The organism is Streptomyces venezuelae ATCC 10712, assembly GCF_008639165.1.
In the GTDB taxonomy this organism is placed as follows: domain Bacteria; phylum Actinomycetota; class Actinomycetes; order Streptomycetales; family Streptomycetaceae; genus Streptomyces; species Streptomyces venezuelae.
In genome coordinates this window covers 5,054,215-5,166,547 of sequence record NZ_CP029197.1, presented here as the reverse complement: position 1 = coordinate 5,166,547, position 112,333 = coordinate 5,054,215, and the positions used below count along the sequence as shown (strand labels likewise).

At 71.7% G+C, this 112,333-nt stretch carries 104 protein-coding genes, 1 tRNA gene and 1 pseudogene (2 of these 106 running past the window's edge); 47 read left to right on the top strand and 59 right to left on the bottom strand.

The genetic code is table 11. The annotated features are described in order from the left end of the window. Positions 1-136, top strand: the end of a protein-coding gene (locus DEJ43_RS24065; protein WP_041662843.1) for a magnesium and cobalt transport protein CorA. 992 nt of this gene lie to the left of the window's left edge; the window shows 136 of its 1,128 coding nt (coding positions 993-1,128); the start codon falls outside the window, past its left edge; the stop codon is at positions 134-136. Between the two features lie 25 nt (positions 137-161). Further along, a complete protein-coding gene (locus DEJ43_RS24060; protein WP_015035988.1) occupies positions 162-665 on the top strand; it encodes a hypothetical protein in 504 nt (167 codons plus the stop codon). Positions 666-892: 227 nt separating this feature from the next. Here the strand turns inward: DEJ43_RS24060 and DEJ43_RS24055 are convergent, their stop codons facing one another. Continuing rightward, a complete protein-coding gene (locus tag DEJ43_RS24055) occupies positions 893-1,630 on the bottom strand; it encodes a hypothetical protein (protein WP_041662842.1) in 738 nt (245 codons plus the stop codon). Positions 1,631-1,970: 340 nt separating this feature from the next. Here DEJ43_RS24055 and DEJ43_RS24050 point away from each other — a divergent pair, with 340 nt between their 5' ends. The 3 genes from DEJ43_RS24050 to DEJ43_RS24040 are packed head-to-tail and all read left to right on the top strand — an operon-like array spanning position 1,971 to position 4,991. Continuing rightward, positions 1,971-3,254, top strand: coding sequence for a magnesium transporter MgtE N-terminal domain-containing protein (locus tag DEJ43_RS24050; protein WP_015035986.1), 1,284 nt, complete (start codon positions 1,971-1,973; stop codon positions 3,252-3,254). Next, positions 3,244-3,813 (top strand): DUF1003 domain-containing protein, encoded by a 570-nt coding sequence (locus tag DEJ43_RS24045; RefSeq protein ID WP_015035985.1) that lies wholly within the window; start codon positions 3,244-3,246, stop codon positions 3,811-3,813. Before DEJ43_RS24050 ends, DEJ43_RS24045 begins: the two co-directional genes overlap by 11 nt. 44 nt (positions 3,814-3,857) lie before the next feature. Then, the gene (locus DEJ43_RS24040) at positions 3,858-4,991 is read left to right on the top strand and encodes an Mrp/NBP35 family ATP-binding protein (protein ID WP_041662841.1); all 1,134 of its coding nucleotides are present in this window, start codon (positions 3,858-3,860) and stop codon (positions 4,989-4,991) included. Positions 4,992-5,037: 46 nt separating this feature from the next. Here DEJ43_RS24040 and DEJ43_RS24035 read toward each other — a convergent pair whose 3' ends face one another. From DEJ43_RS24035 to sigE, 5 genes are all read right to left on the bottom strand, one after another. Continuing rightward, positions 5,038-5,664: a hypothetical protein gene (locus tag DEJ43_RS24035; protein WP_015035983.1), complete on the bottom strand. Its 627-nt coding sequence runs from the start codon at positions 5,662-5,664 to the stop codon at positions 5,038-5,040. 75 nt (positions 5,665-5,739) lie between these two features. Further along, positions 5,740-6,195 carry a sec-independent translocase gene (locus DEJ43_RS24030; RefSeq protein ID WP_015035982.1) on the bottom strand — a complete coding sequence of 152 codons (456 nt, stop codon included), beginning with the start codon at positions 6,193-6,195 and terminating at the stop codon, positions 5,740-5,742. Positions 6,196-6,286: 91 nt separating this feature from the next. Continuing rightward, positions 6,287-8,170 (bottom strand): S1C family serine protease, encoded by a 1,884-nt coding sequence (locus tag DEJ43_RS24025; RefSeq protein ID WP_233447982.1) that lies wholly within the window; start codon positions 8,168-8,170, stop codon positions 6,287-6,289. Between the two features lie 78 nt (positions 8,171-8,248). Continuing rightward, positions 8,249-9,190, bottom strand: a complete 942-nt coding sequence (locus DEJ43_RS24020) for an anti-sigma factor family protein (protein WP_015035980.1) — start codon at positions 9,188-9,190, stop codon at positions 8,249-8,251. Then, the gene (gene sigE, locus DEJ43_RS24015) at positions 9,187-9,948 is read right to left on the bottom strand and encodes an RNA polymerase sigma factor SigE (RefSeq protein ID WP_078508732.1); all 762 of its coding nucleotides are present in this window, start codon (positions 9,946-9,948) and stop codon (positions 9,187-9,189) included. The genes DEJ43_RS24020 and sigE overlap by 4 nt, the downstream gene beginning before the upstream one ends. 141 nt (positions 9,949-10,089) lie before the next feature. Between sigE and DEJ43_RS24010 the strand changes: the two genes are divergently transcribed. Next, entirely contained in the window at positions 10,090-10,755 is a 666-nt protein-coding gene (locus DEJ43_RS24010; protein WP_015035978.1) for an O-methyltransferase, read from the top strand. 127 nt (positions 10,756-10,882) lie between these two features. On the opposite strand, the gene DEJ43_RS24005 is transcribed toward DEJ43_RS24010, so the two are convergent. Continuing rightward, positions 10,883-11,050, bottom strand: a complete 168-nt coding sequence (locus tag DEJ43_RS24005) for a DUF3117 domain-containing protein (protein WP_009997451.1) — start codon at positions 11,048-11,050, stop codon at positions 10,883-10,885. 312 nt (positions 11,051-11,362) lie between these two features. On the opposite strand from DEJ43_RS24005, the gene chcB reads away from it, so the two are divergent. After that, a complete protein-coding gene (gene chcB / locus DEJ43_RS24000) occupies positions 11,363-12,166 on the top strand; it encodes a 2-cyclohexenylcarbonyl CoA isomerase (protein ID WP_015035977.1) in 804 nt (267 codons plus the stop codon). 25 nt (positions 12,167-12,191) lie between these two features. On the opposite strand, the gene DEJ43_RS23995 is transcribed toward chcB, so the two are convergent. Then, entirely contained in the window at positions 12,192-12,782 is a 591-nt protein-coding gene (locus DEJ43_RS23995; RefSeq protein ID WP_015035976.1) for a DNA-3-methyladenine glycosylase I, read from the bottom strand. Continuing rightward, a complete protein-coding gene (locus tag DEJ43_RS23990) occupies positions 12,779-13,111 on the bottom strand; it encodes a hypothetical protein (RefSeq protein WP_015035975.1) in 333 nt (110 codons plus the stop codon). The genes DEJ43_RS23995 and DEJ43_RS23990 overlap by 4 nt, the downstream gene beginning before the upstream one ends. Before the next feature lie 103 nt (positions 13,112-13,214). Here DEJ43_RS23990 and folP point away from each other — a divergent pair, with 103 nt between their 5' ends. Continuing rightward, a complete protein-coding gene (gene folP, locus DEJ43_RS23985) occupies positions 13,215-14,075 on the top strand; it encodes a dihydropteroate synthase (protein ID WP_071891477.1) in 861 nt (286 codons plus the stop codon). A gap of 105 nt (positions 14,076-14,180) precedes the next feature. On the opposite strand, the gene DEJ43_RS23980 is transcribed toward folP, so the two are convergent. Continuing rightward, positions 14,181-14,930 (bottom strand): LOG family protein, encoded by a 750-nt coding sequence (locus DEJ43_RS23980; protein WP_015035973.1) that lies wholly within the window; start codon positions 14,928-14,930, stop codon positions 14,181-14,183. A gap of 84 nt (positions 14,931-15,014) precedes the next feature. Then, positions 15,015-16,109, bottom strand: a complete 1,095-nt coding sequence (gene dapE, locus DEJ43_RS23975) for a succinyl-diaminopimelate desuccinylase (protein WP_015035972.1) — start codon at positions 16,107-16,109, stop codon at positions 15,015-15,017. 29 nt (positions 16,110-16,138) lie between these two features. Here dapE and DEJ43_RS23970 point away from each other — a divergent pair, with 29 nt between their 5' ends. After that, a complete protein-coding gene (locus DEJ43_RS23970; protein WP_015035971.1) occupies positions 16,139-17,131 on the top strand; it encodes a VldE C-terminal domain-containing protein in 993 nt (330 codons plus the stop codon). Positions 17,132-17,939: 808 nt separating this feature from the next. Next, positions 17,940-18,401 carry an ATP-binding protein gene (locus DEJ43_RS23965; protein ID WP_015035970.1) on the top strand — a complete coding sequence of 154 codons (462 nt, stop codon included), beginning with the start codon at positions 17,940-17,942 and terminating at the stop codon, positions 18,399-18,401. 74 nt (positions 18,402-18,475) lie between these two features. Here DEJ43_RS23965 and DEJ43_RS23960 read toward each other — a convergent pair whose 3' ends face one another. Together DEJ43_RS23960 and fdxA are read right to left on the bottom strand one after the other, a co-directional pair. After that, complete coding sequence (locus tag DEJ43_RS23960) at positions 18,476-19,570, bottom strand: bifunctional succinyldiaminopimelate transaminase/glutamate-prephenate aminotransferase (RefSeq protein WP_015035969.1); 1,095 nt, start codon at positions 19,568-19,570, stop codon at positions 18,476-18,478. A 108-nt stretch (positions 19,571-19,678) separates the two neighbouring features. Continuing rightward, complete coding sequence (gene fdxA / locus DEJ43_RS23955; RefSeq protein ID WP_015035968.1) at positions 19,679-19,999, bottom strand: ferredoxin; 321 nt, start codon at positions 19,997-19,999, stop codon at positions 19,679-19,681. Positions 20,000-20,111: 112 nt separating this feature from the next. Between fdxA and DEJ43_RS23950 the strand changes: the two genes are divergently transcribed. Beyond that, positions 20,112-21,113 (top strand): GNAT family N-acetyltransferase, encoded by a 1,002-nt coding sequence (locus DEJ43_RS23950; RefSeq protein WP_015035967.1) that lies wholly within the window; start codon positions 20,112-20,114, stop codon positions 21,111-21,113. Next, a complete protein-coding gene (locus DEJ43_RS23945; RefSeq protein ID WP_202490802.1) occupies positions 21,098-22,018 on the top strand; it encodes a transglutaminase family protein in 921 nt (306 codons plus the stop codon). Before DEJ43_RS23950 ends, DEJ43_RS23945 begins: the two co-directional genes overlap by 16 nt. Before the next feature lie 41 nt (positions 22,019-22,059). Here the strand turns inward: DEJ43_RS23945 and DEJ43_RS23940 are convergent. Next, a tRNA-Ala gene (locus DEJ43_RS23940) sits at positions 22,060-22,134 on the bottom strand. Between the two features lie 59 nt (positions 22,135-22,193). After that, positions 22,194-22,799 carry a TetR/AcrR family transcriptional regulator gene (locus tag DEJ43_RS23935; RefSeq protein ID WP_015035965.1) on the bottom strand — a complete coding sequence of 202 codons (606 nt, stop codon included), beginning with the start codon at positions 22,797-22,799 and terminating at the stop codon, positions 22,194-22,196. Between the two features lie 90 nt (positions 22,800-22,889). Between DEJ43_RS23935 and DEJ43_RS23930 the strand changes: the two genes are divergently transcribed. Both DEJ43_RS23930 and DEJ43_RS23925 read left to right on the top strand, forming a co-directional pair. Next, a complete protein-coding gene (locus DEJ43_RS23930; protein WP_015035964.1) occupies positions 22,890-23,309 on the top strand; it encodes a DUF4345 domain-containing protein in 420 nt (139 codons plus the stop codon). Positions 23,310-23,436: 127 nt separating this feature from the next. Then, positions 23,437-23,661 carry a hypothetical protein gene (locus tag DEJ43_RS23925; protein ID WP_015035963.1) on the top strand — a complete coding sequence of 75 codons (225 nt, stop codon included), beginning with the start codon at positions 23,437-23,439 and terminating at the stop codon, positions 23,659-23,661. A 16-nt stretch (positions 23,662-23,677) separates the two neighbouring features. Here the strand turns inward: DEJ43_RS23925 and DEJ43_RS23920 are convergent, their stop codons facing one another. From DEJ43_RS23920 to DEJ43_RS23900, 4 genes are all read right to left on the bottom strand, one after another. After that, positions 23,678-25,939, bottom strand: coding sequence for a hypothetical protein (locus DEJ43_RS23920; RefSeq protein ID WP_041662839.1), 2,262 nt, complete (start codon positions 25,937-25,939; stop codon positions 23,678-23,680). Between the two features lie 174 nt (positions 25,940-26,113). Next, a complete protein-coding gene (locus DEJ43_RS23910; protein WP_015035961.1) occupies positions 26,114-26,575 on the bottom strand; it encodes a DUF6113 family protein in 462 nt (153 codons plus the stop codon). Continuing rightward, positions 26,572-27,462 (bottom strand): N-acetyl-1-D-myo-inositol-2-amino-2-deoxy-alpha-D-glucopyranoside deacetylase, encoded by an 891-nt coding sequence (gene mshB, locus DEJ43_RS23905; protein ID WP_015035960.1) that lies wholly within the window; start codon positions 27,460-27,462, stop codon positions 26,572-26,574. Before mshB ends, DEJ43_RS23910 begins: the two co-directional genes overlap by 4 nt. Before the next feature lie 71 nt (positions 27,463-27,533). Beyond that, entirely contained in the window at positions 27,534-27,728 is a 195-nt protein-coding gene (locus tag DEJ43_RS23900) for a hypothetical protein (RefSeq protein WP_015035959.1), read from the bottom strand. A gap of 181 nt (positions 27,729-27,909) precedes the next feature. Here DEJ43_RS23900 and DEJ43_RS23895 point away from each other — a divergent pair, with 181 nt between their 5' ends. After that, entirely contained in the window at positions 27,910-30,096 is a 2,187-nt protein-coding gene (locus DEJ43_RS23895; protein ID WP_015035958.1) for a S9 family peptidase, read from the top strand. Between the two features lies 1 nt (position 30,097). Here DEJ43_RS23895 and DEJ43_RS23890 read toward each other — a convergent pair whose 3' ends face one another. The 14 genes from DEJ43_RS23890 to DEJ43_RS23825 form a co-directional block, all read right to left on the bottom strand. Next, on the bottom strand, positions 30,098-31,036 hold the full coding sequence (locus tag DEJ43_RS23890; protein WP_015035957.1) for a hypothetical protein: 939 nt from the start codon (positions 31,034-31,036) through the stop codon (positions 30,098-30,100). A 181-nt stretch (positions 31,037-31,217) separates the two neighbouring features. Beyond that, positions 31,218-32,282 carry an ABC transporter ATP-binding protein gene (locus DEJ43_RS23885; protein WP_015035956.1) on the bottom strand — a complete coding sequence of 355 codons (1,065 nt, stop codon included), beginning with the start codon at positions 32,280-32,282 and terminating at the stop codon, positions 31,218-31,220. Beyond that, entirely contained in the window at positions 32,275-33,258 is a 984-nt protein-coding gene (locus DEJ43_RS23880; protein ID WP_015035955.1) for an ABC transporter ATP-binding protein, read from the bottom strand. The genes DEJ43_RS23885 and DEJ43_RS23880 overlap by 8 nt, the downstream gene beginning before the upstream one ends. Before the next feature lie 6 nt (positions 33,259-33,264). After that, positions 33,265-34,251, bottom strand: coding sequence for an ABC transporter permease (locus DEJ43_RS23875; protein WP_015035954.1), 987 nt, complete (start codon positions 34,249-34,251; stop codon positions 33,265-33,267). Continuing rightward, entirely contained in the window at positions 34,244-35,167 is a 924-nt protein-coding gene (locus DEJ43_RS23870) for an ABC transporter permease (protein ID WP_015035953.1), read from the bottom strand. The genes DEJ43_RS23875 and DEJ43_RS23870 overlap by 8 nt, the downstream gene beginning before the upstream one ends. An 81-nt stretch (positions 35,168-35,248) precedes the next feature. After that, positions 35,249-36,877 (bottom strand): peptide ABC transporter substrate-binding protein, encoded by a 1,629-nt coding sequence (locus tag DEJ43_RS23865; protein ID WP_015035952.1) that lies wholly within the window; start codon positions 36,875-36,877, stop codon positions 35,249-35,251. Positions 36,878-36,974: 97 nt separating this feature from the next. Next, positions 36,975-38,117 (bottom strand): peptidoglycan recognition protein family protein, encoded by a 1,143-nt coding sequence (locus tag DEJ43_RS23860; RefSeq protein ID WP_015035951.1) that lies wholly within the window; start codon positions 38,115-38,117, stop codon positions 36,975-36,977. A 266-nt stretch (positions 38,118-38,383) separates the two neighbouring features. Further along, complete coding sequence (locus DEJ43_RS23855) at positions 38,384-39,472, bottom strand: ABC transporter ATP-binding protein (RefSeq protein ID WP_015035950.1); 1,089 nt, start codon at positions 39,470-39,472, stop codon at positions 38,384-38,386. Continuing rightward, positions 39,465-40,523 carry an ABC transporter ATP-binding protein gene (locus tag DEJ43_RS23850; RefSeq protein WP_015035949.1) on the bottom strand — a complete coding sequence of 353 codons (1,059 nt, stop codon included), beginning with the start codon at positions 40,521-40,523 and terminating at the stop codon, positions 39,465-39,467. Before DEJ43_RS23850 ends, DEJ43_RS23855 begins: the two co-directional genes overlap by 8 nt. 13 nt (positions 40,524-40,536) lie before the next feature. Continuing rightward, a complete protein-coding gene (locus tag DEJ43_RS23845; protein WP_015035948.1) occupies positions 40,537-41,481 on the bottom strand; it encodes an ABC transporter permease in 945 nt (314 codons plus the stop codon). Next, the gene (locus DEJ43_RS23840) at positions 41,474-42,406 is read right to left on the bottom strand and encodes an ABC transporter permease (protein WP_041664165.1); all 933 of its coding nucleotides are present in this window, start codon (positions 42,404-42,406) and stop codon (positions 41,474-41,476) included. The genes DEJ43_RS23845 and DEJ43_RS23840 overlap by 8 nt, the downstream gene beginning before the upstream one ends. 174 nt (positions 42,407-42,580) lie before the next feature. Next, positions 42,581-44,221, bottom strand: coding sequence for a peptide ABC transporter substrate-binding protein (locus DEJ43_RS23835; RefSeq protein WP_015035946.1), 1,641 nt, complete (start codon positions 44,219-44,221; stop codon positions 42,581-42,583). 481 nt (positions 44,222-44,702) lie between these two features. Next, the gene (gene typA, locus DEJ43_RS23830; protein WP_015035945.1) at positions 44,703-46,604 is read right to left on the bottom strand and encodes a translational GTPase TypA; all 1,902 of its coding nucleotides are present in this window, start codon (positions 46,602-46,604) and stop codon (positions 44,703-44,705) included. 291 nt (positions 46,605-46,895) lie between these two features. Further along, positions 46,896-49,340 carry an ABC transporter family substrate-binding protein gene (locus DEJ43_RS23825; protein WP_015035943.1) on the bottom strand — a complete coding sequence of 815 codons (2,445 nt, stop codon included), beginning with the start codon at positions 49,338-49,340 and terminating at the stop codon, positions 46,896-46,898. 248 nt (positions 49,341-49,588) lie between these two features. On the opposite strand from DEJ43_RS23825, the gene DEJ43_RS23820 reads away from it, so the two are divergent. Genes DEJ43_RS23820 through DEJ43_RS23805 form a run of 4 tightly spaced genes read left to right on the top strand, consistent with a single transcriptional unit; the run spans position 49,589 to position 53,380 of the window. Then, complete coding sequence (locus tag DEJ43_RS23820) at positions 49,589-49,816, top strand: hypothetical protein (protein ID WP_015035942.1); 228 nt, start codon at positions 49,589-49,591, stop codon at positions 49,814-49,816. A gap of 51 nt (positions 49,817-49,867) precedes the next feature. Then, positions 49,868-50,698, top strand: a complete 831-nt coding sequence (locus DEJ43_RS23815; RefSeq protein ID WP_015035941.1) for a hypothetical protein — start codon at positions 49,868-49,870, stop codon at positions 50,696-50,698. A gap of 1 nt (position 50,699) precedes the next feature. Then, positions 50,700-52,610 (top strand): fumarate reductase/succinate dehydrogenase flavoprotein subunit, encoded by a 1,911-nt coding sequence (locus DEJ43_RS23810; RefSeq protein WP_015035940.1) that lies wholly within the window; start codon positions 50,700-50,702, stop codon positions 52,608-52,610. Continuing rightward, positions 52,607-53,380, top strand: coding sequence for a succinate dehydrogenase/fumarate reductase iron-sulfur subunit (locus DEJ43_RS23805; protein WP_015035939.1), 774 nt, complete (start codon positions 52,607-52,609; stop codon positions 53,378-53,380). The genes DEJ43_RS23810 and DEJ43_RS23805 overlap by 4 nt, the downstream gene beginning before the upstream one ends. Here the strand turns inward: DEJ43_RS23805 and DEJ43_RS23800 are convergent. Together DEJ43_RS23800 and DEJ43_RS23795 are read right to left on the bottom strand one after the other, a co-directional pair. Beyond that, positions 53,358-54,251, bottom strand: coding sequence for a transglutaminase domain-containing protein (locus DEJ43_RS23800; RefSeq protein ID WP_015035938.1), 894 nt, complete (start codon positions 54,249-54,251; stop codon positions 53,358-53,360). The genes DEJ43_RS23805 and DEJ43_RS23800 overlap by 23 nt on opposite strands. 82 nt (positions 54,252-54,333) lie before the next feature. Beyond that, positions 54,334-55,332: a glycoside hydrolase family 18 protein gene (locus DEJ43_RS23795; protein ID WP_015035937.1), complete on the bottom strand. Its 999-nt coding sequence runs from the start codon at positions 55,330-55,332 to the stop codon at positions 54,334-54,336. A 215-nt stretch (positions 55,333-55,547) separates the two neighbouring features. Here DEJ43_RS23795 and DEJ43_RS23790 point away from each other — a divergent pair, with 215 nt between their 5' ends. Together DEJ43_RS23790 and DEJ43_RS23785 are read left to right on the top strand one after the other, a co-directional pair. Beyond that, a complete protein-coding gene (locus DEJ43_RS23790) occupies positions 55,548-57,653 on the top strand; it encodes a TPM domain-containing protein (protein WP_015035936.1) in 2,106 nt (701 codons plus the stop codon). Positions 57,654-57,706: 53 nt separating this feature from the next. Next, positions 57,707-58,414 carry a PspA/IM30 family protein gene (locus tag DEJ43_RS23785; protein WP_015035935.1) on the top strand — a complete coding sequence of 236 codons (708 nt, stop codon included), beginning with the start codon at positions 57,707-57,709 and terminating at the stop codon, positions 58,412-58,414. A 44-nt stretch (positions 58,415-58,458) separates the two neighbouring features. Here the strand turns inward: DEJ43_RS23785 and DEJ43_RS23780 are convergent, their stop codons facing one another. From DEJ43_RS23780 to DEJ43_RS23760, 5 genes are all read right to left on the bottom strand, one after another. Next, entirely contained in the window at positions 58,459-61,029 is a 2,571-nt protein-coding gene (locus tag DEJ43_RS23780; protein ID WP_015035934.1) for a SpoIIE family protein phosphatase, read from the bottom strand. Between the two features lie 144 nt (positions 61,030-61,173). Further along, entirely contained in the window at positions 61,174-61,596 is a 423-nt protein-coding gene (locus DEJ43_RS23775) for an ATP-binding protein (protein ID WP_015035933.1), read from the bottom strand. Positions 61,597-61,739: 143 nt separating this feature from the next. Continuing rightward, a complete protein-coding gene (locus DEJ43_RS23770; RefSeq protein ID WP_015035932.1) occupies positions 61,740-62,189 on the bottom strand; it encodes a (deoxy)nucleoside triphosphate pyrophosphohydrolase in 450 nt (149 codons plus the stop codon). 58 nt (positions 62,190-62,247) lie between these two features. Then, the gene (locus tag DEJ43_RS23765; protein ID WP_015035931.1) at positions 62,248-62,427 is read right to left on the bottom strand and encodes an SPOR domain-containing protein; all 180 of its coding nucleotides are present in this window, start codon (positions 62,425-62,427) and stop codon (positions 62,248-62,250) included. 697 nt (positions 62,428-63,124) lie between these two features. Next, a complete protein-coding gene (locus DEJ43_RS23760; RefSeq protein ID WP_015035930.1) occupies positions 63,125-63,877 on the bottom strand; it encodes a GntR family transcriptional regulator in 753 nt (250 codons plus the stop codon). A 268-nt stretch (positions 63,878-64,145) separates the two neighbouring features. On the opposite strand from DEJ43_RS23760, the gene DEJ43_RS23755 reads away from it, so the two are divergent. Continuing rightward, positions 64,146-65,483, top strand: coding sequence for a glycoside hydrolase family 18 protein (locus DEJ43_RS23755; RefSeq protein ID WP_015035929.1), 1,338 nt, complete (start codon positions 64,146-64,148; stop codon positions 65,481-65,483). A 255-nt stretch (positions 65,484-65,738) separates the two neighbouring features. On the opposite strand, the gene DEJ43_RS23750 is transcribed toward DEJ43_RS23755, so the two are convergent. Together DEJ43_RS23750 and DEJ43_RS23745 are read right to left on the bottom strand one after the other, a co-directional pair. Next, entirely contained in the window at positions 65,739-66,917 is a 1,179-nt protein-coding gene (locus DEJ43_RS23750) for a DUF4190 domain-containing protein (RefSeq protein ID WP_071891474.1), read from the bottom strand. A 249-nt stretch (positions 66,918-67,166) separates the two neighbouring features. Beyond that, on the bottom strand, positions 67,167-68,738 hold the full coding sequence (locus DEJ43_RS23745; protein ID WP_015035928.1) for a S8 family peptidase: 1,572 nt from the start codon (positions 68,736-68,738) through the stop codon (positions 67,167-67,169). Between the two features lie 178 nt (positions 68,739-68,916). On the opposite strand from DEJ43_RS23745, the gene DEJ43_RS23740 reads away from it, so the two are divergent. After that, the gene (locus DEJ43_RS23740) at positions 68,917-70,053 is read left to right on the top strand and encodes a pyridoxal-phosphate dependent enzyme (protein ID WP_015035927.1); all 1,137 of its coding nucleotides are present in this window, start codon (positions 68,917-68,919) and stop codon (positions 70,051-70,053) included. 41 nt (positions 70,054-70,094) lie between these two features. After that, positions 70,095-70,814, top strand: a complete 720-nt coding sequence (locus DEJ43_RS23735; protein ID WP_219995823.1) for a DUF6000 family protein — start codon at positions 70,095-70,097, stop codon at positions 70,812-70,814. A 123-nt stretch (positions 70,815-70,937) separates the two neighbouring features. Here the strand turns inward: DEJ43_RS23735 and DEJ43_RS23730 are convergent, their stop codons facing one another. From DEJ43_RS23730 to DEJ43_RS23715, 4 genes are all read right to left on the bottom strand, one after another. After that, positions 70,938-71,723 (bottom strand): DUF4232 domain-containing protein, encoded by a 786-nt coding sequence (locus tag DEJ43_RS23730; protein WP_015035925.1) that lies wholly within the window; start codon positions 71,721-71,723, stop codon positions 70,938-70,940. A gap of 105 nt (positions 71,724-71,828) precedes the next feature. Then, the gene (locus tag DEJ43_RS23725) at positions 71,829-74,498 is read right to left on the bottom strand and encodes an AfsR/SARP family transcriptional regulator (protein ID WP_041662837.1); all 2,670 of its coding nucleotides are present in this window, start codon (positions 74,496-74,498) and stop codon (positions 71,829-71,831) included. A gap of 292 nt (positions 74,499-74,790) precedes the next feature. Continuing rightward, positions 74,791-75,261 (bottom strand): DIP1984 family protein, encoded by a 471-nt coding sequence (locus tag DEJ43_RS23720; protein WP_051025927.1) that lies wholly within the window; start codon positions 75,259-75,261, stop codon positions 74,791-74,793. A 99-nt stretch (positions 75,262-75,360) separates the two neighbouring features. Then, entirely contained in the window at positions 75,361-75,852 is a 492-nt protein-coding gene (locus DEJ43_RS23715; protein WP_041662835.1) for a cupin domain-containing protein, read from the bottom strand. Positions 75,853-75,961: 109 nt separating this feature from the next. Here DEJ43_RS23715 and DEJ43_RS23710 point away from each other — a divergent pair, with 109 nt between their 5' ends. The 5 genes from DEJ43_RS23710 (at position 75,962) to DEJ43_RS23690 (ending at position 79,682) form a co-directional block, all read left to right on the top strand. Further along, positions 75,962-76,621 carry a hypothetical protein gene (locus tag DEJ43_RS23710; RefSeq protein ID WP_015035921.1) on the top strand — a complete coding sequence of 220 codons (660 nt, stop codon included), beginning with the start codon at positions 75,962-75,964 and terminating at the stop codon, positions 76,619-76,621. Between the two features lie 155 nt (positions 76,622-76,776). After that, entirely contained in the window at positions 76,777-77,157 is a 381-nt protein-coding gene (locus DEJ43_RS23705) for a CPCC family cysteine-rich protein (RefSeq protein WP_015035920.1), read from the top strand. After that, positions 77,154-77,885 (top strand): HEAT repeat domain-containing protein, encoded by a 732-nt coding sequence (locus DEJ43_RS23700; RefSeq protein ID WP_015035919.1) that lies wholly within the window; start codon positions 77,154-77,156, stop codon positions 77,883-77,885. Before DEJ43_RS23705 ends, DEJ43_RS23700 begins: the two co-directional genes overlap by 4 nt. Positions 77,886-77,888: 3 nt before the next feature. Beyond that, a complete protein-coding gene (locus tag DEJ43_RS23695; RefSeq protein ID WP_015035918.1) occupies positions 77,889-78,518 on the top strand; it encodes a DUF6000 family protein in 630 nt (209 codons plus the stop codon). 225 nt (positions 78,519-78,743) lie between these two features. Then, the gene (locus DEJ43_RS23690; protein WP_015035917.1) at positions 78,744-79,682 is read left to right on the top strand and encodes a restriction endonuclease; all 939 of its coding nucleotides are present in this window, start codon (positions 78,744-78,746) and stop codon (positions 79,680-79,682) included. Positions 79,683-79,737: 55 nt separating this feature from the next. Here the strand turns inward: DEJ43_RS23690 and DEJ43_RS23685 are convergent, their stop codons facing one another. The 3 genes and pseudogenes from DEJ43_RS23685 to DEJ43_RS23675 all read right to left on the bottom strand — a co-directional run bounded on the left by DEJ43_RS23685 (position 79,738) and on the right by DEJ43_RS23675 (position 81,919). After that, the gene (locus DEJ43_RS23685; protein ID WP_411572327.1) at positions 79,738-80,055 is read right to left on the bottom strand and encodes an NUDIX domain-containing protein; all 318 of its coding nucleotides are present in this window, start codon (positions 80,053-80,055) and stop codon (positions 79,738-79,740) included. A 162-nt stretch (positions 80,056-80,217) separates the two neighbouring features. Continuing rightward, a pseudogene (locus DEJ43_RS23680) lies at positions 80,218-80,760 on the bottom strand (NsdA family TPR-like regulatory protein); the annotation flags it as partial. A gap of 619 nt (positions 80,761-81,379) precedes the next feature. Then, entirely contained in the window at positions 81,380-81,919 is a 540-nt protein-coding gene (locus DEJ43_RS23675; protein WP_015035914.1) for a hypothetical protein, read from the bottom strand. 152 nt (positions 81,920-82,071) lie between these two features. Between DEJ43_RS23675 and DEJ43_RS38250 the strand changes: the two genes are divergently transcribed. Further along, on the top strand, positions 82,072-82,359 hold the full coding sequence (locus DEJ43_RS38250; RefSeq protein WP_233447981.1) for a site-specific integrase: 288 nt from the start codon (positions 82,072-82,074) through the stop codon (positions 82,357-82,359). 390 nt (positions 82,360-82,749) lie between these two features. Here the strand turns inward: DEJ43_RS38250 and ychF are convergent, their stop codons facing one another. Next, entirely contained in the window at positions 82,750-83,838 is a 1,089-nt protein-coding gene (gene ychF, locus DEJ43_RS23665; protein ID WP_015035912.1) for a redox-regulated ATPase YchF, read from the bottom strand. A 263-nt stretch (positions 83,839-84,101) separates the two neighbouring features. Here ychF and DEJ43_RS38245 point away from each other — a divergent pair, with 263 nt between their 5' ends. Then, positions 84,102-84,761, top strand: a complete 660-nt coding sequence (locus tag DEJ43_RS38245; RefSeq protein ID WP_015035911.1) for a DUF6542 domain-containing protein — start codon at positions 84,102-84,104, stop codon at positions 84,759-84,761. A 100-nt stretch (positions 84,762-84,861) separates the two neighbouring features. Here DEJ43_RS38245 and ppgK read toward each other — a convergent pair whose 3' ends face one another. Continuing rightward, positions 84,862-85,605 carry a polyphosphate--glucose phosphotransferase gene (gene ppgK, locus DEJ43_RS23655; RefSeq protein WP_041662834.1) on the bottom strand — a complete coding sequence of 248 codons (744 nt, stop codon included), beginning with the start codon at positions 85,603-85,605 and terminating at the stop codon, positions 84,862-84,864. A gap of 30 nt (positions 85,606-85,635) precedes the next feature. Continuing rightward, positions 85,636-86,700 carry a 4-hydroxy-3-methylbut-2-enyl diphosphate reductase gene (locus DEJ43_RS23650; RefSeq protein WP_071891471.1) on the bottom strand — a complete coding sequence of 355 codons (1,065 nt, stop codon included), beginning with the start codon at positions 86,698-86,700 and terminating at the stop codon, positions 85,636-85,638. Between the two features lie 54 nt (positions 86,701-86,754). On the opposite strand from DEJ43_RS23650, the gene DEJ43_RS23645 reads away from it, so the two are divergent. The 4 genes from DEJ43_RS23645 to DEJ43_RS23630 all read left to right on the top strand — a co-directional run bounded on the left by DEJ43_RS23645 (position 86,755) and on the right by DEJ43_RS23630 (position 90,541). Next, positions 86,755-88,125: an APC family permease gene (locus tag DEJ43_RS23645; protein ID WP_041662833.1), complete on the top strand. Its 1,371-nt coding sequence runs from the start codon at positions 86,755-86,757 to the stop codon at positions 88,123-88,125. A gap of 118 nt (positions 88,126-88,243) precedes the next feature. Continuing rightward, on the top strand, positions 88,244-89,461 hold the full coding sequence (gene xseA / locus DEJ43_RS23640) for an exodeoxyribonuclease VII large subunit (RefSeq protein ID WP_015035907.1): 1,218 nt from the start codon (positions 88,244-88,246) through the stop codon (positions 89,459-89,461). A gap of 53 nt (positions 89,462-89,514) precedes the next feature. Further along, a complete protein-coding gene (locus tag DEJ43_RS23635; protein WP_015035906.1) occupies positions 89,515-89,805 on the top strand; it encodes an exodeoxyribonuclease VII small subunit in 291 nt (96 codons plus the stop codon). Between the two features lie 145 nt (positions 89,806-89,950). Next, positions 89,951-90,541 (top strand): malonic semialdehyde reductase, encoded by a 591-nt coding sequence (locus DEJ43_RS23630; RefSeq protein WP_015035905.1) that lies wholly within the window; start codon positions 89,951-89,953, stop codon positions 90,539-90,541. Positions 90,542-90,669: 128 nt separating this feature from the next. Here DEJ43_RS23630 and DEJ43_RS23625 read toward each other — a convergent pair whose 3' ends face one another. After that, positions 90,670-91,203, bottom strand: coding sequence for a DUF4245 domain-containing protein (locus tag DEJ43_RS23625; RefSeq protein ID WP_181399436.1), 534 nt, complete (start codon positions 91,201-91,203; stop codon positions 90,670-90,672). Positions 91,204-91,320: 117 nt separating this feature from the next. Here DEJ43_RS23625 and glpX point away from each other — a divergent pair, with 117 nt between their 5' ends. Further along, positions 91,321-92,355: a class II fructose-bisphosphatase gene (gene glpX, locus DEJ43_RS23620; protein ID WP_015035903.1), complete on the top strand. Its 1,035-nt coding sequence runs from the start codon at positions 91,321-91,323 to the stop codon at positions 92,353-92,355. A 164-nt stretch (positions 92,356-92,519) separates the two neighbouring features. Here glpX and DEJ43_RS23615 read toward each other — a convergent pair whose 3' ends face one another. Continuing rightward, positions 92,520-92,891 (bottom strand): WhiB family transcriptional regulator, encoded by a 372-nt coding sequence (locus DEJ43_RS23615; RefSeq protein ID WP_015035902.1) that lies wholly within the window; start codon positions 92,889-92,891, stop codon positions 92,520-92,522. Between the two features lie 195 nt (positions 92,892-93,086). Next, positions 93,087-93,806 carry a DUF1707 SHOCT-like domain-containing protein gene (locus tag DEJ43_RS23610; protein WP_015035901.1) on the bottom strand — a complete coding sequence of 240 codons (720 nt, stop codon included), beginning with the start codon at positions 93,804-93,806 and terminating at the stop codon, positions 93,087-93,089. A 192-nt stretch (positions 93,807-93,998) separates the two neighbouring features. On the opposite strand from DEJ43_RS23610, the gene DEJ43_RS23605 reads away from it, so the two are divergent. Next, positions 93,999-95,669, top strand: a complete 1,671-nt coding sequence (locus DEJ43_RS23605; RefSeq protein WP_015035900.1) for a fumarate hydratase — start codon at positions 93,999-94,001, stop codon at positions 95,667-95,669. Between the two features lie 163 nt (positions 95,670-95,832). Beyond that, positions 95,833-96,474: an HAD family acid phosphatase gene (locus DEJ43_RS23600; RefSeq protein ID WP_015035899.1), complete on the top strand. Its 642-nt coding sequence runs from the start codon at positions 95,833-95,835 to the stop codon at positions 96,472-96,474. 28 nt (positions 96,475-96,502) lie between these two features. Here the strand turns inward: DEJ43_RS23600 and DEJ43_RS23595 are convergent, their stop codons facing one another. Next, on the bottom strand, positions 96,503-97,000 hold the full coding sequence (locus DEJ43_RS23595; protein WP_015035898.1) for a hypothetical protein: 498 nt from the start codon (positions 96,998-97,000) through the stop codon (positions 96,503-96,505). Positions 97,001-97,117: 117 nt separating this feature from the next. Between DEJ43_RS23595 and DEJ43_RS37560 the strand changes: the two genes are divergently transcribed. After that, positions 97,118-97,765 carry a lipoprotein gene (locus DEJ43_RS37560; protein WP_015035897.1) on the top strand — a complete coding sequence of 216 codons (648 nt, stop codon included), beginning with the start codon at positions 97,118-97,120 and terminating at the stop codon, positions 97,763-97,765. Positions 97,766-97,996: 231 nt separating this feature from the next. Here DEJ43_RS37560 and DEJ43_RS23585 read toward each other — a convergent pair whose 3' ends face one another. Then, positions 97,997-99,541, bottom strand: a complete 1,545-nt coding sequence (locus DEJ43_RS23585; RefSeq protein ID WP_041662831.1) for a ricin-type beta-trefoil lectin domain protein — start codon at positions 99,539-99,541, stop codon at positions 97,997-97,999. 106 nt (positions 99,542-99,647) lie between these two features. Here DEJ43_RS23585 and DEJ43_RS23580 point away from each other — a divergent pair, with 106 nt between their 5' ends. The 3 genes from DEJ43_RS23580 (at position 99,648) to DEJ43_RS23570 (ending at position 104,096) form a co-directional block, all read left to right on the top strand. Continuing rightward, complete coding sequence (locus DEJ43_RS23580; protein WP_015035895.1) at positions 99,648-101,057, top strand: class II fumarate hydratase; 1,410 nt, start codon at positions 99,648-99,650, stop codon at positions 101,055-101,057. A gap of 72 nt (positions 101,058-101,129) precedes the next feature. Beyond that, complete coding sequence (gene fomD, locus DEJ43_RS23575; RefSeq protein ID WP_015035894.1) at positions 101,130-101,795, top strand: cytidylyl-2-hydroxypropylphosphonate hydrolase; 666 nt, start codon at positions 101,130-101,132, stop codon at positions 101,793-101,795. A gap of 312 nt (positions 101,796-102,107) precedes the next feature. Then, positions 102,108-104,096 carry an ATP-binding SpoIIE family protein phosphatase gene (locus DEJ43_RS23570; RefSeq protein WP_015035893.1) on the top strand — a complete coding sequence of 663 codons (1,989 nt, stop codon included), beginning with the start codon at positions 102,108-102,110 and terminating at the stop codon, positions 104,094-104,096. 98 nt (positions 104,097-104,194) lie between these two features. Here the strand turns inward: DEJ43_RS23570 and DEJ43_RS23565 are convergent, their stop codons facing one another. After that, entirely contained in the window at positions 104,195-106,399 is a 2,205-nt protein-coding gene (locus DEJ43_RS23565; RefSeq protein WP_015035892.1) for a transglycosylase domain-containing protein, read from the bottom strand. A gap of 283 nt (positions 106,400-106,682) precedes the next feature. On the opposite strand from DEJ43_RS23565, the gene DEJ43_RS23560 reads away from it, so the two are divergent. Genes DEJ43_RS23560 through DEJ43_RS23550 form a run of 3 tightly spaced genes read left to right on the top strand, consistent with a single transcriptional unit; the run spans position 106,683 to position 110,256 of the window. Then, the gene (locus DEJ43_RS23560; protein WP_015035891.1) at positions 106,683-107,207 is read left to right on the top strand and encodes a PadR family transcriptional regulator; all 525 of its coding nucleotides are present in this window, start codon (positions 106,683-106,685) and stop codon (positions 107,205-107,207) included. Beyond that, on the top strand, positions 107,204-107,887 hold the full coding sequence (locus DEJ43_RS23555; protein WP_015035890.1) for an ABC transporter ATP-binding protein: 684 nt from the start codon (positions 107,204-107,206) through the stop codon (positions 107,885-107,887). The genes DEJ43_RS23560 and DEJ43_RS23555 overlap by 4 nt, the downstream gene beginning before the upstream one ends. Beyond that, the gene (locus DEJ43_RS23550; protein WP_015035889.1) at positions 107,884-110,256 is read left to right on the top strand and encodes an FtsX-like permease family protein; all 2,373 of its coding nucleotides are present in this window, start codon (positions 107,884-107,886) and stop codon (positions 110,254-110,256) included. Before DEJ43_RS23555 ends, DEJ43_RS23550 begins: the two co-directional genes overlap by 4 nt. Positions 110,257-110,329: 73 nt before the next feature. Here DEJ43_RS23550 and DEJ43_RS23545 read toward each other — a convergent pair whose 3' ends face one another. Further along, positions 110,330-111,283 carry a LysR substrate-binding domain-containing protein gene (locus DEJ43_RS23545; RefSeq protein WP_015035888.1) on the bottom strand — a complete coding sequence of 318 codons (954 nt, stop codon included), beginning with the start codon at positions 111,281-111,283 and terminating at the stop codon, positions 110,330-110,332. A 133-nt stretch (positions 111,284-111,416) separates the two neighbouring features. On the opposite strand from DEJ43_RS23545, the gene DEJ43_RS23540 reads away from it, so the two are divergent. Continuing rightward, positions 111,417-111,971: a peroxiredoxin gene (locus DEJ43_RS23540; RefSeq protein ID WP_015035887.1), complete on the top strand. Its 555-nt coding sequence runs from the start codon at positions 111,417-111,419 to the stop codon at positions 111,969-111,971. A gap of 6 nt (positions 111,972-111,977) precedes the next feature. Continuing rightward, positions 111,978-112,333, top strand: the 5' portion of a protein-coding gene (locus DEJ43_RS23535) for an alkyl hydroperoxide reductase (RefSeq protein WP_015035886.1). Its footprint extends 184 nt past the window's final position; the window shows 356 of its 540 coding nt (coding positions 1-356); its start codon is at positions 111,978-111,980; its stop codon lies off the right edge, out of view.

The following is a 112,333-nucleotide window of genomic DNA, read 5'->3' as shown; positions in this document are numbered from 1 at the left end:
CTGCGGCGTGTACGGCATGAACTTCGACCACATGCCCGAGCTGCACTGGAAGTACGGCTACCCGATGGTGCTGACCGGCATCGTCGCGATCTGCTTCACCATCCACCGCACGCTCAAGCGCAACGGCTGGCTGTGACCGCCCGGCCGCTAGGCTTCGGGACATGACAGAAGAGCTGCTCGGGTCCGCCCTCGTCGAGGAGGCCACCAAGAAGTCCGGCCTGGTGTGGGTGCGCGGCACCGGCCCGGCCCGCGCGCTCTGGCACGTGTGGTCCGACGGCGCCGCGTTCGTCGTCGGCGACGGGCCCGGCGAGCAGCCCCTGCCGGGACTCGTCGACGGCGGTACGGCCGAGGTCACCGTCCGCAGCAAGGACAAGGGCGGCCGGCTTGTCGCCTGGACGGCCGCCGTGCGCGAGCTGGCGCACGGCACCGAGGAGTGGGACGCGGCCGTCGCCGAGCTGAAGGGCAAGCGGCTCAACGCGCCCGACGGCGAGGCCATGACGGACCGCTGGGCCCGCGAATGCCGGGTGCTGCGGCTCGACCCCCGCTCGTCGACCACGGAGCTGCCGGACGGCTCCCTGGCGGCCGTACCGCTGCCTTCGGCGGCCGTCACCCGCGAGCCGGTCCCGGCCGGCCTCCCGAAGCTGCTGCTCAAGCGCCGGCGCTGACCGCGAGCGGGACCGGGGCCGGGGCCGGGCCGACCGGGACGCCGATCGCGTCGGGACCCCGCTCAGCCCGGGCGGCCGCCTGCCGTGGTCGAGGGCCCCGCTCAGCCCGGGCGGCCGCCTGCCGTGGTCGAGGGCCCCGCTCAGCCCCCAGGCCGCTGCCTGCCGTGGTCGAGGGGCCCCACCACTCAGCCCCCAGGCCGCTGCCTGCCGTGGTCGAGGGGCCCCGCTCAGCCGCGGGGCAGCTGCTTGCCGTAGTCGAGGGTCTCCTCGGCCGAGGGGGCGGCCAGCGGGAAGTCCTTGTCCCACTCGGAGAGCACCACGACGCCCGCTCCCCCGCCCCGGGCGAACTGCAGCGGGTACGGGGAGCCCTCCAGGGCCACGTCGAGGGTGCCGCCCTCGCCGTCCGCGCCGCCCTTCACCTTGACCGTGCGGATCCCGCCGATCTGGTCCCGGTCGCCCTTGACCTTCTCCCCGTGCAGACCGATCAGCCCGCCGAGCAGCAGCCGCATGTCCGTGAAGCCGCGCAGCTGCTTGTACGAGGGGTCGCCCTGCGGCACCTTCACGTACTTGTCGTCGAGCTTGTCGGCCGCCTCGGAGTCCGCCTCCGACGGTTCGTCGCCGCCGGGGGCGGCGTGCGACCAGAAGCCCGCGTCGGCCTTCAGATAGAGCGCGTCGCCGACCCGCAGCAGCTCGAAGGTGCTGTTCTTCGTCGTCACCGAGCCGGTGGCGCCCTCGGGCTTCAGCCGCATGTTCAGCTTGAAGGTGTCGCCCTTGCTGACCAGGGTGCCGGCGAGCCGGACCGCCTTCGCCGAGCCGGCCACGGACCGCGCCTTGCCCTCGATCTCGGCGGGGGAGAGCTTCCCGACCCCGTTGGTCCCCTCGTCCGGGTCCGCGGCGCAGGCGCTGAGCCCCACGGCGAGACCGGCGCAGAGCGCGAGCGGCGCGACGGCTCTGCGGAGGCGCACGGCCGGGACGACACGTGCGGCTGACGGGGTACGCGATGACGGGGTGCGAACGGTCACCTGCGCTGCCTCTCGGAGTCGTGGGGGGGGTGCCCGGCCGTGGCGCGTACGGGATTCCCGGGCGGCGGCCGTCTGTTCTGGCTGTTCTGCCGGGCGGGGAGGGCCGGCGTGCCGGTGGGGACGGCAGTCCGCAGCGTACCCGGGCCGGGTGGCGCGCCCTGCGGCAGCCGTACGGAGGCACTTCCAGGGCGGTGCGGAACGGCACGGGCTAGCCTGAACCAGGCAAAGCTCTGCAATGACTCTGCAATGACTCGAATCGTGCGGCACCGAGGAGGCGCGTGGCATGGCGGCAGGCGCCCCCCGGATCTTCGTCTCCCACCTCGCGGGGGTTCCCGTCTTCGACCCCGTCGGCGACCAGGTCGGCCGGGTCAGCGACCTGGTGGCGATGCTGCGGGTCGGCCGCAGGCCGCCCCGGCTGCTCGGCATGGTCGTGGAGGTCCTCAGCCGCCGCCGGGTGTTCGTGCCGATGACCCGGATCACGGGGGTCGAGTCCGGCCAGGTCATCACCACCGGCGTCGTCAACATGCGCCGCTTCGAGCAGCGCCCCACCGAGCGGCTGGTCCTCGGCGAACTCCTCGACCGCCGCGTCCGTCTCGTGGGGCCCGGCGGGCAGGAGGGCGAGGAGGTCACCGTCCTCGACGTCGCCATCCAGCAGCTGCCCGCCCGGCGGGACTGGGAGATCGACAAGGTCTTCGTCCGCAAGGGGAAGGGCGGGGTGCTGAGCCGCAAGGGCGAGACGCTGACCGTCGAGTGGTCGGGGGTCACCGGCTTCTCCCTGGAGGAGCACGGGCAGGGCGCCGAGAACCTGGTCGCCACCTTCGAGAAGCTGCGCCCCGCCGACCTCGCCAACGCCCTGCACCACCTCTCCCCCAAGCGGCGCGCCGAGGTCGCGGCCGCGCTCGACGACGACCGGCTCGCCGACGTCCTCGAAGAGCTGCCGGAGGACGACCAGATCGAGATCCTCGGCAAGCTGAAGGAGGAGCGGGCGGCTGACGTCCTGGAGGCGATGGACCCGGACGACGCGGCCGACCTGCTGTCCGAGCTGCCGGAGGAGGACCAGGAGCGGCTGCTGACCCTGATGCGGCCGGACGACGCCGCCGACGTCCGCCGCCTCCTGGCGTACGAGGAGCGCACCGCGGGCGGTCTGATGACGACCGAGCCGATCGTGCTGCGCCCCGACGCGACGGTCGCGGACGCGCTGGCCCGGGTCCGGCAGCAGGACCTGTCGCCGGCGCTCGCCGCCCAGGTGTACGTGTGCCGGCCGCCGGACGAGACGCCGACCGGCAAGTACCTGGGCACCGTGCACTTCCAGCGGCTGCTCCGCGATCCGCCGTTCACGCTGGTCAGCTCGCTCGTCGACAGCGATCTGCCGCCGCTCGGCCCGGACACCCCGCTGCCGGCCGTCACCAGCTATCTCGCCGCGTACAACATGGTCGCCGCGCCCGTGGTCGACGAGAGCGGTTCGCTGCTCGGCGCGGTCACCGTCGACGACGTGCTCGACCACCTGCTGCCGGACGACTGGCGGGAGACCGAGTTCCACGAGGAGGGGGCCGGGCATGGCGGCTGAGCGCACGCAGGACCGCGAGCGGGACCGGGAGCGCGACCGGCCGGGCCCCCGCATCCGGCTCGACCTGCCGCGCGAGCGGCGGGCCAGGCTGCTCCCGGAGTACGACCCCGAGGCCTTCGGCCGGCTCTCGGAGCGGATCGCCCGCTTCCTGGGGACGGGCCGGTTCCTGGTCTGGATGACCCTGACGATCGTCGTCTGGGTCCTCTGGAACATCTTCGCGCCCGGCGCGCTCAAGTTCGACGAGTACCCGTTCATCTTCCTGACGCTCGCGCTGTCCCTCCAGGCCTCGTACGCGGCGCCGCTGATCCTGCTCGCCCAGAACCGGCAGGACGACCGGGACCGGGTCAATCTCGAACAGGACCGGAAGCAGAACGAGCGGTCGATCGCCGACACCGAGTACCTGACGCGGGAGATCGCGGCGCTCCGGATGGGCCTCGGCGAGGTGGCCACCCGCGACTGGATCCGGTCCGAACTCCAGGACCTGATCAAGGAGCTGGAGGAGCGCCGGGATCTATTCCCGTCGGGCGACGCGCACGGACGTGACGTACCCGACCGTTGACAGCCCTTTCATGGGCCGGTGGTCGGCGCCGTACCATCGTCGGTATGGCTACGGAAGACGCGGTGCTCGAAGCACTGGCGACGGTGAACGACCCTGAGATCAACAAGCCGATCACTGAGCTCGGCATGGTCAAGTCGGTGGAGATCGAACCGGACGGCAAGGTCGCCGTCACGGTCTACCTGACCGTCTCCGGCTGCCCGATGCGCGAGACCATCACCCAGCGGGTGACGGAGGCCGTCTCCCGGGTCGAGGGCGTCACCGGCGTCGAGGTCTCGCTGGACGTGATGAGCGACGAACAGCGCAAGGAGCTCGCGGCGGCGCTGCGCGGCACGAGCGCCGAGCGCGAGGTGCCGTTCGCGAAGCCGGGCTCGCTGACCCGGGTGTACGCGGTCGCCTCCGGCAAGGGTGGCGTCGGCAAGTCCTCCGTCACCGTGAACCTGGCCGCGGCGATGGCCGCCGACGGTCTGAAGGTCGGTGTCGTGGACGCCGACATCTACGGCCACAGCGTGCCGCGGATGCTGGGCGCGGACGGCCGTCCGACCCAGGTCGAGAACATGATCATGCCGCCCTCGGCGAACGGCGTGAAGGTCATCTCCATCGGCATGTTCACCCCCGGCAACGCGCCGGTCGTGTGGCGCGGCCCGATGCTGCACCGCGCGCTCCAGCAGTTCCTCGCGGACGTGTACTGGGGCGACCTCGACGTCCTCCTGCTCGACCTGCCCCCGGGCACCGGCGACATCGCGATCTCGGTCGCGCAGCTCGTGCCGAACGCGGAGATCCTCGTCGTCACCACGCCGCAGCAGGCGGCGGCCGAGGTCGCCGAGCGGGCCGGTTCGATCGCCGTCCAGACCCACCAGAAGATCGTCGGCGTCGTCGAGAACATGGCGGGCCTGCCGTGCCCGCACTGCGACGAGATGGTCGACGTGTTCGGCACGGGCGGCGGCCAGAAGGTCGCCGACGGCCTGACGCAGACCACCGGCGCGACGGTCCCGGTCCTCGGCTCGATCCCGATCGACGTACGGCTCCGCGAGGGCGGCGACGACGGCAAGCCGGTCGTCCTCTCCGACCCGGACTCCCCGGCGGGCGCGGCCCTCCGCGCGATCGCCGGCAAGCTCGGCGGCCGCCAGCGAGGCCTCTCGGGCATGAGCCTGGGCATCACGCCCCGCAACAAGTTCTGAGGTCATGACGGAGGGCGCCCCCGAGGGGGCGCCCTTCGTCGTACCGTCAGGCGTAGGCGTCGAGGTCCTTGATCTGCGAGAAGCCCAGGCCGTACGCGCTCATCCCCCGCCCGTACGCCCCGAGGTGCACGCCCGCCGCCGAGCCCGCGAGCACCCAGCCGAACTCCGACTCGCGGTAGTGGAACGGCATCGGCACCCCGTCCACCGGCAGCGACAGCGTCGACCACTCCGGCCCGCCGAGGTCGTCGGCCAGTTCGAACGCCGTCTCCGTCTGCTGGTCCAGCCAGTTGTCCCGCATCGCGTGGTCCAGGGACGCGGGCCAGGTGTGCACGAGCAGCCCCGAGCCGGCCAGCCAGGCGGCCGAGGAGACGGTCGTGGCGTCGAGGACGCCCGTGCCGTCCCCGGTCCGCCGTACGGGGCTCGCGGCCACCGTCACGACGACGGCGAACCGCTCCTTCTCCGTGGTGCTCACGTCCGACTTTATGGACGGCGCCTCCCCGTGCCCGGTCGAGCCGTGCTGCACGCTGCCGTCCGCCGCCGTGCCGACCTGCATCAGCCAACGCGGCCCGGTGAACGCCTCGTCGAGGCCGTACCAGGCGAAGGGCGCGCGCAGATAGCCCTCGGCGGTCCGCCGGGCCGTCGGTACGCCTTCCACCCGACTCGTGGTCTCCATCTCGGCCGCCTCCTCGTTGCCGTCAACAGAGGGAGGATAGCCACCGGGACGCGCCGGGTCGGTGACAGCCCGTCGTCAGGTCGCGTCGGAGTCGTACGGCGGACGCTCGGAAGTGTCCGGCTTGTCCTGCTTCTTCAGCAGGTCCGGGGTGCCGTTGGCGGCGGCGACGGCACCGGCGGAGCCGTTGACGGCCGAGGGCGTCTCACGGCCGTGGACCGCGTCGGCGACCTCGTTCATCTCCTTCTTGAGGTCGAAGCTGCCGCGCAGCTCCTTGAGCTCCCTGAGGTCCTCGTTCTGCTCCATCTGCTTGCGCAGGAACGTCTTGGGGTTGAGGTCCTCGAACTCGAAGTCCTTGAAGTCCGGTCCGAGCTCGCTGCGGATGTCCTGCTTCGCGCTGTCGGAGAACTCGCGGACCTTCCGGATGAAACGCGAGACGTCCTGGATGACCTTCGGGAGCTTGTCCGGCCCGAAGACGAGCACGGCGAGGACCACGAGCGTCACCAGCTCGAGTGCGCCTATGTCGCTGAACACCTAGTAGCTCCTTCATGCCGGTCAGAGGCCCGGTCCACGGTACCCGCCGAAACTGCCGGACGGGTACCTCGCGGTGTCCGCCACATGGCACTCAGGTGCCCTGCGAGGAGCCGAGCGTCAACGTCTTTGTCAGCTCTTTGCCGTTGCGGGTCAGGGTGAGCTCCAGCCGGTCGCCGGGGCGGTGCGCGCGGATCTTCACGATCAGCTCCTCGCCGTTGTGCACGCGCTGGCCGTCGACCTTGGTGATGACGTCGCCGGGCAGCAGCCCCGCCTTCGCGGCCGGGCCGCCGGGCGTGACGGACGCGGAGCCGTCCTTGCCCTTCTCGCCGACGCGGGCGCCGTCGCCGTTGAACTGCATGTCGAGGCTCACACCGATGACCGGGTGGGTGGCCTTGCCGGTGTTGATGAGCTCCTCGGCGACGCGCTTGCCCTGGTTGATCGGTATGGCGAAGCCGAGACCGATGGAGCCGGGCTGGGAGGCGCTGCCGCCCTCGCCCTCGCCGGAGCCGCCGCCGGCCGCGCGGATCGCGCTGTTGATGCCGATGACCTGGCCCTTGGAGTCGAGGAGCGGACCGCCGGAGTTGCCGGGGTTGATGGGGGCGTCGGTCTGCAGCGCGTCGACGTAGCTGATGTCGCTGCCGTCGCCCTTCTCGCCGCCCGCGGTGATCGGGCGCTCCTTGGCGCTGATGATGCCGGAGGTGACCGTGTTGGAGAGGTCGAAGGGGGCGCCGATGGCGACGACGGGGTCGCCGACGCGGACGTTGTCGGAGTTGCCGAGCGGCAGCGGCTTGAGGCCGGAGACGCCGGTGACCTGGACGACGGCCAGGTCGTAACCGGTGTCCTTGCCGACGAGCTTGGCGCGGGCGGTCTCGCCGCTGGAGAAGGTCACCGTGATGTCCTTGGAGGACTCGGCGGCGTCGACGACGTGGTTGTTGGTGAGGATGTGGCCCTTGGTGTCGAGCACGAAGCCAGTGCCGGTGCCGGAGGAGCCACCGCCCTTGACGTGCAGGGTGACCACGCCGGGCAGGGCGCTGGCCGCGATGCCGGCGACGCTGTCCGGGGCGCGGTCGGTCTCCCCGGAGCCCGCCTGGGGCAGTTCGACGGTGGTGATCCCGCCGTTCCGCTCGACGTACGCGCCGATGCCGCCGCCGATGACTCCGGTGACGAGCGCGAAGACGAGCGCCCCGGCGACGGCGAGCCCCTTGCGGGACTTCCTGGCGGGCGCGGGCGGAAGCCCCCCGCCGCCTCCCCAGGGGTCGTACTGCACCCAGGGCGCGCCGGGCTGCCCGTGCGGCTGCGGCTGCAAGGGCACAGGCTGACCGTGCGGCTGAGGCTGCGGGGGCACGGGCTGACCGTGCGGCTGGGGCTGCGGGGGTACGTGGGTCTGCTGCGGCGGTACGGGCGCCGGGGGCCGCTGCACGGGCGGCGCGGGCGCCCAGGGACCGGGCTCGCCGTAGGGCGGGGTCCGGTACTCGTCGGGCGCGTGCAGCGGCTGCGGCGCGGCCTGCGCGGCCGTCGCCGGAGGACCGTCCACGGGAATTTCGCCCTTGGTCAGCGCGACGGCGGCCGGGGGCGGGGGTGCCTCGACGGAGGCGGTGGCGGTGGCGGGCTCCACGGAGGCGGGCTCGGCCACGTCCGGGCCGACCGCGGCGGTGCCCGCCGAGTCAGCCGAACCGACCGGGTGGGCCGGCGCGGCCACGGTGGTCGAGTCGGCGGCATCGGGCGCGTCCGGCGCACCCGGGGTGGCGACATGCGTCAGGCCGGGTTCGCCGTCGGCGGTGGCGCCCCCGTCAGAGGTGGCTGCCGTGCCCGCCGTCGGCCGTGGCGCGGGCAGCGGGAAGTCGCCGTCGACGTCACCGGTACCGACGGCGGTGGCCTCGTCCGTGACCTCGTCGGCCGGAGGCGGCGTGGGTATCCGTGCCGCCTCCGGTGCGCTCGACGGCCGGCTCCACCAGTTCGGCTTCCCGTTGTTCATGCTCTCCCCGCAACCCGCTGACCCGTCCGCGCCCCTTGGGTCGGGCGCCCCTGCCCCTGGATTCAACCAGGTCGCGGGTCAGCGGGGGGAGCCGAGCGGGGTGGCCGCCGGACTCGGCGCCGGGCTGGGCCCGGGCGCGAAGGCCAGCTGGAGGGCGGGACCCGTCGGCCGTATGAACGGGGACAGGGCGAACAGGGACTGCGGGGCCGTGCCCTGGAGCCGTACCGCGGAGAGCGGGGTGGCCGGGGAGCGCACCGCGTCCTGCGGGACGGCGCCCGCCGGGAACGTGCCCGGGGCCGCCGTCGCGACCGGTCCGTGCGGCACGCCCGCGGGGGCTCCGGGGGACAGCGGAGCCCCCGGGGTCACCCGCGTACCGTCGAGGGACTGGGCGCCGGAGCGCTCGCCGGAACGGGTGCCCCGGCCGACGGCCGTGCCGCCGCCGGGACCCGAGGTGGTGGCGCGCAGCGGCGTGACCGCGGTGCCGGTGCCCTGGCCGCCCCGCCCGCTCGCGTTCACCGAGGTCTCCAGCGGCAGGGTGCCGCCGAGGGCGATGGCCGCGAACGAGACGGCGCTGGCCGCCGCGAAGGCGAAGCGCCGCCCGCGTCCGGACGGGCCGGACGCGCGGTCGCCGACGTCGTGGATGCGGAAGCCGGGGTGCGGGGGGTGCGGGGTGACGACGGCGGCGGTGGCGAAGCCGTCGGACTTCACTCCGCTTCCGCCGAGGAGTTCTTCGAGGGGTCCTCTGGGTCCGCCGGGTCCACCCGGCTCACCAGGGCCCCCGGGCAACCCCTGGAGCCGCGCGAGGAATCCTTCCGAGGGCGGCGGAGGGGCCGCCGACGCGAAGACGCTCTTGAGGGTGCGCTGGGCGTCGGCCTCCGCCTTGCAGCGGGCGCAGGTCGCGAGGTGGGCGAGGACCCGCTCACGGGCGTCGTGGCCGAGCTCGCCGTCGACGAGCGCGGCCAGCCGGTCCCCGAGGTGGTGCTCCGCGGGGGTCGGTGACGTGGGACGTGTGCCGCTCACGCTGTCCCTGCCTCCCATCCGACGGTGGCCAGGGCACGCTCCTCCGCCCGTGCCTCGGGCGACCGGTGCTTGAGGGCCTTGCGCAGGTGGGAGCGCCCGCGGTGGATGCGGCTGCGGACGGTGCCGAGCTTCACGCCGAGGGTCGCGGCGATCTCCTCGTACGACAGTCCTTCGATGTCGCAGAGGACGACCGCGGCGCGGAACTCGGGCGCGAGGGTGTCGAGGGCCTGCTGCACGTCGGCGTCGAAGTGGGTGTCGTTGAACACCTGCTGCGGCGAGGGCTCACGGCTGGGCAGCCGCTCGGCGGCGTCGTCGGCGAGCGCGTCGAAACGGATGCGCTGCTTGCGGCGGACCATGTCGAGGAAGAGGTTGGTGGTGATGCGGTGGAGCCAGCCCTCGAAGGTGCCCGGCGTGTACGTCGACAGCGAGCGGAAGACGCGGACGAAGACCTCCTGGGTCAGGTCCTCGGCGTCGTGCTGGTTGCCCGTGAGGCGGTAGGCGAGGCGGTAGACCCGGCCACTGTGCGTGCTGACGATCTCCTCCCAGGTGGGCGGAGTCCACGCCTGCGATTCCGCATCCGATGCGAAGGTCGCGGTGGTGGGAGCGGAGTCGGTGGTGCGGATTCGGTCAGCGGTGTCGGTCACGGATTTCGGCTCACCCGCCGACCTGAGAAGACGCCGAAGCACTCCTCCCCGATCCACAGGCGCAGCCGCACCTCCCCTGTCGGCTCTGGTGGTGTCCAGTGGAGCCCCTACCATAGCCACCTCGCCCGTTAGCTCCGGATAAGAATCTTTACGCGAATTTGGAACCGGCTCCCCCGGCTTCCTCCTGCGCGTCCTTCCCCTGGTGAACGCCCGGTCCCATCTGCGGGTTCCCGCTGACAGCGGATACAGTCACCGTTGCGTCAACTACGGGGACAGGAGAGGGCCATTACCGCCAACCGGCAGACGAGCTGGTCGTTCGCCGACGCCTTTGTCGCCGAGGACGATGCTCTGCGCTGGGCCCGGGAGCGGGCCCGGGAGGCAGGGCTGCCCTCGGTGTCGCCCGGCACCGGCGGGGCGCTGCGCCTGCTCGCGGCGACGGCGGACGCGAAGGCGGTGGCGGAGATCGGCACCGGCACGGGCGTGTCGGGCATCTACCTGCTGCTCGGGATGCGGCCGGACGGCGTCCTGACCACGGTGGACCTCCAGCCGGAGCGGCAGCAGCTGGCGAAGACGGCGTTCCGGGCGGCGGGCTTCGCGGGCAACCGGGCGCGGTTCATCCCCGGCCGCGCCCTGGACGTCCTGCCGCGGCTCGCGGACGGCGGGTACGACCTCGTGTTCTGCGACGGTGACCGTCTCGAGTACCTGGACTACCTCGCTGAATCGTTGCGCCTGCTGAGACCGGGCGGTCTCGTCTGCTTCGAGGGCGTCTTCGCGGACGGCCGTACGGTCGACTCGGGGGCCCAGCCGGCCGAGGTCCAGCGGGTCCGCGAGCTGCTGCGCGCGGTGCGGGAGAGCCAGGAGCTCGTCCCCTCCCTGCTGCCGGTGGGCGACGGCCTGCTGTGTGCGGTACGCCGGGGCTGAAGACCCGCGGTACGCCGCGGTACGCCGGGGCCGAGTGTCCCTCTGCTCAGGGCCCGGGCCCGGACACACCACTGCCCCGGCACGGGCGGAGCCGTACCGGGGCAGTGGTCAGGATGCGAGGGGAAGGTCAGCCGACGACCTTCTTCAGGGCGTCGCCCAGAGCCTCGGCCTCGTCGGGGGTCAGCTCGACGACAAGCCGACCGCCGCCTTCGAGCGGAACGCGCATGACGATGCCCCGCCCCTCCTTGGTCACCTCGAGCGGGCCGTCACCCGTCCGCGGCTTCATGGCCGCCATGCTTGTTCCCCTTCCTGAAACCAGCTCATTGTCAGCCGGGCAGCTCCATGGTGTGGAGCACGCGTCGCCGGCTTCGAACACATTGCTTCCAGGTCATTATCCCGCATGGCAGGACCCGATGACCAACATCGATTGGCATCGCTTCCGCAACGCGCTCTCTCAAAACCCCACATTTCGGGGATCGGCCTGCGATACTTCGCCGCCCGGCGTCCGGCCGAACCCTACAAATCTTTGACGCAGCTCACATGGGCGGGGCGGGTGATCTCCGCCATGCTGTGCAGGTCAACCACGCGAAGAGGCGAAGGGAACCCGATGGCCGACACGGTGCTGTACGAGGTGAGCGACGGGCTCGCCACCATCACGCTCAACCGCCCCGAGGCCATGAACGCCATGAACGTGGCGGCCAAGGTCGCGCTCCGGGACGCGGCGGAAACGGCCGCCGCGGACCCCGCCGTACGGGCGGTGCTGCTCACCGCGGCCGGCGATCGGGCGTTCTGCGTGGGCCAGGACCTGAAGGAACACGTGGGTCTGCTGATGGCGGACCAGGACAACGGAACCCGCGAGACCATGAACACGGTCCGGGACCACTACAACCCGATCACGAAGGCGCTCGCGGGCATGAAGAAGCCCGTCGTGGCGGGCGTGAACGGCGTCGCGGCGGGGGCCGGCTTCGGCTTCGCGCTGGCGGCGGACTACCGGGTGGTCGCGGACACGGCCTCGTTCAACACCTCCTTCGCGGGCGTCGCGCTCACCGCCGACTCGGGCGTGTCCTGGACGCTGCCCCGCCTGATCGGCCAGAGCAGGGCCTCCGACCTGCTGCTCTTCCCGCGCTCGATCACCGCCCAGGAGGCGTACGAGCTCGGCATCGCGAACCGCCTGGTCCCCTCCGCCGACCTCGCGGCCGAGGCCGAGAAGGTGGCCCGCACCCTCGCACAGGGCCCGACGGTCGCGTACGCGGCCCTGAAGGAGTCCCTCGCCTACGGCACCGACCACTCCCTCGCCGAGGCCCTGGAGAAGGAGGAGGAACTCCAGGGTCTGGCGGGCGCGTCCGAGGACCACACGATCGCGGTCCGCGCCTTCATCGCCAAGGAGAAGCCGAAGTACCTGGGCAGGTGAGGCCCGGCGGGTGCGTGGCCCGGGGCTACTTTCCGCCGCCCCGGGACACGCAGTCCCGTACGTGGTCGTCGACCAGGCCGCAGGCCTGCATCAGGGCGTAGGCCGTGGTGGGGCCGATGAAGCGCAGGCCGCGCTTCTTGAGGGCCTTCGACAGGGCCGTGGACTCGTCCGTGACGGCCGGGACGTCCGCGACCGTGCGCGGCGCCGGGCGGGTCTCCGGGTCGGGGGCGTACGACCAGATCAGCTCGTCGAGTTCGCCCTCCGCCCAGCCGGCGAGCAGTTTCGCGTTGGCCAGGGTGGCGTCGATCTTGGCGCGGTTGCGGATGATGCCCTCGTCCGCGAGGAGCCGCTCCCGCTCCGCGTCGCCGAACTCGGCGACCGAGGCGATCCGGAAGCCGTCGAACGCGGTCCTGAAGCCCTCCCGGCGGCGCAGGATCGTGATCCACGACAGGCCCGACTGGAAGGCCTCCAGGCAGAGCCGCTCGAAGAGCGCGTCGTCGCCGTGGACCGGGCGGCCCCACTCCTCGTCGTGGTACGTCACGTAGTCCGCGGTCGACAGGCCCCAGGGGCAGCGCAGCCGCCCGTCAGGTCCCGGGACCGCCCCGCCGGCCGTCACGCCCGGCCGTCCTCTGCCCCGCCGTCACCGGCGGCGGCCGCTCCCGCGAGCTCCTCCTCCAGCTCGGCGATCCGCGCGTCCCGCTCGGCCAGCTCCGCCCCCAGCCGGACCAGGACGTCGTCCACGTCCGCCATCCGGTAGCCGCGGACCGCCACCGGGAGGCGCAGTGCCTCGACGTCGGCGCGGTCGACCGGACGGGCCTGGGGAAGCGGGTCGACGAGCTGCTCGGGCGCCACGTCGGGCAACACCTCGCTGTCGCCGCCGCCGACCACCGCCAGGGTCACCGCGGCCACGACCACGACCATCGTGATGAGCAGAAACCAGAACACCTGCGTGCCTCTCCCCGGAGTGGAAAACGTCCCGTGCCGATCGTGCCACGTGCCACCGACAGCTAGGGTCGCAGGCGAACGGACACGAGGGAGGACAAAAGGGATGCTGCGCTTGGGACGGCGTGAATTCGGGCCGCACGAGCCGGTGATCATGGCGATCGTGAACCGGACCCCGGACTCCTTCTACGACCAGGGCGCGACCTTCCGGGACGAGCCCGCGCTCGCCCGCGTCGAGCAGGCGGTCGCCGAGGGCGCCGCGATCATCGACATCGGCGGGGTCAAGGCGGGCCCCGGCGAGGAGGTCACGGCCGAGGAGGAGGCGCGCCGCACGGTCGGCTTCGTCGCGGAGGTCCGCAGGCGCCACCCCGACGTGGTCATCAGCGTGGACACCTGGCGCGCGGACGTCGGCGAGGCGGTCTGCGAGGCCGGCGCGGACGTCCTGAACGACGCGTGGGGCGGGGTCGACCCGGGGCTCGCCGAGGTCGCCGCGAAGTACGGTGCGGGCCTGGTGTGCACCCACGCGGGCGGCGCGGAGCCTCGGACGCGGCCGCACCGGGTCGAGTACGAGGACGTCATGGCCGACATCCTGCGGGTCACCGTCGGACTCGCGGAGCGCGCGGCCTCGCTCGGGGTGCGGCGGGACGCGATCATGATCGACCCGGGTCACGACTTCGGGAAGAACACCCGGCACAGCCTCGAGGCGACGCGGCGGCTCGGGGAGATGACGGAGACGGGCTGGCCGGTGCTGGTGTCCCTGTCGAACAAGGACTTCGTCGGCGAGACGCTGGACCGGCCGGTGAAGGAGCGGGTCCTCGGGACCCTGGCGACGACCGCCGTGTCGGCGTGGCTGGGCGCCCAGGTGTACCGGGTGCACGAGGTCGCCGAGACGCGGCAGGTGCTGGACATGGTCGCGTCCATCGCGGGCCACCGGGCGCCGGCCGTCGCGCGACGCGGGCTGGCGTAGCGGCGCGGGAGCGGGCGTACGGGGCGGAAGCAGGAGCAGGAGCGAGAGCGGACGTACGGGGCGGGGGCGACGGAGCACAGACCGTCGCCCCCGCCCCGTGGACCGCTACTTGCCCGTCTCCTTCGTGACGAGCGCCACCGCCTCGTCCACGTCGTCCGTGACGTGGAAGAGCAGCAGGTCGCGCTCCGAGGCCTTGCCGCCCGCGACGACCGAGTCGCGGAGCCAGTCGACCAGGCCCTTCCAGTACTGCGTGCCGAACAGGACGATCGGGAAGCGGGTGACCTTGCGGGTCTGGACCAGGGTCAGCGCCTCGAAGAGCTCGTCGAGGGTGCCGAGTCCGCCGGGCAGGACGACGAAGCCCTGGGCGTACTTCACGAACATCGTCTTGCGGACGAAGAAGTAGCGGAAGTTCACACCGATGTCGACGTGCGGGTTGAGCCCCTGCTCGAAGGGGAGCTCGATGCCGAGGCCCACCGACACGCCCTTGGCCTCGCGGGCCCCCTTGTTGGCCGCCTCCATGGCGCCGGGGCCGCCGCCCGTGATGACCGCGAAGCCCGCCTCGACGAGCGCCCGGCCGATCCGTACGCCCGCCTCGTACTCCGGCGAGTCCGGCTTCGTGCGGGCCGAGCCGAAGACGCTGATCGCGCTCGGCAGTTCGGCGAGGGCGCCGAAGCCCTCGACGAACTCGGACTGGATGCGCATGACCCGCCAGGGGTCGGTGTGCACCCATTCCGAGTCGCCCTCGGTGTCGAGCAGCCGCTGGTCCGTCGTGCCCGGCTGGACCTGGTCCCGCCGCCTGAGCACCGGTCCGAGTCGCTGTTCCTCGGGCTTCGTCTCCCCTTCAGGGATACCCATGGCCTGCTCCCTCCGTCGATCCAACGATCTTCTGGTCCGGTCAGCGTAGGACCACAGAGGTGACGAAATGCGAAATTACGGGAGTCAGGCGGTCAGCCAGTCGCGGAGGCGTGCCTCGCAGTGGTGGATGCGGTCCACGGGCACGTGCTCGTCCCGCTTGTGCGCGTAGATGGGGTCGCCGGGACCGTAGTTGACGGCCGGGACGCCGAGGGCGCTGAAGCGGGACACGTCGGTCCAGCCGAACTTGGGCTGGGCGCTGCCCCCGACGGCCTTCATGAAGGCCTCGGCCGCCGGGTGGGAGAGGCCGGGCAGCGCGCCGGGGCTCTCGTCGTCGACGACGAACTCGGCGATGTCGCAGTCCGCGAAGACCTCGCGGACGTGCTCCAGGGCCTCGGCCGGGGAGCGGTCGGGGGCGTACCGGTAGTTGACCGTGACCGTGCACGCGTCGGGGATGACGTTGGTGGCGACGCCGCCCTGGATCGCGACGGCGTTCAGGCCCTCGTGGTACTCCAGGCCGTCGATGACCGGCTTGCGCGGCTCGTACGAGGCGAGGCGGGCGAGGATCGGGGCGGCCGTGTGGATGGCGTTGGAGCCCATCCAGGAGCGCGCGGAGTGGGCCCGCTCCCCCGCGGTGTGCAGGATCACCCGGAGCGTGCCCTGGCAGCCGCCCTCGACCTGGGCGTCCGAGGGCTCCAGGAGGACGGCGAAGTCGCCCTCCAGCCAGTCGGGGTGCGCGGCGGCGATCTTCCCGAGGCCGTTGAGGTCGGCGGCGACCTCCTCGTTGTCGTAGAAGACGAAGGTGAGGTCGCGGTTGGGCTCGGGGACGGTGGCGGCGATCCGCAGCTGGACGGCGACCCCGGACTTCATGTCGGAGGTGCCGCAGCCCCACAGGATGCCGTCCTCGTCGAGCCGCGAGGGCACGTTGTCGGCGATCGGCACGGTGTCGATGTGCCCCGCCAGGACGACCCGCTCGCCGCGGCCGAGCCGGGTGCGGGCGACGACGTTGTTCCCGTAGCGGTCGACGGTGAGGTGCGGCAGTGCGCGCAGCGCCTGCTCGATGGCGTCCGCGAGCGGCTGCTCGGTCCCGCTGACGGACGGGAAGTCGACGAGGGCGGCGGTGAGCGCGGCCCCGTCCTGGGACAGGTCGAGGGGCGCGTCGGGCGGGGTGATGTCAGCCATGTGCCGACCCTAACGCGGCCTCCAGTACGGTGGGCCCCGTGTCCGAGCCCATCCGCCCCCGCCGTCGCGGCCGCCTCGCCCGTTCCGCGGCCGCCTTCGCCGTGCTCCTCGGCCTCGCCTCGTACGTGGCCGTCCACCAGATCACGGGGAGCAAGGGCACCCCGCGGTGCAGCGTGGGCACGGGCGACAACCGCTACGAGTTCACCCCGGAGCAGGCGTCGAACGCCGCGATGATCTCCGCCGTGGGCACCACCCGGGGCATGCCGGAGCGCGCGGTGACGATCGCGCTCGCGACGGCGCTCCAGGAGTCGGCGCTCCGGAACATCGAGCACGGCGACCGCGACTCGCTCGGCCTCTTCCAGCAGCGGCCCTCGATGGGCTGGGGCACGCCGGAGCAGATCATGGACCCGGTGTACTCGGCGGGGAAGTTCTACGACGGTCTGGAGAAGGTCCCCGGGTACTCGCGGCTGCCGCTGACGGTGGCGGCGCAGAAGGTGCAGAAGAGCGGTTTCCCGCAGGCGTACGCGAAGCACGAGCCGGACGCCACGCTGCTCGCGGCGGCGCTCACGGGCCGCTCCCCCGCCGCCCTGTCCTGTACGACGGGCGAGGCGGACGGCCTGCCGGGCGACCCCGAGAAGGTGCGCGCCGAGCTGGTGCGCGCCTTCGGCGAGAAGGCGGCGCCCCAGGCGGTGACGGGCGGCCCCAGCGCGGGCCGGTCGGCGGCCGAGCCGCCGGTGCTGGTGGTGCCGGTGCGGGCCGTGACCGGTGCGGAGCGGGCCGGGGGCCCGGGGGCGGACGAGCGGCGCGGCTGGGAGCTGGCGCAGTGGGCGGTGGCGCGGGCGGAGACGCTGCGCATCACGGAGGTCGCGTACGGGGACCGGGTCTGGCGCGCGGGCCAGGCGGCCGGGGGCTGGTCGAAGGTCTCGCGCGCGAAGACGTCCGCCGAGCCCGCGTCCGCGTCCGAGGCCGGGGACGCCCCCGCCACGGGCGGCGAAACGGTCCGCATGCGGCTGGCCCAGTAGCCGCGGGAGTTCGCGCAGCGGCTGGCACCGTAGCCGCGGGAGTTCTTCCGCGCCGCTGCTGGCGCAGTAGCCGCAGGGGTCCTTCCGCGCCGCTGCTGACGCCGCAGCCGCAGGGGTCCTTCCACGCCGCTGCTGACGCCGCAGCCGCAGGGGTCCTTCCACGCCGCTGCTGACGCCGTAGCCGCGGGGGTCCTTCGCGCGGCTGTCGCGCGAAGCCGACGCGCGACCGTCGGCGACGGGCCACGACCGGTCGGCGGCCGGTTCGCCGTCGCCTCCACGTCGCTTCCCCTCCGACGCGCGGCGGATGCGTAGTCGGATCGCAACCGATCGCGGCGGATTCGCGGTCGGCTCGCGGTCGGATCCCGGTCGGCTCGCGGTCGGATCGCAACCGATCGCGGCGGATTCGCGGTCGGATCCCGGTCGGCTCGCGGCCGGTTCGCGGCCGGTTCGCGGTCGGATCCCGGCCGGTTCGCGACTGGTTCACGGCCGTTCACGGCCGATCCGTGGCCGATCACCCGTACGGCGATTCACTCGCCCGTGGCACGGCACCCGTCCGCGGCCGAGGAAATTCACGACCCTTCCGCGCCGCCGTTCCACCCTCGCGCCCCACCCCGTCCATCCCCTTGCGCCGCAAGGGAAGTGACGGTTCAGCAGGCGTCCGCGCAATGACGTGTTCGTCCGTTTTCCTCCCCACCCGACAATACGACGCATTGCCAACTCTTTACCTTCGACCGCCGCAACCTCCCCCGCCCCGGGGCCGGTTGTCACTGCGTCCGAACCACACCTCGCACCTCGTCGAAGGAGCACCATGTCCCTCCCCCTGACCCGTCGGATCGCCCGCGCCGCCCTCCTCATCGCGGCCGGAGCAGCCCCCGTGGTCGGTGCGGCCGGCTCCGCGAGCGCCCTGGACCACAACATCGCGCCGACCGGCTCCCTCGGCGGCCTCACGGCCCTGGACGCCGCCGGCGCGGGCACCGCCGTCGACAGCGCCTCGCAGACCGCCACCGGCGTCGTCGGCGCCACCGGCAGCCAGGCCGTCGGCACGGCCGTCCCCGCCGCCGGGAAGAGCGTCGGCGCGGCCGGCCGGACCGCCACCCCGGCCGTCCAGAAGGTCGCCGGTGACACCGCCGGCAGCGCGGGCGAGGTCGTCGGCAAGACGGCCGGCGCCGCCGCGGAGAGCACCGAGGGCCCGACCGGCGGCGCCCTGGGCGGCGGCGTGGGCAACCTGCCCACCGGCCAGACCCTCGGCGGCCTGCCCCTGGGCGGCTGACCCGACCGGGAACGGTCACGCGGAAGGGCCCGGGGAGCGGATGCTCCCCGGGCCCTTCCGTATGCCGTGGCAGGTCAGCCGAGCCGCTTGACCGCCGCCTCGACGCGCTCGTCCGTCGCCGTGAAGGCCACCCGTACGAACGTCGCGCCCGCCTCGCCGTAGAAGTCGCCCGGCGCGACCAGGATGCCCAGTTCCGCCAGGTACGCCACGGTGTCCCAGCACGGCTCGTCCCGGGTCGCCCACAGGTACAGGCTCGCCTCGCTGTGCTCGATCCGGAAGCCGTGCGCCTCCAGGGCCGCCCGCAGCGCCGCCCGGCGGGCCGCGTACCGCGCCCGCTGCTCGGCCACGTGCGCGTCGTCACCGAGGGCCGCGACCGTCGCCGCCTGGACGGGCGCCGCGGTCATCATGCCGCCGTGCTTGCGGATCTGGAGCAGCTCGCCGAGGACGGCCGCGTCGCCCGCGATGAACGCGGCCCGGTAGCCGGCCAGGTTGGAGCGCTTGGACAGCGAGTGGACGGCGACGATGCCCTCGTACGTACCGCCGCAGACGTCCGGGTGGAGCACGGAGACCGGGTCGGCCTCCCAGCCCAGCTCCAGGTAGCACTCGTCGGAGAAGACGAGGACGCCGTGCTCGCGGGCCCAGGCCACGATCCGGGTCAGCTCGTCCTTGGCGAGGACCTTGCCGGTCGGGTTGGACGGGGAGTTGAGCCAGAGCAGCTTCAGACCGCTGGGGTCGAGCTCCGTCGGGTCGTCGTAGACGACCGGCTCGGCGCCGCAGAGCCGCGCGCCGACCTCGTACGTCGGGTAGGCGAGCCGCGGGTAGGCCACCTTGTCGCCCGCGCCGAGCCCCAGCTGGGTCGGCAGCCAGGCCACCAGCTCCTTGGAGCCGACCACCGGCAGGACGTTCTCGTGGGCGAAGCCCACCGCGCCGAGGCGCCGCTCGCACCAGCCGGTGAGCGCGTCCCGCAGTTCCTTCGTCCCCCAGACCGTGGGATAGCCCGGCGAGTCCGCCGCCGCGACCAGGGCCTGCCGGATCAGCGCGGGGACCGGGTCGACGGGCGTGCCGACCGAGAGGTCCACGATCCCGTCCGGGTGGGCCAGGGCCGTCTTCTTGTACGGCTCCAGCTTGTCCCAGGGGAAGACGGGCAGGCGCGAAGAGACTGCGCTCACGGGTTGGCTCTCACTTCCTGTACGTGCGGTGGAGAGGCGTCGGGAAACGCCTCGGTCCCGCACGGCGGGCGACGCCGTACGGGACCGGATCCGACCTGGTGCGGTCGATCAGCCGTTCTGCGGCGGCAGGGCGGCGATGAAGGGGTGGTCACGCTCGATCTCGCCGAGCTTGGAGGCACCACCGGGCGAACCGAGCTCGTCGAAGAACTCGACGTTCGCCTTGTAGTAGTCCTTCCACTCCTCCGGAGTGTCGTCCTCGTAGAAGATCGCCTCGACCGGGCAGACCGGCTCACAGGCCCCGCAGTCGACGCATTCGTCCGGGTGGATGTACAAGGACCGCTTGCCCTCGTAGATGCAGTCGACGGGGCACTCCTCGATGCACGCCTTGTCCTTCACGTCGACACAAGGCTGCGCGATGACGTAGGTCACGCTGTCGTTCCTCCTCGATAGGGCTGGTCTGCGCGGGAGCGCGGCGTCGTCGATGCCCGCACCTAGTATCTCCGTTCTTGGGGGCGATCCGAACAGGAGGGGCGGAGAAGCTGTGGAAATCATCGGCGGAGGGCGTCTTGAGGTCCGAATCACCGGTGCTGACGTGGGAAAACGTGTCTCCGTTCGGTACGTGACGGAGTCGGCGGCAGCGGGCGGCGGGTTCACCGACGCGGTCGGAGTTCTCACATCATGGGACAACTCTGTGCTGCTGATCACACGAAAGAGCGGCGAGAGCGTCCGGATCGCGGAATCCACCCTGGTCGCCGGGAAGGTCGTCCCCGCCGCCCCGGCCCGCCGCCGTGGCCCCGCCGCGACCTTCCCCGAGCTGGCCCGGGTCACCGCGCGCGCCTGGCAGCCGGTGGAGAGCGAGGCCCTCGGCGAGTGGACCCTGCGGGCGGCCGACGGATTCACCCGGCGGGCCAACTCCGCGCTGCCGCTCGGCGATCCGGGACTGCCGGTCGCCGACGCCCTGAGGCGCGTACGGGCCTGGTACGAGGACCGGAAGCTCCCGGCGTACGTGCAGACCGCCACCGGCGCCGAGGGCGCCCAGGAGCTGCTCTGCGCGGAGCTCGACCGGCACGGGTGGCGGCGCGAGGTCTCCGCCGAGGTGCGGATCGCGGCGCTCGCGCCGATCGGCGACCTGGACGCCGACGTCTCCGCCGTACGGCTCTCCCGCACCGTCGACGAGACGTGGCTGCGCCGGTACCAGCGCTTCGGCGAACCGGGCCCGGCGGTACGGTCGGTCCTGACGTCAGGACCGAGTGTGTGGTTCGCGTCCGTGGCGGGCACGGGTGAGGTACCGGCGGCGATCGGACGGTGCGTGGTCGACGGACGCTGGGCCGGCTTCATGGCCGTCGAGGTCGACCCGGACCAGCGGCGCCGGGGCCTGGCGACCTCCGTCATGACGGCGCTCGCCCGGACGGCCCTCGACGAGGGCGCGTCGGCGGCCTGGCTGCAGGTGGAGGCGGACAACGACGGCGCCCGGGCGCTGTACGACGGGATGGGCTTCGCGCCGCATCACCACTACCACCACTACCGATGGGCGGAGGCGTGACGGAGGACGTACCACCACCACCGGACGAGCCGGAGGGGTCCGCCGACGGCCCGTTCGAGGCGGAGGGCGCCTTCGAGGCGGCCGCCCCGCCCGACTGGCGGCGGGAGTTCGCCGAGGAGGCGCGGTCCGAGCGGCCCGACCTCGCCCGGCTCTGCCTGCTGATCGGCGCGGTGGCCGACCCCACCGTCACCCGGCACACCCTGAACGAGGCCGAGATCGAACTCGACCGCCTCGCCGGGCTCGTCCCGTACGCCACCCGGATCACCGGCGACTGGACCACCGCGCTCGCCGGGCTCCTCGGCCACCGGGAGGGCTTCGTCGGCGTGCCCGCCGACTACCAGCGCCTGGAGTCCTCGCTCCTCCACGAGGTGCTCCGGCGCCGCCGGGGCCTGCCGATCCTGCTCTCCGTCGTGTGGATGGAGGTGGCCCGCCGGGCCGGCGCCCCCGTGTACGGGCTCGGGCTGCCCGGGCACTTCGTCGTCGGCTTCGGCGACCCGGCCGATCTCGACCTCGCCGATCCCTTCGCCGGCGGCCGCGCCATGACGGGCACGGACGCCGAGCTCCTCGTCACCAGTGCCACGGGCGAGGCGCTCGACCGCTCCATGCTCCGGCCCGCCGAGCCCGGCGCGATCGTGCTCCGGGTCCTCAACAACATCCGCGCCTGGGCGGCTCCCCGCCCGGAGCGTTCCGACGTGGCCCTGTGGGCGGTGGAGCTCTCCCTGCTGCTCCCCTCCCACCCGGCGAGACTCCGGTACGAGCGGGCCGAACTCCTCGTCCAGCGCGGCGACTTCCTCACCGGTGCGGCCGAGATGGAGGCGTACGCGGAGGTGATGGACGCGGTGGACCCGGATGCGGCGACGGCGATCCGCCGCCGGGCGCAGGCGGCGCGGGCGCGGCTCAACTAGCGTTCGACGTCCGCCGGGCCGGGCGCGTGAAGAGTGGAGGGGGCGGGGCGACCGGATTCGAACCGGCGTCCTCCGAGATGCCATCGCGGCGCATTACCTCTGTGCTACGACCCCGCCCTTGGAAAGGATCTTAGACGGGGCCCGGCCGGGCCGGCCACCGGGATTCCGGCCGGGGTCACGGCCAGTCCGGGGCGGGATCCTCGGCGAGCAGCGGCCGGAGGGCGCCGACGACCGCCCCGATGCAGACGTCGCGCAGCTGGGTGCGGGTACAGGTCTCGTGGGTGAGCCAGTCGACGCAGAGGACCTGGACGAAGACCAGCCAGCTCTTCAGGACGGCGGACACGGCCTCGCGGGCGCTCTCGTCCGCGAGGGGGAGCACGGCCAGGAGCCGGGCGCGGAGCGCGTCGAGCTCGTTCGTCATGATCGTCTGGATCAGCGGGTCGCCGGCCAGGACGCGGTTCGCGGTGAGGACGGCGTTGCGGTTGGCCACGAAGTAGTCGAGGTGGACGTCCAGGCCCTGGGTGAGCTGCTCCACCAGGGAGTCGGCGGTCTCGAACCGGGTGTCGGCGAGGAGCTGGTCGGCCGCTTGCCGGTACACGGCGGCGAACAGGGCGTGCTTGCTCGGGAAGTGGCGGTAGAGCAGCGCCCGGGACACGCCTGCCGCTTCGGCGACGTCCTCCATCAACACGTCGGCGTACGGGTGCGCGGCGAAGAGCCGTGCGCCGACGGCGAGGAGCTGGGCGCGGCGGTCGGCGGGGGTGAGCCGCTGGCGGGGAGGCACGCTCGCAGTCTAGTTGACACTCGTCTACTGGCCCGCCACTGTAGTAGACACATGTCAACCAAGCTCCACCGAGACGGCTCGGGAGAGACGATGGCGAAGGTTCTGCGCGTACTCACACAGGTGATGGGCTGGGCCTGCGTGGCGATCGGCCTGTTCCACGTGGCCCTGGGCAACGCGGCGCTCCCCGGGGCGGGTTCGGCGGGCGCGACGGTCGACAGCTGGGGCCGGTTCATGGGAGCCGCGTTCGCGGGGTACGGACTCGCCTGGCTCTGGGCCGCACGACAGCACCCGATCCCGGCCGGGCCCGTACGGTGGCTGGCCGGCGTGTTCCTGCTGGGCGGCGCGGGCCGACTGCTGTCGCTCGCGGCGCACGGCCGGCCGCACGGGTTCCAGATCGCCCTCACGGTGATCGAACTGGCCCTGCCCCCGGTCTTCTTCTGGCTGGCGAACGCGGAGGAACGCGCGGCGGTCACCGGGGTGCGGTCGCCGGCGGCCCCGCCCGCCGGATAGCCGACGACGCACCGCGCCGCCCGCGCGAGGGTACGAACACGAGCGCCGCGCCGTCCGGGATGTTTCGGGGCTGACGCGAGGGACGCCACTGTGTGACCTGAGCACTACACAGAGCGAAAGGCTCGCGATGCACACCCCTCACGGCCCCGGCGCCTTCGTCGCGCACACTGGCACCGACGTCTACGGCCCGGGCAAGGTCCTCGCCGTGGACGGCGCCCATCGGCGGGTGCGGTTCACGCGCTTCGTGGCGACGGTCCGGGCGGAGGACCTCCGCCCGGCCTCGCCCGCCGAGAAGCGGGAGATCCAGGACTGGCTGCGCGCCAAGCGGCAGCGGTACGGGGGCGACTGGTGACCGCCCCGCGCGTCCCCTAGCCCTTCAGGTCGATCGTCTTGGTGCGTTCGGCCTTGGTCTTGCCGAGCAGCGCCTCGCCCATCACCGCGGCCACGTCGTCCGCGGAGACCTCGTGCTTGCTGCCGTCGCTCTTCGTGATCATGATGCCCTTGAAGGCGCCGTCGAGGAGCCGCTCGATCGCCTTGGTGTCGTAGACGGCGACCAGCCGGCCGTCGACGGCCTTCATGGAGATGATCTGCGGCAGCGAGCGCGCCGGGCCGAACTGGATCTCCTTGCCGCCCGCCTTGATGGTGATGCGGTCGGACATCGCGGGTGTCGCGAACTCCTTCATCGCCCGGTCGAGTTCCGCCTTGCTGACGCTCGGCCGGCGGGTGGTGACCGGCAGCTCGACCAGCTTGGACTGGCCCGTCTCGACCTGGGCGCGGAACGCGTCCCGGACCGAGATCATCGAGCGCTGGACGTCGAGGCCCTTGCCGGGCTTGCCCTCGACGGGCGTCACCTTGTTCGGGGCGAACAGGATCGTGCCCTCGGTCGCCGACGCGGACGTGCCGGCCAGGTCGGCCAGGGCGACGGCGAGCTTCTCCTCGTCGACCGGGAAGACGGGCTTGGCGACCCGCTCTCCGCCGAACAGCGAGCCGATGACGGAGACCGGGTTGTAGTCGCTGCCGGCGGCCGCGCGGACGGTCTCCTGGCTGTCGAGGGCCAGGCCCGCCTTGTCCGGCGCCAGCTGGACCTTCTTGCCGCCGATGCCGAGCTGGAGCGGGGTTCCGGCGCGCTTGCCGAGGGCCGCCTCCAGCTTGTTGACGCCCTCCTCCTTCGTACCGCCGCCGATGTCCACGCCGAGGACCGTGGTCCCCTTCGGGACGTCGGAGTGGTTGAGGAGCAGGCCCGCGCCGTACGCGATGCCCACGAGGCCGAAGACTCCGGCGGCGACGAGGACCAGCTTGGAGCGGCCCTTCTTCGCCGGGGCCGCGCGGTTCGGGGCCGGTGCGGGGCGCGGGGCGGCGGCCGGGGCCGCCTGCTCCTCGCCGCGCGGGGCGGCGGGGCCGGGGCGGGCGGCGCTCGGCGGGACCACGGGGATGCCGCTGGTGAGCGTGTCTCCGGAGATGTGGCCGCTGCCGTCGGCGGGCTGTCCGGCGTGGGCGCCACTGGGGGCGGACGGGCCGCCCGGGCCGCCCTTGCGGCCCCGCGTCGGGGCGGGGGCCTGCGGCGTCAGGATCGCGGTGTCGTCGGACAGGCGGGGAGCGCCGCCGGGGCCACCGGCGGGACCACCGGCCGGGGAGCCACCGGGTACGCCGCCGGGCGTGCCGCCGGCGAACGGCGATCCGGGACCGGCGCCCGGGCCTCGACCCGGACCCTGGCCCGGTCCCTGACCCGGTCCCTGGCCCGCGCGTGCCCCCGGGCCGCTCAGTGACGCCGTGCCCATGACCGGGCCCGTCGTGGGGCCGGTCGGCTCCCCCGCCGGGCCCCGGTACCGGGGCGTGCCGGCGGCGGGAGTGCCGTCGTACATCGGGGTGCTCGAGGTCTGCGTGCCGTCGTACAGGGGGGTGCCGCCCGAGGGGGTCCCGTCGTACATCGGCGTGCCGCCCGGAGGCGTACCCGTGTACATGGGGGTGCCACCCGACGGGGTCCCGTCGTACATCGGCGTGCCGCCCGACGGGGTGCCGCTCTCGTAGAGCGGGTTGCCGGTGGTGGGGCGGCCCGGGGTGACCGGGCGGCTCGACGGGGTGCTGCCGACGGTCGGGACGCCGGACGTCGCGGAGCCCGCGAAGCCGGTGCCGGGGGCGTCCGGTCCGGCGAGGCCCGGGGAGGGCTTCGGGGCGGGGGGCGCGGGCTGGGCGGGCGCGGGTGCCGGGCTCTGGGGCGCCGCCTTGCGGGGCGCGAACCAGTCGCTCGTCTCCTTCGCCTTGGGGGCCTCCTCGGCCTGCGGCGGCTCGGGGGCCGCCACCGGCTCGGGCTCCGGCGCCGGGGCCGGGGCGGGCTCCGGGGCGGTGTCCGGTGCGGGCGTCTCGTTGACCGTCGTACGGACCACGACCGGCGGGATCGGACGCGAACCCGGGATGTTGATCCGGATGCGGGTCGTCAGGGTCGTCTCGGTCTTGGGCTCCTCCGGCGGCGCGGGCGCGGCGGCGGTCTCCTCCGGCGCGTCCTGCGTGGGGTGGAGCGACGGATACTGGCGGGATCCGTACGGCGGTGTACCCGAGGGGTACGCGGCTCCACCGCGCCCCTGGGCGCCGGAGGACGAACTGTCAGTCTCTCGACCAGTTTCACGACTCAAAGCAGGATCTCCCGGTTGGCTCCACCGCCCGCTCTTGCTGAGGCTCGTGTAACCCGGGCGGTTCGGCGGCGCGCACCACCATACTGGCCGCCGCCGTTCCATACCCGACCCCCGGGTGACGGACGACGGTCATTCCGGCCGAAGTCCGGGGGCGGCGGGGTCAAGTCGTCCTGTTCACGGGGTCGGCCGGGGCAGCCGGGCGAGCGTGGTGCACATCACAGCGATCGCCATGCCTCCGAAGAGGAACAGCAGCTCACCGACGCCTCCGCCGAACGCCCCGTCACCTTCGGGGCGTCCGAAGCTGAGCAGGATGACGGCGATGAGCCAGCCGCCTCCGCCGGCGGCGACCCCGATCTGGTTGCCGGTGGCGCGCATTCCGCCGTAGAAGAGGCCGGCGGTGCCGAGGAGCGCGAGGATCAAACCGGCGGGGAGCCAGGCGGCTTGGACGAGGGCTCCGGCGGTCCCGACGAGGAGGCCGAGGACGAGCAGGCCCGCGTACCAGGCGAATCGGGCGTTACGGGAGAGGGTGGGCGCGCCGGGCGGGGTGGACGCGGCGCGCGCGGCCGGCGCGGGGGCTCCGTTCGGCCTGGTCGCCTTGGCCCGCTTGGCGGGCTTGTCCGGGGTCTCGGAGCTCATTCCGTCACCCCCGCGAAGAGGTCCGTCTCGCGTACGCCGGCGGGTGCGCCCGGCGTGCCCTTCACCAACTCGTAGTACTCCGTGGTGAAGATCGGCTGGCCGAGGTCGTTGGAGAGGGCGAAGAAGGGACCGTCGACGGCGACTTGGGTGGCGTGGGCGGCCATCGCCGCGCTCTTGCGGGCGGCGAGTTCGGGTCCTGCGGCGATCTCGGTGGTGATCCGGTCCTCGTCGACGACGCCGGGGACGTCGTCGATCGCGGCGACGGCCGGGAAGGCGGAGCCTTCTGCGCGCAGCCGGGCGAACCCGGCCTCGGCGACCGGGCGCGGGACCCGGTTCCAGTAGATCTTGTCGATCGTGTGGGCGGGGCCGAGGTCGGGGCGGTAGGCGGGGTCGGCGGCCAGTTCGGCGGCGCGGGTGGCGACCCGATGGGCCTGGATGTGGTCCGGGTGTCCGTAGCCGCCGTCGGGGTCGTAGGTGACGAGGACCTGCGGGCGGGTCTCCCTGATGACCTCGACGAGGTACGGGGCGGCGGTGTCGACGTCGGTGTTCCAGAAGGCGTTGTCGCGCTTGTTCTGTTCGGCGCCCATCATTCCGGAGTCGCGGAAGCGGCCGGGGCCGCCGAGGAAGCGGTGGTCGGTGACGCCCAGCTCGGTCATGGCGGCGGCGAGTTCTCCGACCCGGTGCGGGCCGAGGCGGTCCTCGCGGTCGGGGGCCAGATGGGCGAGCTCGGGCGGGATGACCTCACCCTCCTCACCGAGCGTGCAGGTGACGAGGGTGACGAGGGCGCCCTCGGCCGCGTACCTGGCCATGGTGGCGCCGTTGTTGATCGACTCGTCGTCCGGGTGCGCGTGCACGAGCAGCAGACGGCGGGCGGGGAGATCGGACATGTCCCCACCCTACGAGGTCGGTGCGCGGGAGCGCTCGGACCGTACCGCTCAGAGCCCGCGGGCCGGGCCGCTCAGAACTTGAGGCCGCCGATCATGCCCGCGACGTTCGTCGTGAGGGTGCTGATCGACGGGGCGATGGAGGAGCTCGCCAGATAGAAGCCCAGGAGGGCGCAGACCGCCGCATGTCCAGCCTTCAACCCGGATTTCCGGATGAGAAGGAAGACGACGATCGCCAGCAGCACCACCACGGAGATCGAGAGTGCCACGGCGGTTCACCTCCACACTTCTTCGGTCGGATATTCGAGCGGTTCGGTCGATCAGCATGTGCCAGGGGGCAGGCCCGTCGGATGCATACCCACCTAGCGCTACGGATCATAACTATCCGTGCGGCCGCATCGATCGGCGGACGGAGGCACGAGGGGGGCGCACGGCGCTAGTTTCAGCCGCATGACCTTGTCTCGGCAGCAGCCGGCCACACCCTCGGCCGGGCTCTCCTTCCCCCGCCAGCACGCCCGGACCCAGCGGTTCACCCTGGGGGTCCCGCGTGGCTTCTCCGTCTCCCCCGACGGGGAGCGCGTGGTGTTCCTGCGGTCGGCGTCCGGCACCGACCGGACGCACCGGCTCTGGGTCCTCGATCTCCCCGGGGACGGTGGTGCTCCCGTGGAACGGGTGGCGGCCGACCCTGACGTACTGCTCGCGGGGGCGGAGGAGGAGTTGTCGCCGCAGGAGCGGGCGCGCCGGGAGCGGAACCGGGAGGGCTCGGCGGGCGTGGTGGCCTACGCGGTGGACGGGGCCGTGGAGCTTGCGGCCTTCGCCCTGTCGGGGCGGCTGTTCACGGCGGAGCTGCGGGCCGGGACGGCGCGGGAGCTGCCGGTGCCGGGTCCGGTGATCGACCCCCGGCCCTCGCCGGACGGGCGCCTGGTGGCGTACGTGGCGGAGGGCGCGCTGCGGGTGGTGGGCGCGGACGGTTCGGGTGACCGGGAGCTGGCCGCCGACGGGGACCCGCATGTCTCCTACGGATTGGCCGAATTCATCGCCTCGGAGGAGATGGGCCGGGACCGTGGTTTCTGGTGGTCCCCCGCCTCCGACCGGCTGCTCGTCGCCCGTGCCGACGACCGCGGGGTGCGGCGCTGGTGGATCGCGGACCCGGCGCATCCCGACCGGGAGCCGCAGCCGGTGGGGTATCCGGCGGCGGGTACGGACAACGCGGACGTCCGGCTGTTCGTGGTGGACCTCGACGGGGGCCGGGTGGAGGTGCGGTGGGACCGGGAGCGGTTCCCGTACCTCGCGCGCGTGCACTGGTCGGCGGCCGGGGCGCCGCTGCTCCTGGTCCAGGCGCGGGACCAGCGCGAGCAGTTGTTCCTCGCGGTGGACCCGGAGTCCGGGGAGACGAGGACCGTACGGGCCGAGAAGGACCCGGTGTGGCTGGAGCTGCTGTCGGGGGTTCCAGCCTGGGCGCCGTCCGACGCCGAGGGGCGGCTCGTGCGCGTGAGCGACGAGAGCGGGGCGCGGGTCCTGGTCGTGGGGGACGAGGCGCTGACCGATGCCTCGCTGCACGTCAGGGCCGTGCTCGACATCGGCGCGGACGACGTCCTCGTGTCGGCGTCGGCGGGCGCGGCGGCGGCGCTCCCGGAGACGGGTGAGATCCATGTGTACCGGGTGGACGGCCGGGGCGCGGAGCGGCTCTCGGACGGGGTCGGGGTGCACGGGGCGGTGCGCTCGGGCGCGGTGACCGTCCTGGTGTCGGCGCGACCGGAGGCGCCGGGGAGCGTGGCGCGGGTGCTGCGGGACGGCGCACAGGTCGCGGTGGTGGCCTCGTACGCTCAGCGGCCGGTGATCGAGGCCCGGGTGCGGCTCACCGAGGCGGGCGCGCGGCGCGTGCCGTGCGCGGTGCTGCTGCCCTCCGGGTACGAGGAGGGGGACGGGCCGCTGCCGGTCCTGATGGACCCGTACGGCGGTCCGCACGGGCCGCGGGTGCTCGCCGCGCACCATCCGCACCTCACCTCGCAGTGGTTCGCGGACCAGGGTTTCGCGGTGGTCGTGGCGGACGGGCGGGGCACGCCGGGCCGCTCCCCCGCCTGGGAGAAGGCGATCGCCCGGGACTTCGGGCCCACCCTCGACGACCAGGTGGACGCGCTCCAGGGGCTGGCCGGCCGGTTCCCGCTGGACCTGGGGCGGGTGGCGATCCGGGGCTGGTCGTACGGCGGCTATCTGGCGGCGCGGGCGGTGCTGCGGCGGCCCGACGTCTTCCACGCGGCGGTCGTCGGGGCGCCGGTGACGGACTGGCGGCTGTACGACACCCACTACACGGAGCGGTACCTCGGCACCCCGCAGGAGGACCCGGAGGTGTACGCGGCGCAGTCGCTGCTCACCGACGACGGGCTCGCGGCGCCCGAGGTGCCCGCCCGGCCGATGATGATCGTGCACGGTCTCGCGGACGACAACGTGGTGGTCGCGCACGCCCTGCGGCTCTCCTCCGCGCTCCTCGCGGCGGGCCGCCCGCACGAGGTGCTGCCGCTGACCGGGGTCACCCACATGACGCCGCAGGAGCAGGTCGCGGAGAACCTGCTGCTGCTCCAGGTCGACTTCCTGAAGCGGTCCCTGGGGATCGCCCCGTCCGGCGGCGCCGGCTGAGTCACCAGCCGGGCGGCGGCGGGTACGGCGGGGCCGGGGGCAGCATCCCCGCCGGCGGGTAGCGGCCGGGCGCGGCGGCGGGGGCGCCGCGTCCGGCCAGCAGGACGAGCACCGCGATGCCGCCGAGCAGTCCGAAGAAGGCGGTGAGGACGTTCAGCTGGTCGAGGGTGGAGATCTCGCCGAAGTGGGTGACCAGTTCGTAGCGGGTGGTCCGGGCGACCTCGGCGAGTCCGCCGGCCGTCAGGAACACTCCGGCGGTCAGCCCGAAGGCCCTGCTGTGGCGGGCCCGTGCGAAGGCGGAGATGGCGGCGGTGCCGTACAGGCCGAGGAGGACGAGCGACAGCCAGGCGGGCGGCGGCGCGAGGGCCGACTTGATGACGGACCGGCCGCCGGTCAGCCGGTCGACGGTGATCTCGGTGGGCAGTTCGGTGGCCCAGTACAGCTCCCACAGGGCCCCGACGAGCGCGGCGGCCAGGAGGAGGATCCCGGCGGCGACGGCCGGGCCGGCGCGGGGCGGGGTGGGCACCGGCTCGTAGCCGGCGGTGGCGGGGCGGCGGCCCGCGGCGGCGGTGACGACGAGCCCGGCGCCGACGGCAAGTCCGAGGAGCGTGGTGACGAGGACCCCGCTGTCGGGCGCCCACAGGCCGGGCAGCCGCAGGGCGAGGGTGACGGCGCCGGTGGCGGCGAGCGCGGAGGCGGCGTGCCGGGAGCGGATCGCGGCGACGACCGCGGCGACGGCGACGACGAGGAGCACGGCGTCGGTCAGGGAGGTGGCGGACCGGCCCCGGATCAGGAAGTGGTGGTCCCCGGCCCAGAACCAGGCGAGGTCGGCGGGCGAGCCGATCGCGGCGAGATCCTTGAGGATCCACACGGCTGAGGTGAGGGCGAGCACGGCGCAGAGCGCGGCGCCCGTGAGACGTGCCGGTCGTGTCACAGTCACGGTCCCGATACTCACGGTCGCCACCAACCGAAACAAGCGGTTCCGCGAAACCTGTGCGACGGGGGCAACCGGCCGGGGTGGCGTGTGCCTCCCCGGCCGGATCACGGCACCCGCACGGCCGTACGGTGTACAGACTGCCGTGTCCGTATATCGGATCCGATTCCGTCAAGTTGCCTGCGCGTTAAGGCGCTTCGGGCTTCCCGAAGGGGTCCGCGCCGTTCTCCGGCGGGACCACCTGCTTCTCCTCCGCGAAGTGGCAGGCCGAGTCGTGCTTCGCCGGGCTGTCGGTGAGGCGGAAGACCGCGGGGACGGCCAGGGCGGGGACTTCGAGGGCGCAGCGCTCCTGGGCCTTCCAGCAGCGGGTGCGGAAGCGGCAGCCCGTGGGGATGTTGGCCGGGGAGGGGACGTCTCCGGTGAGGATGATCCGTTCCCGGTGGGCGCGCGCCTCGGGGTCGGGGACGGGGACGGCGGAGAGCAGCGCCTGGGTGTACGGGTGGGTGGGGTGGTCGTAGATCTCCGCGTCGGTGCCGATCTCGACGATCCGGCCGAGGTACATGACGCCGACCCGGTCGGAGATGTGCCGGACGATCGACAGGTCGTGGGCGATGAACACGTACGACAGGGAGAACTCGGTCTGGAGCTTGTCCAGGAGGTTGACGACCTGGGCCTGGACGGAGACGTCGAGCGCGGAGACCGGTTCGTCGGCGACGATGATCTCGGGCTGGAGGGCGAGCCCGCGGGCGATGCCGATGCGCTGGCGCTGGCCGCCGGAGAACTGGTGCGGGTACCGGTTGATGTACTCGGGGTTGAGGCCGACGACGTCGAGGAGGTCCTGCACCTTGCGGCGCCGGTCGCCCTTGGGCGCGACCTCGGGGTGGATCTCGTACGGCTCGCCGATGATGTCGCCGACCGTCATGCGCGGGTTGAGCGAGGTGTACGGGTCCTGGAAGACCATCTGGATGTTGCGGCGGACCGCCTTGAGGGCCTTCGGCGACAGGGTGGTGATGTCGTCGCCCTTGTAGCGGATCGAGCCGGACGTCGGCCGCTCCAGGTTGACCAGCATCTTCGCGACGGTCGACTTGCCGCAGCCGGACTCGCCGACGATGCCGAGGGTCTCGCCCGCGGCGAGGTCGAAGTCGACGCCGTCGACGGCCTTCACCGCGCCGACCTGCTTCTTGAAGAGGATGCCCTGGGTCAGCGGGTAGTGCTTGTGGAGGTCCCGGACTTCGAGAATCGCCTCAGCCATGGAGGCACTCCTTCCAGAAGTGGCAGGCGCTGGAGCGCGGCACGGGCGAGTCGGTGACCTCGTACAGCGGGGGCACGTCGGTGCGGCAGACGTCCTGGGCCATGGGGCAGCGCGGGTTGAAGGCGCAGCCCGGCGGGATGTTCAGCAGGTTGGGCGGCAGGCCCTTGATCGCGTACAGCTCCTGGCCCTTCTGGTCCAGGCGCGGGATCGATTCGAGGAGGCCCTTGGTGTACGGGTGGGCGGGGGCCTTGTAGATCTCGTGGACGGGGGCGCGTTCGACGATCCGGCCCGCGTACATGACGGCGATCTTGTCGGCGACGTCGGCGACGACGCCGAGGTCGTGGGTGATGAGGATGAGCCCCATGTTGAGTTCGCGCTGGAGCTCGGCGAGCAGGTCCATGACCTGGGCCTGGACGGTGACGTCGAGGGCGGTGGTGGGCTCGTCGGCGATGATCAGCTCGGGTTCGAGGGCGAGCGCCATCGCGATCATGATGCGCTGGCGCATGCCGCCGGAGAACTGGTGGGGGTACTGGCCGACGCGTTCCTTGGCGGCGGGGATGCGGACCCGGTCCATCAGTTCGACGGCCTTGGTCTTGGCGTCCTTGCGTGACATGCCCCGGTGGACCTGGAACATCTCGCCGAGCTGGTCGCCGACGCTGACGACGGGGTTGAGGGAGGACAGCGCGTCCTGGAAGACCATCGCCATCTTGGCGCCGCGGATCTTGCGCCGCTCCTCCTCCTTGAGCTTCAGGAGGTCCTGGCCCTGGAAGAGGATCTCGCCCTGGGTGATCTTCCCCGGGGGGATGTCGAGGATGCCCATGACGGCCTGGGCGGTGACGGACTTGCCGGAGCCGGACTCGCCGAGCACGGCGAGGGTCTCCCCTGCGTCGACGGAGTAGTCGACGCCGTTGACCGCCTTGGCGACCCCGTCCCGGGTGTGGAACTCCACGTGCAGGTCGCGCACTTCGAGCAGCATGGGTCCCTACCTCAGCTTGGGGTCGAGGGCGTCGCGCACCGCGTCGCCGAGCATGATGAACGCGAGCACGGTGACGGCGAGCGCGCCCGCCGGCCAGAGCAGCATGTGCGGGGCGTTGCGGATGTACTGCGAGGCCGAGGAGATGTCGATGCCCCAGGAGACGGTGGGGGGCTTGAGGCCGACGCCGAGGAAGGAGAGCGTCGCTTCGAGCGCGATGTACGTGCCGAGGGCGATGGTCGCGACGACGATGACGGGCGCGAGGGCGTTGGGCGCGATGTGGCGGAGCAGCATCCGGGAGTTGGACGCGCCGAGCGCGCGGGCGGCCTGCACGTAGTCGTTCTGTTTGGCGGTGATGACGGAGCCGCGGGCGATGCGGGAGATCTGCGGCCAGCCGAGCAGCACCATGAAGCCGATGACGGGCCAGACGGTGGAGCTGGTGACGACGGAGAGCAGCACCAGGCCGCCGAGGATGACGGGGATCGCGAAGAAGACGTCGGTGATCCGGGAGAGGATGCCGTCCCAGGCGCCGCCGTAGAAGCCGGCCAGGCCGCCGAAGATCGAGCCGATGATCGTCACGCCGAGGGTGGCGAACACGCCGACCTGGACGGATGCCCTGGCGCCGTACACGGTCCGGGTGTAGACGTCGCAGCCCTGACCGTTGAAGCCGAACGGGTGGCCGGGCTGCGAGCCCTCCTGGGCCTTGGACAGGTCGCACTGGAGCGGGTCTCCGCTGGCGATGAGCTGGGGCCAGATCGCGATCACCACGAGGAACAGGATGATCAGGCCGGAGACGATGAAGACCGGGTTGCGGCGGAGGTCGTGCCAGGCGTCGGACCACAGGGAGCGGGGCTTTCCGGCGGGGCCGGTGCCGAGCGGTCCGCCGGGGGTCTTCTCCAGCGACTCGCCCTCTTCCATGGCGAGGTCCGTGGCGCCGCCCGCGCCCGTGTGGCTGATGGGGCGCCCGTCGTCGAACGGATCAAGGGGCTCAGGCATAGCGGATCCTCGGGTCAAGGACGGCGTACAGGAGGTCGACGAGGAGGTTGGCCAGCAGGAACACCAGGACGAGGACGGTCACGAAGCCGACGACGGTCTGGGTGTTCTGGCGGACGATGCCCTGGTAGAGCTGGTAGCCGACGCCGTGGATGTTGAAGATCCGCTCGGTGGCGATGGCGCCGCCCATCAGCGCGCCGATGTCGGCGCCGATGAAGGTGACCACCGGGATGAGCGAGTTCCGGAGCAGGTGGCGGGTGATGACCCGGCGGCGCGGCAGTCCCTTGGCGACGGCGGTGCGGACGTAGTCGGCGCGCTTGTTCTCGGCGATGGAGGTGCGGGTGAGCCGGGTGACGTACGCGAGGGAGACCGAGGCGAGGACGAGCCCGGGGACGATGAGCTCGTCGAAGGGGGCGTCGGTGGAGACCGCCGGTTTGATCCAGCCCCATTTGACGCCGAGCAGCAGCTGAATCAGCAGGCCGGTGACGAACGTGGGGATGGAGAGGACGACCAGGGTCAGCACGAGGACGGTGGTGTCGATCGGGCGGCCGCGTCGCAGGCCGGTGAGGACGCCGAGGCTGATGCCGATGACGATCTCGAAGAGGATCGCGACGATGGTGAGCCGGATGGTGACCGGGAAGGCGTTCGCCATCAGTTCGGTGACGGGCTGGCCGTTGAAGGCGGTGCCGAAGTCGCCGGTGAACAGGTTGCCCATGTAGATCAGGTATTGCTGCCACACGGGCTTGTCGAGGCCGAACTCCTTCTCCAGCTGGGCGGCGGTCGCCGGGTCGCAGGCCCGGTCGCCGCAGAGGCCGGCGATGGGGTCGCCCATCACGTTCACCATCAGGAAGATCAGCAGGGTGGCGCCGATGAAGACCGGGATCATCTGCAGCAGACGCCGGATCACATAACGACCCATGGGGGGCTCCGGGGGTTGGGGAAGGCGCGCGGCCCGGCTCGCGCGTGATCGCCGGGCCGGGCCGCGCGCCGACGCGCTGCGTCAGTTGACCTTGATCTGGTCGTAGACGGGGACGCTGAACGGGTTGAGCGTCACGTTGGAGACGCGCTCCGAGTAGCCGGCGCTGCCGTTCTGGTACCAGAGCGGGATGGCGCCCATGTCGTCGCGGACGATGCCCTCGGCCTGCTGGAAGGTCTCGACGGCCTTCGCGGTGTCGGCCTCGGCGTTGGCCTGGTTGACGAGCTTGTCGAACTCCGGGTTGGTGTACTTGCCGTCGTTGGACGAGGCGTTGGTGTAGTACAGCGGCTGCAGGAAGTTCTGGATGAGCGGGTAGTCCATCTGCCAGCCAGCCCGGAACGGGCCCTTCATCTTCTGCGTGCTGACCTGGCTGCGGAAGTCGGCGAAGGTGCCGATGGGGTTTCCGACGCAGGCCCGGTTGTTGCCGAGGGCGTTGTTGATGGAGTTGCAGACGGCGTCCACCCACTCCTTGTGGGAGCCGGTGTCGGCGTTGTACGAGATCGTCATCGTGCCGCCGGGGATGCCGCCGCCCTCGGCGACGAGCTTCTTCGCCTCGGCCGCGTCGTACTTGCAGAAGTCGCCGCAGACGTCCTTGAAGCCGCCCTTCTCGCCGAGGACCGGGGAGGTCCAGTCGACCGCGGGGGTGCGGGTCTTCTGGAAGATCGTGTCGGTGATCTGCTCGCGGTTGATGGCCCGCGAGAGGCCCTGCCGGAGCTTCTCCTGTCCGGGCTTGTTCCAGGCCGGGTCGTAGAACGGGAAGGACAGGGTCTGGATGATGCCGGCGGGGACGTTGATGTACCGGTCGCCGAGGTCCGCTTCGACGTTCTTCAGTTGGGAGGCGGGGACGTCGTCGACGAGGTCGAGGTTTCCGGCCGTCAGGTCGGTGTAGGCGGTGTTGTTGTCGGTGTAGACCTTGAGGGTGATGCCGCCGTTCTGGGCCTTGTCGGTGCCGGGGTAGCCGTCCCAGCGCTTGAGGGCCATCTGGGAACCCTTGGAGTACGAGTCCACGGTGTACGGGCCGTTGCCGACGGGCTTCGAGAGCCAGGCGGCGTGGTCCGTGAAGAAGGCCTGCGGGAGCGGGGAGAAGGCGGCGTAGCCCAGGGTGATGGGCCAGGTGGAGAACTTCTGGGTGAGCTTGACCGTGAAGGTCTGGGGGCCGGTGACCTTGAGGCCGGACATGGTCTCGGCGGTCGGCTCGCCCTTCTCGGGGTGGACCTTGTCGTAGCCCTCGATCTGGCCGAAGAAGGCGGCGTTCTTCTGGTTGTTCTTCAGGTGGGCGCCGTAGTTCCAGGCGTCGACGAAGGACTTGGCGGTGACCTTCTCGCCGTTGGAGAAGGTCCAGCCGTCCTTGACCGTGATGGTGAAGTTCATCGAGTCGGTGGTCTCGATCTTCTCGGCGAGCATGTCCTTGGCCTCGCCGGTCTTCGGGTCGTACTGCTTGAGACCCCGGAAGATCATCGACAGGACCTTGCCGCCCTGGACCTCGTTGGTGTTGGCGGGCTCCAGCGGGTTCTGCGGGTCGCCCCACGAGGAACTCACGATGCCGTCGGCCCCTCCGCCACCGCCGCTGTCGTCGCCGCCGCCACAGGCGGTCGCCGCGAGGGCGACGGCGGTGGCCAGAGCGGCCCACTTGGCGTGCGTGGCTCCGCGCATGGAGTGCCTCCCATATGTCCCTAAGCATGACTTAGAGCTCAATATCACCCCAGAGCGGACGGCATGCATGTTGTCGGCGCCCATCGGTGGCGCCCCGTCAGCCGAGCAGCCGACCCAGGGTCCGCGCGTCGACCAGACCGTCGGCGGGAAGACCCGCACCCGACTGGAAGGATGCGACCGCCGCCGCCGTGCCGGGGCCGAAGAGACCGTCCGCCTCCGCGGGGACGCCGCGCGCCCCGAGCAGGACCTGAACCGCCCTCACCGCCTCCCCCGCGTCGCCCGCCCGCACCGGGACGCCGAGCTGGTGCCAGGTCTGGTCGCCCGCCAGGCCGTCGGGCCTCGCCCGGACGAGCCGCTGGAAGTCCCGTACCGCCTGCTCGGTGGCCGGGCCGAACGAGCCGTCGGGGACGAGCGGCGCGCCCCGCCCCGCCAGCAGGTGCTGGAGCGCCCGCACCCGCTCGCCCGTGTCGCCGGTGCGCAGCAGCGGCCACACCGGCGGGGCCGGGTCGCCGCCGATCAGCGCGGCCACGTCATGGCGGAGCCGCGGCAGCAGCGCGTACAGCCGGTCGCCGGGGCACTCGGTGGCGTTGAAGTCGCGGTGGCCGTAGATCTGGTACGCGCGCAGCCCGTATTGCTGGCCGATGTGGGCGCACAGGTCGACGAGGGCCGCGTACTGCTCGCCGCGCGGGTCGACCGAGGTGTAGGTGCCCTCGTTCTCGATGCCGATGGCGACGGTGTTCTGCCCGGTGCAGTGCGCGGCCTCGACGGTCCGGTCGCCGTCGCCGAGGGCGGCCAGGCTGCCGTGCCGGCCCTCGACGACATGGGCGCCGCGGCTGATCGTGAAGTGCTGGCCGGTGTCGCTCCAGCCGCGGTCGTCCATGGCCCAGACCTGCATGGAGCGGGCGAGCCGGAAGGCCTGCTCCCGCGAGAGGTCGGTGACGTTGGGGGTGGCCGTGTGGTGGACGATGATCTTCACCGCGGGGGCCGGGCGGACCGTGAGGGGGGCGCCGGGCGGGCGGGCGCCCCAGGTGTCGCAGTCCGCGATGACGGTGGCCTGCCGGGCGGCCTGCGCGGTGTCTCGCGGCGCGGTCTGCGCGGTGTCTCGCGGCGCGTCGGGGAGGTCGCCGTCGGCCCTGGCCCGGCCGGCCGCGGCCACGGGCAGCGCGGTGGCGGCGCCGAGGGCGAGGACGCCGGTGAGCAGGGAGCGGCGGCGGGGGTTCGAACCGGTGACCGTGGTCATGGGCGGGCGGCCTCCAGGGCGTCGGCGTGGCGGACGGTGCCGGATGACACCGGGGATGCCGCACCACAGTCACAGACGCCGGGCCCCGTCCCGGGCGTCCCACCGCGCCCGGTGGCCCGAGACACCCGTCCGGCGCAGGTAACCGGCCGGGGGTGCGCCGCGCCCCGGCCGCGGGACGCGGCGGGCCGCTCTCCGGGGAGACGCCGACGGCCGGCCCCCGGCGCCTGTGGGGCGCCGGGGGCCGGCCGTGACGTTCGAGCGGGGTGTCAGTGCACCGGAACGACCTGCTTCTCCTCGGCGAAGTGGCACGCCGAGAGGTGCGCGGCCTTGGTGTCCTGGCCCTTGAAGCGCTCCGGGATCGCGAGCAGCGGGGTCTCCTGCGCGCACTTGTCCTGCGCCTTCCAGCACCGGGTGCGGAAGCTGCAGCCCGACGGCGGGTTCGCCGGCGAGGGGACGTCACCGGTGAGGATGATCCGCTCGCGGTGCGCGCGGGCCTCCGGGTCCGGCACCGGCACCGCGGAGAGCAGCGCCTGGGTGTACGGGTGCGTCGGGTGCTCGTAGATCTGCTCGTCCGTACCGATCTCGGCGACCTTGCCGAGGTACATGACGCCGACGCGGTCCGAGATGTGCCGGACGATCGACAGGTCGTGCGCGATGAAGAGGTAGGAGAGGTTGAACTCGTCCTGGAGCTTCTCCATCAGGTTGATGACCTGCGCCTGGACGGAGACGTCCAGGGCCGACACCGGCTCGTCGCAGATGATGATCTCCGGGTTGAGCGCGAGGCCGCGGGCGATGCCGATGCGCTGGCGCTGACCGCCGGAGAACTGGTGCGGGTACCGGTTGATGTACTCGGGGTTCAGACCGACGACGTCGAGCAGCTCCTGCACCTTGCGGCGCCGGTCGCCCTTCGGGGCCACCTCGGGGTGGATGTCGAAGGGCTCGCCGATGATGTCGCCGACCGTCATGCGCGGGTTGAGCGAGGTGTACGGGTCCTGGAACACCATCTGGATGTTGCGGCGCACGGCCTTCAGCGCGCGGCCGGTCAGCTTGGTGATGTCCTGGCCCTTGTAGAAGACCTCGCCGGCGGTGGCCCGCTCCAGGTTCATCAGGAGCTTGGCGACCGTGGACTTGCCACAGCCGGACTCGCCCACGATGCCGAGGGTCTCGCCCTGGTAGAGGTCGAAGGAGACCCCGTCCACGGCCTTGACCGCGCCGATCTGCTTCTTGAAGAGGATGCCCTGCGTCAGCGGGAAGTGCTTCTTCAGGTTGCGCACCTGGAGGATCGGCTCGCCGCGGCCCACCGGGGCCTCGACGGCGGCGGCCACGGCCTCTTCGTTCTTGCTGAGGTCAGCCATGGATCGTCTCCTTCCAGAAGTGGCAGGCGCTCTTCCGGCCCGGAAGGTCCGAGCCGTCCTGCTCGGTGACCGGCACCAGGGCCGGGATCTCCGTGCGGCAGATGTCGTCGGCCTTGGGGCAGCGCGGGTTGAAGGCGCAGCCGGTGGGCACCTTGAGCAGGTTGGGCGGCAGGCCCTTGATCGCGTAGAGCTCCTGGCCCTTCTGGTCCAGGCGCGGGATCGAGTCCAGCAGGCCTCGGGTGTACGGGTGCGCGGGGCGCCCGTACAGCTCGTGCACCGGCGCCTGCTCGACGATCCGGCCGGCGTACATGACGGCGATCTTGTCCGCGACGTCGGCGACGACGCCGAGGTCGTGGGTGATCAGGATCAGACCCATGTTGTACTCGCGCTGGAGCTCCGCGAGGAGGTCCATGACCTGGGCCTGGACCGTCACGTCGAGAGCCGTGGTGGGCTCGTCGGCGATGATCAGGTCGGGCTCGAGGGCGAGCGCCATGGCGATCATGATGCGCTGGCGCATGCCGCCGGAGAACTGGTGGGGGTAGTCGGAGACCCGCGCCGCGGCGGCGGGGATCTTGACCTTGTCCATCAGCTCGATGGCCTTGACCTTGGCGTCCTTCTTGGACAGGCCCTGGTGCACCCGGAACATCTCGCCGAGCTGGTAGCCGACGCTGAGGACCGGGTTGAGGGAGGACAGCGCGTCCTGGAAGATCATCGCGATCTTCCGGCCGCGGATCTTCCGGCGCTCCTCGTCGGCCATCTTGAGCATGTCCTGGCCGCGGAACAGGATCTCGCCCTGCGGGATCTTGCCGGGCGGCATGTCGAGGATGCCCATGATGGCCTGCGCGGTGACGGACTTGCCGGAGCCGGACTCGCCGAGGACGGCGAGGGTCTCGCCGGCGTTCACCGAGTAGTTGACGCCGTTGACCGCCTTGGCCACACCGTCACGGGTGTGGAACTCGACGTGCAGGTCGCGGACTTCGAGCAGCGGACCGTTGTGGTCGGCGCCGTCGCGGGGCGACGGGACCGTCGCGGTGTTGTCGATGATGGTCACGTGTAACGCCCTCCTAGCGCAGCTTGGGGTCGAGGGCGTTGCGGACGGCTTCGCCGAGCATGATGAACGCCAGAACGGTGATGCTGAGCATGATCGAGGGCCACAGCAGGATGTGCTGCGCCACTCGGATCTGGTCGACACCGGTGGAGATGTCCACACCCCACGACACGGTCGGGGCGGCGAGGCCGAGACCGAGGTACGACAGGGTGGCCTCGGCGGAGATGTAACCGCCGAGGGCGATGGTGGCGACGACGATCACCGGGGCCATCGCGTTCGGCAGGATGTGCCGGAACAGGATGCGGGTCGTGCCGGCGCCGAGCGCCTTGGCCGCGTGCACGTAGTCGGCGTGCTTGACGGTGATCACGGCGCCGCGCATGACGCGGGCCATCTGGGTCCAGCCGAGGAACGCGAGGGCGAAGACGACGACCCAGACCGTCCGGTCGACGAAGGACTGCAGGACGACCATGGCGCCGAGCAGGAACGGGATGCCGAAGAAGATGTCGGTGAGGCGCGAGAGCACCGCGTCGACCCAGCCGCCGAAGTAGCCGGCGAGCATGCCCATCACGCCACCGACGAGGGTGACGATCGCGGTGACGCAGACGCCGACGATGATCGAGGCACGGGTGCCGTAGATCAGTCGGGCGTACACGGAGCGGCCCTGGCCGTCGTAGCCGAGCCAGCCCTCGGAGCCGATGCTGCCGAGCTCCGGCTTGCCGAGGAAGTGCTTCACGAGGTCGCCCCTGGTGGGCGAGGCGCTGGTGAAGAGGCTCGGGAAGGCGGCGATCAGGAGCAGGAAGAAGATCAGCACCGAGGCCACGATGAAGTACGGGTTGCGGCGCAGGTCGACCCACGCGTCGCCCCAGAGGCTGCGGGCCTTCTCCTGCTTCACCGGCGTCACGTCGGCGGGGAGCGCGACGGCGTCCTCGACGGCGGTCGGGGTCTTGGTCACGTCAGGCATACCGGATCCTCGGGTCCAGGACCGCGTACAGCAGGTCGATGAGCAGGCTGGTGACGAGGTAGATGATCACCAGGATGGTGACGAGGCCGACCAGGGTCGACCCTTCACGCCGGGTGATCGACTCCGCGATGAGGCCACCGACGCCCTTGATGTTGAAGATGCGCTCGGTGACGACCGCGCCGCCCATGAGGGCGCCGATGTCGGTGCCGAGGAAGGTGACCACGGGGATCATCGAGTTGCGCATCAGGTGCACGCCGATGACACGGCGGCGGGGCAGGCCCTTGGCGACGGCCGTACGCATGTAGTCGGCGCGCAGGTTCTCCGCCATGGAGGTCCGGGTGAGCCGGGCCACATAGGCGAGTGACAGACCGCCGAGCACAATGGCCGGAGCGATCATCTCGGACACCAACTGGTCGTTGCTGACGTTCGGTTCGATCCAGCCGAGCTCGAAGGCGAACACCATCTTGATGATGAAGCCGAGGACGAAGACCGGGATCGAGATGATCAGCAGCGTGAAGATGAGGATCGCGTTGTCGGCGAGCCGGCCGGCCTTGAGCCCGGCGATGATGCCGAGGCCGATGCCGAAGACCAGCTCGAACGCGAACGCCAGGGCGGCGAGCTGCAGGGTGACGGGGAACGCCTCACCCAGCACGTCGGTGATCGGGCGACCGTTGCGGATCTGGGTCCCGAAGTCGAAGTGCAGGATGATGTCGGTCATGTAGTTCCAGTACTGCTGCCAGAGCGGCAGATCCAGTCCCAGATCGTGTCTGATCTTCGCGAGGGTCGCGGGGTCAGCGCCCTTGTCCCCGAACATCCCCGCCACGGGGTCGCCGGGCAGGCTGTAGACCATGAGGAAGATCAGCAGGGTGGTCCCGAGGAAAACCGGGATCATCTGGAGCAGTCGTCGTGCGACATAGCGCCCCATCATGCCTCCGTTGAAATATGACAGCAGCAACCGACGGGCCCTCCCGCGGCAGCCGCGCCCCGAAGCGGGTGCGCGAATGTCGTGGAAGGGCCCCCCAGCCACATACGTAAGGCGCCGAGGGCGGGGCTGACATCCCGTCAGCCCCGCATCGGCAGGCGGACTACGCTTGGGTGATTACTTCTTGACCTCGACGCCGGTCAGGATCGGGTCACCGTCCTGGCCGTACGCCACGCCCGAAACCTTCTCGGAGAAGCCCGCGTTGACCTTGTAGTACCAGAGCGGGATGGACGGCATGTAGTTCTTGAGGTCCTTCTCGATCGCCTGGTAGGCCTTGACGGACTCGTCAAGGGTGGCGGCCGAGTCGGCCTTCGCGATCTTGGCGTCCAGGTCCTTGTTGGAGAAGTCGCCCTGGTTGCCGCCCGCACCCGTACGGAACAGGTCCGAGATGAAGTTGGCGTTCACCGGGTAGTCGAGCACCCAGCCGGAGCGGTACAGGGACTTGACCTGCTTGGTCTTACGAGCGGTCAGGTCGGCCTGGAAGTCCGGCTTGCCGTCGCCGACGCACTGGACGTCGGTGGCCTGCTGGATGGAGTTGCAGACAGCGTCCACCCACTCCTTGTGGCCACCGTCGGCGTTGTACTGGATGGAGATCTTGTTGTTCGGGACGCCACCGCCGGCCTTGATGAGCTCCTTGGCCTTGGCGGGGTCGAACTTGGTGACGCCGGCGCCACCGTCCTCCTGGAAGCCCAGGACACCCTTGGCGACCCAGCCGGTCGCGGGCTCACGCGTGCCGTTCAGCACCGTCTTGGTGATGGTGGCGCGGTCGATCGCCATCGACAGACCCTGCACGACGCGGGGGTCGATCGCCTTCGGCTTCTTCCACTGGTCGGCGTAGAAGGCGACGGCGATGGTCTGGATCGCGGAGTACGGCTGGTCCACGGCGCGGTCGCCGAGGTCCTGGCGGTAGACCGGGAGGTCCTTCGGCGCGATCTGACGGAGAACGTCGACGTTGCCCGACTTCAGGTCCTCGTACGCGGCCTCGAGGGTGGTGTAGTTCTTGAAGACCACACCGCCGTTCTTCGCCTTGTTCGGGCCCTTGTAGTCGTCGTATCGAGTGATCTCGATCTTCTTCTTGTGGTCCCAGCTCTTGAACTTGTAGGGACCGTTGCCGACCGGCTTCTGGCCGCCGGCCTCGGGGTCCTTGTAGAAGGACGCCGGGAGCGGGGCGAAGACGATGTACGCGAGCTTGTGGCCGAAGTACGGAACGGCCTTGGTGAGCTCGATCGTGAAGGTGGTCTCGTCGACGACCTTCAGGCCCTCCATCGTCTCGGCGGTGGGCTTGGCGCCCTCGGCCTCGGGGTGGACCTTGTCGAAGCCCTTGATGTCCGCGAACCACGAGGACAGACCCTGGGCGTTCTTGACGTTGGCGTTCCAGTTCCAGGCGTCCACGAAGGACTTGGAGGTCACCGGGGTGCCGTCGTGGAACGTCCAGCCGGCCTTCAGCTTGACGGTCCACTTCTTCGAGTCCGTCGTGGTGACCGACTCGGCGTTGATCATCTCCAGCGAACCGTCGGCCTTGTAGTCGACCAGGGTCGAGAACAGGCCGGCCATCACGGCGGAGCCGTTGGACTCCATCGTGTCGCCGGTGAGCAGGGGCTTCTCGGGCTCGCCCAGCTCGACGGAGAAGATTCCGTTCGGGTCAACAGCGCCCTTGGCGTCGCTGCCGCCTCCGCTCTTACCCCCGCCACAGGCGGTCGCAGCAAGGGCAACGATGATCGCGCCCGTTACCCACTTGGCGCTCTTGGCACCGCGCATGGGTTCCTCCTCATGAGTCCACTTTGTCACTACAAGAGGGGCACTCCGAGTTTCGCCGACACCCCTGACGGCTTTGGACTCAAGTGCCCCGAGTGTGCTCGTGAGTCGGCACTCCCCACAGTGCGTGACCCATTGACCCGAGCTCAATGGAGCCAACTATTAAGTACGTCCGGGCTGTAAACCACACTTAAGTGGTCTCGTTTTGACAACATCACCACCCCCCCGGATACCGAAATCCGGACAAACTGAGCACAGACAGACACGCCCGAAACGGACCGTTAACACACGTACCGGAGAGCGATGGCCGATATCCGGACACCTGGCCTCCGAAATGGAGTTGACGGAACTTGACGAAAAGCCCGGACCCCCACAGTGCCTGTGGGGGTCCGGGCTCTTGTACTGACGCAGTGTCAGCCGAGAGCGACGTAGATCACAGGACCGTGATCTACCCCGCCGACATCGGCGTCATGCGGCGCTCGCGTCAGGCGTTCTTGGCGCGCGAGGACGCGCGGCCACGCGCGTTCTGGTCGAGGATCACCTTGCGGATGCGCACGGCCTCCGGGGTGACCTCGACGCACTCGTCGTCGCGGCAGAACTCCAGGGACTGCTCCAGGGAGAGCTTGCGCGGCGGGACGATCGCCTCGAAGGAATCGGCCGAGGAGGAGCGCATGTTGGTGAGCTTCTTCTCCTTGGTGATGTTCACGTCCATGTCGTCGGAGCGCGAGTTCTCGCCGACGATCATGCCCTCGTACACCTCGGTGCCGGGCTCGGTGAACAGCACACCGCGCTCCTGGAGGTTCGTCATCGCGAAGGCGGTGACGGCACCGGCGCGGTCGGCGACCAGGGAGCCGTTGTTACGGGTGACCAGCGGGCCGAACCACGGCTCGTGACCCTCGTGGATCGAGTGGGCGATGCCCGTGCCACGGGTCTGCGTCAGGAACTCCGTACGGAAGCCGATGAGGCCACGGGACGGAACGACGAACTCCATGCGGACCCAGCCGGAGCCGTGGTTCGACATGTTGTCCATGCGGCCCTTGCGGACGCCCATGAGCTGCGTGACCGCACCCATGTGCTCCTCGGGGACGTCGACCGTGAGGCGCTCGACCGGCTCGTGGATCTTGCCGTCGACCTCCTTGGTGACGACCTGCGGCTTGCCGATGGTCAGCTCGAAGCCCTCGCGGCGCATCTGCTCGACCAGGATGGCGAGCGCGAGCTCACCACGGCCCTGGACCTCCCAGGCGTCCGGGCGCTCGGTGTCGAGGACGCGGAGCGAGACGTTACCGATCAGCTCGCGGTCCAGACGGTCCTTCACCTGGCGGGCGGTGACCTTGCGGTTCTTGACCGCGGCCTTGGCGTCCGCGCCCTTGCCCGTGCCACCACGGCCGACGAGCGGCGAGGTGTTGGTGCCGATGGTCATGGAGATGGCCGGCTGGTCGACCGTGATCAGCGGCAGCGCGATCGGGTTCTCCGGGTCGGCCAGGGTCTCGCCGATCATGATGTCGGGGATACCGGCGACGGCGCAGATGTCACCGGGGCCGGCGACCTCGGCGGGCTTGCGGGTGAGCGCCTCGGTCATCATCAGCTCGGTGATGCGGACGTTGGAGATGGTGCCGTCACGCTTGATCCACGCGACCGTCTGGCCCTTGCGCAGCTCGCCCTGCTCGACGCGGAGCAGCGCGATGCGGCCGAGGAAGTTGTCGGCGTCCAGGTTGGTGACGTGCGCCTGGAGGGGGGCCTCCTCGTCGTACACCGGGGCCGGGACGTGCTCCAGGATCGCGGAGAAGAACGGCTCCAGGTTGTCGCTGTCCGCGGGAACCGTGCCGTTCTCCGGCTTGGTCAGCGAGGCGATGCCGTCACGGCCGCAGGCGTAGACGATCGGGAACTCGATCTGGTCCTCGTCGGCGTCCAGGTCCAGGAACAGGTCGTAGGTCTCGTTGACGACCTCGTCGATCCGGGAGTCCGGGCGGTCCGTCTTGTTGATGCAGAGGATGACGGGCTTGCGCTGCTGGAGCGCCTTGCGCAGCACGAAGCGGGTCTGCGGGAGCGGACCCTCGGAGGCGTCCACGAGGAGGACGACCGCGTCCACCATCGACAGACCGCGCTCGACCTCGCCACCGAAGTCGGCGTGGCCGGGGGTGTCGATGATGTTGATCGTGATCGGGGCCCCGCCGTCCTTGGGGTGATACTTCACCGCCGTGTTCTTGGCGAGGATCGTGATGCCCTTCTCACGCTCCAGGTCGTTCGAGTCCATCATGCGGTCGTCGAGCTGCTGGTGGGCGGCGAAGGCACCGGCCTGCTTGAGCATGGCGTCGACGATGGTCGTCTTGCCGTGGTCGACGTGGGCGACGATGGCGACGTTACGGATGTCGTGGCGCGTGGGCATGGGTGCTTGCGCTTCTCTCGGATCGTGGGATGCGGCGTCAGTTCCTCGTACGCCCGCCGGGCGGACGCGCCACGGCTATGTCCTATGGTACGGGGCTGCCGCGCAAGGGGCTTCCCCGGCCAAGATCCGAGAGTCTCTGCTGTGGGTGGTGCAGGGTGTGGGGGAGGTCGTGCGACCGGGTCAAAGGGCCGACGCGATCCTGCCCGCCGGGTTCACCGGCGGGCAAGGAAATTGAGCTGGTTCTGAGGTTGTGACCTGCGGTTACATAGCTTTCATGGGCTTTTCGCGGTTCTAGCGGTTGCGTTCGGCGCCCTTGGACGTGCTGGCCTTCTTGAAGCCGATGTCCTGGTACCGGGGAGCGGCGAGACCCCAGGCTCCGGCGTTCACCAGATCGGCCTTCGCGGCGACGAGCTGCGGCCGCTGGTAGAGCGGGATGGAGCCGGCGGCGGCCCAGATCCGGGCGTCGGCCTGACGCACCAGGTCACGGGCCTCCTCCTCGTCGAGCGTCCCCGCCGCCTGGTCGAACAGCTGGTCGATGCGGTCGGTGCCGACCCGCGAGTAGTTCTGCTCGACCAGGAGGGAGCCGTCCGAGGCGGGCTCGGGCTTGGCGAAGATCGGCCGGGCGTCGGTCGCCGGGAAGGCGGAGGCCGGCCAGGAGTAGAGGGCGAGGTCGTAGTCGCCCGAGGCGATGTGGTCCTTGAAGAAGCTCTCGTCGGAGACCTTGGTCACCTCGGTGCGGATGCCGACGGCGTCGAGCATCCGGACGATCCGGTCGCCGACCGCCCGCAGCGACTCGGAGCCGGGGCCGGAGGGCAGGACGAAGCGGAGGCTGAGCGCCTTGCCGTCCTTGCCGAGGGCCTTGGCGGCGTCCGGGGCCGTCACCGGGGCGGCGGTGCCGCGCGGGGCGTAGGCCCCGGCGACGCCCTTGTCCGTCCGGGCGACCGACTGGGCGGCGCGGGCGGCGCCCGTACCCGTGTCGAGGGCTTCGGCGCGGGCCAGCAGCGCGGCGCTCTGCCGGGCGGCCGCGGGGGCGGGGGCGAGGATGTTGGTGCCGTTCTCGGGGCCGCCCGCGCCGATGACGGGGGCGGGTGCGGCGCGGCGCTCGCCCGGCTTGTCGTCGCCGACGATGTAGAGGCCCTCGTCGGATGCGGTGTCGCTGTCCTTCTTCTTGGCGTCGGTCTTGGTGGCGTCGGTCTTGGTGGCGTCCGACTTGGTGGAGTCGGTCTTGGTGGAGTCGGCGTCCGTGGAGCCGGTCTTCTCCCCCTTCTCCGCCGCCGCCTTCTTCTTCTCGGCCTCGCTGCCCGCCTTCGTGCCCGCCTCCGCGGGCTTCCGCTCGGCGCCGCCCGGCACCCAGCCCGCGTCGGCGAGCAGCGCCCGTGCCTCCTTGGTGTCCTGGTCGCCGAGCGCGTCGCTGCTGTCCGCGTAGGCGGCCTGGCCGGCGAGGGCGAGGTGGCTGCCGGGGGGCCGGGCCGGGAGGCCGAGCGGCTTGAGTACGGATTCGGCCAGTTCCTGGCGGTTGATCGCGCGGGCCACCGCGCGGCGTACCCGCTCGTCGGCGAGCGGCCCGGACTCGCCGTTCAGGGAGAGCTGGGTGTAGGCGGGTTCCAGGGACTTGCGGACGACGTACTTCGCCAGGATGTCCTGGGCGCTCGCGTACTCGGCGATGGCCTTCTGGTTCTTCTCGCGGGCGGCCTGGACCTCCTCCGCCTTCTCCTCGTCGGAGCCGTGGGCGAGGGCCCAGGACTTCAGGGCCTTGGAGGGGGTGATGGAGGAGCCGGGGCCGTGGGCGAGGGCCGCCTGGGCGCCGCTGCGTCCGGCGCGGGCGTCGCGGAGCGCGAGCGAGATCCGCTCGGCGGTGGAGCGATCGATCTCGGCCAGGTCGAGGGTGCCGGCGGCGAGTGCCGCGGCCCGCTCGGCGCGGGGGACGGCCTTGAGGACGACGCTGTCGAGCTTGGCGGGCTGGCCCCACCAGCGGGGGTTGCGGGCGAGCGTGACGTCGCCGTTCTTGCGGTCGATCGACTTCAGCAGGAACGGTCCTGCGGTGGCCTTGAGGGTGGTGCGGGCCCCGTCGTTGAAGGAGTTCGGGGAGCCCATCACCTGCTTCGGGTAGAGCGGGGTGAAGAGGGACTGCCAGTCGGCGTAGGGCTTGGAGAAGGTGACCCGTACCTCCAGGTCGTTCTTGCCCCGCTCGATCTTCTCGATCCGCTCGTAGCCGGAGTTCCGGGCGGTCCAGTACGCGGTGTCCCGACCGCTCAGCGCCCGCCACTGCGCCACGAAGTCGGGCGCCCCGATCTCGCGTCCGTCGCTCCACACCGCCTGCTGGTTGAGCTTGTAGAGGACGACCTGCTTGGGCTCCGTCTCGACGACCTGCGCGGACTCCAGGTAGTCCTCGTTCAGCCGCGGCCGGCCCCGCTCGTCGAGCGTGTAGAGGGAGGGGAGCACGGCTCCGGCGATCCGGGAGGTGGTGCCGTCGGCGTCGGCCTGGAAGGTGTTGAGGGTGGTGGGCACCGCGTCGACGGCCCAGCGGAGGGTGCCTCCGTCGGCGACCTTGTCGCGTGCGGCGGGCGCGTTGTCCTGGGCCGCGGCCGGGGTCTCGTCGGCCTCGTCGCCCGAGCTGCAGCCGGCGAGCACGGTGACGGCGAGGACGGCGCTGGTGAGGGTCGCGACGGAGCGGAGCGTGCGGGAGCGGGGGCTCCTGGAGCATGTCCTCCCGCGGGGGGCGCCGATCTGGGACATGACTTGTACCCCTTCGTCCAGATTCATTCCATTTGGAGATGATCACACCTATTGCTCATACACTGAAAAGGACGGAGCGGATCCGGCCACGGCGACACGGCGGCACGTCCGGAAAACCCCACTCGTGCGGCCCAACCGCCGGAGCAAGGAGCGCTCCGGACGAGTGGAATCCGGTGCACATGGCTTCCCAAGCGGGATGTGACGCGCAACACTCCTGCCGAAGCCGCTCGCGGAAGTGAGGGCAAACCATGTCCGTTCAGGACGATCTGGCAGCCGTCAAGCGCAGCCTCGAAGACCTGGTCCGCACGGTCGGACAGCTGGAGCGCTCCGTCACGGCCGAGGGCGGCGCACCCGCCGCGCCGGCCGCCGGCCGCGCCGAGAGCCTGGTGACCATTCCCGACACCCCGTACGACAGCGGGCTGTGGACGGACACGGACGACGAAGGACTGGGAGCACGCGACCGCCACGCGCCGTGATCCCGGGCGACGGCGGCGTCCGACCGTAGGAGCCGACCCCAGGAGGGCCTGTTGGCCACAGGTACGGAACCCCCCGGAACCGACCCAACCGCCACGGGGGTGCGCTCCCCGGGGCGCGCCGCCATCTCCGCCCGCCACCTGCGCACCGACCGCTGGTGGCTCGCCCCGGCCGCCACCGCCGCCGGACTGCTCGCCTTCGTCGCCTACTCGACCTGGCGGGCCTTCGCCAACGCCGACTACTACGCCGCGCCCTACGTCTCGCCGTTCTACTCGCCCTGCCTCGCGGAGAACTGCGTCCCCATGCGCGGCGGACCGAACTGGGAGGTCTTCGGCAGCTGGTGGGGCCTCTCCCCCGCCCTGCTGATCCTGGTCTTCCCGCTGGGCTTCCGGCTGACCTGCTACTACTACCGCAAGGCGTACTACCGGGGCTTCTGGGCCGCTCCCCCGGCCTGCGCGGTGGCCGAACCCCACCGCGCGTACACCGGCGAGACCCGCTTCCCGCTCCTCCTGCAGAACCTCCACCGCTACTTCTTCTACGCGGCGCTGCCGGTGGCCGGAATCCTCACGTACGACACCGTGCTCACCTTCAGGAACGCCGACTACGCCTGGGGGCACGCCGGGCTCGGAACCCTGATCTTCCTCGTCAACATCGTCCTGATCTGGGCGTACACCCTCTCCTGCCACTCCTGCCGGCACATCGTCGGCGGACGCCTCAAGCACTTCTCGAAGCACCCCGTCCGCTACCGGCTGTGGAGCTGGGTGGGCCGGCTGAACGCCCGTCACATGCTCCTCGCCTGGGCCTCCCTCATCAGCGTCGCCCTCTGCGACCTGTACGTGTACCTGCTCGCCACCGGCACCTTCGACGACCCGAGGTTCTTCTGAGATGACGCACGTCGAGCGAGAGCAGTGGGACGTGGTCGTGGTCGGCGCGGGCGGCGCCGGACTGCGGGCCGCGATCGAAGCACGCCGCGCGGGCGCCCGTACGGCCGTGATCTGCAAGTCCCTGTTCGGCAAGGCGCACACCGTGATGGCCGAGGGCGGCATCGCCGCCTCCATGGCCAACGTCCACCCGCAGGACGACTGGAAGACCCACTTCCGCGACACCATGCGCGGCGGGAAGTTCCTCAACCAGTGGCGGATGGCCGAGCTGCACGCCCAGGAGGCCCCCGAGCGGGTCTGGGAGCTGGAGACCTGGGGCGCGCTCTTCGACCGCACCCCCGACGGCCGGATCTCGCAGCGGAACTTCGGCGGCCACGAGTACCCGCGGCTCGCCCACGTCGGCGACCGGACCGGCCTCGAACTGCTCCGCACCCTCCAGCAGAAGTCCGTCGGCCTCCAGCAGGAGGACCACCGCGAGACCGGCGACCACGAGGCCCGCCTCAAGGTCTTCCAGGAGTTCACCGTCACCCGCGTCCTCAAGGACGCGGACGGCGGGGTCTCCGGGGTCTTCTGCTACGAGCGGGAGAGCGGCCGCTTCCTCGTCCTCGAGGCCCCCGCCGTCGTCCTCGCCACCGGCGGCATCGGCAAGTCCTTCAAGGTGACCTCGAACTCCTGGGAGTACACCGGCGACGGCCACGCGCTCGCCCTGCTCGCCGGAGCGCCGCTGGTGAACATGGAGTTCGTGCAGTTCCACCCGACCGGCATGGTCTGGCCGCCGTCGGTGAAGGGCATCCTCGTCACCGAGTCCGTCCGCGGCGACGGCGGGGTCCTGCGGAACTCCGAGGGCCGGCGCTTCATGTTCGACTACGTCCCCGACGTCTTCAAGGAGAAGTACGCGGAGACCGAGGAGGAGGGCGACCGCTGGTACGAGGACCCCGACCACAACCGCCGCCCGCCCGAGCTGCTGCCGCGCGACGAGGTCGCCCGGGCCATCAACTCCGAGGTGAAGGCGGGACGCGGCTCCCCGCACGGCGGGGTGTTCCTCGACGTGTCGACCCGCATGCCGGCCGAGGCCATCCGGCGCCGGCTGCCCTCGATGTACCACCAGTTCAAGGAACTGGCCGACGTCGACATCACGGCGGAGGCGATGGAGGTCGGACCCACCTGCCACTACGTGATGGGCGGCGTCGCCGTCGACTCGGAGACGGCGGCGACGGTCGGCGTGCCGGGGCTCTTCGCCGCCGGCGAGGTCGCCGGCGGCATGCACGGCTCCAACCGGCTCGGCGGGAACTCCCTCTCCGACCTGCTGGTCTTCGGCAGACGAGCGGGGCTGCACGCCGCGCGGTACGCGCTGTCGGGGGCCGGCGGCGGGGTCGTGGCCGCCCAGATCGAGGCCGCGGCGGCGGAGGCCCTCGCTCCGTTCGACGGCCCCGGCGACGGCGAGGGCGCCCCGGAGAATCCGTACACCCTCCACCAGGAACTCCAGCAGACCATGAACAACCTCGTCGGGATCATCCGGCGGGAGGGCGAGATGGCCGAGGCCCTGGAACGGATCGCCGCCCTGCGGGCCAGGTCCCGGCGGATCGCGGTCGAGGGCCATCGGCAGTTCAACCCCGGCTGGCACCTCGCCCTCGACCTGCGGAACATGCTCCTCGTCGGCGAATGCGTGGCCCGCGCCGCCCTGGAACGCACCGAGTCCCGCGGCGGACACACCCGCGAGGACTATCCCGCCATGGACCGCGCCTGGCGCCCGGTGAACCTGCTCTGCCGCACCGACGGCGACGGCATCGCCCTGGAACGGACCCGCACCGAACCCGTACGGCCCGACCTGCTCGCCCTGTTCGAGCCGGAGGAGCTCGCCAAGTACCTCGCCCCGAGCGAGCTGGAAGGCCTGGAAGGGGGTCTCGGCGCATGAGCACGTACGACGCGCGGTTCCGGGTGTGGCGGGGGGACACCGACGGCGGCGCCCTCACCGACTACACCGTGGAGGTCCACGACGGCGAGGTCGTCCTCGACGTCGTGCACCGGCTGCAGGCCACCCAGGCGCCGGACCTCGCGGTGCGCTGGAACTGCAAGGCGGGCAAGTGCGGCTCGTGCTCGGCCGAGATCAACGGCCGGCCGCGGCTGCTCTGCATGACCCGGATGTCGGTGTTCGCCCGGGACGAGGTGATCACCGTGACCCCGATGCGGGCCTTCCCCGTCGTGCGCGACCTGGTGACCGACGTGTCCTTCAACTACGCGAAGGCCAGGGAGGTCCCGGCGTTCGTGCCGCCCGCCGGGGTGGCACCCGGCGAGTACCGGATGCGGCGGGAGGACGTCGAGCGCTCGCAGGAGTTCCGCAAGTGCATCGAGTGCTTCCTGTGCCAGGACACCTGCCATGTCGTCCGCGACCACGAGGAGAACAAGGCGGCCTTCGCCGGGCCCCGTTTCCTCATGCGGGTCGCCGAGCTCGACATGCACCCGCTGGACGCGGCGGAGGAGGCCGGGATCGACCGGCGGCGGTCGGCACAGGAGGAACACGGCCTCGGCTACTGCAACATCACCAAGTGCTGTACGGAGGTGTGCCCGGAGTCCATCCGCATCACCGACAACGCCCTGATCCCGCTGAAGGAGCGGGTCGTGGACCGGAAGTACGACCCGCTCGTGTGGCTGGGCAACACGATCAGGCGGCGGAGGACGCCGTAGCGCCGGGGTCCGGGGCGGTCTCGGGATCGGCGCCGGGGTGGGCATCGGGGTCCGCGCCGGCGCCCGCGTTCCAGCGGCCGAGGAGCGGTTCGGCGAGGGTACGGGCGGGGAGGCAGAGCGTCTGACCGTGCCGGGCGAAGAGCTCGTCGCGGGAGGTGAAGCGGCCCAGGTCCGTCCGCAGGTGGGCGGAGAGGTCGCACGGCGCCGCTCCGGCGCACGCGGCCGGGGCGTCCCAGTCGACGCCGGTCCGTGCCACGGCCTCGAACAGGGTCTCCGCACCGGAGTTGGTGAAGGCGCCCGCCCTGGACACGGGTGCGGCCGGCTGCGCGTCCGCGAAGAGCTCCGCGATCGGGACCCACGTGCCGTCGAGCAGGAACTCGGGCCACGCGAGCAGCACCTCCTCGGGCACGAAGGGGCGCAGCTTCGGGAAGCGCGGGTACCAGAAGGCGCCGTCCACGAGAAGGCCCCGCACCCGGGTGGGCACGCCGATCGACCGGGCCACCGCCTCCAGGACCGCCATCCGCTGACTGCACGAGCCGCGCCCGAGCCGCAGCGTCCGCGACACCCGGCGCAGGTCCTCCACGGAGTACACCGGCCGCACCGTGGCGGCGATGATCCCGTGGGCGGTCCGGAGCCGGTCGAGGTCGGTCGTCGCGCCCCGCTCGTCCGCCGCCCGCCGTACCCGCCCCACGAACGCGACGACCCGGGGGTGCGCCAGGTCGAGGATCGCCGTGGCCCTGGTCGCCCCGGCGGCCTCCGCAGTCGGGGCGGTACCGGCCGTCGGGGCGGTACCGACCGTCGGGGCGGTCCGGGCACGGCCCGGGCCGGTGGTCCGGAAGGGTCGGACGGGCATCAAGAGACGGCTGGTCATGGCGTACTCCCCCGGTGCGCGGCGCCGGACGGCGCCGAGGGCTCCATCCTCCTCCTGCCCCTCCTCCCCCGGTGCGCGGGGGTCAGTGCCAGCCGGCGCGGTAGGCCGCCCAGTCGCCCTCCTCCGCGGCGAAGTCGACGTACAGCGCGACGCCGAACCGCTCGCGGCCGGGGTCGGTGCGCCCGAGGCCGAGTCTGACGCCCCGGACGGCGGCCTCGACGGTCTCCGCGTTCTCGTGGTGGCCGAGGTCGTCCTCGTGGAAGAAGGGGAGCCCCATCAGCAGGTCGGTCGTCTCCGGGGTCACTTCGAGGGCGAGGCTCGTCTGCTGGGCGACGTACCCGCCGTAGAGGCTCTCCAGCGGCATCCAGGTGTCGTACGACATGACGGCGATCTGGTCGACCCGCCGGGCGACCTGGCCGAAGAACTCCTGCGACCACCACTTCTCGCTGCCGCTCAGCGCGCCGTTCACCGTGTGCAGGCCCGGCAGCGGGTCTATCTGGTGCGCGGCGATCGAGAGCTGTGCCTTTCTCGGCCGGGTGACCTTCCCGAGGTCGTCGAGGAGGGAGAGGTAGTCGGCGTCGTCCGAGAGCAGCGGCTCCAGGTCGAAGTGGACCCCGTCGAAGCCGGTGTCGAGGATCTGCCGGGCCGAGGTGACCACGGCCGCGCGAGACTCGGCCTTCTCCAGGTGCAGTCCGTTCGGCCCCTCGGTGGCGAGGACGTCGCCGAGCCAGGCCTGCACCCGTATCCCCGGCATCGTGCGGTGCACCGCGTCGATGAACCACTTCGCGCGGGGATACCGGGCGGCGGGCAGGGTTCCGTCGTGCTCCAGCGGTCCGGCGTGGACGTACAGGTCGCGGATGCCCGTGCCCTTGATCCGCGCCGCGAAGGCGGTCAGGTCGGCGTCCTTCTTCCGTCCGTCGACCCAGGCGTGGCCGAGCCACACGGCGTCCTTGCTCCGGGTCCTCGCGTCGTCCCTGAGGTCACCCGCGTAGCTGACGCGCAGTGCGAGCGCGCCGAACAGCGGGGGCACCACGAGCAGGAGGACGAGACCGAGCACCCACCAGCGCCCCCGTCGCCACATTCCCCTCAGCCGTCCACTCACCCGAGCCCCCCAAGAGTCGTCGTGTCACTGATCCCACCGCTTCACACCGTAGCGGTGACTACCGACAGTGACGTCGGCCTGTGGAGAACGGTTTCCGTCCGGACCGATCATCGGAAATTCCGAGGAACGATCGACCGGATATCAGCCCGATCTCCCGGTCGCGAAGCCGCATACACGGACATAGCCTCCTTTTTGTGACGCGAACAGCCACCCGAGCCCTCCTCGCGGTACTCGTGGCGGCGTGGTGGCTCCTCGTGCCCGCCGTACACGGTGCCCATGCCGACGACCCCGTCGTCCTGTCCCGCGACGGCCAGATCACCGACCGGGTGGACGCCCTCGGCGACCGCCGTGCCTCCGTGGTCCAGGCCCTCGACCGGCTCTACGACGATCGCCGCGTCCAGCTCTTCGTCGTCTACGTACGCGACTTCTCCGGCCGCACCGGCCAGGCCTGGGCGGACGCCACGGCCGAGCGCAACGGCCTGGGGCTCGACGACGTCCTGCTCGCCGTCGCCACCCACGACCGCCAGTACGGCTACACCGCCGACCCGGCCTCGCGCCTCACCCAGGCCCAGCTCGACGACGTGGCCCAGACCGCGATCGAACCGGCGCTGCGGCAGAACGACTGGGCGGGCGCCGCGATCGGCGCGGCCGACGGATACCGCGCCGTCCTCGCCGGTCAGCCCGTCCCCGCCCCCGCCATCACCCCCGGCCCCGCCGACCCGGGCGGCGCGACCGACGACGGCGCCTCGGCGACCGACCTCGTCCTGCCCGTGGTCCTCGTCGGCGGCGCCGGGGCCGTCGCCGCCTACGCGTACACCAAGCGGCGCCGGCGGACCGAGACCCGCACCACGCCGCAGGGCGGCCAGGGCTGGGGCGCCCCGAAGGCCCCCGCGCAGCCCACCCTCGAAGAACTCGACGGACAGGCCCGCCGGTCGCTGGTCGCCACCGACGACGCCGTCCGCACCAGTCAGGAGGAACTCGGCTTCGCCACCGCCCAGTTCGGTGACGAGGCCGTACGCCCCTTCACCGAGGCCGTCGCCTTCGCCGAGGAGCAGCTGACCGCCTCGTTCCGGCTGCGGCAGAAGCTCGACGACGCCTTCCCCGAGGACGACGCGACCCGGCGGAACATGCTGGAGGAGATCCTGCGCCGCTGCGCCGAGGCGGACGCCCGCCTGGACGCCGAGAGCGAGGACTTCGACCGGCTGCGGGCCCTGGAGCGGACCGCGCCCGAGGCCCTCGCCTCGGTCGAGGCCGCCTTCCGGGAGCAGACCGGGCGGGTGGGCACGGCGGAGGCCACCCTGACCGCGATGCGCGAGCGGTACGCGGAGTCGGCCGCCGCGCCCGTCGCGGGCGACGTCGAACAGGCCAAGGACCGGCTCGTCTTCGCGACGACCCACGTCAACCAGGCACGCCAGCAGATCGACGCCGGTGACAACGGCGGGGCCGCCGTCCACATCCGGGCGGCCGAGGGCGCCGTGGACCAGGCGGGCCGGCTGATCGACGCCGTGGACCGGCGGGCGCAGGAACTCGCCGAGGCCGTCGGCCAACTGCCCGGGGCGGTCTCGGAGACCGACGCGGACCTCGCGGACGCCCGCGGCCTGCTGCGCGGGACCACGGAGGGGGTGTCCACGGCCGACCTCCAGGGCCGGATCGCACGCGCCGAGTCGGTGCTCGCCGAGGTGCGGCGGGTCATGGCCGCGGGACGGTACGACCCGATCGACACCCTGCGCAGGATCGAGGAGGCCGACGCGGCGCTCGACGAGGCACTGGAGGGCGCGCGGGAGCGCGAGTCGGGCAGCCGGCGCGCCCGCGCGCTCCTCGACCAGGCGATGCTGACGGCCCGCTCGGCGATCGGGGCGGCCTCGGACTACATCACCACGCACCGGGGCGCGGTGGGCAGCGAGGCCCGGACGCGCCTGGCGGAGGCCGGGCGCCGCTGGGAGAAGGCGCGTGCGCTCGCGGAGGCCGGCGACCCGCAGACCGCCCTCGCGGAGGCCCAGCAGGCGGACGCCCTCGCCCGGCGCGCCCAGGACCTCGCCGAACAGGACGTGCGGACGTATGGGAACCCGAACGGCATGGGCGGTGTATCAGGAGTGGGCGGAGGAGGTGGCGGGCTCGGCGGGGCCGTGCTCGGCGGCATCATCCTCGGCGGACTGTTCGGCGGGGGAAGGGGAGGCGGACATGGGGGGTTCGGTGGAGGTTCGGGCGGGGGTTTCGGGGGCGGAGGTTTCGGCGGCGGGCCCGGCAGCTTCGGTGGCAGCGGCACGCGCGGCCGGCTGGGCGGCGGAGGCCGTTTCTGAGGGCGGCGCGGTCCGCGCCCTCCCCCTTTCTGTCCCTCTCAAGGAGAAGAGCCATGAGCAAGCAGACCATCCTCGGCCGGGTCACCCAGCTGGCCAAGGCCAACATCAACGCGCTGCTGGACCAGGCGGAGGATCCGCAGAAGATGCTGGACCAGCTCATCCGCGACTACGCGAACAACATCGCGGAGGCGGAGGAGGCGGTGGCGACGACCATCGGAAACCTCCGGCTGATGGAGCAGGACCACCAGGAGGACGTGGCGGCGGCGCGGGAGTGGGGCGACAAGGCGCTGGCCGCCAGCCGGAAGGCGGACGAACTGCGGGCCGGCGGGCAGACGGCGGAGGCGGACCGCTTCGACAACCTGGCGAAGGTGGCGCTCGGCCGCCAGCTCCAGTCGGAGAAGGAGGCGCGGACGGCGGAGCCGACGATCGCGGCCCAGTCCGAGGTGGTGCTGAAGCTCAGGACCGGCCTGGACCAGATGAAGGCGAAGCTGGGCGAGCTCCAGGCGAAGCGCGACGAGCTGGTGGCCCGCGCCAGGTCGGCGCAGGCGCAGAACACGATGCTGGACGCCGTGAAGAACATCGACGTGCTCGACCCGACCAGCGATCTGGCCCGGTTCGAGGACAAGGTGCGCCGGGAGGAGGCGCGGGCGATGGGCAAGCAGGAGCTGGCCGCCTCCTCGCTGGACGCCCAGTTCGAGCAGCTGGACGCGCTGGGCGACAGCGCCGAGATCGAGGCCCGGCTGGCGGCGCTCAAGCGCTGATCCTGTCCTGGTTCCGGCGCGCGGCCGCGTGGGGCCGGCGCCGGTCAGAACATGCTGAGGAGCTGTTCCACCGTGGGTTCCGCCGCCCCTTCGCCGTCCGGCAGGGCCAGTTCGAACCAGACGGTCTTGCCGCGCGGGGTGCGGCGCGAGCCCCAGGAGGAGCTGAGCAGCCCGACGAGCTGGAGGCCGCGGCCGCCCTCGTCGGTGTCCTTGGCCCGGCGGCGCCTCGGCTGGACGAGGCCGGAGTCCCAGACCTCGCAGACGAGGGTGCGGTCGCGAAGCAGCCGCAGCCGGATCTCCCCCTCGCCGTAGCGGAGCGCGTTGGTGACGAGTTCACTGACGAGGAGTTCGACGGTGTCGACGAGTGGTTCCAGGTCCCAGGCCTTGAGCTGGGTGCGGGCGAGCTCGCGGGCCCGGCCGACCGAGCGGGGTTCCCTGGGCAGCCGCCAGTCGCCGACCGACTCGCTGGGGAGCCCCTGGATCCTGGCCATGAGGAGGGCGATGTCGTCCTCGCCGTGCTCGGTGTCCAGGCTGTTCAGGACCCGGTCGCAGACGTCCTCCAGGGGGCGGGCCGGGTCGGTGAGGGCGCGCCGGAAGGCGCTCAGGCCCTCGTCGAGGGGATGGTCGCGGGACTCGACGAGCCCGTCGGTGTAGAGGGCGAGCAGGGCGCCCTCGGGGAGTTCGACCTCGACCTCCTCGAAGGGTTCGCCGCCGACCCCGAGCGGCATCCCGGGGGGTACGTCGAGGAGCAGGGCCTCCTCGCCGGGTTCGACGAGCACCGGCGGCAGGTGCCCGGCGTTGGCGAAGGTGCAGCGGCGGGTGACCGGGTCGTAGACCGCGTAGACGCAGGTGGCGAGGTAGACCTCGGAGAGTTCGGGGCCGCGGGACTTGTGGCTCCGGGACTGCTGGGCGCCGATGGGGGCGCCCAGGCCGCGGGCGATCTCGTCGAGGTGGGAGAGGACCTCGGCCGGCTCCAGGTCGAGCTGGGCGAGGGTGCGGACGGCGGTGCGCAGTTCGCCCATGGCGACGGCGGCGCGCAGGCCCCGGCCCATGACGTCCCCGATGACGAGGGCGGTGCGGTGGCCGGGAAGTTCGATGACGTCGAACCAGTCGCCGCCGACCTCCGTGGCGGCGGTGCCGGGAAGGTAGCGGCAGGCGATGTCGAGTCCGGCGGCCTCGGGGTCGCCGGGCGGGAGCAGGCTGCGCTGGAGGATGAGGGCCCGCTCGTGCTCGCGTCGGTACAGCCGGGCGTTGTCGATGCAGACGGCGGCGCGGGCGGCGAGTTCGACGGCGAGGGCCCGGTCGCGCTCCCCGAAGGACTCGCTGCCCTTGGCGCGGGAGAACTGCACGAGGCCGACGACGGTGTCGTGGGCGACCATCGGGACGACGAGGGTGGTCTGGACGAGGTCGCCGTCGGCGCCGGGCACGGTCCGCAGCCGGCCGGTGCGCAGGGCCCCGGCGCAGGGCGAGTTGAAGGAGTAGCGGTGGACGGCCCCGACCTCGATGGGTTCGGGTCCGCAACAGCCGCTGCCGGGGCCGTGGCCCTCGTCCGTTCTGAGCGGCGTGTCGGAGACGGCGCTGGCGACGGCGACCCTGCGGAGTTCGGCGCTGCCGGCCCCGTAGCCGATGTCGTGGGAGCTTCCCCACCGGCCTGGCGGTGCCTCGTCGCCGGTGAGCAGGCCCTGGTAGAGGTCGACGGAAGCCAGGTCGCAGAAGCCAGGGACGGCGACGTCGAGGAGTTCGCGGGCGGTGGCCTCCAGGTCGAGGGAGTTGCCGATGCGGGCTCCGGCCTCGTTGAGGAGGGCGAGGTTGCGGCGGGCGCTGGCGGCTTCCCTTGCGGCGTTGTGCCGGCGGGTGACGTCGATGCCGAGGCCGGCGACGCCGATGGGGCGGCCGGAGCCGCTGTGCACCCGGTAGAGGTTGATGGACCAGTGGCGGCGGTCCCGGGCGCCGGGCGCGGCGCCGACTATCTCGAAGTCGGTGACGGACTCGCCGGTTTCCAGGACGCTCTTCAGCGCGGCGGTCATCCGGTCGGCCTCGGGCCGGTTGAGGTAGTCGTGCACGGTCCGGCCGCGGTGGTCGTCGGCGGAGCCGCCGAAGACGGTGGCGAAGCGCCGGTTGGCGCGCTTCACGGTGAGGTCCGTGCCGAAGAGGAGAAAGCCGAAGGGGGATTGGCCGAATATCGCCTGGGAGGCGGCAAGGTCTGTCTCGATGCGGCGGAGGGCGCGCACGTCCACGACGATGCAGAGCGCGGCCCGCTCCCCGGTCTGGGTCTCGCTCGGCATGACGTACATCTCGGCGATGCCGTGGGGCCGGTCCTCGCCGGGCATCCGGAAGGGGACGAGGCCTGTCCACTCCTTGCCGTCGAGGATCTCCCTGACCCGCCGGTGGCCCCGCTCGCGCAGGTCGGCGGGCATGAAGGCCTCGACGGGGTCCTTGCCCCGCGCTTCCTCCGCGGTGACCCCGAAGAGGTCCACGGCGCGTCGGCTCCACTGCTCGACGAGCCCGTCGGGCCCGATGGAGAAGGACGCCACCCGGATGTAGTCATAGATGGAGCCGGGCGGGCTGCTCTGCCACACGACGCCGCCACTCGCCTTCTCAGGTATCTCGCTCACGCGACCGTCCCCTCCAGCTCACCGCACCGGACCGGCCATGCCCGCAGTATTCAATACGGCAGGCCCCGACGGCACGACGTTCACGATCACAGGGTGGTCTCGGTCGCTTCGCGCCGGGTACCGGTGATCGTTGTCCCACCCTGTTTACTCACCAGGGAGAGCCAGCTCGAACCATACGGTTTTGCCTGCCCTTCCCTTACGGGTTCCCCAGCGGCGGGCGGAACAGGCCACGAGACCGAGCCCGCGGCCTCCCTCGTCCTCGGGTCCCGGGACCCGCTCGGTCGGCGGATCCGGAAGCGGATCGGAAACCTCCACGAGCAGCGCGGGCGGGTGGGCGGGGTCGGCGCCGTCGCGCCGGGGGCGGACGAGCCGGACCCCGATGGGCCCGGAGGCGTACCGCAGGGAGTTGGTCACCAGCTCGCTGACCAGCAGGACGGTCACATCGCCGAGGGTCGAGTCGAGCTCCCAGGCCCGCAGGGTCTCGCGCACGGCGTGCCGGGCCGTGCGCACGGCGTTCGCCTCCGCGGGGAAGTGCCACTCCACGCGGTCGCCGTCGGTGTCGATCACACCCGATCACTTCCCCAGCCGTGCGTCAGCAGGAAGGCCCACGTCCTCTTTCAACGGGTCAATCTGGACATACCCGAAATATGGGGCGGGATATCGCGCTGGGCGCAGCAGCGGGCGCACGGTGGCACGAACGGCGTAGAGACTCAGTCGCGCGCCCCGGCGTCGGGCGCCGGGAGCCACCGCGCGGCCTCGGCCACGGCGGGGCGGTCCTGGTCGAGCCAGTCGACCGAGTCGAGCTCGGATCGGGAGAGCCAGCGCAGCTCGTCGTGGTCCTCAAGGGGGCGCGGCTCCCCGGAGAGCAGCCGGGCGGTCCACACCCGCAGGACGTATCCGGGCTTCAGCGGCCACTCGCCGGGGATGCGCTCGCCGGGCTCGACGTCGACGCCGAGTTCCTCCCGCAGTTCGCGGACCAGGGCCGCTTCGGGGCTCTCGCCCGGTTCGAGCTTGCCGCCGGGCAGTTCCCAGCGGCCGGCGAGCTCGACGGGGGCGCTGCGGCGCGCGGCGAGCAGCCTCCCCCCGTCGTACAGGGCGCCCGCGACGACGACCACGACGGGTTCGTGGGGCGCGGCGGGTTCGGTGGTGCGTTCCGTCATGGGCGCGAGCGTAGCCCGGCGGTGCGGCCGACCGCCGGGGCCGGCACGGCCGACGGGGTCAGAGGGCGGGGCTGCCGATGCGCTCGACCGAGTAGAGCTGCTTGTGGCCGCGGTCGTCGAGGCTGTCGGCGATCTTCTGGGCTTCGTCCTTGGTCGCGTACCGCCCCACCCGGTAGCGGTTGCCGTTGTCGTCCTGCCGAATGACGAGCCAGGCGAGCACGGGGCCGCTCTCGGTCATCAGGCTTCTCCCTCCGCCGGTCCGGTGGCCGCTAAGGATCTCCGGGAAACCGCAATGCGCATATGCCGGAGCTTACGCCTGACCTTCACACAGCGGATACGGATTTACACAAAGAGATACGGATCGGCCGGGAACCGACGAAGGGAGGCCGAAGGCCCACGCCTCGGGGCGCCGCGGGGCGCACGGGCGGCGCGAACATCGGTACGGACGCCGGCCCGGCCGGCACCGCCGCCGACGCGCGCGTCGACGCGCGCGACCCGGGAGCCGGCACGGGCCCACCCCGCACCGACGGGGCCCTGCGGCCCCAATTCAGGCAGCGGGCCCCCCGCCAGCGCGGGGCCCGACACCGGCCCGTTCACGGCGCCGAGGGCCGGAGGGCCGGGGTAGCGGCCGAGCCTGAGCCGCTCGGAACGGCGGACGCCGACGCCTTGAGCGACGCGGCCGCAGCGGCTGGCGCGGCGTCCGTCAGAGGCCACTTCGGCGGACCGGAAGGGGGCACAAAAGGCGGCAGTGGACGGCGCAGGCGGGACAGGGGGCGATGGCGGGCCGACAGGCCTGACGGGAGGCAGGGGCAGGCAGGCCGGACGAGCGGCCATGGCCGGCCGGCAGGTTGGGCGGGAGGCAGTGGCGGGCCGGCAAGTTGGGCGGGAGGCAGTGGCCGGCCGGCAGGTCGGACGGGAGGCGGGAGTGCGGTGGGTCAGCGGACGGGGAGGTGGTACGTGAGGCGGTAGCGGTCGGCGGGGACCACTACGTCGGCCGTCTCTACGGCGCGGCCCGAGGCGTAGTACGTCCGCTCCACGACCATCACCACGTGGCCGGGAACGCCGCCGAGCGCCAGGAGTTCCTCGGCGAGGCCCGGCCGGGCCCCGACCTCCTCCACCACGTTGTCCACGACCACGTCGATGGCCGCCATCCGCTCGACGACTCCGCAGCCGCCCAGCGGCCCCTCCTCGGGCAGCATGACCGGCGTCCTGCCGGTGACGGCGAGCGGCTCCCAGGAGGTGGCGACCATCATGGGCTCGCCCCCGTCCCGGTACACGTACCGCGTGCGCATCACGCGCTCCCCCGGCTCGATGCCGAGCCGCTCGGCCACTTCGGCGCTCGCCGGCTCCTGCTCGCTGCGCGACTCCCAGGTGCCGCGGGCCCCTTCGGCGGCCTGCTCCTGCCGGAAGGAGCTGGCGCCGGACGCCGGGCGGTACCCGGAGCGGGCGATCCGGCGGGGCACCGGACGCTCCCGCACATAGGTGCCGGAGCCCGAGCGCCCCTCCACGAGCCCTTCGGCCATGAGCACCTTGCGGGCTTCCAGCGCGACGGTGTCCGACACCCCGTACTCCTCGCGGATGCGCGCCTGCGAGGGGAGTCGGGTATGCGGCGGAAGCGAGCCGTTCGCGATCTTCTCCCGCAGATCGCTCGCCACGCGGAGATAGGCGGGCTGCTCACCGAACGTCACTGGACACTCCCCTCAGGTTGACTTACAGCTACAGCGTGGCAACCCTCGGTCGCGATCCGCAAGCATGGGCCAAAGTTTCACTCGAAGTGATGACACCGAGATCACACCTCTTGCTACCCACGGTCACCCCGACTAGGCCGCGTCGCACCCCTCGATCCGCATGCCCGCACCCCTTGACCTCATTGGTACAGACCAATACGTTCCTCGGTGCACGCTCCATCGCACGCTCCACCGCACGCGCCCTCCCGCCTCGCACAGGAACGAGCCCATGCGTCCCAGAGCCATGACCAAGCTGACCTTCGGTGCGGCCGCCGCGGCCACTCTCGGTCTCCTCGCCACCCTGGCCCCCACCGCCGACGCGCACCAGCCCTCCGGGCACAAGCCCGAGCTGAAGCGGATCGGCTACTTCACCCAATGGGGCATCTACGGAAGGAACTTCCAGGTCAAGGACCTGGAGACGAGCGGCACGGCCGCCAAGCTCAGCCACATCAACTACGCCTTCGGCGTGGTCGGCCCGGACGGCAAGTGCCTCATGGGCAACGCGCCCGGCTCCGACCCCTGGGCCGACTACGTGCGCCCCGTCGACGCCGCCACCTCGGTGGACGGCGTGGGTGACACCGCCGACCAGCGGCTGGCCGGAAACTTCAACGAACTGCGCGAGCTCAAGGCCAAGAACCCGGGCCTCAAGGTGATGATCTCGCTGGGCGGTTGGAGCGGCTCGGCGCACTTCTCCGACGCGGTGCGCACCGACGCAGGACGCAAGACCCTCGTCGCCTCCTGCATCGACACGTACATCAAGGGCAACCTGCCCGTCGACGGCGCCCGCGGCGGCGCCGGGGCGGCCGCCGGGCTCTTCGACGGCGTGGACCTGGACTGGGAGTGGCCCGGCTCGGACGGCGCCCCCGGGAACGTGATCCGCCCCGAGGACAAGCCCAACTTCACCAAGCTGGTACGGGAGTTCCGCACCCAGCTCGACGCCTACGGCCGCTCGCTGCCGAAGGCGCAGCGCAAGCACTACGAACTCAGCGCGTACGTGCCGACCGCGCCCGCCAAGATCGACGCGGGCTTCGAAGTCGCCAAGATCATGCGGGACTTCGACTTCGTGAACCTCCAGGGCTACGACTTCCACGTCTCCGGCGAGAAGGCGACGGCCCAGCAGTCCGCGCTCTTCGCCAAGGACGACTTCAGCGTCGACCAGACGGTCAAGGCCTGGCTGCGGCGCGGCGCCCCCGCCCACAAGCTGGTGGTCGGCATGCCGTTCTACGGCCAGGGCTGGACGGGCGTCTCCGGCGGCGGCGACGGCCTCGGCCAGCCGGCGACCGGCCCCGCCCCGGCGACCTGGGTGGCGGGCTCGGAGGACTACAAGTACCTGAAGAAGCTGGCGGATTCGGGGACGTACAAGCTGTACCGGGGTTACCGGAACGGGCACGCCTGGCTCTTCGACGGCACCAACCTGTGGACGTACGACGACCCGACCGTGCTGCGCACCAAGGCGTCCTACGTCCGGCAGAACGGGCTCGGCGGCGCGATGGTCTGGTCCCTGGACGGGGACACCCCGGACGGCGAGCTGATCACCGCCATCGACCGCGGCCTGACCCGCCGCTGAGACCGGCGCGCCGGTGGCCGTCGACGGCACCCGGCACGCCCGCACCCGCCCCGGCCGCCGCTTCCCCTCGCGGCGTCCGGGGCCCCTGGACCGCGGACCGGCCCCGCCGCTCGCGGTGGCCCGGGGAGCGGCGGCTGGTCACGGGCCGCCGCCGACCGGCCCACCGCCCGGTCCGCACCCGACGGGGCCGGGCCTCCCTCGGGAGCCCCGGCCCCGTCCACGTAACCCTGCCCGGACGGAGACTCGGGCAGCGGCTCAGGCCGAGGTGCCCGGGCCTTCCGGGGCGGTGCCGGTCAGGCCGAGCGCGGTCCGGGCGGCCGCGCTGTCGGGAACGGACTCCCAGGCCGTGTCGTACGCCTTCCAGTAGGCCTCCGCGTCGGCGGCCGTGGCCAGCTTGAGCCACTCCTTCGAGCAGACTCCGAGCTCCTTGCGGAGGGCGGTGAGCTCGTCGTCGGCGGCGGCGGGCCAGGTGTGCCGCCCGAGCCCGGCGTACGCCGCGTTGATCGTCGAGAGCTGCTCCATGGCCCACGCCTTGTTCGCGGCGAAGTCCTCGTCGGGGTCGTCGTCCGGCTCGCGGTACATGACCGTCTCGATCGGGTTGACCGTCTTCAGGAAGTACATCTGGTGGGCGTCGAGGGTGCTCGCGTCGGAGCGCACGGACCCGCTGAAGGGCCGCTTCTCGCTGGCGAACGCGCAGGTCACCGTGCGGTCACCGGCCCGCCAGCTCTGCTTGCTCGGCAGGTAGTAGAAGAGCCCCGCGTCGCTGGGGACGGCCCAGGTGTCCATCGCGTACGCGGTGTTGATCGCTTCACAGCGCTTCACGGCGATCTTGTCGATCGCGCCCTCGCCCGGCCACGCGTCGAAGCCGGTGACCTTGAAGCCGCCGGTCACCTCGCCCCCGTGCGGACGGGCGCAGTCGACGATGTCGACGTCCGTCGTGTACTCCTCGAGTTCGCCGTCGACGCTGAAGCACTGACCGGTCCTCAGGGAGAACGCCGACTTCGACCGGGACGCCTCGTCCACGCCCTTCTTGAAGCCGCTCCAGGCCGACGTGAAGCTGCCGGTCGCGATGCCGATCACGAGGAGCAGGCAGCTGAGGGCGGAGAGGAGGATGCCGGCGACGGCGAGCCCCTTGCCCGCCTGTTCGCGCTTCCTGATCTGCGGGAGGGCGATGAGGCCGAGGATCAGCCCGAGCGGCGGCAGGCAGCAGACGACGCCGGCGACGAGGGAGCCGATGGCCAGACCGTTGGTGGTGCGCCGCGGCTGCCCGTACGGCCCGGCTCCCGGCCCGCCGGGCCCGCCGGGCGCCCCGGGGTAGGGGCCGGCCGCGTACGGGATGCCCGGGGAGGTGTACGGCCCCGGGGCGGGCCACGCCCCCTGCTGCGGCCCTCCCTCGGGGGACGGAGGCGGCGGGGGCGGCTGGTTCGGCTCCACGGGTACGGTGCTCCTGTTGGGGGCGTGCGACGCGAACAAACGATCGGTCGCGCATCGTACGTGGCGAGGCGGACACCCGACGCACGCGGGCCGCCTCCGGCGCACGCCGGGCCGCCTCCGGCGCACGCGCGGCCGACTTCCACGCACGCGAGGTGAACTTCCCGCCTCCGGCGCACGCGGGCAGACGGAAGGGGCGGTCGCCCGAAGGCGGCCGCCCCTCACTGTTCACGCTCCGGCGGGGTCAGGGCCTCAGAACTGCAGGGCCCAGGAGTCGATCTTGCCGGTGTCGGCGTTCGCGTTGTCCGTGACGCGGAGCTTCCACGTGCCGTTGGCGACCTCCGAGGAGGCGTTCACGCTGTACGTGGTGTTGATGTTGTCCGAGCTGCCGCCGGTGCCGAAGGCCTTCAGCGTGTACGCCGAGCCGTCGGGGGCGATCAGCTGGATCTGGAGGTCACCGATGTAGGTGTGGACGATGTTCACCGGGACCTGGAGGGCGGCGGGGGCGTTGCCGCTGACGCCGCTGACGGTGACCGGGGACTCGACGGTCGCGTTGTCGGCGATGGCGTAGTCGGCGGTGTTCTCGAACTTCGGGCCGGGCGGGGTGGTGGTGCCGCCGCCGACGTAGAGCAGCCGGTTCGGGGAGCCGGAGCCCGGGTTGGTGACGACGTTCGGGGTGGCGGCGGTGGTGAGGGCCGTGGAGACCTGCGCCGGGGTGGCCGTCGGGTTGCCGGCGAGGTAGACGGCCGCGGCGCCCGCGACGTGCGGGGTCGCCATCGACGTACCGGAGATGGTGTTGGTGGCGGAGTCGCTGGTGTTCCAGGACGAGGTGATGGAGGAGCCCGGGGCGAAGATGTCCAGGACCGTGCCGTAGTTGGAGAAGCTGGAGCGGGCGTCGGTGTTGGTCGTGGAGCCGACGGTGATGGCCTCGGTGACGCGCGCCGGCGAGTAGTTGGAGGCGTTGGAGCTGTCGTTGCCGGCCGCGACCGCGTACGTGACGCCGGAGGCGATCGAGTTGCGGACGGCTGCGTCGAGGACGGTGTCGACGCCACCGCCGAGGCTCATGTTGGCGACGGCCGGCTTCACGGCGTTCCGCGTGACCCAGTCGATGCCCGCGACGACCTGCTCGGTCGTGCCGGAGCCGGAGTTGTCGAGGACGCGGACGCCGACGATCTTCGCCTTCTTGGCGACGCCGTACGAGGTGCCCGCGACCGTGCCGGCGACGTGGGTGCCGTGGCCGTGGCCGTCCTGGGCGGTGTTGTCGTTGTCGATGGCGTCGTAGCCGTAGGAGGCGCGGCCGCCGAAGTCGCTGTGGGTGATGCGTACGCCGGTGTCGATGATGTACGCCGTCACGCCCTGGCCCGCGGTGTCGGGGTAGGTGTAGCTCTGGTTCAGCGGAAGGGCCTTCTGGTCGATCCGGTCCAGACCCCAGGAGGGCGGGGAGGGCTGCGTGCCGTCGACGTGGAAGACGCGGTTCTGGACGACGGAGGTCACGGCGGGGTCGGCCGCGAGCTTCTTCGCCTGGGCCTCGGAGAGTTCGACGGCGTAGCCGTTGACGGCCGAGGTGTAGGTCCGCTTGATCTTCGCGCCGAACTTGGCCGCTACGGCCCGGCCCTTGGCGGTCTCCGCCTGCGCCGACTCGTCGAGGGTGACGATGTAGCTGCCCGCGATCGTGCCTTCGGCTCCGGCGTTCCCGATGACGCCTTCCGGGGCGGCCGGTGCGGCGGCGGCCGGGAGGGTGGAGAGGGAGCCGAGGGTGAGGGCGGCGACGGCGACGGCCGCGGCGGTGGCGGTTCGGCGCCGTGATCCACGCATCACTGACATGTGAGGGGTCCTCCTCATTGGTGGTGCGCTGCTGTGGGGGTACGGCAGGGACATGACAAGGCGACGTGGAGGCTCCACGCCGTCTCGAACATCCGGCTGCCGAGCGAAAGATTGGCTGATCCATAGGAATCTCACAAGGGTTGCCGACGGCCCGCAACACCCGCGCCACACAGCTGACATGCTGATCTTCATGACCGTCTACGTGTGCCCCCGCTGCCGGGCCCAGTCGCCCACGGACGCGCTCACCTGGTGTTGTCCCCACTGCCGTGGCCCCTGGGACCTGGAGTTCGCGAGTGAACCGGTTTCCCTCGCGTCACTCGCGTCACGGCGAAATTCATTGTGGCGTTACGAGGAGGCGCTGCCGCCGATGCCGTACGCGGCGGAGGTGACGCTCGGAGAGGGCCGCACGCCCCTCGTCCCCCTGGCGGAAGACGCCGAGGGATCGGTTTCCGCCAAACTCGACTTCCTCATGCCGACCCTGTCCTTCAAGGACCGCGGCGCCGTCATGCTCGCCGCCCACGCCCTCCGCCTCGCCCGGGCCGGCCGCCTCCGCCGGATCGTCGCCGACAGCAGCGGCAACGCGGGCACCGCCGTCGCCGCGTACGGCGCGCGGGCCGGACTCGACACCCTCGTCTACGTCCCCGAGGGCACCTCCCCCAAGAAGCTGGCACAGATCCGGGCCCACGGCGCCCAGGTCGTCGAAGTGCCAGGAGACCGCGAGGCCACGGCCCGCGCCGCCCGCGCGGCCGCCGACGAACCCGGCACCTTCTACGCCTCGCACGTGTACAACCCGTACTTCCTGCACGGCACCAAGACCTACGTCTACGAGCTCTGGGAGGAACTCGGCGGCCGCCTCCCCGACACGATCGTCGTCCCGGTCGGCAACGGCACCCTGCTCCTCGGCGCCGCCCTCGCCCTCGACGAACTGCACCGCCACGGGCTCACCGACAACCGGCCCACGCTCGTCGCGGTCCAGGCCGAAGCCGTCTCCCCGCTGGCCGCCGCCTTCCACGCCGGCGCCGACGAACTGGGCGCCCCCGCCCCCGCCCGCCCCACCCTCGCCGAGGGCATCGCCATCCCGGCCCCGCCCCGCGCCCACCAGATCCTCCGGGCCGTACGGGCCACCGGCGGCACGTTCCTGACGGTGCCGGAGGACCGGATCCGGGCCGCCCAACGGGACCTCGCCCGACGCGGCCTCTTCGTCGAATCCACCGGCGTGGCCTGCTGGGCGGCGGTCCAGGCGGCCGCACCGCGCCCCGGCCTCACGGTGGTGCCCCTGTGCGGGGCGGGGGCGAAGACGGGCCTGGCCCCCTGAACGGGGAGACGGCGCCCCTGACGAACCGGGAGACTGTGCCCATGACGAGCGACGAGCAGGCCCGGAGCAGCGGGGGCGACCGTGTCGTCACCGGCGTGGCGGCCCACTCGGCGGGCGCCGTGGGGCGGGTCGTCCTGCGCGATCCGCGCGAGGGCGACCACCCCCACGTCGTCGAGCGGTACGTGACCGTGCGGGACGAGGGCCGGCCCCGCTACATGGAGCTCAAGGGCGGCCGGTACCTCCGGCCCGACCAGCCGCCGCGCCACCGCTTCGCCCGCCTCGTCATCGAGGACGCGGCGGCGATCACCGACGCGGAACTGGACGCGCTGCTCGCCTACGAGTGGCGGTCGCGGTTCACGGCCGCCTGGCTGATCGGGGTGGACCGCCGGGCGTCCTTCCGGGACCGGATCGGCGAGCTCCTCCTGGCCGGCGAGGTCTGCTTCGCCGGCGCGGGCTACGCCTTCGCCCTCGCCCGCCTCGGCACCCGCGCGGACGCCGAACTCCTCGCCGCCTACCTGGACCGGTACCTGCCCCGTACGGAACTCCGTTACGACCAGGCCCCGGTCCTCGGCGCCCTGCTCCGGCTCGACGCCGGACTCGGCACCTCGTACGCCGAGCGCTTCACGGCGCCCGGCGGCCTCTGGGACGAGTGGGTCGACGCGCTGCCCCACCTCCACGGCGACCCGTACTGGACCCCGGAGGCCCAGCGCCACTGGACGGACCTCCGGTGCGACTTCGCGGACGGCTGGACCTGGCGCTGAGCCGGTCACGCGGCTGAGCCGGTCACACGGCCGAAGCGGACCCGGGCCGGAGCCAGGGCCCGGGGCCGCGGCCAGGGGCAGGCTCGGAGCAGCGCGCTGCCGATCAGAGCCGGACAGTGCCGATCAGAACTCGTCGGCGCCGTTGCGGAGCTCGTACGTCCAGTAACCCGTCTTCGCGACGGCGTCGTCGACGGCCAGGCCGCCCGCCGGGGCCTTGACGACGATGCTGCCCTCGGCCGGGCCCTGCGGGGCGAAGAGGTTCACGTTGAAGCTGTTCACGACCTTGTTGTCCTCGTGGACGCCACCGGACGAGATGCGCACGTTGGCGTACGCGGGCGCGCCGGGCTGCACCACGATCGGCGCGGCCGGCTTGCTCTTCGAGACGGCCGGGACGTCCTTGGCGGTCTGGATGTCGCCGAACGCGATCAGCGGGTACTTGAGCAGCGTGCAGGCGCGGCCGGAGGTGTTGGTGGCGGTGAGGACGATGTGCTCGGTCGGGACCTCGTCCGCCTTCGCCGCCGTCACCTTGATGTCGCCGTAGGCGCAGGCGGGCGCGGAGGCCTTCGTACCGCTGCCGCCGGTGGAGCCGGTGGAGCCGGCCTTGGTGCCGCCGGTGGAACCGGACGTGGCGCCGGCCGTGGAGGCCTTGGTGCCGCTGCCGCCGGTGGTCGTCGAGCCGCCGGTGCTCGTGGAGCCGCCGGTGGAACCCGAGCCGTTCTGCGTGGCGGTCTGGTCGGCGGTGCCGCCGGCGGCGGCGCCGTTGCCGGACGTCGCGGCCTGCTGCGAGGAGCTCGCGCTGCCCGCGTCCTTGGCGCCGGAGGCGTCGTCACCGCCGCCGCAGGCGGTCAGTCCGAGCGAGAGGACGGTGAGGGCGGCGGCGGCCAGGACGGTCGACTTGTGGGTACGCATGGTGGTTCTCCCCCGTGGAGCGGTGGTCGGAGCGGTCGGATCCGGTGATCCGTGCTGCTGTGTATCCAGCTTCCGCTGCCGCGCTGCCGTCCCGCTTGCGTACCGCTAACGATCCGCTGACAGGCGTGAGAGCCGGGCCGCCGCCCGCGCGGAACCCTCGGCGAAACCGGCCGCTTCCGACGCCACGATCGCGCGTTCCAGCTGGTCAGCGGCTTCCGCATGGCGGCCGATTCCGGCCAGCGCCTCGCCCTTCACGATCTGCAGCTGGGCCTGGACGACGACCGCGTCGGGTGCGACGAGTTCCCCGGCGCGAAGGGTGTGCGCGAGCGCGGCCTCGTAGTCCCCCGCCTCCATGCAGTGCCCCGCGAGGTGCTGGAGGGTCAGCACCTGGGTGGACGGATGGCCCGTGCGGTCGGCGAGCGAGACCGCGTGGAGCATGAGCAGCCCGGCCCGCTCGTGCTCCCCGACGGCGTCCAGGACGGCCGCGTGGTTGACGTACGCGATGGCCTCGCTGATCGTGTCGCCCGCCCGCGCGGCGAGACCGGGCGCCTTCTCCAGGTGGACGAGCGCCTCGGCGTCCCGGCCCTCCTCGTGCAGGATCCAGCCGAGCAGCGCCCGCACCCGCGACTGCGCGTCGAGGTCGCCGACGTGCTCCGCCGAGGCGAGTCCGGCCTCCAGGAGCGGCGTCCAGCCGTCCCCGATCCGCATGAGCATCAGCGGCCACTGCACCAGCGACAGCCGCCAGGCCCGGTCGTGCAGGCCGAGGGAGGCCGCGGCGGTGACCGCGCCCTCCAGGGCCGCGCGCTCGGCCACGTACCAGTCGAGGGCCGCCGTACGGTCCTCGAACTCGCGGGTCGCGGCGGGGCGGCGGACGTCGGCGGGCAGCGAGTAGCAGGGCTGGGAGCCCGGTTCGGCGGCGGCGTCGGCCGCGAGCCCCGTGAACAAGTAGTGGTCGACGAGCCGCCGCAGCCCCTCCGGGTCGGCCCCCTCGGCGAGATGGCGGGCGTAGAGGCGCACCAGGTCGTGCGGCGTCCAGCGGCCGGGCACCGCCTCGGTGAGCAGATGCGCGGCGGCGAGCCGGTCAAGGTCGACGGAGGCCTGGGTCGGGGACGTCCCGGCGAGCGCGCCCGCCGCGAACCGGTCCAGGTCGGAGCCGGTGTGCAGGCCGATCGCGCGGAACAGCCGGGCGGCGGACTCGGGCAGCTGCTGCACCGTGAGGTGCAGCGCGGCGGACACGCCACGGTCCTCGACGTCGAGCAGCGTCAGCCTGCCCTGCTCGTCGGCGAGTTCGCCGACCATCGCGTCGAGCGTCCACTGCGGGCGTTCCGCGAGGCGGGCCGCCGTCACCCGCAGCGCGAGCGGCAGACCGTCGCAGAGACCGGCGATGCGGGCGGCGGCCGCGGGTTCGGCGGCGACCCGCGTCCGGCCGAGGACGGTGGCGAGCAGGGCCGCCGAATCGGCCGGCGGAAGGTGCCCGAGCGGCACCGGCCGGGCCGCGTCGGAGGCGATGAGGCCGCTGAGCCGGTCCCGGCTGGTGACCAGGGTCGCGCAGTGGTCGCCGCCGGGCAGCAGCGGCCTGACCTGCTCGGACGAGCGGGCGTTGTCGAGGAGGACGAGCAGCCGGCGGCCGGCGGTGAGGGAACGGAACAGCGCCCCCCTGGCCTCGACGGTCTCCGGAACGCGCTGCGGCTGCACGCCGAGCGCGAGGAGGAACTCGCGCAGGACGGCGGCGGTCTCGGGCGGCGAGGTGTCGCTGAAGCCCCGCAGATCGGCGAAGAGCCGGCCGTCGGGGAAGTCGGCGCGGCGCTCGTACGCCCAGTGCACGGCGAAGGCCGTCTTGCCCACCCCGGCGGGCCCGGTGACGAGACAGACCGGCCCGTCACCGCCCCGTGCGGCCCGGTCCAGAGCGGCGATCTCGGCGCCGCGCCCGGTGAACCCGCGCGGCGCCCTCGGCAGCCCCTCCGGCACCGGAACGGCGGCGGGCGCGGCGGCGGGGTCGGCGGCCGGGGCGGCGGAGCGGGGCACGGTCACGGGCCCCGCGGAGCGGAGCAGCGTCGCGTACGCCTCGCTGAGCGTCTCCCCCGGGTCGACGCCCAGCTCCTCGGCGAGCAGCCGCCGGGTGCGGTGGTACCAGTCGATCGCGTCCGACTGACGGCCCGAACGGCCCAGGGCCAGCATCAACGCCGCCGCGAGGGACTCCCGCAGGGGGTGCGCGACGGCCTCGGTACGGAGCACGGCGGCGGCCCTCGCATGCTCGCCGAGCGCCCCGTACGCCTCCGCCAGCGCCTCCACCGAGGTGAGCCGCAGCTCTTCGAGACCGCCGGCGGCCGCCTCCAGGGGCCTGCTGTGGACGGTGCCGGTGAGCGCGGGCCCCTGCCAGTACGACAGGGCCTCCCGCAGCATCCGCACCGCGTCCGCGGGCTGCCGCTGGACCCCGGCGAGCGACACGAGCTCCTCGAAGCGGTGCGCGTCCACCAGGGACTCCGGCATCCGCAGCACGTACGCCGAACCCTGCGTGGCCAGCTCGACCCCGTACGCCTCCGAGCCGTGCTCGGCGAGCAGCGCCCGCAGCCGCGACACATGCCCCTGCAGCACGGTCTTGGCGTGGGTGGGCGGCTCCTCCTCCCACAGCGCGTCGATCAGCTGCTGGACGTTCACGGCGCTGTTGGGCCGGAGCAGGAGCATGGCCAGGAGGGTGGACCGTTTGGCGGGCCCCAGGGCTACGTCCCCGTCCTCCGTCACCAGCGCAACGGAGCCGAGCAGCCGGAACTCCACCAGTACACCTCCGCGATCCCTCACCCCGTTTCCCCAGCTCTCGAGGATACGTGGGGTGGAGGGGTCGCCCGTGACGTGGAGATCCCCGATCCCGCCCTCGCCGTCCGAATCTGCACATGGTGATGAACTGTGCGCTGTGCACCGTCACCCGTGCGCTGTGCTGAGCGGCTGTGTATGACGGGGAATCGAACCCCTGCGCTGCTCCCCACGCACCACGGTGACCGGATCGACCGCCGGTCTCGGCTTGTGCACGCCTTCGGAACGACTACCTGCTCCACGTCCGGCTACTCGCTCAGTCCAGCAGATCGACCTCCCAGTTCGACCGCTGGATCAGCACGTCGACCTCGCGGATCTCCCGCGCCAGGACGTCGGCCTGCGCCCGCAGGGGCGCCACGGGAAGCGCCGACAGCATCTTCAGCTCGGACCGCAGCTGCCGCACCGCCCCGTGCTGGTCGCGGCCCGCGGCGGCGTCCGCCGCCGACGTGACGACGGAGTGCCGCAGCCGCAGCACATCGCGCCGCGCCAACGCGTCGGTGAGCGTGCCCCCGCCCTCGACGACGGCATGGGCGTTCGTCCGGTTGATCCGCCGGATCAGGTCCTCCAGCTCACCGAGGACCTCGCCGGCCTCGGCCAGCAGCGCGCCGGCGTCCTCGGCGGGCTCCTCACCCTCCTGGTACCGGGCACTGCCGACCACCCGGGCCCGCAGCTGCTCGACCCGCCGAGCGGCATCCGCCCGCAACACCAACGCCTCGGCAAGCTTCAAGGCCCGCCCCTCCCTGACGACGATTCCGGCCGAAAGTATGCCCGCAGCGGGGGCGGGGCGGGGCGGCGGGCGGGTCGACGGGTACCCCTACCCCTACCCCTACTCCACGAAATAGGAGTCGTGCCGTACGAAGAACTCGGCGCGCTCCTCGTCGGTGGCGTCCGCCATGGCGGCGAGCCCCTCGAAGTACTCCTCACGGGGAGCACCGGGCGCGAAGATCATCAGCATCTCGGCGGGCGCGTCCGAGTCGTTGCGGAAGGCGTGCAGCCCGCCCTGCGGCACGTACAGGAAGTCACCCTTCTTCGCGTCGACCCAGCCCTCGCCGTCGAAGAGCCGGACCGTACCGTCGAGCACGAAGAACGACTCGGAGATCGTCTTGTGGAAGTGCGTCTTGGGCCCGCCGGCCCGGGCGCTCATCTCCACCCGGTAGAGCCCGAACTCCCCCTGGGTGGACGCCTTGGTGGCGAGGTAGTGGATCGCGTCCTTGCCCGCGACCCCGAACTCGGGCGGCGTGTCGACGGTCCGGAAGACCGCACTGACCTCGCCCTCCTCGCGGTGGTAGACCTGCTCCGGATACTCCGGGTACGACATCGGGATCCCCCTTGGTTCGACGGCCCTGCCGGAAGCGCAGGGCCTCACCTTGATCAACCGGCCCGGGCCCGCCGTATTCCACCGGCGGAAGGGATGAGAAGGTCGCGGCGTGAAGCTTCCCGTCGTCATCCACCGGGCCCGCACGGGCGCGGACGAGTTCAGAGTGGTCCGGCCCGCCCGGCCGCTGCCCCGCGCCGTGCTCGTCGACCACGACCGGTACCTCGGCGCCTACCTCGACCAGGAAGCCGCGCGGAGCATCGCCGCACTGTGGACCCTCGCCGCCCGCTCGCCCCGCTCACTGATCCACATACCCCTGCGCACCCCCCGCTCGCCGGACCGGGCCGTACCGGACCCCGCGGGCGCCCGGCTCGACCTCGTACTCCTGCACCACTCGCTCCAGTTCGCCCCGTCGCGCTGGAAGGAGGTACGAGCCCGGCTGGCCCCCGGCCGCCCCCACACGGCGAACCTGCCCGAAGCGAACCCCCCTGCGACCGCCCCCGGGACACGCCACCACCGGGAGAACCGCGACCTGCTCCACGAACACGTACGCGCAGGAACACTCTTCATGACCGGCAGCGCGAAGGTCTTCCACGAAACCGCCCACCTCTTCCTAGCCATCGCCCACCAGGGCCCCACCCACACCGGCACCCACCACTACTGCACCCAACTCCACGCAAACGCCGGCATCCTGGGCAAAGCCCGCGAAATCCACATCGAGTACTGCGCCGAGTGGACTGACGAAGAGACGCCGGCGACTACGGCGACGTGACGAGGACACAGGGCGGACTCGCGAGAACACGGTTCCGGAAGTGCTGATCCAGCACCCGTCCAGCACGGTGACAACGACTGACTGCGGACTGCCCAGGGGCGCCGAGGCCGAGAATTCCATGGCGCACCGGCCGACCCCGCAACGAAACTGCGCAGGTGAGCGACTCCTACCCCTGCCCGTGCTGCGGACACCGCGTGCTGAGCGCGATGCCCAGCTCGTACGAGATCTGCCCCGTCTGCTTCTGGGAGGACGACGGGGCCCAGTTCCGCTGGCCGACCATGAGCGGCGGGGCGAACAAGGTCTCCCTGATCGAGGCCCAGCGCAATTACCAGGACTTCGGCGCCTGCGACGAGCACGGCAGGCGGTACGTCCGCCCGCCGGCCGAGGACGAGCCGCTCGACCCCGCCTGGCGCCCCATCGACCTGACACGCGACTCCTTCGAGGACTGGGCGGCCGAGGACCGCGCCCCGTGGCCCGACGACCACTCGGTGCTCTGCTGGTGGCTCCCCACTTTCTGGCGCCGGGACCACCCGTGAGCGCCCACATCGAGAGACTCATCCAGCAGCTCGACGACTCGACCGGCCCGTCGTACGACGCCCGCGCGGAACTGATCGGCATCGGCTCCGATGCCATACCCGCCATCATCGACGGCCTGCCCACCCTCGGCGGCTTCGGACAGCTGACCGCCATCGAGGTCTTCGAAGAGGTGGCGGACCCACGCTGCGGCCCCGCTCTGATCGCCCTTCTGGGCAGCGACGACCCCACCGTCCGGGAATGGGCGGCGATGGCCCTGGCGAGCCTGAAGATCGACGGCGCGGTCGAGCCCGTACGCCGCGCCTACCGCGCCTGCCTGGAACGGGCGACACCACCGGACTGGAGCGAGCCGGAAGGCATCCGCTGGGCGCTGACCGAACTCGGCGCACGAACCCAGGTCGTCCCACCGCTCACCGCACGCCTACGCCCCACAGCTGCGGACGACGCCCCGGGCTGGCCCTCAACCCACCTCACCGACATCATCAACGACCTGGCCGACCACGCCCAGGTGATCCTCTACTCCCAGTTCTGGCGAGTGGAAGCTGACCGCACATACGGCGTCTCCGGCTCCGCCCTGGACTGGGAACTCGACTGGACGGCGCCCTGGGAGCACCTGGTCGATGAGTCCCGCACCTGGTCCCTCCTGGAAGCCGCAGAAGCCCCCGTCGGCGACAACATCTTCGTCGCCCCCACCTGGATCGACCGTACCGACCTCTACCCGGAAAGGTGACCGATGCCATCCCAGCGCCCCGAGGAAGTCGGCTACGGCCATGTGGTCGAGAGTTACGTGACGAGGATGTACGGCGGCCTCCCGCGCTACCTCGTACTGAACGGCGGACGGTTCCTGGGCCCCCGGTGGTGGCACACCACCCGCTTCACCCGGCACTTGATCGCTGACGCCGCCGCGATCAACGACGAGGAACTGGAAGCCCTCCTCGGGTACGAGTGGCGCTCGCGCCTCACCGCCGCCTGGCTGATCGGCGTCGACCGCCGCGAACGGTTCCGGGCACGCATCGGCGACCTGCTCCTGGCCAGCGAGGTCTGCTACTCCGGCGGCGCCTACTGCTTCGCCCTGGCCCGCTTCGGCACACAGGCCGACGCCGAGATCCTCACCGCCTACCTCGACTACTACCTCCCCCGCACCGACCTCCACTACGACCAGCCCGCCGCCCTGGGCGCCCTCCTCCGCCTCGACGCACACCTCGGCACCCACCACGCCACCCGCTTCACGGAACCCAACGGCCTCTGGGACGAATGGACCAAGGGCGCGGCCCGCCTCGGCTACCCCAGCCACACCCCCGCCGACCTTCGCCGCTGGACGGATCTCCACTGCGACTTCGCCAACGGCTGGACCCGGACGTAGCCGCAGCTGCCTGACTGCCGCCACTTGAAGTCCGCGCACGCCATGCACTGGCCGCAAGTGCGGCACATGAAGAAGTAGCCGGTGAGCTGCAGTACGACATCCGACTCACTGCCCCGCAGGGACGCAGCAATCCGACGTGAAGGCAGGTGAGCACCCGACTCCCCTCTGTAGCATCATCTGACCAGGTGTTAGCAGCCCACACAGAGACTGGGAGTCGGACGAGGGATGACGAGCACGCCGAAACCAGCACAGCCGATCAGCCCAGCCGCCTACGGAGCCCTGGCCGGCGCGCTTAAGTCGATCTTCTGGTACAAGCGTGACCTCGAACGATTCATCCGCTTGTGGGCCACGGACCACCCTTCACTGCTGGCCCACATGGACTTCAGCGGCTACAAATGGGCCACCGCAGATGAGTTCGTGGACCGATTGATGGCAAATGAGCGCCAATACCGTGACCTTTCACTTCGGATGATGGCGGAGGTTTCTCAACTGACGAGCTTCCCAGCACTGAAACGGCACGAGAGCGCCGAATCGCTGATCGCCGAAGCAAGGGAAGCAGTCGACCATCTCAGGGGGCTGGTGGACCGCCAGCGCGTTGCTCACCAGCAACAGTCGCAGTTCGATGATGAGCTTCTCACGTACCGCGCTGTAGTGGAGGCCCAGCATGGCTTTGAAGCTAAGCTTGCCGCCCTTAAAGAACACTTCCTCGAACTGGAGCGCATGGATAATCGCCAGAAGGCAGGCAGGCTCTTCGAGTCATTCCTGAATGACGTCTTCAGGCTGTTCGACATGGAACCGCGCCTGTCATACAGCCTGGAGTACGAGCAAATCGACGGTTCGCTCACCTTCGACACGGATGACTACATCGTTGAAGCCAAGTGGTGGCAGGAGGCGATCCAGCCCCAGCACCTCTACAGCTTCAATGAAAAGGTGAGGCGAAAGGGGAAAAATTCGCTTGGAATCTTTATCAGCGTTAATGGATTCACTAGCGGCGCCCGAGAGGCCTACAGGGAGAGCACGCCGTTCCTAACGATGGAGGGACTCGATTTCTTCTACGTTCTCGACGGGCGCCTCACGCTCGACGAGCTTTTGCGGCGCAAGAAGCGTCACGCAAATGAGACCGGAAGCTGCTACTTTCCAGCCACGATGTTCCCGGGCGAATAGTCGAAACAGCCCGCCGCCGTCAAGCCGGAGTCGACGGAAGCCCCTGCACCCAAACTCAGGGTGTGCAACTAGCGCCACCCGCTAAGGGGCACCTGGAACTGCCGTGCAGGTACTGATGTAGAGCACTGGCAGTTGTGTCGACGAAGGCTTCGGGGATGGCGTTGGTGTCGGCCCAGCGGACCTGGGAGTGCTTGCGGGGTTCGCGGTTTTGGGGTTCGCCGGTCCATTCGTGGGCGGCGAAGACGATCGTGAGGAAGCCATTTGGAGCTTCAACGCCCCCGGCGCCGTGGATGATGTGGGCGACCTTGAGGGACTCCGGCTTTACCGTGAGGCCGGTCCCCTCATAGAGCTCGCGGACAGCCGTCTCGGTGATCGGCTCGCCCGGCTCGCTCTTGCGGACCCGGAGGTCCCCACAGGTCCTGGGCGAACTTGGCGTTTTCGCTGCGCTGGAGGGGGACGCGACTTGAGGGCCTTCGGCTGGTCGTCGGTCTGCTGGGCCACGGTGTTCCCTTCGCCGGGCGGGTTGTTGGGCATGTTAGGCGAGGGTCTCGCGTGCGCGGCGGGCAAGATTGGCGGCGCCGGGGACGCGGCGGCGCTGGTAGGCCGCGAGAGCGGATCGATGTGATCTCTTTCCGGGCCGGTCGGAGGTTATGCCCTCCATGAGGACCAGGGCCCGGGTCCAGGCGGCGACCGCCTCGTCGCCGCGGGCCTAGGCGGCGAGCCTGTCGCCGAGGTCGGCGTGGGTGAGGGCGTGGACGCGCTTGTACTTCTCGAGGTCCCAGCGGGTGAGGGCGTCGCGGTGCTGCTGCTCGGTGCCGATGTGGTCGGCGAGGTCGGTCAGGGTGCGGGCGGTGTAGCTGGCTACGGTGCCGGCGGCCGGGCCGCTTACGCGGGAGCAGCTGGGCTGGGGGCCGTCGTCGCGGAGGAGGGCGTCCTCGGCGGCGAGCAGGGCGCGCGCGGCCGACGGGTTCTCGTTGGTGGCGGCGTAGGCGCGGGCGTGGGTGATGTGGAGGAGTGCTTCCGTCTGACCGTCGACGTGACCGAGGCCGCTTCGCAGAGCACCTTCGACGAGGTCCATGCGCGCCCTCGCCCACCAGGCCCTGAACCTCAAGCAGCCCCACCACTGCGTAGAGCTCACGACGTGGTCTCGCAGTTACCCGCAGCCCGCGCCGCCTGACGACTGGTACGGGGGACACTGGCCTCGGACATGTCGCATGGCCCGCGAGGAGAGTTCATGACGCACAGGGGTCGACCCCGAGTTCATCTGCTCACAGGGGGCCCGGCCTGGGAAGAGCGGCGACCTGCGGCACCGCCGACGCCACGGAAGAAGTTGCCGAAGAAACAGCGGTCTGCCCTCAAGCAGTTGGATGCGAGCCTCCTCGGCCTGAAGGTTGCCCTGAGGCACCGACAGCTCGGCTTGGCTCGCCAACTGAGAAGCGCAGCTTGGGACCAGGTTGACCTTCTGCCTGCGCACCTGACGTATGAACAGCGCCGGGAGCTCTTCCAGGCGAAGCTCGCGATACACGCGCTCGCCCGGCACGTGGATGGCCAGCGCCGCGCCTGATCAGCTATCGAAGATGACGGCAACTTCGTGGGTCATTGCCTCGCAGGTCCGGCCTTCATCGTGTCGACGAGCCGTTCGGGCTACCTGCGTGTCCGCCCAGATGGGAGCGACTGATACGCCGGGGTGGTGGCGCCTAGCCAAGGGCGGCGGCAGCGGCCTTGTAGTCGGCGGCCTGGGTCGGGGTGAGGTAGTGGCTGACGCGGATGAGTACGGTGCCGCTGACAAAGTCGTACTCGGCAAGCATCGGGATGCCCTTGGTGACGTTCTGGATGTAATCGGCACGGGCCTGGGAGTCGGCCGCGGTCGTGAAGACCTCGATCGCTCCGCCGAGCCCGACGCTGCCGGGCTCCGCTCCGGCGACGTCGTCGACCTTGATGCGGGAGTCCGTGAACGTGACCTTGCTGGTGTACTGGTGGGGGCGGCCGAGGAGATGGTTCGGGTCGTTGTCCTCGGTGACAACGCCCGAGAGCTTGGTGGACGCGACCTTGCCGGAGAGGACCTTGAAGGCGTCGCTGGCGGTGAGCTCCTTCGCTGCCGGCTTGGTTGGGACGTCAGCGGTTGCAGTGGGGGTGTTCTTCGGCTGATCGTTCTTCTGATCGCTCCCCGACCCGCATGCCGTCATGGTCGCGAAGGCGATGACGAGGGCGGCAGCAGACAGGGCGGGCTTGCGCATGATGGCTCCGAAGTGTGGCGGGCTTGGGTGTGTTGATCAGGTCGCAGAACTATTGCACTGCGATGTCACAGTGCGTGCGGATAGTCGAAGATCGGCTGATGTCAGTCCCCGCCGGGTAGGTGGCGGCGGACGACAGCGGAGGAGAACAGGACTTGTCCGCTGGTGACTATCGGTCGCTTCGGATTGTTCAGACGTGCCGCATAGGGCCGTGGGAGATACCCGCCCGGTACAAGGGCCTCGGGCTGCTCGGCGCGGCCACCGGGCTCCGCCCCGGCGAGTTGTTCGGCCTCAAGCTCCGGCACGTGGACCTGCTGCACGCGACCGTCTTTGTCGAGCAGCAGATCCAGCAGACTGCCAAGCACAGCGTGTACGTCCGACCGCCCAAGACCGCGCGCTCACACCACATGGTTCCGCTGCCCGCATGGCGGTGGATGCGATGATGGCCCACCTCCGGGGCTTCCCCGCTGATGGGCCCGAGGGCTGGATCTTCACGGCGCCGCAAGGCGGACCCGTGGTCTACACGCACTTCATGGACAGGTCCTGGCGACCCGCCTGCGCGAAGGCCGGCGTACGGCGAGTCCGTGCAGACGGTCTCCGAGCGCCTCGGCCTCACCAACGCGGCCATGACGCTGAACATCTACACTCGCGACCCTGGCCGCGGTCGGCCAGGCGTACGCGGACCAGTCCGCCGATGTCCAGCCGCCAGTCGACGAAGCGGCGTAGCCGCTCCCCGCGCGCTGACCGAAGTCAGGACGCTGCGGACTCTGCGCGGACAGCAAAGGCCGCCCAACCCGCTCCGTCGCAGGTCAGACGGCCTTTCGCCGAACGGATTAGACGTTGAAGCGGAACTCCACCACGTCGCCGTCCTGCATGACGTACTCCTTGCCCTCCATGCGGGCCTTGCCGGCGGCGCGGGCTTCGGCTACCGAGCCGGTTTCCACCAGGTCGGCGAAGGAGATGACCTCGGCCTTGATGAAGCCCTTCTGGAAGTCGGTGTGGATGACACCGGCCGCCTCGGGGGCCGTCGCGCCCTGCTTGATCGTCCAGGCGCGGGATTCCTTGGGGCCGGCCGTCAGGTAGGTCTGGAGGCCCAGGGTCGCGAAGCCGACGCGGGCGAGGGTCGCCAGGCCCGGCTCCTCGGCGCCGACGGACTGGAGGAGCTCCATGGCGTCCTCCTCGTCCAGCTCCGCCAGGTCCTGCTCCAGCTTCGCGTTGAGGAAGATCGCCTCCGCCGGGGCGACCAGCGCGCTCTGCTCCGCCTTGAACGCGTCGTCCGTCAGCTCGTCCTCGTCCACGTTGAAGACGTACAGGAACGGCTTCGTGGTCAGCAGGTGCAGGTCGTGGAGGAGCTCCGCCTTCTCCGAGCCCTGCACGATGCCCTGCGAGAAGAGCGTGTCGCCCTTCTCCAGGATCGCCTGGGCGGCCTCGACGGCCGCGACCTTCGGCGCCGTGTCCTTCTTGATCCGCATCTCCTTCTGGAGGCGCGGGAGGACCTTCTCGATCGTCTGGAGGTCCGCGAGGATCAGCTCCGTGTTGATCGTCTCGATGTCGTCCTTCGGCGAGACCTTGCCGTCGACGTGTACGACGTTCTCGTCCTTGAAGGCGCGGATGACCTGGCAGATCGCGTCCGACTCGCGGATGTTCGCGAGGAACTTGTTGCCGAGGCCCTCGCCCTCGCTCGCGCCGCGCACGATGCCCGCGATGTCGACGAAGTCGACCGTCGCCGGGAGGATGCGCTGCGACGAGAAGATCTCCGCCAGCTTGGTCAGGCGGGCGTCGGGGACACCGACGACGCCGACGTTGGGCTCGATCGTGGCGAACGGGTAGTTGGCCGCCAGCACGTCGTTCTTGGTCAGGGCGTTGAACAGGGTCGACTTGCCGACATTCGGCAGACCGACGATTCCGATCGTGAGCGACACGGTGGCGACTTCCTGAAGTGTGGATGGTGGGCCGATCCCCCAGTTTACGGGCGGGCCGAACCGGCCAGCGACGCCGACCTTCGGTCGTTCTCGGGGGCAAGGTCACCCAAAGGGCGTGTCCCGGACCCGGTTCCCGCCCCTTCCCGACCTACGTTGGTGGAGTGGAGCAGCACAGGACAAGTCAGCCGCAAGGCCGCCGACGGCCGCAAACCCCCGTCGCGCCGCCCGTCACCCCGCCCGCCGCGCTCGTGGAGGGCGCGGCCGTGTACCGCGTGACCGGCCGGACCCGGCGGGGCCCCGGCGGCGCCCGCGTCCAGCGCGCCGGAGCCCCCGGCGTGGCGGTGGGGCAGTCCGCGCGGCGGCCCGTGCCCCCCGTCGTCCTCGCTCTCCGCCGCCTCCCCCAGCCCCGGCTCACCGGGCTCGGCGCCGGGCTCTTCGCCTCCGCCGTCATGCTGACGCTCGGCCTTCTCGACCGGCTGCTCCTCGACGGCTCCCCCGTGGTCTACGGACTGCTGTTCCTGCCGGTCAGCGCCCTGACCGCGCTCTGGGTCCGCACCGCCGACCTCGTCACCGCCCCCATCGGCGTCCCCATCGCCTTCGCCGTCGGCGTCGTCCCCATCGCCGGCGGCGCCGGCGGCTTCGGCGGCCAGGCCATGGCCGTCGTCACCGCCCTCGCCGTCCACGCCGGCTGGCTGTACGGCGGCACCCTCGTCGCCGGCCTCATCGCGAGCGTCCGGAAGGTACGGGAGATGGGGCGGCGCCAGCACCCCGCCCGTGCCTCGGCCGGCGGCCCGGGAGCCCCTGGAGCCTCCGGCACCCCCGGAGGCCCTGGAGCCCCGTCCGTGGTCGGTGACGCGTCCGCCGTCGGCGCCCGCGGTCCCGCCGCCGGGCGGACGGCTCCTCGCCGTCGCCCGATCGCCTAGAGACCGGTACGTACGCGTACGCCCCCGCCCGTACCCGTACCCGTACGCGCGTCGGCCCGGACCCTCCCCGTACGTACGCCAAGCCCGGGCCCCGGCCCCCTTACGCCGCCCCCGCCGCCATCCCCGCTCCCACGATCCCCGCGTTGTTCTGGAGTTCCGCCGGGACGATCTCCGCCCTGATGCCCTCGATCAGGGGCAGGAACTTGTCCGCCTTGCGGCTCACCCCGCCGCCGATGATGAACAGCTCCGGCGAGAACAGCATCTCCACGTGGGCCAGGTACTTCCGCAGGCGGCGGGTCGCCCAGTGTTCCCAGCTGAGGTCCTCGTCCTCCTTGGCCTTCGTCGACGCCCGGGTCTCCGCGTCGTGGCCCTTGAGTTCCAGGTGGCCGAGCTCCGTGTTCGGGACCAGGCGGCCGTCGACGAAGAGGGCCGAGCCGATGCCCGTGCCGAGGGTCAGCATGATCACGGTGCCCTTGCGGCCCCGGCCCGCGCCGTACGTCATCTCCGCGAGGCCGGCCGCGTCGGCGTCGTTCAGGACGGTGACCGGGAGGCCGCCCAGGCGCTCGCTCAGCAGCGTGCCGGCGTCCACGCCGATCCAGGACTTGTCGACGTTCGCCGCCGTGCGGATGGTCGAGCCCGTGACCACGCCGGGGAACGTCACCCCCACCGGTCCGGTCCAGCCGAAGTGCTCCACGACCTCCGCGACGCAGCCCGCCACACCGTCGGGTGTGGCGGGCTGCGGGGTCAGTACCTTGTGGCGCTCCTCGGCGAGCGCTCCGCGCTCCAGGTCCACGGGGGCGCCCTTGATGCCCGAGCCGCCGATGTCCACTCCGAAGACGTTCATGGAACCCACGGTACGGGCTGGGGCGCGGAGTTACTCCTTGACGGGACTTCCGGGCGCCGCCGCCGCCGCGTTCTCCAGCAGCTTCGCCGCCTCCGCCCGCAGGTCCTTGTTGCGGAGCTCCTTGGGCAGCGAGAAGGTGAGGGACTCGTCGGCGGTCTTGACGATCTCCACGTCCGCGTAGCCGCGCTCGGCGAGCCACTCCAGGACCTCCTGGACGAGGACGTCCGGGACGGACGCGCCGGAGGAGAGGCCGACGCTGGTGACGCCCTCCAGCCAGGCCTCGTCGATCTCGCTCGCGAAGTCGACCAGGTACGCGGCGGGGACGCCGGCCTGCTTGGCGACCTCGACCATGCGGATCGAGTTCGAGGAGTTCTTCGAGCCGACGACGATGACCAGCTCGGCCTGGCCGGCCAGCTCCTTGATCGCGGTCTGGCGGTTCTGCGTGGCGTAGCAGATGTCGTCGGACGGCGGGGAGATCAGCTGCGGGAACTTCTCCTTCAGCGCGTCGACCGTCTCCATCGTCTCGTCGACCGAGAGCGTGGTCTGGGAGAGCCAGACGACCCGGGACGGGTCGCGGACCTCGACCTTGGCGACGTCCTCGGGGCCGTCGACCAGCTGGATGTGGTCGGGGGCCTCGCCGGAGGTGCCGATGACCTCCTCGTGGCCCTCGTGGCCGATGAGGAGGATGTCGAAGTCTTCGTTGGCGAAGCGGACGGCTTCCTTGTGGACCTTGGTGACCAGCGGGCAGGTGGCGTCGATGGTCTTGAGCCGGCCCTGGCGGGCCTCCTCGTGGACGGTCGGGGCGACGCCGTGCGCGGAGAACATCACGATGTTGCCCGGCGGCACCTCGGTCGCCTGGTCGACGAAGATGGCGCCCTTCCGCTCCAGGGTCTGGACGACGTACTTGTTGTGGACGATCTCGTGCCGGACGTAGATCGGCGCACCGTACTGCTCCAGGGCCTTCTCCACCGCGATCACGGCACGGTCCACGCCCGCGCAGTAGCCGCGGGGGGCGGCGAGCAGGACACGCTTCGGGCGGTTCGTCGCGGAGGCGGGATCGGGCGTCGACGCGGGCGTTGCAGTCATGCGTCCCATCGTAAGGCCGCGTCGGTGAGCGGTTTGATCGGTGCCTTGGCCGAAACTGTGGCCATGGCCGAGGAATCGCAGGTGGCGGCGCGCGGGGACGGCGCGGAACACACGGGGCTTCGACGGAGCCTGGGGTTCCGCGACCTGGTGGTCTACGGGCTGCTCTTCATCGCCCCCATGGCACCCGTGGGCGTCTTCGGCACGCTCGACGCGAAGTCGGGCGGCGCGGTCGCACTCGTGTACGTCGTGGCCACGGTCGCCATGGCGTTCACCGCGTTCAGCTACGCGCAGATGGTACGGGTCGCCCCGCAGGCCGGCTCCGTCTTCACGTACGCGCGCAAGGGCCTCGGCGAAGGGCCGGGGTTCGTCGCCGGCTGGATGGCCATGCTCGACTATCTGCTCATCCCGGCCGTCGCCTATCTCTTCGCGGGCATCGCGATGGAGGCGCTGGTCCCGGAGGTGGACCGGTGGGTGTGGACCGGGATCGCCGTCGTCGTGACGACGCTGCTCAACCTCTGGGGGGTACGGGCGGCGGCGCGGGTCGGTTTCGCGGTCCTCGCGATGGAGATCGTCGTCCTGCTGGTGTTCGTCGTCTCCGCGATCGTGGCGCTCGCGCAGGACGGGGCCCGGCGCGACTGGTGGTCGCCGCTCACCGGTGACGGGACCTTCTCGCTTGCCGCCGTCGTGGGCGCGGTGTCCGTGGCCGTCCTGTCCTACCTGGGCTTCGACGCGATCGCCTCCTTCGCGGAGGAGGTCACGGGCGGGTCGGCGAAAGTGGCGCGGGCCCTGCTGTTCTGCCTGGCCCTCGCCGGTGCCCTGTTCATCGCGCAGACCTGGCTGGTGGCCCTCCTCGAACCGGTCTCCTCCGCCGACCTCGCCGCGAACCCGGGCAAGCAGGGCTCTGCCTTCTACGACGCCGTGGAGAGCGCCGTGGGCGGCTGGCTGCACGACCTGGTGGCCGTCTCCAAGGCGATCGGCGCGGCCTTCGCGGCGCTGGCCGGGCAGGCGGCCGGCAGCAGGCTGCTGTTCGCCATGGGGCGCGACCGGCGTCTGCCGCACGTGCTGGCCCGGACGGACGGGGGCGTGCCCCGGGTGGCGCTGCTGGTGTCGGCGGCGGTGACGATGATCGCGGCGGTGTGGGCGGCGCGGCGGGACGACGGCCTCGACCACCTGGTGTCGGTGGTCGACGTCGGTGCGCTGACGGCCTTCGTCCTGCTGCACGCGAGCGTGGTCGGCTGGTTCGCCGTCCGGCGTGCCGAGGGCCCGCCGCACTGGCTGAAGCACGTCGTCCTGCCCGTGATCGGCGCGGCGATCCTGATCGCGGTGATCGTGGAGGCCTCGGTGTCGGCGCAGGTGGTGGGCGTGGTGTGGCTGGGGGTGGGCCTGGTCGTCCTGGCGGTCCAGGGAGCCTCCCGGACACCGTCCCGGCCCTGACCCCCGTCGTCTGTCGGCGGCCCACCGCCTCCACCCCGCGCCCCCCGCCTCCACCCCGCGCCCCGCGCATCGCGCGCGTGCCCCTGACGTTGTCGTACCGCGCCGTTACGCTCGGTCCATGGCTCTGACTACGTCCGCCGAAGCGCCGCTTCCCGTCGGTGAGGTCTCCCGGTTGATCGGGGGGTGGATCGACCGGCTCGGGGCGATCTGGGTCGAGGGGCAGATCACGCAGCTGTCCCGGCGGCCGGGCGCCGGGGTCGTGTTCCTGACCTTGCGCGATCCCTCGTACGACATCTCCATCGGCGTCACCTGTTACCGCCAGGTCTTCGACGCCGTCGCCGACGTGGTGTCCGAGGGCGCCCGGGTCGTCGTGCGCGCGAAGCCCGAGTGGTACGCGCCGCGGGGGCAGCTGTCGCTGCGGGCGGTCGAGATCAAGCCCGTCGGGATCGGCGAGCTGCTCGCCCGCCTCGAGCAGCTGAAGCGGAGCCTGGCGTCGGAGGGGCTGTTCGCGCTCGACCGGAAGAAGCCGTTGCCGTTCCTGCCGCACCGGATCGGGCTCGTCTGCGGCCGTGCCTCGGCGGCGGAGCGGGACGTCCTGGAGAACGCTCGCCGGCGCTGGCCCGCCGTCGCCTTCGAGGTGCGGAACGTGGCGGTGCAGGGTGTGAAGGCGGTGCCCCAGGTCGTCCAGGCGGTCAAGGAGCTCGACGCGCACGAGGAGGTCGACGTGATCATCGTCGCCCGGGGCGGCGGCAGCGTCGAGGACCTGCTGCCGTTCTCGGACGAGCAGCTCGTCCGGGCGGTCGCCGACTGCCGTACGCCGGTGGTCTCGGCCATCGGGCACGAACCCGACTCTCCGCTGCTCGACCTGGTGGCCGATCTGCGCGCCTCGACGCCGACGGACGCGGCCAAGAAGGTGGTGCCGGACGTCGGGGAGGAGCTGGACCGGGTGCGCGGGCTGCGGGACCGTGCCCTGCGGACCGTGCGGGGGCTGCTCGACCGGGAGGAGCGCGGTCTCGCGCACGCGCTCGCGCGGCCCGTCATGGAGCACCCGCAGCGCATGGTCGAGGTCCGTGAGGACGAGCTCGTCGCGCTGCTGGCCCGGAGCCGGCGGGTCCTCGGCCATCTGCTCGACCGGGCGGACTCCGAGCTGTCGCACACCCGGGCGCGGGTCCGGGCGCTGTCGCCCGCGGCGACGATGGAGCGGGGGTACGCGGTGCTCCAGCGGGCGGACGGCTCGGTGGTCCGCTCCCCCGGGGAGGTCGCGGAGGGCGAGGATCTGCGGGCCAGGGTCGCGGAGGGCGAGTTCGCGGTGCGGCGGGTGCCCGACCAGGCCTGATCACGACGACGGAAGACGCGAGAGAGAACCGGACACGGAGGGTGGAGCGGCACATGGCAGCGGGATCGGACACGGCGGGAACGGCGGCGGCGGTATCGGGCTCGGGATCGAGCTCGGAGGAGCTGGCGCTGGGGTACGAGCAGGCGCGGGACGAGCTGATCGAGGTCGTCCGGCGGCTGGAGGCGGGCGGGACGTCCCTGGAGGAGTCCCTCGCGCTCTGGGAGCGTGGCGAGGAGCTGGCGAAGGTGTGCCGGCGCCGGCTTGAGGGGGCCCGCGCCCGGCTCGACGCCTCGCTGGCGGCGGAGCGCGCGGCGGAGGCGCGGGAGGAGGGCGGGGACCAGTAGGCCGCGCCGGGGCGTAGACTCCGGAGTGAAGCGGATCACTATCCGGATGGATTAGTTGAACTTTCACCAATCATCGGCGTACTGTCGAGACATCGCTTGAACTTCGTACGAGCGAACCCCCTTTGCAGTCCGGAAGGTACGCAGCATGTCTCTCGCCCTTGACGCCGCCGCTCAGGATCTCCTTTTCCGCGAGGCCCGCACCGCCAACACGTTCACCGACGAGCCGGTGACCGACGAGCAGGTCCAGGCGATCTACGACCTGGTGAAGTACGGCCCGACCGCCTTCAACCAGACCCCGCTGCGCATCACCCTGGTCCGCTCCCCCGAGGCCCGCGAGCGCCTGGTCAAGCACATGGCCGAGGGCAACCAGGCCAAGACCGCCACCGCCCCGCTCGTGGCGATCCTCTCCGCCGACAACGAGTTCCACGAGGAGCTCCCGGCCCTGCTCCCGCACTTCCCGCAGGCCAAGGACATGTTCTTCGCCGAGCGCCCGGTCCGTGAGCAGTCCGCCGTCCTGAACGCCGCCCTCCAGGCCGCGTACTTCATCGTGGGCGTCCGCGCCGCCGGCCTGGCCGCCGGCCCGATGACCGGCCTGGACTTCGCCGGTGTCCAGAAGGAGTTCCTGGACGCCGACCACACCCCGCTGATGGTCGTCAACATCGGCAAGCCGGGCGAGGACGCCTGGTTCCCGCGCTCCCCGCGCCTGGCCTACGACGAGGTCGTCACCACCGTCTGAGCCTGACGGCGAGCACGAGGAAGGCCCCGCACTCCACGAGTGCGGGGCCTTCTCACGTATCCCTACGGCCGGATTTCCTACGGCCAGTCCTACGGCTCAGATTTCCTACGGCTCGGTTTTCCCGCGCCTCAGACCTTCTTCGACTGGAGCGAGGCCGCCATCTCGGCGAGCCGCTCGAACGAGGCCGTGCCGGTCACGACCGTCGTGGCGCCGCCGTCGACCCGGACGAGCGCGTCGTACTTCGGCCCCTCCCAGCGCTGCCAGACCTGACCGGCCACCGTCTGGGTCTTCCCGGTGTTCTTGGCCCGCTGGGTGACGTCCGGCACGAAGGTGCCCGGCACCGCCGTCGACTGGTGGATCGCCACGTACTGGGTGTCCGGGGAGAGGAAGCCGAGCTGCCAGGCGTTGGCGTTCTCGCGCTTGTACGAAACCACCGTCGCCTTCCATCCCTCGCCGAGGCCCTCGGGGGCCAGCACCGGATACGGCGCCGCCCGCTGGGCCGTCAGGAGCTCGACCCGGTAGTCCTTCGCCTTGACCGGGTCGGCGCTCTCGTCGTGGGGGATGAAGAGATACATCACTCCCGCGGCGACCAAGATCACCCCGAGGGACTGGATCATCCCGCGTACCGTCTGCCTGCCTCGCATACCTGCCACGCCCCCCATGGTCGCATCACGGTCTCGTGCTCATACGTGGGCCCCTCTGCTCATTTTGTCGACGTACCGATAGAGTCACAGCACCCTCTTTTATCCGGCCGTCGCCGTACAGAAAGGTGCGTTCCGATGACCGAGCACCACCATCTTCCGCCCGAGCTTGTCGTTTCTCCCGAGGCCCCCGACCGCAACCTCGCCCTTGAGCTGGTCCGCGTCACCGAGGCCGCCGCCATGGCAGCCGGCCGCTGGGTCGGCCGCGGCGACAAGATCGGCGCGGACGGGGCGGCGGTCAACGCCATGCGGACCCTGATCTCCACCGTCTCGATGAACGGCGTCGTCGTCATCGGCGAGGGCGAGAAGGACGAAGCCCCCATGCTCTTCAACGGCGAGCGGGTCGGCGACGGCACCGGCGCCGAGGTCGACATCGCCGTCGACCCGATCGACGGCACCACGCTCAACGCCAAGGGCATGCCCAACGCGATCGCCGTCCTCGCCGCCGCCGACCGCGGCACCATGTTCGACCCCTCCGCGGTCTTCTACATGGACAAGCTGGTCACCGGACCCGAGGCCGCCGACTTCGTCGACATCAACGCCCCCGTCTCGGTCAACATCCGCCGCGTCGCCAAGGCGAAGAACTCCTCTCCCGAGGACATCACGGTCGTCATCCTGGACCGCCCCCGCCACGAGGGCATCGTCAAGGAGATCCGCGAGACCGGCGCCCGGATCAAGTTCATCTCGGACGGCGACGTCGCCGGTTCGATCATGGCCGTCCGCGAGGGCACCGGCGTCGACATGCTCATGGGCATCGGCGGCACCCCCGAGGGCATCATCTCCGCCTGCGCCATCAAGTGCCTCGGCGGCGTGATCCAGGGCAAGCTGTGGCCGAAGGACGACGCCGAGCGCCAGAAGGCCATCGACGCGGGCCACGACCTGGACCGGGTGCTCTCCACGAACGACCTGGTCTCCGGCGACAACGTCTTCTTCGTCGCCACCGGCATCACCGACGGCGAGATCCTGCGCGGAGTGCGCTACCGCGCCGAGACGGCGACCACGCAGTCGCTGGTCATGCGCTCGAAGTCCGGCACGATCCGCCAGATCGACTCCACGCACCGGCTCTCGAAGCTGCGCGCGTACAGCAAGATCGACTTCGATCGCGCGAAGTAGTCCACAGCGAGGGGCCGTCCGCCGGACGGCACGAAGAGGGGCGCCCCCATGTGCGGTGGGGGCGCCCCTTCCCGTACGGGACGACGGCGCCTCCCGTACGTCACCAGGGACGTACGGCCGTCCCCGGCCGGCCCGTCTGCACTCGGGCCCGCCGGCTGCTCCCGTCAGCCCGCCTGGGCGATCCGGTCGGTCGCGGCCGCCTTCCTCATCTCCACCTCGCGCCGGCGGCGCCGGGCGAGCGCGACCCGGCGCTCGGCCGCCGTGAGACCGCCCCACACCCCGTACGGCTCGGGCTGGAGCAGCGCGTGCTCCCGGCACTCGACCATCACGGGACACCCCGCGCAGACCCGCTTGGCGGCCGCCTCACGTGCGAGCCGCGCGGCGGTCGGCTCCTTCGAGGGGGCGAAGAAGAGTCCGGCCTCGTCCCGGCGGCACACCGCCTCCGCGTGCCAAGGACCGGCCTCGTCCTCCCGGGCAGGGGCGCGCTGAGGGGGGACGGCGGCGACCTGGAGGGGCTGATGCGGCGGTTGCAGCACGGTCTACTCCTGACGACGGCTTCGCGAGCGAGCGGCGATGCAGCAGCCCTACCCGCTGTGCGCGCGCCTATGCACTGCGTACGGCGCCGTTCCGCTCTGCGGATACCCGAGGACGAATTCCGGTCACCGGCGACACCGTCACCGCCCCGGGCGCCCCTCGCCGCCCCCGGCGCCCCCGCCGCCCGGGCCGTCGCGTCAGTGACCGAGGTGCTTGCGCAGCTTGTCCTGGAGGTCGGTGATCCACTTGCCGCGCTTGGGCCGGGCCTCGACGTTCCCGAAGACCGAGTAGCCGTTGATGACGACGACCGGGGCCTGCGGGTCGACGCCCTCCAGGGTCACGACCTCGAAGTTGCCGAAGACCCCGCTGCCGCTGCCGCGCAGGCTGATGTTCTCGGGGACGCGCACCTCCACGTTCCCGAAGATCGACGTGGCGTTGATCGTGGTCAGCCGCTGGGCGAAGATCGCCTCGGTCAGGTCGATCTCGATGTTCCCGAAAAGAGCGAACGCGTTCGTCCGGCGGCTCACCCGCCAGCGTCCCTTACGGGTGGTGCTGGAGAAGATCGCGACGAGGTTGTCCGGCGGACCGTCGACGCCCTCCGGGCCGTACGCGTAGTCCGGGGCGGGCTCCTGGCGGGGGCGGGCCCCCGGCAGGTCGCGGACGATCGGCTCCAGTTCCCCGACGGTCTTCGCCCGGTACACCGCGTCGATGCGGTCCGAGTGCTCCTCCGCGTCGAGCCGGCCCTCGGCCAGGGCGTCCCTGAGGATGTCCGCGATCCGGTCCCGGTCCGCGTCCGAAGCGCGCAACGCGCCCTGCGGGTCGGCGAAGACGGGCTGCGCGGGAGCCGTCTCGGCGGGCGCGGCCTGCCGCTGCGGCTGCGGCTGCTTTTCGGGTTCGGGCTTCTTTTCGAGGTCCACGGAGCCAGCCTAGCGAAACGCGATAGATCGCGACCAGGGGGCAGGCCGTGCCCTGTGGACGAAGTCGCGTCACGTTCCGGACGACCAAGTGAGCCTTACCTCACAGGACCGTGCCCCTGGCCGCGTTCTACGCTGGAGGGCGCACTGCCAACGGAGGCGGTGCGACGTCTTGCCGAGTGAGGAATGGCCCCCATGCCAGAGTTTGCGTACTCCGATCTGCTCCCCCTGGGAGAGGACACCACGCCCTACCGCCTGGTGACCTCCGAAGGTGTCTCCACCTTCGAGGCCGACGGCCGTACGTTCCTCAAGGTCGAGCCGGAGGCGCTGCGCACGCTGGCCGCCGAGGCGATCCACGACATCCAGCACTTCCTGCGGCCGGCCCACCTGGCCCAGCTGCGCCGGATCATCGACGACCCCGAGGCCTCGTCGAACGACAAGTTCGTCGCGCTCGACCTCCTCAAGAACGCGAACATCGCCGCCGCCGGCGTCCTGCCCATGTGCCAGGACACGGGCACCGCGATCGTCATGGGCAAGCGCGGCCAGAACGTGCTGACCTCCGGCCGCGACGAGGAGGCCCTGTCCAAGGGCGTCTACGACGCGTACACCAAGCTGAACCTGCGGTACTCGCAGATGGCCCCGGTGACCATGTGGGAGGAGAAGAACACCGGCTCGAACCTGCCCGCGCAGATCGAGCTGTACGCGACCGACGGCGGCGCGTACAAGTTCCTCTTCATGGCCAAGGGCGGCGGCTCCGCCAACAAGTCCTTCCTCTACCAGGAGACCAAGGCGGTCCTGAACGAGGCCTCCATGATGAAGTTCCTGGAGGAGAAGATCCGTTCGCTCGGCACGGCGGCCTGCCCGCCGTACCACCTGGCGATCGTCGTCGGCGGCACCTCCGCCGAGTTCGCGCTCAAGACCGCCAAGTACGCCTCCGCGCACTACCTGGACGAGCTGCCGACCGAGGGCGACGCCGCCACCGGCCACGGCTTCCGGGACAAGGAGCTGGAGGAGAAGGTCTTCGAGCTGACGCAGAAGATCGGCATCGGCGCCCAGTTCGGCGGCAAGTACTTCTGCCACGACGTCCGCGTGGTCCGGCTGCCGCGCCACGGCGCCTCGCTGCCCGTCGCCATCGCCGTCTCCTGCTCGGCCGACCGCCAGGCCGTCGCGAAGATCACCGCCGAGGGCGTCTTCCTCGAGCAGCTGGAGACGGACCCGGCGCGCTTCCTGCCGGAGACGGAGGACTCCCACCTCGACGAGTCCTCGGACGTCGTGAAGATCGACCTGAACCAGCCGATGGACGACATCCTCGCCGAGCTGACCAAGTACCCGGTCAAGACCCGTCTTTCGCTGAACGGGCCGCTGGTCGTGGCGCGCGACATCGCGCACGCCAAGATCAAGGAGCGCCTGGACGCGGGCGAGGAGATGCCGCAGTACCTGAAGGACCACCCGGTCTACTACGCGGGCCCGGCGAAGACCCCCGAGGGGTACGCCTCCGGTTCCTTCGGTCCGACCACGGCCGGCCGGATGGACTCGTACGTGGAGCAGTTCCAGGCGGCGGGCGGCTCGAAGGTCATGCTGGCCAAGGGCAACCGGAGCAAGCAGGTCACCGACGCCTGTGGCAGCCACGGCGGCTTCTACCTGGGTTCGATCGGCGGCCCGGCCGCGCGTCTCGCGCAGGACTGCATCAAGAAGGTCGAGGTCGTCGAGTACGAGGAGCTCGGCATGGAGGCGGTCTGGAAGATCGAGGTCGAGGACTTCCCGGCGTTCATCGTGGTGGACGACAAGGGCAACGACTTCTTCCAGAACCCGGCCCCGGAGCCGACGTTCACCCACATCCCGGTGCGGGGCCCCGGCCTCGGCTGATCAACTGACGCCCGGCGCGCGCCCCTCGGTCCTTCCGGACCGGGGGGCGCTGTCGATTTCCGCTCAGAAACTCGCTACCGACCGGTAGCCAACTCGTTGCCTACTGTCCAGTATTGGGCGCGAGCATGCCAAAGTCCTGAGCTGGTCGACCAAGGAGCCCCCCATGCCCCCCACGCCCCTGCGCCGCCGCGCCGCCGCCGGCACCACCGCCGCGCTCGCCCTCACCGCGTTCCTCGTGGTGGGCCCCGCGCCCACCGCGTCCGCCGCCGACCCGGACAGCCACAGCACGTCGACCGCCGCCTTCAAGGACGTCGACTACCGGACCTGGCTGCGTGACGTGGCGGCCGTGGTCGACCAGGCCCGTCCGTACATCGAGGAGCGCTCCGAGAACGCGGACCGCGAGAAGCAGGCCATCGTCCTCGACATCGACAACAGCTCCCTCGAGACGGACTTCCACCCCTTCTGGGAGCTGCCGACCCCGGCCATCGCCGACGTGCGCTCACTGGTCCGCGACGCCCACGCCCGGGGCGTGGACGTCTTCTTCGTCACCGCCCGCCCGGGGATCATCCACGCCCTCACCGACTGGAACCTGAAGCAGGCCGGCTACCCGGTCGACGGGCTCTACGTCCGCTCGCTGCCCGACCTGTTCGCCGAGGTCAGCGCGTACAAGACCGAGCAGCGCGCGAAGATCGAGGCCAAGGGCTACACGATCATCGCGAACATCGGCAACAACACCACCGACCTGGTCGGCGGCCACGCCGAACGCACCTTCAAGCTCCCGGACTACGGCGGCAAGCTCTCCTGAACCCCGGCCTCCGATCGGCCCCGGCGGGTCACTTGCCGATGTGGAACTCCAGTCGCGAGTAGTCGCCGTCCGGGGTCGAACGGATGGTGCCGCGCGCGTCCTTGAAGTCGCCGGTCCCGCCGTTGACGGCGATGTCGAACGCGGACACCTCGTCCTGTCCCGGATCGACCGTCAGCATGGTCTGGCCCGTGACCTGCCCGCCGGGTCCCCCGTCGAACACGAAGGTGCCCACGCACAGGACGTCGCTGGGGTTGCCCGCGCGGACGACGGTGCAGGCCACCCCGTCCCGGCCGATCCGGTCGCCGCCCTTGGTCCTGAACAGGTCGTCGGCGAAGGCGAACGAGTCCCCGAGCTCGGGTGGCGGCCCGGTCGCCTCGCCGCTCTGGTCGCCGGGCACCTCCTTGGCGTACACGGTGAACTCGAACCCGTCGGCGGCGGACGCCGGCACGGCGGCGACGGCGCAGAACGCCCCCGCCGCGACCGCGCTCACGCCCAGCGCGCCGATCCTCCTGAAGCTGCGGAACATGTCCTGCCTCCTGCGGGGAATCCCCCCGGGGATCTTCGGACCTGCTTCACATTGTGCGACGCCCGCCCCGGACACGCCCGTCCGGAGTACCCCGGGCCGCTCGTTACGCTGACGCGCATGAGACACCCGATACGGACCCTGGCGCCGGTCGCCGCCGCCCTCGCGGCGGGGCTGCTGCTCGCCGGCTGCGGCGACGTGGAGCCGCTCCCCGAGGTCACCCAGGGCGCACGGCCGACCGCCGCGCCCACCACCACCGCGCCGGCCGCCACCGCGGTCGCGGCCGGTGCGAGCCTCGGTGGTCCGGGGACGGCCTGCCCGCTGCCGGTGTCCTTCCGGCTGGCGGAGAAGTGGCGGCCGAAGGCGGTCGAGAACCCCGAGGACCCGGAGTTCGCCGCGCTCACCCGGCAGGGCCCGGCCACGGTCCGCTGCGAGGTGGACGCCAAGCCGGCCGGCCACGTCGGCTTCCTGCGGGTGTGGACGGCCGGGAAGGGCCCCGCGCGGGCCGCGCTCGAAGGGTTCGTGAAGGCCGCGAAGGGCGCGTCCGGGGCCGCCTACGAGGAGACCGGGAGCGGCGCGCGGGCCGCGGTCGAGGTGACGTACACCGTCCGCGACGAGCTGGGCGGCGGGTCCAAGGAGGAGCGGGCCTTCGCCGTGGCGACGCCGAAGGGGGCGGTGATCGTCCACCTCGGCGGGCTCGACACCGCCGAGCACCGGGCGATGCTCCCGGCGTACGAGCTGGCCCGGACCACGCTGAAGGTGCTCTGAGGCCGCCAGCGGGGAACGGGCCGTGGCCCCCGGCCGGTGTGCCGGCGGGGGGCCACGGCGGTCCTGGACCGCGGTGCATGGTTCCCGGACCGGGTTCACGCTTCCCGGGCCGGGTTCTACGGTTCCCGGACCGGGTTGTACGGCTCCCAGCCCGGGTTCACGCTTCCCGGACCGGGCTCTACGGCTCTCAGCCCGGGGTCACCGTTCTACGGCTCCCGGACCGCCTCGCCGTCACACGAAGTTCTGTCCGGTCGAGCCGTCGCAGTTCTGGAGCCTGACGGGCTGCCTCGCCGCGCTCTGGGTGAGGCAGAGGCCCGTCGCCTCGGCGGGGCGGATCGTGGCCCCGTCGCGGACGAACTTCTGGTTGCCACCGCCGTGGCAGTTCCAGAGGACGAGCGCCTTGCCCGTCTGGTAGCCGGAGGCGGGCACGTCCAGGCAGCGGTCCTGGGTCAGCCGGGTGTGGACGGTCTTGCGGGCGGAGTCGTACCACCACGCCTGGTTGGGGCCGCCGTGGCAGTCCCAGCCGAGGACGGCGGTGCCGTTGGCCGAGCGGGCCCCGTCGACGTCCAGGCAGTTGCCCGTCGCCTGGCTCTTCAGCGCCCGGTAGACGTCGTCCCAGGCCAGCGGGAACAGGGTCGGGGTGCCCGTGGAGTTCACGTCGGCGCAACTGGCCTCACGCGTGCCCGCGTTGTAGATCTGGGTGAGGCAGGACGCGAAGGCGGCGTGGCCGCGCGCGTTGGGGTGGAAGGACTGCCGTACGGAGTTCTCGTCCGGGGTCCCGGGCTTGGAGAGGTCGATGTAGAGGCCGCGGGCCCAGGTGTCCTCCATGCAGACCTCGTGGCCGTGGAAGAGCCGCGAGTTGTCGAGGTAGACGGCCCCGGTGGAGGCGGCCGCGGCGCGCATCCCGCGCTCGAAGGCGGGGACGGCGGTGTTGCGGCCCCAGACGGTGTCGGAGTCGTAGCCGAGTCCGCCGCAGATCAGCTTGCCGGGGAAGTCCGGGTTGTCGTTGAAGTCGGGTCCGATGGGGCTGGGGTAGCCCATGACGACGAGCTTGTAGTCGCCGTCGGCGTATCCGGCGTCGCGCATCACGGTCTTGAGGTCGCGCACGGTCTGCTCGACCTTGGGGACGAGCGCGTCGACCCGGGCCTGCCAGCCGGGGGCGTACTTGGGCTCGCAGGGGCCCTGGAGGAGCAGGTAGCGCTGGACGCAGTCGGTCATGACGGGCCCGAACTGCAGGTCGTCGTTGGCTCCGGCGACGAGCACCACCATCTTGATCCGGGTGTTGCGCGCCTTGACGGCCAGGTTGTCGCTCTGGACGAGCTCGTCGGCGTACTGCTTGGAGCCGCCGATGCGGATGTTGCCGGTGTAGGCGCCGGAGCAGGACACGTTGAACGTGAGGTCCGCGGGGATGCCGGTGCGGTGGATGGCCGCGTCGGGCGAGCGGTGGCACCAGTTGCTGGGACCGTTGGTGGGCGGCTCATACGTGCCGACGCCCTCGCCGGAGATCTCGCTGTCGCCGAGGGAGATCAGGCCGGTCTTGCGCTGGGCGAGCGGGCGCTCCTCGGGGCTGCCGTAGATCTTGGTGGCCTCGGCGGCCCGGATCGCCTCGAGGGCGGGCGGGAGCGGTACGGAGGCCGTCGCGGCCGTGGTGCCGGCCGCCGCGGTGGTGGGGGCGGCCGCGCCGGCGGGGGCGGCCGCGGTCATCGTGCCGAGTGCGGCGGCGGCCGCGGCGACGGCGGCGATGGGCCAGCGGAGTCTGTACCTGGTGCGCTTCACTGCGCCTCCTGGAAGTGGGGTTACCCACGGTTTTTACTGGCCGGTACGCGCCTTGGGAATACATCGAACAAGACAAGTGCTCATCTTTTTACGGAGGTTGAACACCATGAACGACACAGACCAGGCCGGCGGATTCCGGATCGAGCACGACTCCATGGGCGAGGTACGGGTACCCGCCCACGCCAAGTGGCGGGCCCAGACCCAACGGGCCGTGGAGAACTTCCCGGTCTCCGGACAGCGCCTGGAGCGCGCCCACATCGAGGCCCTGGCCCGGATCAAGGCCGCCGCCGCGCGGGTCAACGCCGAACTCGGCGTGATCGACGGTGACCGCGCCGAGGCCATCGCCGCGGCGGCGGCCGAGGTCGCCGAGGGGCGCTGGGACGAGCACTTCCCGGTCGACGTCTTCCAGACCGGCTCGGGCACCTCGTCCAACATGAACACCAACGAGGTGATCGCCACCCTGGCCACCGAGCGGCTCCCGGAGGGGCGCGAGGTCCACCCCAACGACCACGTGAACGCCTCGCAGTCCTCCAACGACGTCTTCCCGTCCTCCATCCACATCGCCGCCACCGGCGCGGTCACCCGCGACCTGATCCCCGCCCTCGACCATCTGGCCGCCTCCCTGGAGCGAAAATCGGCCGAATTCGCGTCGGTGGTGAAGTCGGGCCGTACGCACCTCATGGACGCCACCCCGGTCACCCTCGGCCAGGAGTTCGGCGGTTACGCGGCGCAGGTCAGGTACGGTGCCGAGCGGCTGCGCGGCGCGCTCCCCCGGCTCGCCGAACTCCCCCTCGGCGGTACGGCGGTGGGCACCGGCATCAACACCCCGGCCGGCTTCTCCGCGGCCGTCATCGCCGAGGTCGCCCGCGCGACCGGTCTGCCGCTGACCGAGGCCCGCGACCACTTCGAGGCGCAGGGCGCCCGTGACGCGCTGGTGGAGACGTCGGGGCAGCTCCGTACGATCGCGGTCTCCCTCACCAAGATCGCCAACGATCTGCGCTGGATGTCCAGCGGACCCCGCACGGGCCTCGCGGAGATCAACCTCCCCGACCTCCAGCCCGGCTCGTCGATCATGCCGGGCAAGGTGAACCCGGTGATCCCCGAGGCGGTCCTGATGGTCGCCGCCCAGGTGACCGGAAACGACACCACCGTCGCGGTGGCGGGCGCGGCCGGGAACTTCGAGCTCAACGTCATGCTCCCGGTGATGGCCAAGAACCTGCTCGAGTCCGTACGGCTGCTGGCCAACGCGTCCCGGCTGCTCGCCGACCGCACGGTGGACGGGATCACGGCGAACGTCGAGCGGGCCCGCGAGTACGCCGAGTCCTCGCCGTCCGTGGTCACCCCGCTGAACAAGTACATCGGCTACGAGGAGGCCGCCAAGGTCGCCAAGAAGTCCCTCGCCGAGCGGAAGACCATCCGGGAGGTGGTCATCGAGTCCGGGTACGTGGAGCGGGGCGATCTGACGGTCGAGCAGCTGGACGAGGCGCTGGACGTGCTCCGCATGACCCGCCCGTGAGAGGGGACATCGGATGACTCATCCGTGATCTGTGCCGCTGCGGTGGTGGGAGCGCGCCCCTAAGATCTGCGCATGACAGGATCGGGCGGCTCCCAGCACTGGGCGCCTGGGGATCACATCCTCTGGCGCTATCGCGGCAACGGCACCGGAGAGGTGCACATCTGCCGACCCGTGACGGTCGTCCAGGACACCCCCGAGCTGCTCGCGGTCTGGATGGCGCCCGGCACGGAATGCGTCCGGCCCGTGCTCGCCGACGGCACGCCCGTGCACGAGGAGCCGCTCGCCACCCGCTACACCGCCCCGCGCACCACGGAACGCGCGCGGTGGTCCGGCAGCGGGGTGCTGAAGCTGGCGAGACCCGGCGAGCCCTGGTCGGTGTGGCTGTTCTGGGAGCGCGGCTGGCGCTTCCGCAGCTGGTACGTGAACCTGGAGGAGCCGCGGGTCCGCTGGGCCGGCGGCTTCGACTCCGAGGACCACTTCCTCGACATCTCCGTCTACCCCGACCGCAGCTGGCTGTGGCGGGACGAGGACGAGTTCGCCCAGGCCCAGCGGTCCGGTCTGATGGGCCCCGGGCAGGCGGCGCGGGTCCGCGCGGCCGGGGCGCTGGCGGTGGACCGGATCAAGGCGTGGGGGGCGCCGTTCGCGGACGGCTGGGAGGACTGGCGGCCCGATCCCGGATGGCGGGTTCCGGAGCTGCCGGCCGACTGGGACCGCACTCCGGCGCACACGGCGCCGTGAGACCCTTGATGCGCCCCCGGGGTTGAAACGTAGGATCGTCCTCCGCACGGCGGAGGGGGGCCGAACGGCACGTCGGACCGACCCGACGAGCGGACCAACGACCGAACGCAGCGCAGGACCTGACCTGAAGTCATCCACGAGGGGGAGAGCAGTGCCGGACGTCTGCCCGGGTGTTCCGACCCCCGCCGTTGCCACGGCTCACGAAGCCTCCACATCCGCTGCACACAAGGGGTTTATCCCCGCCGAAGGCGCGGCATCGGCGAGAAGAGCGAGTGCATCGCACCACCGGCCCGGACGGACGGAATCCCACGCGTGACGGAGCATCCCACCTCCCACGAAGGCCGGCAGCCCCTGGCTGCCCGGTCGCAGGAACGCGCGCGCCCTCGCCAGGAGGCGGCGGCCGGCCTGCCCTCCGACGTGCCGGCCCAGCCTGGCGGCCCCGGCGGCCCGGCGGCTCCCGGTGCGGACGCACCCGCGGTCGCCGGTGCTCCGACGGCCCCCGGTGTCCCTGGTGTCCCCGGTGTCCCCGGCGGGCCCGCCGCGCTCGGGGCCAAGGCCGTCGCCGTCTCGGCCCAGCACGCGGGCGTCGCCCGGGGCGGGGACACGGCCGCCCGGCGCGAGGGCGAGCGGCTGCGGTTCGTCGGGGCGGCGACCCGGCGGATCGCCCGCGGCATCGACCTGGACGAGATCGTGCTCGGCCTGTGCCGGGCGACGGTGCCGACCTTCTCCGACGAGATCCTGGTCTACCTCCGCGACCCGCTGCCGGTGGGCGACGAGCGCCCGGTGGCACCGTTCGTCCTGCGGCTGCGCCGCACGGACCGGCTCCGGTTAAGCGATCTGGAGGGCGAGGAGCTCGTCCTCGTACCCGATCCGGATCCGACCCCCGCGGCCGAACTCTGCGAGGTGCGGTCCGGTGGGGCACTGGCCGAGGTCCTGCGGGGGGTGCGGCCGGTGTTCGGCGACTCCGCGGCCGCCAAGACCGCGCTGACCGAACTGCTCGGCCCGGACCATCCGCTGCCCGGCGGGCTGCGGGCCGTCCTGGCCCCGCTGCGCGGCCGGCGCCGGGTGATCGGCGCCGCCGTGTTCCTGCGCCGCCCCGAGCGGGCCGGTTTCGAGCCGAACGACCTGCTGGTGGCGGCGCAGCTGGCCACCCACACGGCGCTCGGCATCGACAAGGCCGTGCTGTACGGCCGTGAGGCGTACATCGCGGACGAGCTCCAGCGGACGATGCTGCCGGACTCGCTGCCGCAGCCGACCGGCGTCAAGCTCGCCTCGCGCTATCTGCCGGCGGCCGAGACGGCCCGGGTCGGCGGCGACTGGTACGACGCGATCCCGCTGCCCGGCAGCCGGGTGGCGCTGGTCGTCGGCGACGTCATGGGGCACTCGATGACCTCGGCGGCGATCATGGGCCAGCTGCGCACCACGGCGCAGACCCTGGCGGGGCTCGACCTGCCGCCGCAGGAGGTCCTGCACCACCTGGACGAGCAGGCGCAGCGGCTCGGCGAGAACCGGATGGCGACCTGTATGTACGCGGTGTACGACCCGGTCTCGCACCGGATCACGGTGGCCAACGCGGGCCATCCGCCGCCGATACTGCTCCACCTCGGCGGCCGTGCCGAGGTGCTGCGGGTGCCGCCGGGTGCCCCGATCGGCGTGGGCGGGGTGGACTTCGAGGCGGTCGAGCTGGACGCGCCGGCGGGGGCCACGCTGCTGCTCTACACGGACGGGCTGGTGGAGTCCCGGCTGCGGGACGTGTGGACGGGCATCGAGCAGCTGCGGGAGCGGCTGGCGGCGACGGCGCAGCTGACCGGTCCGGACCACTCGCCGCCCCTTGAGGCGCTCTGCGACGACGTCCTCGACATGCTGGGTCCTGGCGACCGGGACGACGACATCGCGCTGCTCGCGGCCCGGTTCGACGGGATCGCGCCGAGCGACGTGGCGTACTGGTTCCTGGAGCCGGAGGACGCGGCGCCGGGGCGGGCGCGCCGGCTGGCCCGGCGGGCGCTGGCCCGCTGGGACCTGGAGGAGCTGACGGACTCGGTCGAGCTGCTGATCAGCGAGGTCGTGACGAACGCCGTGCGGTACGCGGAGCGGCCGGTGACGCTGCGGCTGCTGCGGACGGACGTGCTGCGCTGCGAGGTCGGCGACGACTCGCCGCAGCTGCCCCGGCAGCGGCGGGCGCGGGACACCGACGAGGGCGGCCGCGGCCTGTTCCTGGTGAACCGGCTCGCGCGGCGCTGGGGGGCGACCCGGCTTTCGGGCGGCAAGGTGGTCTGGTTCGAACTGGCCACCCGGAGCTGACCGGAGGCGTACGAGAAAGGCCGGACCCCGTGATTCGGGCCATCCGGAGCGGCGATACGAGGAAGGGCCGGGCCCCGTCCGGGGGTCCGGCCCTTTCGTCACTGGGGCGGGCCGGCGGTGCTGTCGCCGCCCTGCTCGCCGCCGCCGTCCGGCGGCTGGATGGACGTCGGCGGGGCCGGCTCGGTGGTCGGCGGCGTGGTCGTCGGCGGGGGCGGCGTGGTGATCGGGTCCCGCGTCACCGGCGGGGTGGTGGCCGGCGGGGTCGTCGTGGGGGTCGGGTCCGGGGCGTCCGTCGTCGGGGCCTCGGTCGGCTCGTCGGTCGTGCCGGTGCTCGGGGTGGACGTCGGCTCACGGTCGGGGCCGCCCCAGCCGTCGGTCTCCAGGTCGAAGGAGGCGTCGGAGCCGCCGCCGAGGGCGCTGGTGGTGTAGGCGCCCCAGATCTCGGCCGGCGTACGGCCACCGTTGGCGCGGCCGGGGTTGATGGTGTCGGTGAGGGTGACCTGGTTGCCCTTGGCGTCCTCGCCGAAGAGGCCGACGGCGGTGACGAGTTCGGGGGTGTAGCCCACGAACCAGGCGGAACGGTTGTTCTCGGAGGTGCCGGTCTTGCCGGCGGCCTCGTAGTCACCGGCGGCGCGGAAGCCGGAGCCGTTCTGCACGACGCCGGTCATGGCCTTGGTGACCGTGTCGGCGGCCTCGCGGCTGATGACCTGCTCGCCGGTGGTCTTCGTCGGGGTGACCGTGCGGTCCCGGTGCACGGCGGACTTCACGAGGGTCGGGGTGACCTTCTCGCCGTGGTTGTCGAGCGTGGCGTAGACGCCGGCCATGTCCATGGTGGAGGCGCCCATGGTGCCGAGGGACATGGCGGGGGTCTCGCCGAAGTCGGGGCCGTCCTTCATGCCGAGGGCGAGGGCGGTCTTCTTGGTCTTGGCGGTGCCGACGTCCACGATCATCTGGGCGTAGACGGAGTTGATGGAGCTGTTGGTGGCCTTCTGGACGGTGACGGGGCCGTAGCTCGCGTTGTCCTCGTTCTCCGGCGCGAAGCGGATGGAGCTGCCGACGACCTTCCGCTTGCTGGTGCCGTCGTAGATCGTGCCGAGGCCGATCCGGCGCCCGTCCTGGGTCTGCGAGCGGTTGTCGATCGCGGAGGCGAGGACGAGCGGCTTGAAGGTGGAGGCGGGCTGGTAGTCGCGGCGGGTCGCGTTGGACGTCCAGTGCTCGGTGGCGCCGACGCCGCCGTACAGGGCGACGACCGCGCCGGTCTTCGGGTCGACGGAGGTGGCGCCGGCCTGGACGGTGGCGTCCTTCTTGTCGCCCTTGCGGTCGAGCTTGGCCTCCAGCTGCTTGTCGACCGCCTTGACGAGGTCCTTCTGCTTCTTCTCGTCGATGTTGAGGGTGATCGTCCAGCCGCCGGCCTTGATGTCCTCCTCGCTGACGCCCTGGCGCACGAGCTCCTGGTTGGCGGCCTCGACGATGTAGCCGGTCTGGCCTTCCATGCCGGGGGCGGGCTTGGGCTTCTGCGGGACGGGGAATTTCATGCCGGCGCGCTCGGCGGCGGGGAGCCAGCCCTCGCCGACCATGTTGTCGAGGACGTAGTTCCAGCGCTGCTCGACGAGCTTGCGGCCGGTGGGGCTCGCGGAGGTCCAGTCGTACTGGTTGGGCGCCTGGAGCAGCGAGGCGAGGTAGGCGCCCTGGGCGGTGGTGAGCTGGGTGGCGTCGACGCCGTAGTACGAGCGGGCGGCGGCCTGGATGCCGTAGGCGCTGCGCCCGTAGTAGCTGGTGTTCATGTATCCGGCGAGGATGTCGCTCTTGCTCTTCTGCTGGTCGACCTTGATGGCGATGACCATTTCCTTGAGCTTGCGGGTCGCCGTCTGGTCCTGGCTCAGGTAGTAGTTCTTGACGTACTGCTGGGTGATGGTCGAGCCGCCCTGCTTGCCCTTGCCGGTGATGGTGGACCAGGCGGCGCGGGTGGTGCCCTTGATGTCGACGCCGTTGTCCCGGTAGAAGGTCTTGTTCTCCGCGGCGACGAACGCCTTCTGGACCTTCTCGGGGATGCGCTCGAGGCCCACGATCTCGCGGTTTATCTTGCCGGTGCGGGCGAGGATCTTGCCGTTGGCGTACTTGTAGATGTTGCTCTGCATGGTCGCCTCGGCGTTGGCCGTGGGCACGGGGACCATGAGGTAGACGGCGTACAGGGCGCCCATGGCGAGCAGGCAGCACACGAAGAAGGTGCCCAGGAGCTTCTTCCAGGAGAAGAGGCGGCGCAGGCCGCGTTTCTTCGCCTTGCCCTTGTCCGGTCGGCCCATGTGTCCTGTCGCTCCGCTCGTCGTGTGTCCCGGCGTGCCTCGGTCCTGTCCCGCCCGCGCCGGATCGGCTCAGCTAGTCAGCTAACACCGACGATGCAGACAAAAGACAACTGATCACGTCTTTTCGGGACGTGAGAATCAGCACCCCCACCCAGAGGAACCGACGCTCGGGCGGAGCCGATGGTTGCGTGAAGGAGCCCCTCCGCATCGCCGCGCACACGCCCTCCGGCGGGCGGGGTGGGGCTATACATCGTGCGTATACACCCCGTGTACAGTGACGGACATGTCCATCGGTCACACCCTCCTCGGACTCCTGGAGTCCGGCCCGCGCCACGGTTACGACCTCAAGCGCGCCTTCGACGAGAAGTTCGGCCACGACCGGCCCCTGCACTACGGCCAGGTCTACTCGACCATGTCCCGCCTCCTGAAGAACGGCCTCGTCGTCGTCGACGGCATCGAGGCGGGCGGCGGCCCCGAGCGCAAGCGGTACGCCATCACCGAGGCCGGCATCACCGATGTCGCCCAGTGGCTCGCCACACCCGAGAAGCCGGAGCCGTACCTCCAGTCCACGCTCTACACCAAGGTCGTCCTGGCCCTGCTCACCGGCCGCGGCGCCGCCGAGCTGCTCGACACCCAGCGCGCCGAGCACCTGCGCCTGATGCGCGAACTCACCCGGCGCAAGAAGGACGGCGACCTCGCCGACCAGCTCATCTGCGACCACGCCCTCTTCCACCTGGAAGCGGACCTGCGCTGGCTGGAACTGACCGCCGCCCGCCTCGACCGGCTCGCCGAGGAGATCCACCGATGAGCTCCACCCCCCTGCTCAGGGCCACCGGCCTCGACAAGGCCTACGGGCCGACCCCCGCGCTCGCGGGCGCCTCCTTCTCGCTGCGGGCCGGCGAGGTCGTCGCCGTCATGGGCCCCTCCGGCTCCGGCAAGTCGACCCTGCTGCACTGCCTGGCCGGCATCGTGCGCCCCGACGCCGGCACCATCACCTACGACGGACGCGAACTCACCGCGCTCTCGGACACCGCGCGCAGCTCCCTGCGCCGCACCGACTTCGGCTTCGTCTTCCAGTTCGGCCAGCTCGTCCCCGAACTGACCTGCGTCGAGAACGTCGCCCTGCCGCTCCGCCTGGGCGGCGAGAAGCGGAAGGCCGCCGAGGCGAAGGCCGTCGAGTGGCTGGCCCGGCTGGAGGTCGACGACACCGCGCACAAGCGCCCCGGCGAGATATCCGGCGGCCAGGGCCAGCGGGTCGCCGTCGCCCGCGCCCTCGTCACCGCCCCGCGGGTGATCTTCGCCGACGAGCCGACCGGCGCGCTCGACTCCCTCAACGGCGAGCGGGTCATGCGGCTGCTCACCGACGCCTCCCGGGACACCGGCGCCGCCGTCGTCCTCGTCACCCACGAGGCCCGCGTCGCCGCCTACTCGGACCGCGAGATCGTCGTACGGGACGGGGCCGTCCGGGACGCGGAGTGGGTGGCATGATCCTGCGCACCTGGGCCCGCGACCTGGCGCTCGGCGCCCGGTTCGCGGTCACCGGCGGCCGCTCGGGACGGCTCCGCACCCTGCTCACCGCGACCGGCGTGGGCTTCGGCGTGGCCCTGCTGCTGGTCGCCGCCTCCTTCCCGAACATGCTCTTCCAGCGCGAGGTGCGGGAGTCGGTCCGCGCCGTCGACGGCAGCCAGGAGGTCACGGCGCCCCGCGCGGACACCTTTCTCCACCTCGGCCGGACCACGGTCTACCGGGACGACGTCATCAGCGGACTGCTGCTGCGCCCCGAGGGCGACGCGCCCCCGCTGCCCCCGGGCGCGCCCGCGTTCCCCCGGAGCGGCGAGATGCTGGTCTCCCCCGCGCTCGGGAAGCTGCTCGACTCCCCCGAGGGCGCCCTGCTCAAGGAACGGCTCCCCTACAAGACCGTCGGGACGATCGGACCGGCCGGACTCATCGGCCCGGCCGAACTCCGGTACGTCGCCCACGTCGACTTCCTCACCACCGACAACTTCGACGGGCGCGGCACGCGCTATGGCTGGTCGGTGCCCGCGGAACCGATGAACGCCTTCCTGATCCTCCTCGTCGTCGTCGCCTGCGTCGTCCTGCTCCTGCCGGTGCTCGTCTTCGTCGCGACCGCCGTCCGCTTCGGCGGCGAGCAGCGCGACCGGCGGCTCGCGGCGCTCCGGCTGATCGGCGCGGACACCGCCATGACCCGGCGGATCGCGGCCGGCGAGTCCCTCGCGAGCGCGCTGCTCGGGCTCCTCGTGGGCCTCGGACTCTTCGCGGTGGCCCGGCAGTTCGCGGGGGTCTTCACCATCTGGGACGTCAACGCCTACCCCGGTGACGTCGTGCCGATGGGCCCGCTCGCCGCCCTCGTCCTCGGCATCGTCCCGGTCGCCTCGGTCGTGGTCACCCTCTTCGCACTGCGCGGCGTGGCGATCGAACCGCTCGGCGTCGTACGGACCTCCACCCCGCGCCGCCGCCGGCTGTGGTGGCGGCTGCTGCTCCTCGCGGCCGGCGCCGCCTTCCTCGTACCGCTCGTCGGCGAGGTCGAGATGAACGAGACGAGCATCGACACGGTGGGGGTCGTGGCCGGCACCACGCTCGCCCTGATCGGCCTCACCACGCTCCTGCCGTGGCTCGTCGAAGCGGGCGTCAAGCGGCTGCACGCCGGGCCGGTGGCCTGGCAGCTCGCGGTCCGCAGGCTCCAGTTGAGCAGCGGCACGGCGGCCCGCGCGGTCAGCGGCATCGTCGTCGCGGCCACCGGGGCGATTGCCCTCCAGATGCTCTTCCAGGCGATGGAGAGCGACTTCACGCAGGCGAGCGGCGAGGACACGTCCCGCGCCCAGATCGCCGTCGGCACCGACGCCAGGAACGCCGGCGAGGCCCGCGGGGTGATCGACCGCATCGCGCGGACCGACGGCGTCAGCGCCGTGATCGGCACCGTCGAGTCACGGGTGTGGCGGCCGGGGCCGCTGAAGGGCGGCGAGGAGTTCGCCCCGATGACCTCGCTGCGGGTCGGCGACTGCGCCTCCCTCCGGGAGTACGCCACGCTGCCCTCGTGCACGGACGGCGACGTCTTCGTCTTCCTGGCGCACGGCGCGCAGGGCAACCCCGGCGACAGCTTCGTCGCCCGGGTGGCGCGGCCCGGCGCCACGGTCGCCCTGCGCGACCCGCATCCGCACCCGGACGGGCCGCAGCCCCCGAAGGGCGCCCCGCTGCCGCAGTGGCGCATCCCCGCCACGGCCCGGATCGTGGACTCCCGCCCGGACCCGACGGGCATGTACCAGTACGGCGTTCTCGCCACCCCGTCGGCGATCGGCGGCCTCCCGCTCGACGAACCCGACGCGCAGGCCATGGTCCGGCTCGACCCGGCCGTGCCCGACGCCGCCGAGCACGTGCGGAACACGGCGTACGCCGTCGATCCGACCTCCTGGGTGCGCACCCTGAAGGACCTCGAACGCGACGCGGCCTTCTCCAGCGTCCGCACCGGCATCCTGGTCGGCTCCACCCTGACGATGCTGCTGGTGGCGGCCTCGCTCCTGGTCACCACGCTCGAACAGCTCAGGGACCGCAAGCGGCTGCTCTCCTCGCTCGTCGCCTTCGGCACCCGGCGCTCGACGCTGAGCTGGTCGGTGCTGTGGCAGACGGCGGTGCCGATCCTCCTCGGCCTCGCCCTCTCCGTGGTGGGCGGTCTCGGCCTCGGCGTGCTCCTGCTGAAGATGGGCGGCCAGCGGGTCGAGGACTGGTGGGGCTTCGTGCCCGTCGTCGGGATCGGCCTCGGCCTCATCGCCGCCGTGACGCTGCTGAGCATGCCGCTGCTGTGGCGGCTGATGCGCGCGGACGGGCTGCGCACGGAGTAACCCTCCGGGCGCGTGTACGTAACCCTCCGGGCGCGTGTACGAGACGGGCGGCGGTTCCTGACACCGGGGGGTCTCAGGAACCGCCGTCCAGTACCCGTACCGGAAGGCCCCGCATCGCCCCCCGGAGCGCCTCCGCGAGTTCCTCGAACTCGGCCTGCCGGGCGGCGCCCGTGCGCATCGCGAGGGCGATCCGCCGGGCGGGCGCCGGTTCGGCGAACAGCCCTGTCCACAGGGCGTTGTTGCGGGCCGTCTCGACCGTCACGGCGGTGCGCGGCAGCAGGGTCACGCCCAGGCCGCCGGCCACCAGCTGGACCAGGGTGGCGAGACCCGCGGCGGTGGTGGTGACCTCGGCGCCGTCCGTGCGTCCGGCCTCGCGGCAGATGTCGAGGGCCTGGTCGCGCAGGCAGTGGCCCTCGTCGAGGAGCAGCAGCCGCAGCTCCTTGAGGGCGTCCCGCGGGATGTCGTCCCGGCCCGCCAGCGGATGGCCCTGCGGGGTGACCAGGACGAAGTCCTCGTCGAAGAGGGGCAGTTCGGTGACGCCGGGCACGCCGAGGGGGACGGCGAGCAGCAGCAGGTCGAGCCGCCCGGCCGCCAGCCCCTCCAGGAGCGAGGAGGTCTGTTCCTCGTGGACCTGGAGGTCGAGGTCCGGGTAGCGGCGGTGGACCAGGCGCAGCACCGTCGGCAGCAGGTACGGGGCGACGGTCGGGATGACCCCGAGCCGCAGCACCCCGGTGAACGGGGCCCGGGCGGCCTCGGCCTCCTCCATCAGCTCCGACACGGCGTCGAGGACGGCCCGGGCCCGGACGGCGAGCCGCTCCCCGGCGGGCGAGAGCAGCACCTTTCTCGTCGTACGCTCAAGGAGCTGGACACCGAGTGCCTCTTCGAGTGCCGAAACCGCGCCCGAGAGCGCGGGCTGGCTCATGCCGATGGCCGCCGCCGCATCGCGGAAGTGCAGCTGCTCCGCGACCGCCGCGAAGGCTCTGAGCTGGGAGAGGCTGGGTTGTTTCACACGTCGTGCCGGGATCACTGATAACCACCTTCGATCAACACGACCCACTCTAGCTATTTCACTGATCAATGCACTCCGTGCCATGCTGTGAGCCGTCCAACCCCCATGGAAGCCCCCAAAAGGGACCCCTTCCTGTTTGCGAGGAGAGCGCGTGCTCACTGTCGGTGACAAGTTCCCCACCTACGACCTGACCGCCTGCGTGTCGCTGGAGAGCGGCAAGGAGTTCGAGCAGATCGACCACAAGGCCTACGAGGGCAAGTGGCGCGTGGTGTTCTTCTGGCCGAAGGACTTCACGTTCGTCTGCCCCACCGAGATCGCCGCGTTCGGCAAGCTGAACGACGAGTTCGCGGACCGCGACGCCCAGATCCTCGGCGTCTCCGGCGACTCCGAGTTCGTGCACCACGCCTGGCGCAAGGACCACGCCGACCTGCGTGACCTGCCCTTCCCGATGCTCGCCGACTCCAAGCACGAGCTCATGCGCGACTGCGGCGTCGAGGGCGCGGACGGCTTCGCCCAGCGCGCCGTCTTCATCGTGGACCCGAACAACGAGATCCAGTTCACCATGGTGACCGCCGGCTCCGTCGGCCGTAACCCCAAGGAGGTCCTGCGGGTCCTCGACGCCCTGCAGACCGACGAGCTCTGCCCCTGCAACTGGAACAAGGGCGAGGGCACCCTCGATGCCGCCGCGCTCCTGTCGGGCGAGTGAGCTGACATGGCCCTCGACGAACTGAAATCCGCCATACCGGACTTCGCCAAGGACCTGAAGCTGAACCTCGGTTCGGTCATCGGCAACAGCGAGCTCCCGCAGCAGCAGCTGTGGGGCACCGTCCTCGCCTGCGCGATCGCCTCGCGCTCGCCGAAGGTCCTCAAGGAGCTGGAGCCCGAGGCCCAGGCCAACCTGAAGCCCGAGGCGTACCAGGCGGCCAAGTCCGCCGCCGCGATCATGGCGATGAACAACGTCTTCTACCGGACCCGGCACCTGCTGTCGGACCCGGAGTACGGGACGATGCGCGCCGGTCTGCGGATGAACGTCATCGGCAACCCGGGCGTCGAGAAGGTCGACTTCGA

Coding starts and splice junctions, on each gene's coding strand:
- DEJ43_RS24060 (WP_015035988.1), top strand. CDS start 162: ATGACAGAAGAGCTGCTCGGGTCCGCCCTCGTCGAGGAGGCCACCAAG.
- DEJ43_RS24050 (WP_015035986.1), top strand. CDS start 1,971: ATGGCGGCAGGCGCCCCCCGGATCTTCGTCTCCCACCTCGCGGGGGTT.
- DEJ43_RS24045 (WP_015035985.1), top strand. CDS start 3,244: ATGGCGGCTGAGCGCACGCAGGACCGCGAGCGGGACCGGGAGCGCGAC.
- DEJ43_RS24040 (WP_041662841.1), top strand. CDS start 3,858: ATGGCTACGGAAGACGCGGTGCTCGAAGCACTGGCGACGGTGAACGAC.
- DEJ43_RS24035 (WP_015035983.1), bottom strand. CDS start 5,664: ATGGAGACCACGAGTCGGGTGGAAGGCGTACCGACGGCCCGGCGGACC.
- DEJ43_RS24025 (WP_233447982.1), bottom strand. CDS start 8,170: ATGAACAACGGGAAGCCGAACTGGTGGAGCCGGCCGTCGAGCGCACCG.
- sigE (WP_078508732.1), bottom strand. CDS start 9,948: ATGGTAGGGGCTCCACTGGACACCACCAGAGCCGACAGGGGAGGTGCG.
- DEJ43_RS24005 (WP_009997451.1), bottom strand. CDS start 11,050: ATGGCGGCCATGAAGCCGCGGACGGGTGACGGCCCGCTCGAGGTGACC.
- chcB (WP_015035977.1), top strand. CDS start 11,363: ATGGCCGACACGGTGCTGTACGAGGTGAGCGACGGGCTCGCCACCATC.
- folP (WP_071891477.1), top strand. CDS start 13,215: ATGCTGCGCTTGGGACGGCGTGAATTCGGGCCGCACGAGCCGGTGATC.
- DEJ43_RS23980 (WP_015035973.1), bottom strand. CDS start 14,930: ATGGGTATCCCTGAAGGGGAGACGAAGCCCGAGGAACAGCGACTCGGA.
- dapE (WP_015035972.1), bottom strand. CDS start 16,109: ATGGCTGACATCACCCCGCCCGACGCGCCCCTCGACCTGTCCCAGGAC.
- DEJ43_RS23965 (WP_015035970.1), top strand. CDS start 17,940: ATGTCCCTCCCCCTGACCCGTCGGATCGCCCGCGCCGCCCTCCTCATC.
- DEJ43_RS23945 (WP_202490802.1), top strand. CDS start 21,098: ATGGGCGGAGGCGTGACGGAGGACGTACCACCACCACCGGACGAGCCG.
- DEJ43_RS23930 (WP_015035964.1), top strand. CDS start 22,890: ATGGCGAAGGTTCTGCGCGTACTCACACAGGTGATGGGCTGGGCCTGC.
- DEJ43_RS23925 (WP_015035963.1), top strand. CDS start 23,437: ATGCACACCCCTCACGGCCCCGGCGCCTTCGTCGCGCACACTGGCACC.
- DEJ43_RS23910 (WP_015035961.1), bottom strand. CDS start 26,575: ATGAGCTCCGAGACCCCGGACAAGCCCGCCAAGCGGGCCAAGGCGACC.
- mshB (WP_015035960.1), bottom strand. CDS start 27,462: ATGTCCGATCTCCCCGCCCGCCGTCTGCTGCTCGTGCACGCGCACCCG.
- DEJ43_RS23895 (WP_015035958.1), top strand. CDS start 27,910: ATGACCTTGTCTCGGCAGCAGCCGGCCACACCCTCGGCCGGGCTCTCC.
- DEJ43_RS23885 (WP_015035956.1), bottom strand. CDS start 32,282: ATGGCTGAGGCGATTCTCGAAGTCCGGGACCTCCACAAGCACTACCCG.
- DEJ43_RS23880 (WP_015035955.1), bottom strand. CDS start 33,258: ATGCTGCTCGAAGTGCGCGACCTGCACGTGGAGTTCCACACCCGGGAC.
- DEJ43_RS23875 (WP_015035954.1), bottom strand. CDS start 34,251: ATGCCTGAGCCCCTTGATCCGTTCGACGACGGGCGCCCCATCAGCCAC.
- DEJ43_RS23870 (WP_015035953.1), bottom strand. CDS start 35,167: ATGGGTCGTTATGTGATCCGGCGTCTGCTGCAGATGATCCCGGTCTTC.
- DEJ43_RS23865 (WP_015035952.1), bottom strand. CDS start 36,877: ATGCGCGGAGCCACGCACGCCAAGTGGGCCGCTCTGGCCACCGCCGTC.
- DEJ43_RS23860 (WP_015035951.1), bottom strand. CDS start 38,117: ATGACCACGGTCACCGGTTCGAACCCCCGCCGCCGCTCCCTGCTCACC.
- DEJ43_RS23855 (WP_015035950.1), bottom strand. CDS start 39,472: ATGGCTGACCTCAGCAAGAACGAAGAGGCCGTGGCCGCCGCCGTCGAG.
- DEJ43_RS23845 (WP_015035948.1), bottom strand. CDS start 41,481: ATGCCTGACGTGACCAAGACCCCGACCGCCGTCGAGGACGCCGTCGCG.
- DEJ43_RS23840 (WP_041664165.1), bottom strand. CDS start 42,406: ATGGGGCGCTATGTCGCACGACGACTGCTCCAGATGATCCCGGTTTTC.
- DEJ43_RS23835 (WP_015035946.1), bottom strand. CDS start 44,221: ATGCGCGGTGCCAAGAGCGCCAAGTGGGTAACGGGCGCGATCATCGTT.
- typA (WP_015035945.1), bottom strand. CDS start 46,604: ATGCCCACGCGCCACGACATCCGTAACGTCGCCATCGTCGCCCACGTC.
- DEJ43_RS23825 (WP_015035943.1), bottom strand. CDS start 49,340: ATGTCCCAGATCGGCGCCCCCCGCGGGAGGACATGCTCCAGGAGCCCC.
- DEJ43_RS23820 (WP_015035942.1), top strand. CDS start 49,589: ATGTCCGTTCAGGACGATCTGGCAGCCGTCAAGCGCAGCCTCGAAGAC.
- DEJ43_RS23810 (WP_015035940.1), top strand. CDS start 50,700: ATGACGCACGTCGAGCGAGAGCAGTGGGACGTGGTCGTGGTCGGCGCG.
- DEJ43_RS23805 (WP_015035939.1), top strand. CDS start 52,607: ATGAGCACGTACGACGCGCGGTTCCGGGTGTGGCGGGGGGACACCGAC.
- DEJ43_RS23800 (WP_015035938.1), bottom strand. CDS start 54,251: ATGACCAGCCGTCTCTTGATGCCCGTCCGACCCTTCCGGACCACCGGC.
- DEJ43_RS23795 (WP_015035937.1), bottom strand. CDS start 55,332: ATGTGGCGACGGGGGCGCTGGTGGGTGCTCGGTCTCGTCCTCCTGCTC.
- DEJ43_RS23785 (WP_015035935.1), top strand. CDS start 57,707: ATGAGCAAGCAGACCATCCTCGGCCGGGTCACCCAGCTGGCCAAGGCC.
- DEJ43_RS23770 (WP_015035932.1), bottom strand. CDS start 62,189: ATGACGGAACGCACCACCGAACCCGCCGCGCCCCACGAACCCGTCGTG.
- DEJ43_RS23765 (WP_015035931.1), bottom strand. CDS start 62,427: ATGACCGAGAGCGGCCCCGTGCTCGCCTGGCTCGTCATTCGGCAGGAC.
- DEJ43_RS23755 (WP_015035929.1), top strand. CDS start 64,146: ATGCGTCCCAGAGCCATGACCAAGCTGACCTTCGGTGCGGCCGCCGCG.
- DEJ43_RS23745 (WP_015035928.1), bottom strand. CDS start 68,738: ATGTCAGTGATGCGTGGATCACGGCGCCGAACCGCCACCGCCGCGGCC.
- DEJ43_RS23740 (WP_015035927.1), top strand. CDS start 68,917: ATGCTGATCTTCATGACCGTCTACGTGTGCCCCCGCTGCCGGGCCCAG.
- DEJ43_RS23735 (WP_219995823.1), top strand. CDS start 70,095: ATGACGAGCGACGAGCAGGCCCGGAGCAGCGGGGGCGACCGTGTCGTC.
- DEJ43_RS23730 (WP_015035925.1), bottom strand. CDS start 71,723: ATGCGTACCCACAAGTCGACCGTCCTGGCCGCCGCCGCCCTCACCGTC.
- DEJ43_RS23715 (WP_041662835.1), bottom strand. CDS start 75,852: ATGTCGTACCCGGAGTATCCGGAGCAGGTCTACCACCGCGAGGAGGGC.
- DEJ43_RS23695 (WP_015035918.1), top strand. CDS start 77,889: ATGCCATCCCAGCGCCCCGAGGAAGTCGGCTACGGCCATGTGGTCGAG.
- DEJ43_RS23690 (WP_015035917.1), top strand. CDS start 78,744: ATGACGAGCACGCCGAAACCAGCACAGCCGATCAGCCCAGCCGCCTAC.
- DEJ43_RS23675 (WP_015035914.1), bottom strand. CDS start 81,919: ATGCGCAAGCCCGCCCTGTCTGCTGCCGCCCTCGTCATCGCCTTCGCG.
- ppgK (WP_041662834.1), bottom strand. CDS start 85,605: ATGAACGTCTTCGGAGTGGACATCGGCGGCTCGGGCATCAAGGGCGCC.
- DEJ43_RS23650 (WP_071891471.1), bottom strand. CDS start 86,700: ATGGGACGCATGACTGCAACGCCCGCGTCGACGCCCGATCCCGCCTCC.
- DEJ43_RS23645 (WP_041662833.1), top strand. CDS start 86,755: ATGGCCGAGGAATCGCAGGTGGCGGCGCGCGGGGACGGCGCGGAACAC.
- xseA (WP_015035907.1), top strand. CDS start 88,244: ATGGCTCTGACTACGTCCGCCGAAGCGCCGCTTCCCGTCGGTGAGGTC.
- DEJ43_RS23635 (WP_015035906.1), top strand. CDS start 89,515: ATGGCAGCGGGATCGGACACGGCGGGAACGGCGGCGGCGGTATCGGGC.
- DEJ43_RS23630 (WP_015035905.1), top strand. CDS start 89,951: ATGTCTCTCGCCCTTGACGCCGCCGCTCAGGATCTCCTTTTCCGCGAG.
- DEJ43_RS23625 (WP_181399436.1), bottom strand. CDS start 91,203: ATGGGGGGCGTGGCAGGTATGCGAGGCAGGCAGACGGTACGCGGGATG.
- glpX (WP_015035903.1), top strand. CDS start 91,321: ATGACCGAGCACCACCATCTTCCGCCCGAGCTTGTCGTTTCTCCCGAG.
- DEJ43_RS23605 (WP_015035900.1), top strand. CDS start 93,999: ATGCCAGAGTTTGCGTACTCCGATCTGCTCCCCCTGGGAGAGGACACC.
- DEJ43_RS23600 (WP_015035899.1), top strand. CDS start 95,833: ATGCCCCCCACGCCCCTGCGCCGCCGCGCCGCCGCCGGCACCACCGCC.
- DEJ43_RS23595 (WP_015035898.1), bottom strand. CDS start 97,000: ATGTTCCGCAGCTTCAGGAGGATCGGCGCGCTGGGCGTGAGCGCGGTC.
- DEJ43_RS37560 (WP_015035897.1), top strand. CDS start 97,118: ATGAGACACCCGATACGGACCCTGGCGCCGGTCGCCGCCGCCCTCGCG.
- DEJ43_RS23580 (WP_015035895.1), top strand. CDS start 99,648: ATGAACGACACAGACCAGGCCGGCGGATTCCGGATCGAGCACGACTCC.
- fomD (WP_015035894.1), top strand. CDS start 101,130: ATGACAGGATCGGGCGGCTCCCAGCACTGGGCGCCTGGGGATCACATC.
- DEJ43_RS23565 (WP_015035892.1), bottom strand. CDS start 106,399: ATGGGCCGACCGGACAAGGGCAAGGCGAAGAAACGCGGCCTGCGCCGC.
- DEJ43_RS23560 (WP_015035891.1), top strand. CDS start 106,683: ATGTCCATCGGTCACACCCTCCTCGGACTCCTGGAGTCCGGCCCGCGC.
- DEJ43_RS23555 (WP_015035890.1), top strand. CDS start 107,204: ATGAGCTCCACCCCCCTGCTCAGGGCCACCGGCCTCGACAAGGCCTAC.
- DEJ43_RS23550 (WP_015035889.1), top strand. CDS start 107,884: ATGATCCTGCGCACCTGGGCCCGCGACCTGGCGCTCGGCGCCCGGTTC.